Below are 115,343 nucleotides of genomic sequence, written 5' to 3' on the forward strand. Positions count from 1 at the left end.
TTTCATTGAAGGAAATTACACTGATTATGAAGCAGATAGAAAGCGTCGTTTAGGAGATGCAGCAGATAGGCCATCGCGTATCAAATATCGTAAATTGGAGTCATAGGTTTGAAGCTAACTGCCCTCTCTTGCCTACGTTCCGCGGATAGCCCGAGACGTAGGTTAGGGTAGGTAGTTATCAAGTTTTAATTAAGTGGAGATAAAATTTAAATGAATAAGTTGTTTTGGGCAGGTTTGTTATTGTCTGTTGGGGGTTTAACATCCTGTGTTGACTATGATCCATCTACGTTACTCACTGATGATGCAGGTTATGTGCATCGAACAGTTCATTATACAAAGGATAAACGTGGTCGTGATTATTTTCCTCAAAAGATTCAAGCAACAGGTGAAAGACGCTTTATTTTTGACCCTAAGGTTTCTGCATGGGCAGCATATGACGAGGAAGGTAATCGTTTATTGACTGGCGGTGGCTCAGCAGGTGTTGATGTATGCGAAGAAAATTCAAATCAATCGTGCAGAACGGTTACTGGAACTTTTAAAGTTTATAATCGAAGAGGGTTTGATTGTAAATCTGGGGAATATCCTGTAGATACTAAAGGCGGTGCAAAAATGCCTTATTGTACCTACTTTTACCAAGGGTATACCATCCATGCAGCCTATGAAGTGCCAGAGCACCCATCAAGCCATGGTTGTGTGCGTATTTTCCCAAGTGCTGCCAAGTGGTTAAGCGAAAACTTTTTCCGAATCGGTACGAAGGTGATTGTATTAGAATATCCTGATGAACCGGGTGCTAATAAGCCCGCTTTGCCTAATAAATTAGGTTAAAAGAAACAGGTGTTATAATAGCCTGGTGAACCCAATGCCAAAACCCGGGTTTACTTATCCCCCAAGAGGGAGAAGATGCTCCTCAGGACGGATGAGGGAAAGTTAGTTACCCCTCACCCCAGCCCCTCTCCCGAAAACGGGAGAGGGGAGGTCTACGCAAATCTCGATCGCAATATTATTCGCTGCAGGCCACTCAACACCATCAAGTGAAACACTTCCTTTTTCCCTCGGGGACAAAGATGTTCCTCAGGGCGGATGAGGGTAAGTTAGCTACCCCACACCCCCATCCTTCTCCCGAAAACGGGAGAGGAGAGGTCTAAACAAATGTTGATTGCTATATTTATCACTGCAGGCTGCTCGCCATCATCAAGTCAAGCATTTCCCTTCTCCCCTGGGGGAGAAGGTGCCCGTTAGGGCGGATGAGGGAGCTAATTATGGTCAATAAAAGTTAAATATCCCTTTTTCTACCCCGAAAACAGATGGAGTGAAATAATCATTAAGGAGTATTAGGTGGCAGTGAAGGCTGGGTAGAACGGTTTTCAGGCAAAGTAGGTTGTCCAGGTGTTGCTGGAGTTGGTGTTGGTGTTGCCGAAGGATTAGCAGGGGCAGTGGGTTGGGTTGTTGGAGTGGGTGTTGCCGTTGTCGGAGCTGCAGGCGTTGTCGCTGTAGGTGCAGCGGTTGGATTTGGTGTCGCTCCGCTAGGTGGATTCGCTGCATTAGGAGCAGCATTTTGTGGTTTTTCCTGCGTCACTGTTCCTCTGGGAGCAGCAATCATTTGAGTAATTCCCAAGTCTCCAGTCATCTTACGGCCTATAGTTAAGTCCACACTAAGTAGTTGGGTTACCTTTTCTTTATCATTTTGATAAACCACTTGTAAAGGTAAATTAATTTTCCATTGATTGTCTTTTGCTTCGGTAACAACAACTTGTCCGTCTACTTGACTGCTCACGGTGAGTTTTTGGGATTTAATCGCTTCCAAATTACCTGATTTCTGCAAAGCAGTATTAAAACCAGTCCAACCTTGCTCCGTAAAACAAGCCTGCAATTTTTGTAATTGTGCATCTAAGTTGGTTGGATTAAAGTCAAATGCTTGGGTAACCGCTTTTGCGGCCCATTGCATGACCACTGATTGATCAATTGTTTTGGTTTCGGGTGGAATTTTGTACTCACAATTGATGGGCGCTGCTGGTGCTGCTGCAGGATGTACTGAGGGCAAATTTTGTCCGGGTGGTGTTGGTGTAGCTGGAACTGGTTTTAGAGCACTTGGAGTTTGAGGCGGTGGTGTGGCTGGCTGAGTGTTTTCAGCATGAACTTGAGTACCAAGTAAAGCAAAAAGAGTACCCCATAGTAATGTGTTCTTCATGAAATTAACTCCTTAAATAGTATGTAGCAATTCTGCGATAATAAGAGCCGCTAGTCTAGCAGTTTTTTGATCTTGATCCAAAGGCGGTGACAGTTCAGCAACATCAAAACTAACTACTTTGCCACTTTGAATGATGTATTTCAAGAGTGGTAAAATTTGCCACGGGGTTAATCCGAGTGGTTGTGGTGCACTAACGCCAGGAGCAAAAGATTCTGCTAAAACATCCAGACAAAGTGTCACATAGATGTGATCTAGATTTAGCATAAAATCATCGAGAAAAGCTAAATGCCATGCTACGCTGTTTGCATACAATTCTTCAGCAGTCAGATAATGGACATTAAGTTCACTAGCGCGCTCAAAAAGAGAGGGGGTATTGCCTAATTTTTGGATCCCCAAGCAGCAGTAATTAAAGGGTTGGTTGTTTTCTTTACAATAAGTTGCGATTTGTGAAAAAGGAGTTCCTGAGGTGCCTGGTTGATTTTTTTGGTATGGTCTTAAATCAAAATGGGCATCAAAATTAATAATTCCCAGCTTGCTGTAATGGGGGGCTAAACCTTGATAATGAGCCCAAGCAATTTCATGGCCTCCACCCAAGGCAACCGTTTGATGGCCTTGTTGATGACAAAAACTGATTAGATTGGCAAATTGAGCTTGCGCAGTTTCCAGCTCGTCTTCCTCGCAAAAAATAGTCCCCAGATCATAAAATTGCTTATCTAAAGAGCACGGTAGTTTTGCTAATTGTGTTTTGATTTGATCTGGTCCTAATTTTGCTCCTGGTCTTCCCATATTTCGGCGAACACCCGCATCACTGGCAAAGCCAAGGAAAACGGTTTTTTTCTCTTTAGTAATGAGCTCAGTTTGTTGCACAGGAAAAATGATTTTTTGAAAGAAGCGTTCAGCACTTATCGTATCCTTTCTACCTTGCCAGAGTGAAGGGTTGGCACGTTGGTAATTGGAAAGATGTTCAAACATTAAATTCTCCCTAATCATTAATTAATTCTTTAAGAATCTATATAAAAAAGAGACTTAAGTGCAATTGATACTCAGTACTCTAGAAAAATTTTCATTATAAGTCACGGTACAACTTTCGGTTCCATGAGGAATTTTTTGAATTAGTTGAATTTTAGTCTGAGTATATTCACAAGCCACCCAGGTTTCTTGTTTATCAAATGACCAAGTTAATTTTTTGGCTTTTGAAACTTCAGTGTCAGGGGCTAGACTGGCATGTTCTTTAGGGTGTCCTGAATAAAATGTGACGCGATCAAAATGATGAGTACTATTCCAATCATCCTCGAATGCCTCCCATGCTTTGATATCATGTTGTAAAGACTGAGTCGTTTGTATGGTTTCTGGGCAATGTATCGCTGTAGCGGATGCTAAACCACAAAAAACAATAAAACCCCAAAAAAAGTTGATCCCAATAAAAATTCTCATAAATGGCACCCCAGAAATTTATGCTTAGTATAACATGTTGATTATTGTGTCCAAATATTGACCTCTTCCTAGTCTAATTGCTTGTTTGCCATCTGCCTTAAACTGTTTCGATCAATCTTTCCAGTAAAACCATAAGGCAATTGGTCCATGATAATGACTTGATATGGGCGTTTGGTGGGGGGGAGTGACGCATGAGCAAAATCCATCAATGTTTGGGCGTGCAAGTGATTGTCTCTAATTTTAAGTACCACATAGACAATAATTTTATCATCATTTGCTTTATTTTTATTGGGTAATGCAATTGCAGCGGCTTCCTTAACTGCACTGTGTTGATAAAAGATATTTTCAATTTCACTGGGAGAGATGAGCTCTTTTCCGCAGCGTATAATATCTACTTTACGACTGACGAACCAGTAGTATCCTTCTTTATCTCGATATGCTAAATCCCCTGTATGCAACCAGCCATTTTTTATCGATTTTGCAGTTAAATCAAGATCTTGCCAATAGCCTGAACACATACTCTCGCCATGAACAATAATTTCTCCAGTTTGATGTGGATTTAAAATGAGTTCACCTTTTTCATCAATTAAGCGCATGTCCATACCTTCTATAGGAAACCCAATTGATCCGGTTTTCTTTTTTCCATAAGGAGGGTTCATGGAATAGATTTGTAATTCAGACATCCCGCAGCCTTCAGTAATTTCAGCATGAAACAATAGATTAAATTTTTTCTGCAGTGAGATAGGCGTTGCATCTCCAGCAGAAAAACAAAAATCAAGAGTGTTGATTTCATATCCTAAAGATTCCGCATGATTAATTAGCTCAAGATAAAGCTTAGGAAACCCATAGATTTTCGTAATTCCATAGAGGTGTAATTTTGTTAATGCATCTTTAGGATTAAAGCTAGGTAATAGGATCACCGTAGCACCTACTGCATGAAAAGGTAAAATTTGTGAACCTAAGCCAATCAAATAACAGATTGGAAACATCACTAAGGTTTGATCAGTATGATTTATCTGTATTTGTCTGAGCTGATTTTGGGTACCTTGACTAAGACTATAGTGAGTATGAACCACTCCTTTGGGTAATCCTGTGGTTCCAGATGTAAAAAAAATTAAGGCAGGCTCTTTGGGTTCGATTGTGATATCAGCGGTAGTGGATATGGCTCCAGGTACTAGTAAATCTTGGAAATTCTTAACTCCGGAATAGCCTGATGATTCCGAGGTGAGATAACATTCATCAATTTGGTGTAATATTTTTTCATCATCAAGTAGCTGTTGATAATAATGTGCAGTAGTTATAAAAACACGCGCCTTACTCTGTTCCAACACGTAATGAATCAGTTCATTGTTGAATTGAATGTTCACTGGAACGGCTATAGCACCTATCATAAAACAGGCATAGTAACATAAAACGATTTCAATACTGTTTGGTAAAAGAAATGCAATGCGGTCTCCTTGTGAGACCCCTTGTGCTAAAAACGCATTGGCCAGACGGTGAGTTAATTCATCGAGTTTTTTATACGTATAACTCTGTTGATCAATAATCAAGGCAATTTTATCAGGAAACTGTTTCGCTGATTGAGCGAGTAAGGTGCTTAATTGATGCATAGATATCCCCATCGTGAGTAGACTATAAGATCATCCAATCAATGGATACCCTAAGCCCTAAGATATTTGAGCTTACATCGATCTATTGCCTACAATCTATAATATAGTTCGTTCATTGGGCAATGCTATGTCTAAAAAAATTTTAATTGCAATTGATGGCAGTGACATCTCAACGCATGCAATGCAAGAAACAGTAAAACTTATGAAGGAAGAGCAAGTTCAATTACTTATTTTACATGTCGTTGAAGTACATTTTATGTTTCCTGGTATTGATTATCTTTCGTTGCTCACTCACTATAAAAAGGAAGGTCAAATTATTTTAGAGAATGCTAAAAAATTAGTTACGGGTCAGGCTTTAGTTCAGTGTGACACCAAATTAATGGAACACAATCTATTGCAAGGAAGGATCTCTGAAGCGATTGTTAAGGAAGCAAAAAGCTGGTCTGCAGATTTAATCGCACTGGGTACGCACGGACGTCGAGGTTTTAATCGATTATTTTTAGGTAGTGTTGCCGAAAACACAGTCCGCATTGCGACAAACCCTGTGTTACTTGTTCCTCCACCAACGATAAATTGATATTTCTCTATCTGCGTGAGTTTTGCTTCATCGACTTTTGTTCGCCATCAAATACGCATAAAATTATGCCAAGTTTACTCAATGTCTGGTATTATTCGTGCATGGCAAATAAAAAGAGTAAGAGGGTATTGTGATTGTTATTACCGGTGGAGGTAGTGGGATAGGAAGATCATTAGCTTTTTCTTTGGCAAAACGAGATCAAACAGTCTTAATTGTGGGTAGAAGAAAGCAACCATTGCAAGAAACAGCCTCTTTTTCTACAAATATTCAATATATTTGCGCTGATGTGTCAACACTTGAAGGTTTAGACTTAATCAAAAATCATTTACACGATGTGGATCAGGTTCGTGCACTGGTTAATAATGCTGGAACTTTAAATCCTTTGACCCCCATAAAGGATATAGAGCCTAAAGACTGGCATCATGCTTTAAATACCAATTTAAATGCTGCCCTTTTTCTTCCACAAAAGATATACGATAAATTGACTAACGGCCGTGTTTTAAATATTGGTTCTGGAGCTGCCCATTACCCGATAAGGGGCTGGACTGCATATTGTGTGTCTAAAGCTGCTTTATCCATGCTGACCAAATGTTGGCAATTGGAATCTGATTCAATAGCTTTTGCTAATGTAATGCCAGGCATAATTGATACCGACATGCAAGCGATTGCCCGAAGTAAGGATAATCCTGATTATGAACGAATTAATTTTTATAAACGATTGAAAGAGGAACATCGCTTGGTGTCACCCGATACAGTCGCAGAGTTCTTGACTTGGCTCTTATTGGATGTGGACAAGAAAACCTATGTTTCTAAAGAATGGGATATCTATGACACAAAACACCATAACGCATGGCTCAAGCCACCTCATCAAGTTCTTCATTGGGATTTTTAATGGTTCCTTGTGACAAATTACTATTGAATGCAACTACTATTGATGCTCAGGGAAATCAATTACTGCAGCAAGCAATTGCCATTAAAAATGGCCTTATTGCCTGGTCTGGACCACAGACAGAATTGCCTACAGAATTTTTTAAGTCATTGCATGAAGAAGATTGTCAGGGACAGTTGATTACCCCTGGGCTTATCGATTGCCATACGCATTTGGTCTATGCAGGAAATCGCTCCACCGAATTTCAAATGAAATTAGCTGGAGTGAGTTATGCTGAAATTTCTAAAGCAGGTGGTGGGATATTATCTACAGTAAACCAGACTCGCGCTGCGTCAGAAGATGAGTTAATCAAACAATCGTTGCCCAGAATTCTTGCTTTATGCGCAGATGGCGTGACTACGGTTGAGATTAAATCAGGTTATGGGTTGGATTTGGCTAGCGAATTAAAAATGCTGCGAGTAGCCAAACGTTTGGGCGAGATAACGGGTTTAAGGGTAAGAAAAACATTCCTTGGTGCGCATGCAATAGGACCCGAATTTAAAGGAAACAGCCAGGCATACATTGATGTTCTTTGCCAAGAAATGTTGCCCGCATTATGTGAAGAAAATTTAATAGATGCTGTGGATGTATTTTGTGAGAGTATTGCCTTCTCATTAAAACAAACCGAGCAAGTTTTCATGGCAGCACGGGAATTAAATCTACCAATAAAATGCCATGCAGAACAATTATCTAATCTTGGAGCAAGTCAGCTTGCTGCAGAGTTTGGTGCCTTGTCTTGTGATCACTTGGAGTTTCTGGATGAGAAAGGAGCCTATGCTATGGCAAAAACAAATACGATTGCTGTTTTGCTTCCTGGGGCTTATTACTTTCTGCGTGAACAACAAAAACCACCCGTCGATCTATTGCGTCGAGCCGGTGTAGGAATGGCAGTTGCCACTGATTGTAATCCGGGCTCGTCGCCAACTACTTCATTACGTTTGATGATGAGTATGGCCTGCCAATTTTTTTCATTATCTGTGCCTGAAGCATTGATGGCGGTTACCAGTCATGCTGCAAGAGCATTAGGTTTGCAAAAAGAACTGGGAGCAATTGAGAAAGGCATGAACGCCGATTTGGTATGGTGGTCTGTTAATGACAGTGCTGCCCTTTGTTATTATTTTGCTTATCCCTTACCTCATCGTACGATGATTGCAGGGGAGTGGGTGTCTCCAAAGGATAACTATTAGGAATAAAATATGCTGAAATCACTAAAAACAATTCTTTCTGTAGGTATTATGGTATGTTCTTTTACTGTTTGGGCGGTGAATCCAGTATCAGTTAAAAAAGAAACATCGGTTTATATCATTGATATCAAGTACCCCCAAGGGTTCAAGGATGCGCGGATCAATGCCGCAGTGCAATCCTTTATTGAAAAAACTAAAAAAAACTTCCTTAAAGAAATTGCTGACGATGCAGATGTTCCTGCGGATGCACCAGGAAAATCAGGTTTAAATGTCACTTATTCTTTGCCTTTTAAAACAAAAAAGGCTTTAAGTGTATCTTTTAATATTTCTATTTATCATCGAGGAGCTGCGCATCCATCGAATACTGTAGCCGTATTGAATTTCATTGATGGTCGTCAGGTTGAGTTATCCGATTTATTTCGTCCTGAAGTAAATTATTTAAAACCTATTGCGAGTTTTTCTAATAAAAAAATCAGTGGAAAAGGTTTTGCAGATCAAAAATGGATTGACGAGGGAACTAAGCCTATAGATAAAAACTATAAAATCTGGTCTTTTTCACCCCAAGGAATAAATATTATTTTCGATACCTATCAAGTTGCCGCATATGTATACGGACCTCAGACTGTAAAAGTACCTTTATCACAGATTTCTTCTTTAATTAAGCCTGAAATAATGCACAATGTTTGGGGTCGTTAATGGCTGATACTCCTTTTATAGCTGCCGATAAAAAGGTAGCTGAACTTTCTGTGAGAGTTGTTGTGCTGGCCATAATACTTACTGTATTACTGGCGATGTCTAACGCATATCTTGCGTTGAAGTTGGGAATTTTAACCTCAGCATCAATTCCTGCGGCAATTATTTCTATGGGTATTCTGCGTTTTTTTAAAAACTCCACCATTCTTGAGAATAATGCAGTGCAAACTGCTGCATCTGCAGGTGAAGCTGTTGCTGGGGGGATTGTTTATACTATTCCAGCTTTGATTATTATTGGTTTTTGGAATCATTTTGATTACCTCACTAATTTTTTTATTGCAGTCTGCGGTGGCATTTTGGGGGTATTGTTTTCCATACCGCTTCGCCGTATTTTAGTTCATGATCCCTCTTTAAAGTTTCCAGAGGGACGTGCGATTGCGGAGGTATTAAAATCGTCGGTTGAAAAAACAGGGATCAAAGACATTTTGCTTGGCGGTGCTGTAGGAGGGCTTATTGAATTATTCCAAACGGGATTTAAAGTAGTCGCTAATAGCTGGGGTTATTGGTTTGTGATACAGCGCTCTCTATTTGGTCTTGGTGCTGGCTTTTCCGCAACAATGATAGGTGCTGGTTATCTGGTTGGCCATGATATGGCAATCAGTATTTTTTTGGGGGCAGTGATCTCTTGGTTAATCGCATTACCGGTGGTCAGTCAATTTTATCCTGAGTTTGTAAGCCATTATCCTGCAGAGCAAGCAGCGTCCTTTTTATGGAATAGCGAGATGCGTTATCTAGGGATAGGAGCTATGTTGTTTGCAGGTGTTTGGACCTTTTTAAAATTAGTGAGACCCCTATCCACAAGTATCCAAAATTCACTGAAATCCTTTATGTCCAAAGGGAATAAAGACATTCAACCTTTGCGGACTGATCAAGACATGCCTTTACCTTATATTTTGATTGGTATTGGTGCGTTAGCTGCCATCTTGTTTCTCTTTTTCCAGCTGGTTCTGCCGCTACAGCAAGTGGGGTTGGATAATGAATATTCACCGACCCTAATTTTTCTGGCGGTTATTTATGTTTTGTTTATAGGGTTTATTTTTTCTGTTATTACCGCCTATTTTTCCGGTATGGTGGGGGTTACAGCCAGTCCTGGTAGTTCGGTTGTTATTTCAGGAATGCTTTTTGCCGCATGGTTGCTATTGGTTGCAGTGGATCATCTATTACCTTTACCGTTAAAGACAGAACAAATTCAGGCAGCTGAAGCCATTACAATCATGATTGGTGCTGTTGTAACCGGTATAGCGGCGATTGCCAATGATAACACTCAAGATCTCAAAGTTGGGCAATTGGTTGGTGCAACTCCATGGAAACAACAATTGATGCTGTTGCTTGGGGTAGTCATTTCTTCATTGGTTATTCCTCCGGTGATGCAGTTGCTGTTTAATGTATATGGGATTGCAGGGGTAATGCCTCATGAGGGTATGGACATAAGTCAATCTTTGCCTGCGCCAACAGCAGCCTTAATGGCGGCGATTACTGAGGCTGTTTTTCGAAATTCATTGCCATGGACGATGATGTTGATTGGTTCTGCAATTATTCTACTTATTGTTTTCGTCAATTATTTGTTGCGCTTAAGTCGTTATTTAAATTTATCCATTTTAGGCGTTGCGATAGGAATGTATTTACCACTTTCCTCTTCGTTTCCACTTTTTATTGGCGGGATGATCGCACTATTTGTAAAAAGACGTTTAAAACGCACAGCTCTTGTTGAAGAAGAAGCAATAACCTGCAAACAAAAAGGGACACTTATTGCCTGTGGATTGGTTGCCGGTTCTGCAATTGTAGATGTATTGCTTGCAATTCCTTTTTCGATTTTTCAAAGTCCCGATGCATTGCAAATTGTGGGGCCAGAATGGAAAAACATCGGTGTTTATTTAGGAGTTCTAACCACTTTATTACTTGCGTGGTGGATCCATCATAGGGTTGTTAAATACAAATAATTCAAAGATTAATGCCATAAAATAAAGCGTTTCATTTCCCAATCCCGAGCATGGCGAGGCTTTTCTTCATGGTGATACTGTGCCAAAGCAAGGGAGTTCCCTCGCTACGCTCGGGATGACTGAGGTCAGGCAGATGATGCCCATGGGGGGATGAGAGGATTGGTGGTAGCCAATCAGCCCTCATCTCTGCCCCTCTCCAACGAGTGGGAAAGGGGATTTTGATTACAGTGACTCAACCCTGATTTTATGCTCTAACAGTTTTTCTTTAGTTTGTTGTGCTTGTGCCAATTTTTCCTGTTCTTTAGCGATAATTTCTGCGGGTGCTTTATCTGTAAATTTAGGATTATTTAGTTTTCCTTCAGCAAGACTAATGTCTTTATCCAGTTTACCTAACTCTTTGTTCAAACGTGCCAGCTCAGCTTCCTTATCGATTAAATCTGCCATAGGAATGAGTAACTCGATTTCTCCTAACACAGCAGTCGCTGAGACAGGTGCTTTCTCATCTGCTCCTAGATAATGAATATCACTTAATTTACTCAGTGCTTTTAACGTGTGTTGATATTTTTCTACTCTGTCTTTCAGCACTGGTGTCACGTTACGAATATAAAGTGGGATCAGCTTGGCAGGTGAAATGGACATTTCACTGCGTATGGTGCGCACCGCTTGAATTGAAGATTTTAACCATTCTAACTCCTCTTCAACGGTATCATTGATGAACTCAGAATTTACTTGTGGATAAGCACTGGTCATAATGCTTGCACCGTTTTCGCTGGTTAGCTTTGATGTACGCTGCCAAATTTCTTCTGTAATGAATGGCATTAAAGGGTGCAGCATTTTAAGAATGTGATCGAGCACATGAATTAAGGTTCTACGAGTACCTCGCTTCAAAGCGCTCAGTGCATGTTCATCTTGTAAGACTGGCTTAGATAACTCCAAATACCAGTCACAATATTCATGCCAGACAAATTCATAAATCGTGCTTGATAATAAGTCAAATCTGTAGGTTTCAAAATAATGATGCACTTTGCTAATCGTACGTTGCAAGCGTGATAAAATCCACTGATCTGCCGGAGTATACTGAAATGCTCCATCGTCGAAATCCATTAGATCTTCATCAGTATTAAGTAATACATAACGCGCAGCATTCCATAGTTTATTACAAAAATTGCGGTACCCCTCAACGCGACCGATATCAAAGCGTACATTACGTCCAGTTGATGCGAGAGAGCAATAAGTAAAGCGAAGGGCATCTGTTCCATAAGCGCTGATACCTTCAGGGAATTCTTTACGGGTGTTTTTAATTATTTGATCACGAACTGAAGACAACATTAAATTAGAAGTTCTTTTTTCAATCAACGATTCGAGATCAATTCCATCCACAATATCCAAAGGATCAAGGACATTACCTTTAGATTTGGACATTTTGTGTCCTTCACTGTCCCGGATTAAACCAGTAATAAAGACTTCTTTAAATGGAATTTTACCTGTAAATTTCAGGCCCATCATGATCATGCGGGCGACCCAGAAAAAGATAATATCAAACCCGGTAACGAGCACAGAAGTTGGGTAGAACTGTTCTAACTCGGGAGTTCTTTCGGGCCAGCCTAGAGTGGAAAAGGGCCAAAGTGCAGAAGAAAACCAGGTATCGAGAACGTCTTCATCTTGTTTTAATGTAGTTGAATCTTTAATTTTATATTTAAAACGAACATCATTTTCACTATAACCCACATACACATTGCCATTGCTGTCATACCAGGCAGGTATTCGATGTCCCCACCATAATTGACGGCTAATGCACCAGTCTTCAATGTTATCCATCCATTGAAAGTATGTTTTGCTCCAGGTTTCAGGAATAAACCGGATTTCACCATTTTTTACGGCAGCTATTGCCGGTTCAGCCAGTGGCTGGGTTTTGACATACCATTGATCAGTTAAAAGTGGTTCAATAATGACATTCGATTTTTCACCACGAGGTACTTTTAACTTATGGGGCTCTGTTTTAACTAATAAGCCTGCTGCATCAAGGTCTTTAACAATTTGTTCTCGAGCGATGAATCGATCCATGCCTTGATACTTGAGGGGCGCATTCTTATTAATAGAAGCCTTTTTAGTTAAGATGTTTATGACAGGAAGATTATGACGCTTACCCACTTCATGATCGTTGAAGTCATGAGCAGGTGTAATTTTAACGCAGCCACTACCAAACTCTTTGTCTACGTACTCATCAGCAATAATAGGGATTGTTCGATCACAAAGGGGCAGATGAACTTGTTGTCCAATCAGATGTTTGAAGCGAGGATCTTCTGGATGTACCGCAACTGCAGTGTCGCCTAACATCGTTTCAGGTCGAGTGGTAGCAACAATAAGCGATTCAGTTGAGTTCACAATGGGATAGCGAATATGCCAGAGAAAACCATCTTCTTCTTCAGAAAGCACTTCAAGATCGGATACTGCGGTGCCTAATTTAGGATCCCAATTGACTAAACGGGTTCCACGATAGATCAGTCCTTCATCATAGAGTTGTACAAATACTTTTTGTACAGCAGCTGACAACCCTTCATCCATAGTAAATCGTTCCCGATTCCAATCTACAGATGCCCCCAAACGTCGCATTTGTTGGGTTATGGTATTGCCCGATTCATTCTTCCATTGCCAAACTTTCTCTAGAAATTGTTCACGGGTAAGATCTTTTCTGGAAACTCCTGAAGCTTCGAGTTGCCGTTCAACAACCAGTTGCGTTGAGATACCGGCATGGTCAGTGCCAGGTTGCCATAGCGTTTTATCACCTAACATGCGGTGATAACGTGTTAAAGCATCCATAATGGTATGCTGAAAACCATGCCCCATATGCAGGCTCCCCGTGACGTTAGGAGGGGGAAGCATAATGCAATATCTTTTACCGTCACCATGCGGTTGGAAGTAATGATGATTTTCCCAATTCTTATAGCATGCTTTTTCGATTGCTTCAGGGGAATAGACTTTATCCATGATTAAACCTGTACTGATAAAAGCGAAATAGTACCATAAATTCAGTCATAAGTTGAGCCAGTAAGGCTATCAATAATGCGAGGAAAAATAATTTTGTAATTGATATCTCTTTTTAATTTCCTGTGGTGAGTCATTTATCTGCTCTATTAATTAAATCGTCAATCAAAAGCATATGTTGTATCAAGGGGCCCGGGATACGGCTTGGCCTCACCCAGGCTACCTGTTTAATGTTTTTGATCAGGTACTTGTACATCAGGAATTTTTGCTTCATCGAACTGAGGCTCAGATGCTTTTGAGCGATGATCTTCTGCGATGTAGGTATACAAAGTGGGTACTACAAACAAAGTGAAGCCTGTTCCAATCAACAAGCCCGTTGCAATAACTAATCCTATATCAAACCGACTTACTGCTCCGGCACCACTGGCAATAAGTAAGGGAAGTACACCAAATACCATCGCTGCAGTAGTCATGAGAATAGGTCTCAAGCGAATTCCAGCTGCTTCTTCTACGGCCGCTCGTTTATCCAAGTTTTTCTCACGTTGTAAATGGTTGGCAAAATCAACGATCAAAATCCCATGTTTGGAGATTAATCCAATAAGGGTAATCAGGCCTACTTGGGTATAAATATTGATACTTGCCAATCCTAAATTCAGGGGAATTAATGCGCCGCAAATGGACATGGGCACACTAATTAACACAATCAACGGATCGCGAAAGCTTTCATATTGAGCTGAAAGTACCAAGAAAATAATGATGATCGCAAAGACAAATGCAAATAAGAGAGCGCTTCCTTCTTGCATAAATTGTCTCGATTCGCCGCCATAGTCGTATGCGAAGCCTTTAGGTAAGGTATCATTTGCTGCTTCTTGTAAAAACTGTAGGCCTTCTCCTAGCGTTTTTCCAGGCATCATTACTGCCTGAATGGTTGCTGAATTCATTTGTTGAAAATGTGAGGCGGCATTCGGTGCAGTTTTTTCTACAGCAGTCACTACAGTTGAAAGAGGAACCATTGTCCCATGAATACTTTTAACATATATTTGTCCTAATTGTTCAGGGTTCATGCGAAATGAACGGCTTAATTGGGGAATTACTTGGTAGCTACGGCCTTCGAGGTTGAAGTAATTGACATAATTACCTGACAAAGCGCTAGTTAAGCTGCTTCCTACAGCTTGCATATCTAACCCCATTTCAGACGCTTTAGAGCGATTAATATCCAATATAATTTGTGGTTTATTAAATTTGAGTGAATTATCTACATAAATAAATAAGCCACTTTTACGCGCTTTATCGGCAAGCTTATTGGAAACGTCTAACAGGCTCTGAAAGTCATTCGTTGTTTTGATGACGAATTGTACTGGAGTACCGCCTCCGCCCCCAGGTAGAGGTGGTGGCACAATTGCAAAAGCATTTAAACCGGCGACGTGTGATAATTTATCTTGCAGGGGTTGCTTTAGAGCAAACTGACTTTTACTGCGTTGATTCCATGGCTTCAATACCATGCCCGAGATGGTTTGGCTGCTGTTGTTTACCGTAAAATAATTTTCTGTTTCAGGAAAACTTTTATAAATTTCATCAAAGGGCTTAGTGAAGGACTCAATATAATTAAGTGTGGCAAATTGTGGGATCATTGCCATAACAAAAAAGAAACCCTGGTCCTCATCGGGGGCGGTCTCTGCTGAGGTATGGATGTAAAGATAAGGCAGCATCAAGATAACCACTGCCGCAAAAAACAACATAATCACGCGGGTGTTCAACAAACTATGTAAGGCATTTTGGTATTTCAATTTAAGTTTGTTGAAAAAATTATCGAGAAAATGAACAAACTTACCACTGCTGATGTCTTTAGATAACACTCTTGAGCACATCATGGGGGAAAGCGTTAATGCAATGATTCCAGAAATGATTACTGCACTGGCTAATGTAAAAGCAAATTCTTTAAATAAGGCTCCAGTCAGACCTCCCATAAATCCAATAGGTGCGTACACCGCAGCAAGTGTAATGGTCATTGCAATGACTGGAGTGGCGATTTCACGAGCACCAATCAATGCTGCGTCAAAAGGGGTTTTTCCTTCTTCTATGTGACGATGGACGTTTTCTACAACAACAATCGCGTCATCGACGACCAAGCCAATGGCCAAGACAAAAGCAAGTAAGGTTAATAAATTGATACTATATCCTAACATAAGCATGAGGGTGCATACGCCAACTAATGAAAGAGGAATAGTGACAATTGGAATGAGTACTGAGCGGATAGATCCTAAAAATAGGAAAATCACTACGATAACTATGAGTCCTGCTTCAATAATGGTATGAGTCACTTCATCCAGAGAGGCTCTAATGAACGCCGTTGCATCATAGACTATTGTTCCTGTTAGGGAAGGTGGAAATTCTTTGATGATTGAAGGAAGAATTTTTCTTACATCACTAATTACGGTCAGAGGGTTTGCCGTTGGTGTGGGGGTGATGGAGATAAATACTGCTTTCTTACCATTAAAGGTAACCGAGGTATCATAGTCTTGTGAGCCTAACTCAATTTTGCCCACATCGCGTAAACGGACAATAGACCCTTTGTCACTTTTAACAATCAAATTACTAAATTGTGTTGCATCATTCAGATCGGTTTTTGCCGTGATGCTGATTGCCACGTATTCACCTTTAGTATTGCCTGCTGCAGTCAAGAAATTATTTTTGGCAAGTACAGCCGATACATCCGAGGGAGATACACCTAATGCGGCCATTTTCATAGGGTCCATAAAAATTCGCATGGAGTAGGTTGCACCACCTAAAATTTCTGCTTTTGCCACACCATCTACTGTTTGCAGTTGAGGCTGCACGACACGGGTTGCGTAATCGGTAATTTGTTGTGGGGTCATTTCTGTACTATCCAAGCTGATGTACATCAATGCAGTTGAACTATCGGATGTTTTCAATATAACGGGTTGTTGTGACTCTTTGGGCAATTGATTTAAAGTTTGTTGTACTTTACTCATCACATCGGTAAAAGCCACCTGAGGGTCGAAGTTTAACTTAATGTTTAGCGTGATCGTGCTTAAACCTTGTGTGCTTGAAGAGGTCATGTAATCGATCCCTTCTGCACTGGCAACGGCTTTTTCTAGAGGTGAGGTAATGAATCCCGCAATCAGATCGGCATCTGCTCCTGGATAACCGGTCATAATAGTAATTACTGTATTATCCATGCGAGGGTATTGACGAATCTGCATGTTATAAATGGCATTAATACCAAAAAGAAAAATGAGCAAACTAATTACCATGGCAAGTACGGGCCGTTTGATAAAAAGATCGGTAAACTTCATAACTGTTCCTGATTAAAAAAATTTCGTAATAGGTAAAAATGCAATTTGGTTGCATTGTAGCTGTGTCCGGGATCTATTGTCGTCATCCACAGGACTACGAGGACTCTCCACACCGAAGACGGTGTTAATATGAGATCCTTCGCAGCATTCAGGATGACGCCCGACTACAGCAACTTGTTTTATTGTCCTAAGAGATCCGGATTACTGACCTCATTGAGTTTGACCTCATTATTGATTACAACAGGCGTACCATTTTGTAATTTTATTTCACCGGCACTCACCACTAATTGTCCTGCCTTAACTCCTTTTTTGATTACGGTATAATTTCCGTGTTGTTCACCAGTGCTGACAAACACACGTTTGACCGTAAGCAGATCAGAACCGTCTGGATTTTTCTTCCCTTCCGCATTTTTCTCAATAATGTACACGGCATTACCGTATAAGCTATAGGAAATAGCTGTAGAAGGAACAATCACTGTATTGGGTTCAGCTGGTTGGCTGATTTCAATCGAAGCAAACATCCCTGGTACAAACGTAAAGTTACGAATTTTATTTTTGCTGTTTAAATCGGTATCGCAAGTGATAATTCGCTTATTTCCCATAGGTTCTTTACGGATTTTCAATAATGGAGAATTTTCGGGATCTTTAATCGCAGATGTAGGGCAATTAGCAAGGGTGCCCTGAACGAGCATATTGTGGGTATTGAGATCTACTTTAGAGTTAATCGCATTAACCTTAGCCTCAAAAAGTGCATTAGGAAATCCCTCTACAGAAAATGTAATGGTTTGATTTGGGCGTATACGTTTATAGAGTTGTTCTGGAAGATAAAATTCCAAATACAATGGATCAAGTGATTGCAAAGAAACAATTGTTGTTTGTCCAGGACTGATAAATTGACCTAGATTAACTTGTCGTATACCTAATTTTCCAGCAAAGGGTGCCGTAATGTGTTTTTGCTTAATTTGCGCTTGTGTTTGCTCTAATTTTGCTTGGGCTTGTTCGAGATTTGCTTTGGCTTCATCAACATTCGAGATGGGTGAAGCCCCTCGTTTGAATAAATCGTTTTGACGTTGATAACTCAAAGTTTTTAGCGTGAGCTCAGCCTGATTAAATTTTAATACGGCTTGATCCACGCTGTCATCAATAGTAATTAAAGGAGCATCTTTATCAACATATTGCCCTGACTCAAAATCAATTTTTACTACATTGCCCGATGCTTGAGAACTTACATCGACTCCGTTTAAAGCAACGAAACTGCCTACTGCATTGATGGTGGGCTGCCAATCTACAGCTTGAGCAACAGCGGAAGCGACAGAAACAGCGGGTGGCTGGTAGCTTGCAAAGAAACGCTTAATCATTATTGTCTTGATGAAGTTAAAAGCAATGATCCCACCGAAAACAATCAGTAAGGCTACTCCCATGATGACCATTCGCTTTTTCATTATGCTCCCCTGAAATACTAGGTTCTGTTGACAATTCGACTATCATTTTGGCTCAAGGTAGCGAATTGTAAACAGACCAAAAAACGGTAAATTACAAAACCCGCCAAATATAACACGAAAGATGAATATTATTACCCTTATTGTGCTTATAAGCTTCAATTTTATTTATTTCATGGTTATAAAAATATCCTATTGACTAAATACAACACTTTGTTACTATGCAGCTTTCAATAAAGTCAAAGGAGAAACCATGAAGTTGAAGTCCTTGTTATTTGCTCTTTGTTTTAGTTTGATTGGACAAGCTTTTGCAGCAAATGCACATTTGCATCCAAAAGCTACCGAAGCTGATAAAAAGCCTGCTGGTAAATCAATGATGTATCCAGGTTATTGTGAAATTGAAATCATCAACAACAGTATTGACAATGTTCGTGTATACGGTTCTTTTGATGATGCTACTCCATTAGAGCCTTTCACCATATTCTATTATGATGCACCTCATTACATCAGCTTATACTACTATGGTTATTGCCATGCTGGTATGAATCTTATGATTCAGGGTCCTTACGGAACTATTTATTCTGGTTGGACTAACGTAAACAGTACAGTACGCATTGTTAATTACCTGAATAAAGGTATTAAGAGTGAGAAAGTTGAAGTTACAGCAAAAAAATAAGTAATTAATAACTTATTTTATGATAGGGAAGTTGCATGCAAGTGCACCTTCCCTTTTTTTTTATGTTTCAGGAGTTGTTCATGAAGCGTTTAATCTCTTGTCTAGTATTCATTCCTTTTTTGACTTCATGTTATATCGCAGAACCCGAATATTATGATGCCGGTTATTATCATTCCGTTCCTCCCCGAGCTGAAATTTATGGTTTCGATGAGCGGCCACATGATTATCGCCATCCTTCTCGTCATTATCGAGGCCATCAACAAACACACGTGGCTCCCAATCAAGCTAAGGTACATGGACATGGTAATCAGGCACATGGGCATAAGAATGATCATGAACAAGTGGTTGTGAATAATAAAAAAAAAAAACACGGGCATGATAAGGTTAAGATGCTAAAGAAAAAAATCGGGTGGTAAGTTTTATAGGTTTTCTAATGGCCTACGTGCCGCATAAAAGCTGCGGCAGTAGGAAGATGTACTGAAAATTAATGGCCTGAAAAGCGTGTGCAGTATTTTAACCGTAAAAATTGAAAAATAGCCTATTCGGTTTGTATTCACAGTTCGTAACCAGTTAAATTTTGTGGTACTCTTATGACGTTTTTTCTTTAGGGAGTTTTTGGATGCGTAACTCACTTAAAATGTTGTTTGTGGGTCTTTTTACTATACTTATTACAGCATGTGTTGCTTCTCCAGGCACTGAAAGTACTGGTGAATTTTTGGATAGTTCAACGACGACTACTAAGGTAAAAGCAACATTAGTGAATCAATTAGGGCGTACAGGTTTAGCAGTACAAGTGAAAACCTTTAAAGATGAAGTGCAACTCAGTGGTTTTGTTGCTACTCCTAGATTGAAGCAAAGAGCAGGGATGATTGCTGCAAGCGTAGATGGTGTTAGAAAGGTACGTAATGACATCATCGTTAGACCTTAACCATTTTCCCAAGGATTACTCATGTTTGACCAAAGCTATACCATAAAACATTTTGATGATGAATTATTTCAAGCAATTGTTGATGAACAACGTCGGCAAGAAGAACACATTGAACTTATTGCATCAGAAAATTATGTAAGCCCGCGTGTTTTGGAGGCTCAAGGTTCTGTATTAACGAATAAATATGCCGAAGGATATCCTGGGAAGCGGTATTATGGCGGATGTGAGTATGTTGATGTTGCTGAAGAGTTGGCAATTGCTCGTGCAAAAAAACTTTTTTCTGCAGATTATGTCAATGTTCAACCTCATTCTGGTTCACAAGCTAATGCTGCGGTAATGATGGCTCTATTAGCTCCTGGTGATGTTGTGTTAGGTATGGCATTGCCTCATGGCGGTCATTTAACCCATGGTTCTAAAGTGAATTTCTCGGGTAAACTCTATGAAGGAGTCCCTTATGGTGTTGATTCACAAACGGGTTTAATTGATTATGACGTTTTGGAGCAATTGGCTCTGGAGCATAAGCCAAAATTGATTATCGCTGGATTTTCTGCTTATTCCCGTGTCCTTGATTGGCCACGATTCAGAGCAATTGCCGATAAAGTAGGTGCCTATTTGATGGCGGATGTTGCTCATGTCGCTGGCTTGATAGCAGTAGGTCTTTATCCTTCTCCAGTTCCTTATGCTGATGTGGTTACAACGACTACCCATAAGACACTCAGAGGACCACGAGGCGGAATGATTTTATGTCGAGCTAATGAAGAAATAGAAAAAAAATTAAATTCTTCTGTTTTTCCTGGCAGTCAAGGTGGGCCATTAATGCATGTCATTGCAGCTAAAGCAGTTTCTTTTGCTGAAGCATTGTTACCAGAATTTAAAGACTATCAACAACAAGTATTAGTCAATGCGAAGACTATGGCCTCTGTGCTTATGAGTCGTGGTTATAAGATTGTTTCTGGTGGTACAGATAACCATTTATTATTGGTTGATTTAATTGATAAGAATATTACAGGCAAAGATGCTGATGCCGCTTTAGATAAAGCAAACATTACTGTGAACAAAAATACTGTACCTAATGATCCTCGTTCTCCTTTTGTAACAAGTGGGTTGCGTCTAGGTACTCCGGCAGTTACAACCAGAGGATTTAAAGAAAAAGAAATTACGCTTCTATCGAATTGGATAGCTGATATTCTTGATGATATTAATAATGAAACGACTATTGCAAGGGTTAAAGAACAAGTATTGCTTTTATGTCGTGAATTTCCGGTTTATAAATAATTATGTTTTGCCCGTTTTGTCACGCAGAAGAAACAAAAGTGGTTGATTCACGTCTTGTCGCTGAAGGTGCTCAAGTGCGCAGAAGACGAGAGTGTCTCATATGTCATGAACGTTTTACTACTTTTGAGACAGCCGAATTAATCATGCCGTCGGTCGTTAAGCGTGATGGACGGCGCGAGCCTTTTAACATTGATAATTTACGTTCAGGTATGTTGCGGGCTTTGGAAAAAAGACCGGTAAGTGTTGATGCATTAGAGGCCTCGATTATTTCAATTACACAAGAAATTCGCCGTAGAGGCGAGCGGGAAATCGATTCCCAAATCATTGGCGAATTGGTTATGAAGGAATTATATAGTTTGGATCATGTTGCTTATGTGCGGTTTGCATCGGTATACAAGCGCTTTAAAGACGTAAGTGATTTTAGGCAGACAATTGATCAAATGGACAAAGATTAGTACTTTTTCCATTTAATTAATGGGTAAGTATGTGACAGGTGTAAATAATCGGGCATGGACACGCAAACGGGCGCAGGCAGGTCAATGAGCGCTAATGCGCAATTTTTAAAAATCGCGCCCTTAGCGTAATGCAAGTCAATGCCTGTGTAACCGTGTGCGTGCCCGATTGTTATACCATGCCACATCCTTTTTCTCCTTTTCAAGAGAAAAGGAGCTTTATAGATGTTAAAAAGAATTTATGAGGTAAAGGTGGAAAAGCGGTCAATAAGTGGTAAAAGAAAGGCCAGAAAATTAGCACTTCAGGCTCTTTATCAATGGTTAATGTCTGGATGTGAATTGCATGAAATTGAAGCACAGTTTCGAGTCATTAATAATATGGATAAAGTAGATGTAGATTATTTTTGTCGTATTTTACACGGTGTTCCAGCCTATGTTGAAACCATAGAAGAGCGTATTTCTCCTTTTCTTGATAGAGAGATCGCAGCACTTAATCCAATTGAATTGACGGTGTTACGTATCGGATCTTTTGAATTACTCTATTGTCCTGAAATTCCCTATAAAGTTGTCCTTGATGAGTCAATCTCATTGACTAAGGAATTTGGTTCCCAGGATGGATACCGTTATGTCAATGGTGTATTAAATAGTTTGGCGCAGCAGGTGCGGTCAATTGAAATCAATAACCATGGATGAGTTTTCTCTTATTGATCATTTTTTTAAACCACTTGATATAAAGCGTGATGACGTATTGTTTGGTATTGGTGATGATGCAGCGTGCGTGCGTATTCCTGAAGGGATGAATTTACTGATAAGCACAGATACCTTAGTTTCTAATGTTCATTTTCTTCCGCATTGGGATGCGTATGACATTGCGTGTAAGTCAGTCATGGTCAATGTGAGTGATATGGCGGCTATGGCTGCAGAGCCTTGTTGGGTCACACTCGCTTTAACTTTACCGGAACTCAATCCACAATGGCTCAACTCGTTTACACGAGGATTAAAAGATTCATTAAGTCGATATCGCTTGTCTTTAATTGGAGGTGATACAACACACGGTCCATTATCGATTACATTAACTATTTTGGGTACCGCACCAAAGGGAAAAGCAGTGCTACGCAGTGGAGCAAAACCTGGGGATATTATTGTCGTTTCAGGTGAGTTGGGCGCTGCAGCTTTAGCCATTAAACTTCTTGAGAATCAGAAAATTCCTCCAAATGACAAGGAGGAATTAATGAATAAATTACTCCATCCTAAGCCGCGTATTGATTTAATTGATTTTTTGCGAAATTATGCAACTGCAGCAATAGATATTTCAGATGGGCTTAGTGCCGACTTAAATCATATTTGTGTTGCAAGTGGTGTTGGTGCTTGTCTTAATGAAGAAGCTATTCCGATACATGCCTTACTTAATCAATATTGGCCCGATCATGCTGTTGACATCGCTTTGACTGGCGGTGATGATTATGAATTATGTTTTACAGTTCCGGAACATCGATTTGCTCTCTTGATGAATGAGTTTAAAAAAGCTAATTTACATTGCTATCCTATTGGAGTAATTGAGGAAGCCTCTGGATTAAGAATGAAAGATGCTAACAACCAATGCCATAAGTTGACACCCGCAGGTTATTCACATTTTTAATAGAGTTCTTTGAGTAAACATAATTAAGGATTTAGGTTATTCTAAGTTAATTGTATGAAACGGTTCCTGGGTTATATCCTTGAATGCTGGGGACGACATGAATGCTCATGAATAAATTGATCCAACCTTTAAGATGAGCTAAGCATAGAGAAAAATAAAATGAAACAAGTAAATTTAGCAAAAAGTGTATTTCAGGATCCTATTTATTTTATTGCCTTTGGCTTTGGTAGTGGTTTAATGTCTACTGCTCCAGGCACTTGGGGAACGTTGGCAGCAATACCTCTTTATTTGCTATTAATGGGCACTCATTGGGCAGTTTATCTTTCATTTACACTTGCCGCGTTCCTTCTAGGTGTCTGGGTTTGTGATAAAGTGACTCAAGATTTGGGTGTACATGACTATAAAGGGATCGTTTGGGATGAGGTTGTTGGGTATTTATTGACTATGTTTATGGCCCCTACAGGATTATCCTGGATGATTTGTGGTTTTATTTTATTTCGAATTTTTGATATTTGGAAACCACAGCCTATTGATTATATCGATCAAAAAGTTCGTGGCGGTTTGGGAATTATGTTGGATGATGTATTAGCTGCCGTGCCTTCTTGGATCTTGATGCAACTATTAGCATGGAGTTTTGCTTAATGAATGAAAATCATAAAGAGCTCATCAGTATGGGCTTGACTGTTGGAATTGTGGCTCTAAGTTTATTTATTATTCATCGCTTTATTCCTTCACTGATATGGGCCTCCATAATTGTTATTGCATCTTATCCCTTATATGAAAAATGGCGCTATTTTTTTGGCAACAAAGATAATCTCTCTGCGTTACTGTTTACAACCTTAATTGGATTGTTGTTTATTCTTCCCTTAAGCTGGTTACTGGGACTTTTGATAAAAGAATTGCAAATATTTATTAATTTCTTGCAATCTTTAAATCAACAAGGAGGGGCTGCACCTGAATTTCTAAAAGATTTTCCTTTTGTAGGCAATGACTTAGTAAAGTACTGGGATGATAATATTGGTAAGCCAGGAATGATTAAAGGTCTTTTGTCCAATGTTCATTTATCGTTAACTCCGACGAGCTATTATGTGAAAGAAATTGGTTCGAGTCTGGCTCATCGTAGTGTTCAATTGGGTTTTACTCTTTTAAGTTTATTTTTCTTTTATCGTGATGGGGATCGGTTACTCTTGCAGATTTACCAGGTAGGCGAATATTGTTTGGGAAAAAGATGGTTTCGATATGCAGACAGACTGCCTAGAGCATTGAGAGCCACAGTTAATGGAACCATTGTTGTAGGGCTTGGTGTAGGTATCTTAATGGGAGTTTGTTACGGTCTAGTGGGATTTCCTGCCCCCACTTTGGTCGGATTTATCACTGCGCTTGCGGCAATGATTCCATTCGTCGTTCCACTAGTTTTTATTACAGTTGCAGTTATTTTATTTTCATTGGGCAGCATGATTAGTGCCATCGTTGTTTTAGTGTGGGGAACACTCGTTATGTTTGTTGCCGATCATTTTGTCAAACCCGCGCTGATTGGCGGTGCAATCGAATTGCCTTTTTTAGCTGTGTTATTTGGAATTCTAGGTGGTGTAGAAACTTTAGGGCTGCTTGGTTTATTTGTGGGACCTTTAGTTATGGTTCTCTTTATGACTTTATGGCAAGAACCGCAAATTTTAGCATCTACAAAAATACATCACTCGTAAAAACACTACCTGTTTTCAGTAAAGGATAAATTTACGTTTGCGCCAGGACCACTTGGAGAACTTGAACTACTTACGATTCTACGGATGAGGGAGCAGGTTGAATTGACCAGAAAGCAATTCAACCAGGATTGGGGAGTTTTTGTAACAAATTATTTATAATCGCAATGATCAAATCGATAAACGATACCTACATCACCCATCTGAACCTGCAGGCTGCCAAAATCATGCTTATTGCTTGTTGCTAAATAACGGTAGGAAGCATTTAATGCCCAATTTTCTTCAAAGTTAAAAGTGAGTCCGGCAGTTCCTTGGTACGCAAATACGCCTTTTTTCACATCAAGAAATGTTCCGCCAATAGGGCCTGTACCTGTGACTTTATCCTGCGCGTAAGCATAACCAATACCCACTCCTAGGAAGGGATAAATTGTTGGTAAGATGCCATCGGAAAAATCATAGTAAATGTTTGCCATTCCTACATTGGCATTGGATTTTCTTTCTAATTCGAGGAAGCCAAAATCAAATTCTTTATTCTCGGGTTGGATATAAGTATATTCCAATTCATAGCGAATAGGATTGCTTTGATAACCCAAACGTAGTCCTGCGTTAAACCCATTATTTGTAAAGGTTTCTGAAAAGGTAAAACCCAAAATAGTTGTCGATACTTTTTGAGATACATGAGCGTACCCTCCAAATATACTGGAATACCAACCGTTCACTGGGGTTGCAGCTGCCGCAATACCACTTACTAATAAACTAGCAGAGAAAAATGCAAATTTCATAACATCCCTTTGTTGTTATTATTTTTTTAGTGGAATCATGTTAACGTGTTACTTTAAATTTGCAAGTATTGGAAATGCATATTTTTGGAAAAGAGAAGCGTTAATGCGATTTTGATTTGATTATAAAGTTGTTTTTGCTTTAAAAAGTGACTGTTACTCCACTTGATAAGTATTCCTCAATAAAATCATGATCAAAAATAACATTGATGTAATTTTGAATAGTTTACTAATCCTTTTGGCAGGATCTAGAACAAAGACTATACTTCAAACTGGCACTCTAAAAAATGCTTTCAGAAAGTAATGACATGGCGTACTCAAATGAGTGCTGCAAATAGCGTCTTAATGCAGTGATTTAAAGCTGGAATGAATCCAATTTTTTTCTTTGAAATGCAAGTCCAAACTCTAAGCCAATGGAAAGTGATGATGTTTAGAGAGGGTTAATTATTATAATTTAGTGTGGTGTAGAAAAATTGACATGACTACATTCATGCAATCAATTTAGCATAATAATTTTCTACTTGTATCAAATTAACATTAATGCAAAGATAAATTTTTGCATCATGAAAAGGAGTTTCAAAAAATGCCAAAAAAAAACCCATTTAAAATAGCTAAAGAATTTGTTGAGCAAGTCATAGCGATACTTGCAAATGAGACAGTAGAAGGGCGTGAAAAGATAGTTGCCATTGCCCAAAGAGCAGAAAAGGAATATGAACGTCCTGTAAAATCATGGTTAACAGGCTGGGTTTATCAATTCACCAGAACACGTGGTGATAAAGTAGGACAATCCATTAATGTAATGGAAAACTTTCCTGATGCTTATACTCGATTACTCGAGTTTAAACTGATGATTAGTGAGGGGGAGTGGAATGTAGATAGCTCCTATAATTATTTCCTTTTTCGCCAGATAGCGGATGCTGTATACCTAGCTAATTCCGATTTCCAACGTGTAGAAGAACATCTTATCCCTACTTTCCTAATGGCTCTCAAAAATGAAGTAATGGTAGAGATCAATAGTTATTTGGCTCAGCGTAAACTTTCATTAGAAGACAAAAAAAATCGCGAATTAGAGTGTCAGGCAGCACATGAAAGTGCTCGTCAACTGGCTGAAAATGTAATGGTTTTTAATGATCTTGAAACTGCCAAAAATTATCAATCTAAACAACAAAACAAAATTATTTTTTCCCTTAGTTTCAAAAATCAGCAATGGCATCTTTCTTGGGTCGATGTAACCGGCCAAGTTTATCCTCTCACTCAGGGTCAAGAATTAGCGCAGAAACTGTCAACTTTAGAAGAAAAAGATATAGAAAAATTAAATTCTGTCCATCTTAAACAAATTAAGAGAGAGTGTATTAAAGCTAGAGAAGAATATGTTGCTAAGGTTCAAGTGCATGTTGATCCTGAATTGAGTAATGAGGATCTGATTCGAAACGGCATCACCTCCGCTTTTGTTTTACGCCATCAAGAAACAGGGCCAAGCCTTTGGTGGATAAATAGCATGGGTATTCCTAATCCAATTGGCTTCACTGATCATCATGCAATGTCCTCTTGGTTATCTAAGCATCAAGGTTCATTTACCGAAGCTGATGTTCTGCAATTAAAAGCTTATTTGTTGCAATTGAATACCAAACAGTCCATCGCTACCTCAAAACTCGATAAGATGAATGTCTTATTGTCGAAAGTATTACAAAATAAAGACAAACAAGAGCAACTTTCAGTTGATGGGCTAGATAAAGAAGCGGATAAAGGGAGGGCATCTCAAAATAAAATAAACCTAAAGAAATTTGCCTTTCTTGAGGAAAATATGAAAGATCGAATAAAAAAAATAGTTTCTCAGGATCCTTCAACTAAGGAAAAAGTAGTTTCTGAATTAAAGCAGGAATGTGTTGAGGAAATTACCCCAGAGAAAAAGTCTAATAAGCTAGGACAAGATAGATATTCAGCACTGTCAGGGTTACCTACTTTTTGGCAACAACGTAAAAGTGCAATGGAAGAATCATTGGCCAATGAAGTCATCAATGAAAAGCAGCCGGTGAGTCATCCTTAATCTTATTTAGACCTGGTGTAAAGTGTAACCAGGAAGCATAAATCCCCTCTCCCACTTGTGGTAGTGAGGTAGGGGTGAGGGTTCATTAGCCGTAATTAATACCGTCATCCACCCCGGCGGGCACCTTCTCCCCAGGGGGAGAAGGGAAGTTCACTTCACTTAGTGAGGCTCTTACCGTTCAAAAACCATTCGTGATAGGATAACGCCAGTCTTTACCAAAAGCGGTTGGACTTATTTTTATTCCTGGTGCAGATTGACGACGTTTGTATTCATTGCGTTTGATTAATTGAATTACTTTAGCCACAGTTTCTGGGGCAAAACCTTGCTGAATTATTTCTTCAGGAGTTAGGTATTTCTCCATATAGGCAACAATGATCGCATCCAGTATTGCATAGTCAGGTAAGCTGTCTTGATCAGTTTGATCGGCTCTTAATTCAGCGGAAGGAGCACGAGTTAGGACCCGTTCGGGAATAACTTGTGATAGACGGTTACGGTAATGTGCTAGAGCATAAACTTGGGTTTTAAGTACATCTTTTAATACCGCAAATCCTCCAGCCATATCTCCGTACAAGGTGGCATAGCCGACAGCAGATTCGCTTTTATTCGATGTTGTAAGTACCATTTTTCCTGTTTTGTTAGACAACGCCATAATCAATAAACCACGAATTCGTGCTTGAATGTTTTCTTCTGTGGTATCAGGTGCTAATCCTTTAAATTCTGGCTCGAGAGTAGTCATTAGCGCATCAAAAGCGGGTTCAATAGAGAGCATGGAATAGGATGCATCCAATTGTTTTATTTGCGTTAAAGCGTCTTCATTACTCATTTGGGCTGTATAACGGGAAGGCATAAGAACCGCATGGACACGCTCTGCGCCTAATGCATCAACTGCTACAGTCAACGTTAATGCTGAATCAATTCCTCCTGAAAGTCCAACAAGAACTCCAGGGAAATGATTTTTGTTGACATAATCTCGAGTGCCACAAACCAATGCTTCATAGATTAATGGTTCAAAATCGAGAAGAGGGGTAATTTCTCCCTTGACCTGATTTGCTTGGATTTCAACGGTACGTAAATCCTCTTTAAATGCAGGAGACCGTGCGCAAATTCCACCATGCGAATCAATTGCTAATGATTGACCATCGAATAAGAGCTCATCCTGACCACCAATTTGATTTACATAGATTATAGATATACCCCGTTTTGCATAAGATTTTAGGAGGGCTTCTCTTTTTGGGTATTTACTGTAATCAAATGGGGAGGCATTTAAAATGAGCAGTACTGAAATTCCATGTTCAATTAAATCTTCTGCAGGACCTGGATGCCATAAATCTTCACAAATAATTACGCCTACTTTGCTGTTATTTATTTCTAAGAGGCATGGATTTTTTTTCCCTGGGGTAAAATAACGTGCTTCATCAAAAATTTCATAGTTTGGCAAATTTTGTTTATGGTATTCTGCAATTTTTTGTCCTTGATAAAAAATGCTCACGCTATTATATAGTCGTTGTTTATCTCGGCTTGGATGTCCTACAAGGACATAGCAGTCTTTTGTTGCCTCTTGAATTTGTTTTAAATGTTCGGTAACGGCTTGTTGAAACTCTTTGCGAAAGAGTAAATCTTCGGGGGGATAGCCAGTTAAAGCCAATTCAGGAAAGAGTATGACATGGTGATCTGCTTGTTTGTTTTTTATAACTTCGATGATTTTATCTCTGTTGGATGCCAAAGCTCCTACAGTTGGATTAATTTGTGCCATAAGTACAGTAAGCTTATTCTGCATGATATATACTCTATAAAGAACCCCAAGGTGTGCTCAACAGGATACCCTAATACAAAGAACCCTTAATTTAAAGATAAAAATGTTAATTAATTTAAAAATTGTCTAAAATGTACCCTTTGCCATTAAAAAATCACATTTATGTTAAATGAAGCACTCTCAAAAATGCCAGAAGTCTTTGAGGCCAAAATATTATTGCGTGGCCAAGAGTATTTTGAAAAGGGGCATGTGCTCAACATTCGTTTTAGTGATGGTCTACTCAAAGGGCGGGTGAAAGGCAGTTCAAGTCAGATTTATGATGTACATATGGACTTGAAGGCTTGGCCAAAAAAATTGGCGCATTGTACTTGCACTTTTCAATATAACTGCAAGCATGCTGCTGCGTGTTTGTTTGCCCTACGGGATCGAGAAAAGGAAAGCTTACTCTCTTTGCCTGCCAATAAATTAGATAAAAAGCTCGATAGTTGGTTGAAGAATTTACGTGCTCAAGAAGCAGCAGTAGTGAAAACGACTGAAGTCACCCATCATTTAGTCTATCTCCTAGAACTAAGGCTTGATGGGCATGAACACCGGGTCGCGATTAAGTTGGCTTTAGCCAAGTTATTAAAGCGCGGTGGTTATGGAAAAATGATCACTTTTAATAGCCTTTCTGATTCTAAAAAACAGCATTTTGTTGGTGATGATAATGATCTGGTCGCGCTGCTGTTGTTTAAATGCGGTGTTTCAGGCTGGTTTGATACATTAATCATACGCAATAGCGAATTGTTAGAACGAACCATTGCAACTGGCAGGGCTTTTTTTATACAAAATCAGCATGAGCCAATTCACCTAGGTGAGTCCATCCAAGGTACCTGTGAATGGGTGTTATCTCATAATGGCAGTCAGAACTTATTGTTAATGCATGAAGGGAATGCGCTTGACCCTATGCTGTTGGATGATAGTTGGTATTTTAATTACGCAGAAAGCAAAATCGGACGTTTAATCACCTCATATCCAATAAAGCAACTGGGTTATTTATTGCAAGCACCTCCAATCCCAATGGGACAGGCTAAATTATTAGCAGATAAAATGGCTAAAACATGTCCTGAATTTCCGGTGCCCCGAGTTTTTGAACAACGAGAAATTCGCAACGTAATGCCAATACCTGTACTCATTCTGGATGCCGTGAGTGAATTTGACGAAGAATCTTCTTGGCTTTATGACACCGAAGAAGAACTGCATGTTTTGTTTATTGCGCGTATTATTTTTGATTATGCGGGGTTAATGATTGCAGGCTCTGATGAAAGTGAAACGGTCGTTTCTCAGCAAGATGGGGTTTTAATTGAATATGTGCGGCATAAAGATTTTGAAAAATCCAAATGGGATGAAGTACAGGAAATCCTGGGGTTAAGAGTACCTCGGGCATGGGAACATGAACAATGGGAAAAAATAAAACAAGCCGATTTTGTTTTGGAAAATATTCATGTCGTCGCAGATTTAGAATTTCTTCATAGTCAATTAATACCCGAGTTAGAAAGTCGAGGGTGGCGAGTTGAGCGTATTAGTTCGTTATATCAAGAAGTGATTAGTGCTGACGAAGTAGAATGGTATTCGGATCTCTCAGAGAGTACGACGGATTTTTTCTCATATCAATTAGGGATTTTGGTTGAGGGTAAACCGGTCAGTATCGTTCCTTTGGTAGCAGATTTAATTCAGCGTTATCGAGGTAACGACTTGGATAATCTGCCTGATTCACAATTAGTCAAATTGCCCTTGCAGGATGGACGTGCTTTGCAGTTAGAAATGGGACGAATTAAACCATTAGTTCGATTGTTGCTGCAATTTGGCATACGTCATATTGATGAAAATCAACAGGTGCAAATCAACAAATATCAAATTATTTTGATGCGCGAAGCAGAATTGGCAATTGCGGCAACCAAAACGCGTTGGCAAGGCGCTGAAACGTTAAGAGAACAAATAAGAAAGCTTTCGCAATTAACCCTTATTCCTGAAATACAACTGCCAACTGGCTTACAAACTCAGTTGAGGGATTATCAACGTCATGGTTTAAATTGGCTGCAATTTTTAAGAGTATCTCATTTTAGTGGTATTCTGGCTGATGATATGGGATTAGGTAAAACAGTACAGACTTTAGCTCATTTGCAATATGAAAAAGAACAAGGACGTATTAAAACAGCAAGTTTAATCGTTGCACCAACCAGCCTTGTAGGAAATTGGCACGCCGAAGCAAAACGGTTTACCCCTAACTTAAACGTTTTAATTTATCATGGTTCTGAGCGCCATCAGGATAATTTTGATGACTATGACATCGTTGTTTCTACTTATGGATTAATTCACCGTGATAAGGATAAGTTTATTACTTATCCTTTTTATTATTTGATTTTGGATGAAGCGCAATTCATTAAAAATGCGCGCACTAAGACGACGCAAATCATTCAGCAAGTACATGCAACGCATCGTTTATGTCTGACAGGTACGCCTTTGGAAAATCACTTAGGTGAGTTGTGGTCTTTATTTCATTTCTTGATGCCTGGGTTATTAGGCGATGCAAAACAATTCCGACTATGGTTTAGAACTCCCATCGAAAAATACGCAGATTTGACCCGAAGGGACATCTTAATTAAAAGAGTGCAGCCTTTTATATTAAGAAGGACAAAAAATCAGGTGGTTCGTGAATTACCACCCAAAACAGAAATGACACGAACCATAGAAATTATTGGTCCACAACGTGATCTGTACGAAGCGATTCGCATGAGTATGGAGAAAAAGGTTCGGGATGCAATTGCAAAGCAGGGATTGGGTAAAAGTCATATACTTCTTCTGGACGCGCTACTGAAGCTACGGCAAGTGTGTTGCGATCCCAGGCTTTTGTCCTTGTCTGAAGCCTCGATTGCCCATGGGACCTCTGCAAAGCTCGAGGCGTTGATGGAGTTATTGGATAATTTGGTGGGCGAGGGTAGGCGGGTTTTGGTTTTTTCACAATTTACTTCCATGTTGCAATTAATTGAAGAGGAGCTGCGTGCGAGAAATTATGATTATTTAAAGCTTACCGGGCAAACAGTCCATCGACAAGCAATGGTAGAAAAATTCCAGGAAGGAAAAACTCCAGTTTTTCTTATTAGTTTGAAAGCGGGAGGCACCGGACTTAACTTAACACGTGCTGATACAGTAATTCATTATGATCCCTGGTGGAATCCCGCCGTTGAAGATCAAGCAACCGATCGGAGTCATCGAATAGGTCAGGAAAACCCTGTTTTTGTCTATAAGCTTATTACCTTGGGTACGGTAGAGGAAGCTATTTTAGGGATGCAAGAGAAAAAAAGACAATTAGTTGAAGGCGTTTTATCGGCTGATCCTGCCAAAGCGATGACCTTGAGTGAAGAAGATATAGAACACCTATTTATGCCATTGAGTTAATAACTCCTGTCAATCACGTAGCGAGTGCACGCTATGCTGGAGCACAGGGGTTTGATTGAAAATCCCCGCTATACTCGGGATGAGGGTAAAAAGATCCTGAGTTACGGTTTGTCAAAACCCAGGATCCAAATCACAAAAGTATTCAGACACCGATTTTCTTTTTTAAAATTTATTGCATTAAAAACTGGCATAGTTTTCATTCATGGCATAAGCTATTAAATGATTGTAAACATGGAGAAAATTATGAACTTATGGAAGCTCGCTTGTGGTTTTTTTGTTGCTGTTATTTATTTGCCTGCAGCACTAGCCGCATCCCAAGCACCAGTAGGTAATTGGGTCACAATTGATGATAAAACAGGTAAAAAAAGAGCACTTGTCACCATTAGTGAATCTGGTGGAGAGCTGAGTGCAGTCATCGATAAGGTATTCCCACAACCTGGTGATACTGGAATTTGTGAGAAATGTCCAGGTGGTTTTAAAGGCAAGAAAATCCAAGGATTGCAATTTATGTGGGGTTTAAAGAGCGAAGGTCAGAATGAATGGGGCGGTGGCTCTATTTTAGATCCCAAGTCAGGTAAGATCTATCGTGCAAAACTTACAGTCCAAGGAAATAAACTCCTAGTCAGAGGATATGTAGGTATTTCTTTATTAGGTCGTACTCAAGTTTGGCAAAAACAATAACAGCCTCAAATACATCCCGAACAGTTTGTTCGGGATGTTATCTTGCAAAGTAGGGATAATTCGCTACTTCAAAGAGTCAAGAATAATGACTATTTGTCAAAAGCACATTACAATAGCTTGTTCTAAACAGTCATTGTGTCATTACTATGTTTGATCTGCAAAATTCCAAAAAGTCAGTTGATCCTTTGAAACGTCCACCTCATTCGGTCGAGGCGGAACAATCCATTATTGGTGGATTAATGTTGGACAATCAGGTTTGGGACAAAGTCAGCAATAAGTTATGCGAAGCAGATTTTTACCGCACTGAGCATCGAATTTTATTTCGAGCAATTTCTTCTTTGGTAAAGAAAGATCAGCCCTTTGATGTCGTGACGTTGCTTGATGCATTAAAGTCTCATAATGAGTTGGATGATGCGGGTGGTGAGGCCTATTTGTTTGAACTGGCTAATAATACTCCCAGTGTTGCTAACGTGTCTGCGTATGCGGATATTGTTCGTGAAAAATCAGTACAGAGGCAGCTCATTAATGTCGCTACTGAAATCGCGGATTCAGCATATAATCCCGGGGGGAGACAAGTTCCAGAGCTATTGGACATGGCCGAAACCAAAGTTTTTGCTATAGGGGAGCAAACAGGTGGTGATGGTGGGCCTGAAAATATAAAATCAATCTTGGTTCGTGCCGTAGAAAAAATTGATGCCCTCTATCATAATGGCGATGCAATTACAGGGCTTGCTACGGGCTTGTCCGATTTGGATGAAATGACATCCGGATTACAGCCTGCCGATTTAGTGATCGTTGCAGGTCGTCCTTCCATGGGTAAAACAACATTAGTTATGAATATGGCAGAGCATGCTGCAATAAAATCTGGAAAACCCGTTCTCGTTTTTTCTATGGAAATGCCCGCGGATTCTTTGGCAATGAGGATGATGTCTTCTTTAGGACGTATTGATCAGCATAAGATTAGAACAGGTAAACTGGATGATGACGATTGGCCTCGTGTCACTTCTGCAGTGCATATGCTTTCAGAGGCTCCTTTATTTATTGATGATACCCCCGCTTTAAGTCCAGGTGAAATGCGTGCGCGAGCCAGAAGATTAGCAAAAGATCAAGGGAGCAATTTGGGCCTAATTGTGGTGGATTATTTGCAATTAATGAAAGTGCCAGGATTTGGTGCCGATAATCGAACTGCAGAGATCTCTGAAATTTCACGCAGTCTTAAGTCGCTTGCAAAAGAGCTACAAGTACCGGTCATTGCCTTATCCCAGTTGAACCGTAGCTTGGAGCAACGTTCGGATAAACGGCCAGTCATGTCTGATTTACGTGAATCGGGTGCTATTGAGCAAGATGCTGATTTAATTTGTTTTATTTATAGGGATGAAGTTTATAATGAAGATAGTCCTGATAAAGGTACAGCAGAAATTATAGTTGCCAAGCAAAGAAATGGCCCTATTGGTAAAGTACGTGTCGCCTTCATAGGTAAATACACTCGTTTTGAAGATTTAGCATATAATGGTTATCAAGGGGTAGACTAAAGTGTCCAGACCTACCAGATTGGTGATAGAGTCCAATGCTTTACACCATAATTTAGCACGAATAAGACGTTTGGCTCCTGGCAAAAAAATAATTGCGATGGTCAAGGCCAATGCCTATGGCTGCGGTGTGCATGTTGTAGCACCCATATTGGAAGGACACGTAGATGCTTTTGGGGTGGCATGTATTGAGGAAGCTATGGTTCTGCGCAAAATAGGAATTCGTACTCATTGCATTCTGTTCCAGGGAATCTTTAGTCCTGATGAATTTAGGGCGGTAGCACAACACCAATTTGGTTGCGTCATTCATCAGCCTCATCAAATTCAGTGGCTTTTAAATACGCCACTCGATACGCCTGTTAAATTATGGATCAAAGTAAATACGGGTATGCATCGTTTGGGTTTTAAAGTCCATGAGTTGCAAGGAGTGATGGATGCATTGAAAGCTTGCCCATGGGTGGATCACGATATTGGTTTGATGACTCACTTAGCCTGTGCGGATGAGCCAGAACGTATAGAAAATTTTCAACAAATTGCTTTATTTGAGAGTATTTCTGTTGCTGGATTTAGCCAACGCAGTATCGCGAATTCAGCCGCAATTATTTCTTTTCCTCAGACTCACGCTGATGTGGTCAGACCGGGTATTATGCTTTATGGCGTATCTCCATTTGCTAATCAGACCGCGCTTGATCTGGGATTACTTCCTGTAATGCGTTTTGTTTCTGCAATCAGTGCAGTTCATCATAATCCGCCATTAGCGCAGGTGGGTTATGGTGGTATTTGGAAAAGTGAAAAAGCTTCAATCATTGGTATTGTTGCTGCGGGTTATGGCGATGGCTATCCACGACATATCGCAGCGAATACTCCTGTTTGGGTTCAGGGTAAAGAAGTTCCTATTGTAGGGCGCGTCTCAATGGATATGCTTGCTGTGGATTTAACGAACCATCCAGAAGTGAAACCTGGAGCACCTGTTGAGCTTTGGGGTAAGCATGTTTTAGTTGAGCGAATCGCACAAGCAGCAGGGACCTCAGGTTATGAATTGTTATGTCAGATTTCTGAGCGAGTACGTCACGTTTAGGTAACCTGATGCATCGTGTGGCTAATGCAGTGCAGCGATTTTGCGATTAAGTGAACCAAAGTCCCTTCTCCCCACAGGGGGTGAAGGTGTCCGATAGGGCGGATGAGGGTGTTGAAATATTGCTAATGAACCCTCACCCCGGCCCCTCTCCCACAAGTGGGAGAGAGGATTTTTTTAATGAAACAGCAGAGTTAGTCTTCGGGATTCCGGTTATAGAGCATAGATTTTCTAGAGGTATGGATAATAACTGAACGTGATGCTAGAATTGGAACCGATTTTCTAATCCTTTTAATTGGGTGATATGTGATGAAAAAAATAGCTATTGCATCATTGTCTTTGTTGTTGGTTGGATGTGCACCAATGAATAATCAAGACGTAGGTACTCTCTCTGGTGGGGTTATTGGCGGATTAATTGGAAGCCAATTTGGTGGTGGCCCAGCAGCTAAATTGGCTGCAACAGCAGGTGGTGCTATTGCTGGAGCTTACATCGGTGGTCAAATTGGAAAGACTATGGATAAAGTGGATAGAATGGAAATGCAACGTGCCTTAGAAACGGCACCAACTGGTAAGGCTGTAACCTGGTCAAACCCAGATACTGGAAATAGATATACCGTTCAGCCCACTCGTACGTATTATCGTGAACATTTACCTTGTCGTGAGTATTACACTAAGGCAATTATTGATGGAAGACCACAAACATTACGTGGTAGTGCATGTCGCCAGCCAGATGGTACTTGGCATGTTGTAAACTAAAATCAATTCAAACTAGGTCATGTAGCCTGGGTAAAGCCCAGGCTACCATATTAAGTCTTATTTCACTTCTTTAGCCTTTTTGTCACAACATACACATTTGCAACAATTAAATAAATTGTACAACCAGGCAATAATTAAACCCATGATGAAGGCATCAATAAAACCTATAACACCTCCCATGATACTTCCTTTAATTGAGGGAGCATATCCGGGATATAAAGAACCTACAGCGACCACAAAAGCATGCCCATACGTATAATAATATGCAAGCAAGCCCATCAACAAAATAGACACACCCCATAGAACTCCAAATGCAAGACCTAGAGCCAAAGGGTTTAATTTGCAACCGTTCATATCCGTTTCTCCTTGATACTGTCCTATAAATCGTTGCCTGGGCGCAGCGAAGCGAAACCCAGGAATTCATTTACCCGGGTTTCGCTGCGCTGCCCCCGGGTTACAAAACTGTAAAAAGTGGAATGAATTCAATAGATTCTAAAAAAAGTATAGCCTACTGTACTGAATTAACTAACAATTTTTCACAAATAGAAAAATATAAAGCTTCTAATTGATGTAAATCACTTAAGGAAACACATTCATTCACTTGATGAATGGTGGCATTAACTGGTCCTAGTTCTACTACTTCAACACCATAGGGGGCAATGAAACGACCATCAGATGTCCCTCCACTTGTGGAAAGTTCTGGTGAGTTATTTGTAAGCTCGACAATGGCCTCTTTACAGCAGTCCAGTAGTGCCCCTTGAGCGGTTAAGAAAGGCTCGCCACTGAGACGCCATTCAATAGTGGGGTTCAGATCGTGTTCTTGAAAAGTCGTTGCAACTTTCTCTTTTAACATGCTATGGGTTTGCTCGGTTGAATATCTAAAATTCAGGTGTAAAACCAGTTCTCCAGGAATTATATTGGGAGCCTGACCTCCTGATTGAAGATGAGTAATTTGCATGGATGTAGGTGGAAAATGAAGGTTACCCTGATCCCAGAGTGTTGTAGTCAGTTTCGCTAATACGGGACTAATTTTATGTATTGGATTATCTGCCAAGTGCGGGTAGGCAACATGACCTTGTTTTCCATGTAGGGCAATTTTTGCACTTAAGGAACCACGTCTGCCAATTTTAAGCACATCACCTACTTTATGTGTACTTGAAGGTTCACCTACAATGCAATAATCAATATGAATATCTTGATCTTTTAGACGCTGCATGACATAAGGCGTACCCATATCATAATCATTACCTTCCTCACCGCTGGTAATGAGAAACCCCAATCTTCCTCTAAATTTAGGATATGTTTTAACAAATCGTTGAGCCATAAGCAGCATGCAGGCAAGGCTTCCCTTCATATCTGCAACACCACGACCAAAAAGCAACCCATTTTTATTTTCTACTACAAAAGGATTGGATAACCATTTTGTCACTTCACCAACAGGAACTACATCAGTATGGCCTGCAAAAACCAGGAGAGGGCCTGATTCACCATACAACGCAAAGAAATTCGAAACAGGGCCTTTATTCATACGCTGGCAAGTAAATCCAATGTGTTCTAAAAATTGGATCATAAACTCCTGACAGCCTGCATCTTCTGGTGTAATCGATGGAAAGCTAACAAGTTTGGCTAAAATTTCTTGTAAGTCCTCGAAAAAATGAGGTGTTACTGATTCAGTCATTTTATCCTGCTCTCAATAATTCATTAATGCTTACTTTTGCTCTTGTCTTTTCATCTACTTGTTTCACAATGACCGCACAATACAAGCTGTAGCTTTTATCTTCACTGGGTAAACTTCCTGCAACGACAACGGAACCAGCGGGAATACGACCATAAGTAATTTCTCCAGTAAGGCGATTATATATTTTAGTGCTTTGCCCTAAATATACTCCCATGGATAAGACTGAATTTCGTTCGACAATCACTCCTTCGACTACTTCTGAACGAGCACCAATAAAGCAGTTGTCTTCAATTATTGTTGGATTAGCCTGCAATGGCTCCAGAACGCCGCCAATACCTACTCCACCTGATAAATGGACGTTTTTACCAATTTGCGCACAAGAACCTACAGTTGCCCATGTATCAACCATGACTCCTTCATCAATATATGCACCCACATTGACATAAGATGGCATTAAAACACAGTTTTTCGCAATGTATGCCCCTTTACGCACCATGGCGTGAGGTACTACGCGAACTCCAGTTTGTTTAAATTGTGCTTCTGTATAGTTATTGTATTTGAGGGGAACTTTGTCATAAAACTGACAAAAACCTGAATCAATCACTTGATTTGGATAAAGTTTAAAAGATAAAAGTACTGCTTTTTTTATCCATTGGTGTACTACCCATTGCTCATTTATTTTTTCTGCAACACGGTATTGGCCACTATCGAGGCAAGAAAGTACTTCATTCACTGCAGTAATGAGTTCTTCAGAGGCTGTATCAATGGATAGCGTTTGACGTTGCTCAAAAGCATGTTCAATTATAGATTGTAAGGTTTGCATCTATTTTTCCCATATCATATTGTAGCCTGGGTGCTGCGCAGCGGAACCCGAGGAGTTATTTAAGTAGTCAAACCCAGGTTTCGCTGCGCTGCACCCAGGCTACACAATTTTATAAAGGTTAATATGCAAGTGCATATTCCAAATCAGCTTGTAAATCTTCTACGTGCTCTATGCCTACTGAGAGCCGAATAAAGCCATCTTCTATTCCTAAGGCTTTACGTTTTTCTGGAGGTATAGAGGCATGGGTCATAATTGCTGGATGCTCAATTAAGCTTTCTACGCCGCCAAGACTCTCAGCTAATGTAAACAATTCGCAGCGAGCAAGAAATCTTTTGGCGGCATCAATGCCCCCATCAATTACCATGGAAATCATCCCACCGAATCCATGCATTTGTTCTTTAGCTAAATCATGTTGGGGATGACTTTTAAGGCCTGGATAGATTACTTTTTTTACTTTGGATTGACTATTCAGCCAGTTTGCCAGATGGTTCGCATTCTCACAATGTCGTTCCATACGTAACGACAGGGTTTTTAAGCTTCTTAAAACCAGAAAACTGTCAAAAGGACCTGCAACACCACCACAAGAATTTTGTAGAAAAGCAATTTTGTCACCTAAATTAGGATTATCACCAACAACCACAACCCCACTGACTACATCCGAATGACCATTAAGGTATTTGGTTGCAGAATGAAGTACTATATCAAATCCTAGCTCGATAGGTCTTTGAATCCAAGGTGTTGCAAAAGTATTGTCTGCGACAGCTATAAGATTATGACGTTTTGCTATTTCAGCTATTTCGCGTAAGTTGGCCAGTTTTAACATAGGATTTGAGGGTGTTTCTACCCAGAGCATGCGCGTTTTGGGAGTAATTGCAGCTTCTATATTCTGAACATGAGACATGTCCACAAAAGAAAAGGATAATCCTGATGTGCGGGTTTTAACCTTGTCAAATAATCGAAAAGTGCCTCCATAAAGATCATCCATGGCGACAACATGATCGCCTGCATCTAATAAGTCAACAATGGTGTTAATGGCAGCCATTCCAGAGGCAAAAGCAAAACCACGTTGACCTGATTCCAAACTGGCAATGCATCCTTCATAGGCGTCACGAGTAGGGTTATGTGTTCGTGAGTACTCATAGCCCAAATGTTCACCTGGAGCAATTTGTTTGTAGGTTGATGTTGCATAGATAGGCGTCATAACCGCCCCAGTACTCGGGCAAGGTTTTTGACCTGCATGGATGGCTCGAGTTTCAAAGTGATTCTTTTTCATTGGACTATCCTTAAGGGCTATAAATTTTTTATGTCGAATCCTCTGAGGCCTTTTTCCAATCTTTACTGCAGCTGTCGCACTTAACTCCCCTGAGCGAGTTTGGAAAGAGGTCTATTTATGAAAGAGTGATCTTTTCAGAGTGGTTTATGTAGGATATTCTAGAGGGGGTTCTATAGATAGGCAAGTTCTACTTTGCGAGGTTGTAGCCAGAGTGATTGCTATTAAGTTTAAGGTTTTTAATCCTTACCCGATGCCCCTGATCGAGTCACACGGGACATTGGAGGAGACTTTTCCTCTAGGTAATGGCAGTGGTAGCCAGAGTGTGGTGTAAGTTTAGGCTTCAGGAGCGTTTTGATAATGAAATTTGATCTTCATGCTTTATTTTCAGCAAAATACGCACAATGGATCATTATTGCTTTTATTTCACTTTTTTCCATACTGATATTAGCCGAATACACTCAATTGATATTTTCTCCCATAAAAATACAAGAAGCTCCTGATGTTACTAAAGAAATGCCGATGATACCCCAGCAGAATTCCTTCGATGCAATTTTACATTCCTCATTATTTGGTGTGTATGTTTCTAATAATTTATCCAGTATTAAAAAATCCATGCTGAATGTTACTTTGGTAGGAATTTTATTTGCAAATAAGCTCAATAACTCCCAAGTAATTATTCGTTCTGCAACCGGAGAGGAAAAAACGTACAAATTAGGTGATTCTATCCCCGGAGGTGCAGTGATCAAGCGAATTATGGCCTCTGGGATTTTGGTTGAACGTAATGGTACGTTAGAGAGTTTAAGTTTACCCAAAAATGAATTAATCTTTGAACCAGTGGCTAAGCCTTTACAAGGGGAATAGAAATTTTATGAGACGTTTATTTAATTTATTAATCGTTGTAATTTTTATTTCTAATATTGTAGCCTGTGCTACTCCAAGTGCAAACAATTTACGTGAAGGGATTGATAGTTTCAGAGTCGAAAATTACCGCAAGGCTTTTATCCGCCTAAAACCAATAGCTGAGAAAGGTCAACCTGATGCTCAATATGCTGTAGGTTATATGTATTATTATGGTAAAGGAGTAGTTGAAGACCGCAAGAAAGCTTGGTTTTGGATTAATGCCGCCGCAAATTTGGGACAACCTGATGCCAAAGAGGCCGTTCGCATATTGGCTAGCGGGGGGGCATTAAGTTAAAATTTCCCACCTGCCTTGCAGATAAGGGAAATTTTCGCTTGATGGAGTAGGAAAAGCCGTTTTGTTAACTGCTGATTTAGCGTCTTCAAAAATCACAAATTTGTGGCTTCTCATGGGGGAGCGCAGGTTTTTCTACGGCTGCTGCATACGAATTGAAAAAAGATAATGTATTCGTGGGTAAATCGATTAGTTGTTTATTGCTTAACTTTAATTGTTCCAGAACATTAGGATTTAATGGAGTACCTTGACGATAAAGCCTGTGAATCGATTTCATGAAATTGTACCGATATTGGGGTTGATAGATGTCAATAATTTCTTTTTGTAATTCCTGTAAATAACTCTGTGCATTGGCAGTATATTGACGGCCTTTTAATAAAAAACACTGTTCCAATACCCAACTTATCGAAGCAAAGAATTCAACTCGATTTCTAATCATGGGCGAACCGCAAGGCACGTCGGCAACCAAAATATTAATTAATCCAAGCGAAATAATTTGTTCATCAAACGACAGCAAAACAGACTTTCTGGCATTTTCAAGGAAAATGTCTAATATTTCTTCTGTCTTATAACAACTTGCCAAAAAAAGTTGCGATGTTTGGATTAAGCAATCAATGGTATCTGAGGCATCAACACTAATTCGTGTTTGCATTATTTCATCAGAGTCTACAAAGTCACTTATAATCGATCGAGTAGTACAAAAATGTCCGAAACTGTCTCTTTGCTCAATAAATTTTAGAGTTGATTCTTCAAGTTGTTTTGATTTTTCTGGATCAAAACTTACAAAATACAGTTCATCTGGATTAGAAAGCATATAAGGATGGCTAATAACTCCTGCCTCTATCAGCTTGGCTTGAATCAATATATTTCTTAAAAGTGCTCCATTAGCAAAATGCTGCCGTTTTATTTCTTCTAATATGTGACAACAGGTATTGCTGATATAAGCTCCGATTCGCAGATCGACATGATTATTAAAATCATTCTGGGCATTTTGCTGTAATTCTTGAAGTACTTCTTGTGCATAGCTCCCTTTAGAACATAAACCATACACTTTTCCGCATTGAGGTTGATCTGTATGGAGGAGTCCAAATTTTTGAATGCTTTCATGGATGATTAACGAGAGTTTCCCCTCTTTAACAAGCGATTGAACTTCGGGATTTAAACGTAAATTTTTATACAATGTTGAGGTCGCGTCGATGATAACAGTAACAGGTTTTGTTCGTTTTTTACTGATTACTTCTTGGTTAATTAACCGGTTAATATCTACTCCTGGAATAAGACCATTCTCCGTGACAGTTGGTCCAGTGCACACTATAAAAACATCGGCATCGGACTTTTGAGTTCCTTTGGTAATGAACTCAAATTCATAATAATTGGCGCCATAAATTTTAATTTTAGGTTTTTTGTTTTGCTCTGTTTTCATTTTTTGGGCCAGATGCATGGCAATGACATATGCATTAGTTCCTGACATGGCCAGTGAGGCGAAAAAAGCAGTATGTGTTAATTGTTCCTTTTTTAGATCCAATGTCTGTAACAGTACTTTTTCTGTTTCTTGCATAAATCGAGAAAAGTCATTTTCTAAATCAAGCGTGTCTTTTGGCTCTAATAAACAAAGACTGATTTCGTGGATAATTGTATAAAGACAAAATGCGAATTGAGGATAATTATTATCATAAAAAAAACAACTTACTTGCAGCATTATTGCGATGCGTTGTATGGCCTTTTGATTTAACTCAGGAAGATCTATTAAAAGATTCCTTAGCCCCGCCGCCAATTTATTCGTTGAATATTTTCTACTTTCAGCAATTAAAAGAAGTTTATTAAATAGTTTGCTTTTTAATAAAGCTTCTTTCGTTGTGGGCAGATTATTGAGAGCAGGGAGTTGTTCAGGTCCAATTAGAGGAAATGGTGGTACCTTCACATTAATCGCAATTTCCCAAGGACTTGCAACCAGACCACAAATACTCAAAATTCCTTTTATTTCATCCGCTCTGTAATAGCTATGAGGTATGGCAATTAATGCAATGGAGTGGTTCGTATCTTTAATCACTTGGGGGTGTGGTTTTGTTTTTTGCGTCGGTTGGGGAAAATAACGGCTGATAATGTCTTCAACTGGGGTATTATCGAGCAAAGTTACAGGAACATAATCATGAGTGGAGCGTGATGGTTCATCAATATTGAAGGAATCGATTAAGCTGTTCAACAAAGTTCCAGACAAATCATCATCTCGATGATATCGTGCATCTGAATAGATATAAGGATTTTTGATTTGATTTTTTGAGGTTGGTCTTATTTCAGCTATATGTCTTCCAAATAGAATGTGCGCAGGGATTCTTTGTACTTCCATTCGATCCATCATTGATAAATAAGAATTATAAGGATTATTTCTTATTTTTTGTTTCATTTTATAGGCACGATAACTGCGCTGGATTATTGTTGCAGCTCTATTGGCTTTGAATTTTTGTTGTGCATCAGAAAGTTCTTCTTCGATTCTTATGGATGCTTTTTCTTTCGCTGGTGAACTCTTTAAAGAAACTCCTTTTTCTTTGACATATTGAACCAAAGGAGTTAAAGACGAACTGGATTGAATAAATTCTTTCATACAAGGAGCATCCAACGAAAAGCCCCTATTATATCCATTATGAGCTTTGAATAAACATGTTGTAGTGCGAAGACAATATTTTGCTGGTAGGTTGTGCTAATCCTAAAGAGTCAATTCGTTCTTTTTCAAACCATTGACCTTGTTGTTCAGCCAATTTGTTACCCAGGATTTTGGTTTTTATGCTGAGGGCATTGATTTCCAAATGAAAATGACTAAATCGGTGTTTAAAAGTAATGAGAGGTTGTGGTGTCTCTCCTGATAAGTCATAGTTGAGACGAATGAAATCAAGAGGGCAATCCTCTTCATCCAAACTGGGTAAACACCATAATCCTCCCCATAATCCGGTAGGAGGTCTTTTTTCCAAATAAATATGCCCTTGCTCATTATACAAAACCAGAAATTGTTGGCATTGAATGGGTATGGGTTTTTTTATTTTTTTCGTGGGATATAAGTGCTGTTCCTTAAATTTAAAGGCGAGGCAACTATTTTGTAACGGACAATGAGTGCAATTTGGATTTTTAGAGGTACAACATAATGCACCTAAATCCATAATAGCTTGAGTGTAATTGGCACAGTTTTCATTGGGCATGCATGAGTTCGCTAAATCCCACAGCGTTTTTTTTACTTGAGCTTGTTCTGGGTAACCTTTGATCATGAAAAAACGAGTTAAAACTCGTTTTACATTGCCATCAAGAATAGCAACGGGTTGATTAAAAGCTTGTGATAAGATGGCTGCTGCAGTAGATGGACCGATTCCAGGGAGTTCTTTTAATAACTGATAATCATCAGGAACAACGCCATCATATTGATCCATCATTATTTTTGCCGTCTGATGAAGATTTCTGGCGCGACTGTAATAACCAAGTCCTGACCATAAAGAAAGTACTTCATCTTCATTTGCTCGAGCCAAATCACTCAGGTTTGGAAATCGTTGCATAAAACGTTCGAAATAAGGAATAACTGTCTGTACTTGAGTTTGCTGCAGCATAATTTCAGAAATCCAAACTCTGTAGGGCGTACGGGGGAGTTGCCAAGGCAGATTTTGACGCCCATTAACCGCAAACCACTGCAATAAGGGTTGACTAAATTGTTTGTATAAATTTTGCTTATCCACGCTGTGATTCTTTGATACTTTATTGTTGGCGTACTGTAAAAAAAGTAATGGCCGAGGTCAATGAGCGAAGTTAATAATTCATGACCCTAATTTATAATAAAAAAATTAAAATCGATTCGCTAAGTGTCGATATATAGTCTATCGTTAATAGGGGGCCTGTTGTACTCAGGATGAGTAAAAATCAAGCTGAATCATTTGCTAAAGATTGTCGCGAATGCACTTAATGCATTGACGATGGGAGTTTTTTAAAGATTTTTCAGGAAAGGTCAAAATACTAGAGTAAAAGTCTTAAAAAGCTTACAAACTGAATCATTATAGTGAGCGCAGTAAATCTGTTGGTGAGGGATTTAGGGAAATCAAGGAGAGAGATATGCGCCATAGCCAACACGAAATAGCAGTATTAAAACCTACGGCTGTTTTTTTATCATTTCTTACCTCACAATTGCCTGAGACTAAATTACCGGATCTTCGATTATTGCAAATTGATAATACAGCTTATGTCCTGCAAAAACAAAATTCAGATGATGCAACTTTAAATGAAATAGAAAAATATTTTTCAAAAATGTTTCGCCATGAAATTGCTCGCTGGTTAGGGGACAAAGCACGTCATGCTATAGAAACCAATTTTCTTGATTTTCTTTGTTGTTTTAAATTTGAATTACATAATCATATTCTGTTAATGGAACCCTCCATAGAAAAAAGTCATCAATTACTGCTCATTAAACCTCGTATGGCCTTACTTAATTGGATTAAAGAAAGCTTAGAGGGCCAGGATGATTTGGTCGATGTGATTGAAAAAGTTGAATTATCTCATCTAGAAGAAAATGCCACAGCCCTGGTTAAGAATTTTTCTAACTTGACTGAAATAAAACCTTTTATCAAAGAAAATTACATTTCAATTTTTTCAGCCGCTATGAGTCGAATGTCGAGTCAACCTGAGCAATGGCCATCAATCGACTCTTTTCAAGACTTTAGTCACTATTTTGCTATTGAAATACATACTCAATTGATTCATTTGTCTTAATTCAAGGAGTTTGACTATGGAGCCGGTCAGTATAGCGCTTATCTGTGCAGCAGTATTAGGAACTGTTGTGGTTTTGGCTGCATTTATCCGACAAATCTTGTTAAGCCGAGACAAACAATTAAATGATGACGCACAAATAAGAGCATTGTCTCAAGAGGTCAAAGAGCTGGAGCAGATGCGGGAGCAAATGCAAAATGAGAAACGTTTTGACTCTCACTACCAAGTTCTTGGAGTAAATAAAGAAGCGATTAGGTACATTGATACGCAAATCGATGAGATTTTACGTAAAAAAACCGAGTTGATTGAACGGTACGCCCAGACTATTGTGAAAGAGTCTGGCTCAATAGTCAGTGGAGAAATCTCCCCCGATCGTAAAGGCGCTTGTGATCGATTAAGAGAGGAAATCGATCATAAAATCGCTTTTTATGAAAGCGAGCTCAAGCAATTACAAGAAAGAAGAGCATCTTTATGGGACGCTCATACTGATTTTCAAAGATATCTCCTGAATCAGGAAAAGACACGTAATGCCAGTTTGGATAACGTTTACAAACAGCATTCTGCTTTATTAGAAAAAGTCTATCTGCGTCATATTGATGATTCTGAAATTGTAGCAGTCAAAAGCATGGAGGCATCAACCATGACGTTTAAAGATATGTTTATGATCCCTATACAATTTCTGATGCAATATTTTGGGGTATCAGTAACACCTGGAATTTCACTAGTTCAAACACGAGTAGAACATATTGCACGTGCTGAGGTCGATAAAACCCAACGTGACATCAATGATTCAGCGCCTGAGAAAAAAGAAAATGTAACGCCTAAAGAGGATAAACAACAGAAACAGAGTGCCATCCACCAAAATCAACCACCAGAGACCGTCCAGGATGAGGAAGAAGAAAAGGATTCAGCAAAAGCTCGATCAATGACATTTGCATGAAAATTATTCTCCTAAGTCATTTAGTGACATTTTTGTTGGTATATATTACAATTCACTTGCATTGAGGAGAATGCAAGATTTGGAGTTAATTGGTGGAGATATATTGAATGGCAAGATATCGTTTTTTATGGTTTAGTACTTTTATGCTATGTTCTCTTCTGGCTTTGCCAGGACATAGTGCTGATGTGAACTCTCTTCTTCCTGATGAACAAAACACAGTCAAAGTTTTTCATGAAGCGTCACCTAAGGTGGTTTATGTTCACAGATTAGCAACCGTTACAAATAGAGCCGCTGCACGTAAAATGGAAGTACCAGATGGGGCTGGATCAGGGATAGTCTGGAATAATAATGGGTACATAGTGACTAATTATCACGTGATCAAAGGAGCTGACAAGCTGGCTATTTCCTTGGGCAAATTGACGGTTCCCGCGAAGGTAGTTGGATCAGAGCCTCGTAAGGATATTGCAGTACTCAAGATCGAATCACCACAGGCTTTGGCTTTACTCAAAGAGTTTAAGCCATTTGAAGTCGTACGTCTTAATGATCTCATGGTCGGACAAAAAGCGATTGCAATCGGCAATCCTTTTGGCCTTGATCACAGTCTGTCTAAAGGAGTGATTTCTGCTTTGGGTAGAAAAGTTCCCGGGATTGGCGGAGTAACAATTCGCAATATGATCCAAACAGACACACCAATCAATCCAGGTAACTCAGGTGGTCCATTATTGAATAGTGCTGGGCAGTTAATTGGGATGAATACAATGATCTTTTCTCATTCGGGCACGTCTGCTGGAATTGGTTTTGCTGTACCTGCTGAGGATATTGATCGAATTGTAACTCAAATTATTAAAAATGGTCGAGTAGTGTTGTCTGGTATCGGCATTCAAAGTGTTCCGCCCAGTATTGCCCGTCAATTAGGTATACGTAAAGGAATATTAATCGCTGACATTATACCGAATACTCCCGCAGCTAAAGCACATTTACGCGCGACTCACAGAGATGCTTGGGGTCGTATTGTATTAGGTGATATTATTGTTGCACTTAATGGGCACGCAGTGCCTAACTACGATGTTTTGTATAATATGCTTACTGAAATAAAAGTAGGAGAGCAAGTAACCGTTACCATCCAACGTGGTAACAAGCAAATGGATGTAAAAATGAGAACCATAGATATTGCTGGTGTTTAAGATTTAACAGAAAATCTTCTCTACTAATCTGCTGATGGCCTGGGTTGTACCTTCACTAATCCAGGCTATAAGCTTTTATAAGAATTTAAATTTAAAGATCGCAAATGGGGTTTGTTTAAAATTCTACTGTCTTGGCTAAGATACTAGAATTTATCTGCTGAGGAGAATAAGGATGTTACTTAATAAAGAGGATTCACTCTTACTGTTAGTTGATGTACAAGAAAAATTAACACCAGCTGTATTAAATAATGAAGTATTTATCGCGCGATGTGAATGGCTTTTAAAGTTGGCTCAACGCCTGAGTGTTCCAATTTTAGTAAGCGAACAATATCCACAAGGTCTTGGTTCCACTTTAAAACAATTTCAAAAGTATTTTGATCCGCAAGAGTGTGTTGATAAAGTATCTTTTTCCTGTATGGGTGAACCCACCTATGTTGAACGACTGAAGCAGTTGCATAAAAAACAATTAATCCTTATTGGTATTGAGACTCACGTTTGTGTGTTACAAACTGCATTGGAAATGCGAGAAGCAGGCTTTGACGTTTTTGTTGTTGTTGATGCTGTGAGCTGTCGTGGTGAGCAAAATATGAAATACGGATTGAAACGAATGAAACATGAAGGGGTACATTTAATTACCTCCGAAATGGTATTTTTTGAATGGTTAAAAAAGGCCGGTACTCCTGAGTTCAAACAACTGAGTAAGGAATTTTTTTAGTAATAACCCGGGTATCTCGTAGCGGCTCCTCGCCATCCGAGCGTAGCCTAGCTCTCCCCTGTTACACGGTGCTGCAGGGTGGAGGTTCCTGGCTATCCTCTGGATCACGGAGTGGCGTTGCGCTTCAAACAGACTACAAATCATGGAGAGTAATAGTGAATTTTAAAAATCAAATCGCATTAATTACCGGTGGTGCATCCGGTATGGGGAAAGCATCTGTACACTACTTACAGAAGCGTGGAATGCGAGTTGTAGCATGGGATAAACAGGAAGATGCCCAGAACGAAGCTGATTTATTTATCACTTGTGATGTAACCAGTGATGAATCAGTGGAAAAAGCAATGCAACAAACAATAGAACAATTGGGAACTCCAAGAGTTTGTATTAATTGTGCGGGAGTTGCTCCAGCAAAGCGGATTGTTGGAAAAGAGGGGGCTATGCCTTTGGCGGCCTTTAAACAGGTGATTGATATAAATCTTGTAGGAACGTTTAATGTCATGCGCGTGGCAGCGCATGCGATGACTCGTTTGGAGTTGGACAGTGATTCACAGGAACGTGGAGTTATTGTTAATACAGCCTCTATCGCTGCATTTGAAGGACAAATTGGGCAAGCGGCATATAGTGCGTCTAAGGGGGGAGTCGTTGCTATGACACTTCCAGCAGCACGTGAGTTAGCTCAGTGGGCGATTCGTATCAATACGATTGCTCCCGGATTAATCGCTACACCAATGTTACTGAATATGCCGCAAGAGGTACAAGATAATTTAGTAGCAACTATGACTTTTCCCAAGCGTTTTGGCAGGCCGGAGGAATTTGCTTCATTAGTGGCACATATTATTGAAAATCAAATGATTAATGGGGAAGTGATACGTCTGGATGGTGCACTGCGCATGCGGTAATCAATCGATGCTGTGTAGCCTGGATTAGGCACGCTAATCCAGGCTACACAGGACTTAGGCTACAGTCACTAAAAGTGTTTTTGCTTAAATTGAAGAGACTCTCTATCTAGGCTTCTTGATGATGAGTATTTTCTTGAGATGATTGTATATTTCCATTGGCAGTGTAAACGCTGATCGCATTTCCTTTATTTCCCGACAGGGTATTGACAATTTCTTGACGGATATAAAGGTTGTTGGTAATAATTTGTCCATTAACTGCATTTAATTCACGACAACGAGATAGAATTTCACCAAGTTTCGAATTTAATTGATTGATGAGCGCGGCTTCGTCCGCAGTAGAGTTTTTAAGAAATTCTGATAAAGCCAGATTCATAGGCTCATTGGGATTATTATGATGAATAAGCTGCATGCGTTGTTTGGCGCTTTCCTCCAATTTACTGGATAATTCCTGTTTTTTATTTGCAAACTCTTCAAGTCTATCGAATTGACGAGATGATAATATTTCTTTTTCTTCAGCCAACAATGAATTGAGTGACTCTATCCAATTAATTTCTTGTTCCAAATGATTACTTAAAGCGCTGATCTTATTATCCATATAATTGCCCTTAGAAATTAAGCAGGTTCTACATTTAACATTTTCATGGCAATTTTGTCACTATCAATTTGATAGTTTCCAAGTGCAATTTCTGATTTAAAATATAAAACACGAGCTTCATTGATTTCAGGAGCATCTTTAAGGGAATTTTTTATTGCTTCTAATTGTTTTGAGGTATCACTGATGCTGACAAGTGATGAGGGATCCTCAATCAAACGTTTAATTTGATCTTGATGTTTCGTTTTTAGACGATTGTCTGAATCTATAGTTTTTACCGGAGCTGCATCACTGATTTGATTAAACATAATTTATCCTCAATCACGTTCGACTTCTATATGTATCGGCTCTGTTTTAAAAATCTTTAGTAAATTTTTAATTTGAAGCTGTTTTCATTCTTATTGTCTTTCCACCGCAACACCGTGCTAACGTTGGAGATCCCTCGCTAGGCTCGTGACGACGTTATCTTAATTTATTAAAGAATAACATTAACTTTCTTTGGACCTGAGATCTGGGCTTCAATAATTTTTTTAGAGGATAAGTTGCGCACTTTAATGGTTTCGCCCAGTGAGCCCTCTTCCATAGCAACCCCATCCATACTAACCGTTAAATTGTTGTCATTTACAACAATTGAAACACGCTCACCTTTATTAATCAATTTTGCTGCTTCAATATTATGTGGATTCAGTGGACTGTTTGGCGGAATATTTATTTTGCAAATTTGTCCTATTAGGAGATCTTTTTCAGTATAATATCCATGATTTAATTTTTGTACATCCATTTCTGTTTCATAAATATCATCTCGGCTAATTCGGGTTCCTTTGATAAGCGCACGCTTTGCCACATATATTGTTTTTAATACAGTGATTTTAACAGGGACATACAAAGACCAGCGATTGTCATTTTCTTGGCATTTAATACCCATAGTACTCGTATTTAAGATAGGAGACTGATAAGGATTAAAAACAACTAAGTGATCTTCAGCACAGGCCTTGAGGTTTAAACGGGAATCAATTTTATCTGCGATTACCTGAATTTTTCCTTCTTTATATGAAGAAAGTTCATTACGAATATGTCGTTCTATCTTATTTGTTAATATTTCAGGCGACTGTATTGCATCAGAATACAATGCAGTGCTTGCAAAAAATAGTAAAACACTTAGTATGCATTTTTTCACAAAAAATCCCTCTTTGAGTAACTTGTTGTAATTAGCAAATACTATGCCAATTTTCAGGAGTATTACATGATGATACGTTTTAGCATTTATGCTGTAGCCTTATTGATGGTCCAATTTCCTGTTTATGCAGACAGTCATCATCCTCAAGAATTTTTAAAATCAATTAGTGGTGCCAAAAATGAAGGGGAACAAATTTATCACCATTTTTGTGCCAATTGCCATGCAAGTAAACCATTAATTTCCTTAGGGGCACCAAGAATTGGCGAGGAAGCGGATTGGAAAGAACGTTTAAAGCAAGGAATGAAAGTACTTTTTGAGCATACTAATGAAGGTTTAAATGCAATGCCCCCTAGGGGAGGATGCTTTGAGTGTACTGATAAACAGTTAATGCGTGCGATTCACTATATGCTCCCAAAACAACCAAAAAAATAATCATTAAATAGTCTTAAAGCTCACAAAAAAAGCATAATGTAAAAAAAATTTATAAAAAACCCTAAACCTATTTTTAAATCTCCCGATAAAGAAGAAAAAAAGAGGGAGAAATAAAGTGAAAAAATATCTAGTGTTAGTTCCAGTATGTGCTTTAGCTACATCCTGTGCTTCCATGGATAGATCAGTGCCTATAGTTGATGATGCGGGTTATACGCATTACACAATGAGCATGCACTCTGACCATAAAGGGGCTAATTATTTTCCTATGAAAAGACCTGCAACTGGGAAAAAGGTGATCGTATTTGATCCTAAAGCCACTGCCTGGGCAGCTTACGATAGAGATGGTAACAGGGTTAATACAGGTAGTGCTTCCGGGGGTAAAGATTTCTGCGAAGATGCAGGTAAACCATGCCGTACTGTCACCGGAACATATAGTATTTATTCTAAAAAAGGGGAAGATTGTACTTCCAGTATTTATCCCTTGGAAACACATGGTGGCGCAAGAATGCCTTATTGTATGCATTTCCATGGTGGTTACTCCATCCATGCAGCATATGAAGTACCCAACTACAACGCAAGCCATGGTTGTATCCGGGTTTTACCTAGCGCAGCAAAATGGTTAAACGAGGATTTCGCTGATATTGGTACTACAGTGATTGTTAAACCATACTAATCCGTTTGACAGCAGAAAGCGTTTTCAGCTTGTGTCAAATTAACGTTAATAAAAACATATCAATCTCCACAACTGCCCTGCATAAGCAGGGCTTTTTTTATTGGATCTGCTTATGATTCTACTTCCTTTCATTTTTAGTTACTCCCATCATCTCAAGTGCAACAAGGGATCTCCAAGTAACATAGCACTAAAACGAGCAGACCCTCGTTGCATTCGGGATTGGCAAGATGACGATGTGTAAACAGACCTAGTAGTCGTTTTTTCAAATAACACCTTGCTAATCAGAGAATCACAATTTACTATCCTATTTTTTAAAAACAGACATGTGGCATTATGATTCTTTGTATTGATGTTGGAAATTCTCATATCTATGGTGGCGTCTTTGATGGAGAAGAAATAAAGCTTCGTTTTCGCCATACGTCTAAAGTAACTACATCAGATGAACTGGGAATTTTTTTAAAAAGTGTATTAAGGGAGAATAATTGCTCGCCTGAAGCCATTAAACAAATTGGTATCTGTTCTGTAGTTCCTCAAGTTGATTATTCACTACGCGCGGCATGTGTTAAATATTTTTCTTTAGAGCCCTTTTTGTTACAAGCAGGGGTTAAAACAGGGCTGAATATCAAATATCGTAACCCTATAGAAGTGGGAGCTGACCGAATTGCTAATGCAATTGCTGCGACACATACCTATCCAAATCAAAACGTGATTGTGATTGATTTTGGTACCGCAACTACCTTTTGTGTCATTTCTGCGCAAAAAGCATATATGGGAGGGGCTATTTTGCCAGGGGTTAGACTTTCAGTAGACGCTTTATCAAAAAATACAGCAAAGCTCCCTGCCGTGGAAATAATAAAAATTGAAAATGCAGTTGGGCGTTCAACGATAGAGAGTATTCAGTCTGGTGTGTTTTACGGTGCGATTGGTGCATGCCGAGAATTGATTCAACGTCTGAAACAGGAAGCCTTTGGGAAAGAAAAAGCTCTGGTATTAGCTACGGGGGGATTTGCTTCTTTATTTGAAAAACAAGAGTTGTATGATCATCTCGTTCCTGATTTGGTTCTGCAAGGCATAAGATTAGCTGCGTTGATGAACAATTAATTAAGGGGACTTACCCTAATTAGGTCACTAAAAAATAACCGTGCAGCAATTACCATTTAATTTGAACTCATAATTTAGCAAATTATCCTAAGGGACCACCTGAGAAGCTGGATTAATTATTAAAATGAAGATTTATAAACTGTGTTAGCACGGTATTCTTGTTGGTTTACTTTAAAATATAGTTTTAAACTCTCCGGCATACTTTCTTTAATGTCTTCATGCAGCTCAAGAAATTTAGCTAAATTGCCATGCTCACCTTCAGGGGGGGCTTTTCCTTCTAAAAATTTTCCTAATAATTTGCCAAGCTGACTTCTTCTACCAAATAATTCTGAATCAAGAATTTTATTATGAACGAGGGCAGCAGCTTGAACTCGAATCAGCTCATCACAGTCCTTGTGCTCTGACAGTCGATTTAAAAATTTAATTTCTTGAGCTCTGTCGCTGTTTCGAAAAAGTTTTTTTATCCATGCCCAATCACCCCAAGATTGTGTGTATGCATCTTCATATAAAGAAGCAATAGATTTAATCGAGATTTCATTATGCTTGCCAAGGGAATTTATAATCTTTTTTTCAAACAGCGAACAAATTTCAGTTTTATAGGAGTCTATTTCCTGTTCCAAAAACTTATATTGCTCATTTAAATACTTAATTTGTTCCTGAAATTGCCCTCCAAGAAATCGACCAGCGGAAGCTAAATCAGAAGCCAATAGTTCTTGACAGTCTTTAAGAGTTTCTAGAGCTTGATAATAGTTTTTTACTGCTCTCTCGAATGTACCTTATTATCTACTTGCAATAACTTTGTTACCGCTTCGGTGAACTGTTTTTTTAATTGGTTAAATTCGAGTAAAACTACTTCGTATAACTGTATTTTGTCTTCCCACTTAGTTTTCTGGGTAATTTGATAGGGAACATGGCCGATGCCAATTCGCTCATTAACACGCTCCATCTCTGAAGAGTTTTGATATGGGTTACATTCAGCAAGGGATTCCCATATTGTTTCGAGTTTTTTTGTTAGGAGTTGAACTTGTGTTAGATTTTCGTTTTGACTCACTTTTTTGCTCCGGCTTCAAAAAGTAGTTTTTTAAAATCTTTATCTTATTAAATCTTATTCTCTATTGATTTTGTATATAAATTACCTGTTATGATTACATTTAACTCACCTAGATCATTAGTGCTTGTTCAATGAATTTTGTTGAATCTTTGCGGTTTGTCTTTACTTTTGTCCAGAGACATTTGGTTTAAATAAATCAATAACAGAAACTATAAAAGTGTATTCAATCCCGTCGTCTCAGCTGTACCTTAATACCACTGCTTTTGATCAAAAATTCCATACAACGCCCTGTTTTTGTTCATCTATTTTATAATTCCCAAATAAATTAATTAAAAAGTGGGTTTTTATCTTGACGCATGGAGAAATGTGTTTCTATAGTGTATAAAAGTGGGGTAAAATAATAAAAAAGTGGAGAATTGTGGAGGGAAAAAAACTTCCGCATAAATGAAAGCCATGTTTCGTGGAATAAATGCCATCACCATTGATACTAAAGGGCGCTTAGCTATCCCTACGCGTTATCGTTCCGCGTTGGGTGCTGAAGAAAAAACGCCTTTGGTGGTGACTATCGACACCGAGGAAACATGTTTGCTGCTCTACACGGCGAGTCAATGGCAAATAATTGAAAATAATTTGCAGAAATTACCCAGTTTTAATGCAGCAGCACGACGAATTCAGCGTCTATTGATTGGTCATGCGACTGATGTTGAGCTTGATGCAAATGGAAGGGTGTTGTTACCTACAGTTTTAAGAACTTATGCGCAGTTGGAAAAAGATGTAGTGATGATAGGCCAAGGAAATAAATTTGAAGTATGGAATAAGGATCTTTGGGAAACCCGGCGTGAACAGTGGTTGGCTGAGGAAAGCTCTGGAACTGGTGGGTTACCTGATGAAATGAAAACGTTTTCTTTGTAATGGAAACAATTAAATGGCAATGCATCAATCAGTATTACTTCATGAGTCAATAAAAGGCTTGGCCATTAAAAGTAGTGGCATCTATTTTGATGGTACGTTTGGTCGAGGTGGCCATAGTAGAGAAATTTTACGTCATTTAAATGACGAAGGTCGTTTGTATGCCATAGATAAAGACATAGATGCAATTGCGTATGCCACAGATCATTTGGGTCAAGATAAAAGGTTCCATATATTCCAAGGCTCATTTGCACGAATTGAGGAATTTGCTCGCGAAGCAGACGTGTTGGGAAAAGTGGATGGCATTTTGTTGGACCTAGGGGTGTCGTCACCGCAGCTGGATAATCCTGAAAGAGGTTTCAGCTTTATGCAGCAAGGGCCATTAGATATGCGCATGGACCTATCTCAACCTATGAGTGCTGCTCGATTTGTTAATGAGGCAGAAGCAGAAGAAATGGCTTCGGTGTTCAGGTTATACGGAGAAGAGCGTTTTGCAGGCCGTATTGCAAAGGCGATTGTGGCTGCTCGAAGTATTGCTCCCATTTCTACAACCTTGCAATTAGCGGAAATTGTGAAGGAAGCAAATCCAAAATGGGAAAAGCACAAGCATCCCGCAACTCGTGTGTTCCAGGCGATACGAATTCATATCAATCAAGAGCTAAACGATTTAAAGAGTTGTTTGGAGCAATGCATCAATGTTTTGGCACCCAAAGGTAGATTGGCAGTGATTAGCTTTCATTCTCTTGAAGATCGCATCGTGAAACAATTTATGCGTGATAAAGAACAAGGGGAAAAACCACCTCCGGAAGTACCTATCCGTCATGAAGAATTAATTACAAATTTTAAAAGAATAGGTAAGGCGATTATGCCACAAGAAAGTGAAGTAAAAGAGAACGTCAGGGCTCGAAGTGCTGTATTGAGAATAGGGGAGAAATTAGCATGAATGCTGCAGCGAGAGTAATCAATCAAGGGACTTTATTTAATGGTCAACTGGCAGATATGCAAATGTCGAAATCATTATACATGCTGATTATATTATTAATTGCTGTATTAGTGAGTGCTTTGGCGGTGGTATACAGTACCAATTCATATCGAGTGACTTTAAACAAAGTGGAGCAACAGGAACAATTAACACACTATTTGCAGTTGCAATGGGGACAGTTGCTTCTCGAACAGGCCAGCCTGGCTACCCCCGCACGAGTAGAGGAATTGGCTACCGAAAAATTACAAATGGTTTTACCAACCGCTAAAAATACTTACTGGTTACAAGCCCAGCAGTAGAAGTTTTTGTTTTAAACGAGTACCATTGGCTTTTAGTTTGAATAACGTAGCCTGGGCGTAATCCGGGAATTTTAGTGCAATAAAACCTGGGGTTTGGGACTGCACTTCATCGAGTTAATGGAAATTTCCCTTCTCCCTTCCTGGGAGAAGGTGCCTGTCAGGGCGATGAGGGGAGTATGGTGGCAATCTCCAGCTTTATCTCTCTCCATGGGGAGGGCGGGATTTCATTTAACTTAATGAAGATGCGGTTAATTTACCTAGGCTACAGATGGATAAATATCCATGAAAAACTCAACTCATTTAAATAGACTGATTGTAGTATCTTCCTTTTTTTCTCTGCTTTTGCTCGTTTTGATTTGGCGTATGGTTGATTTAACGGTACTTCATCGACAATTTCTACAAGGTCAAGGTAATGCGCGTAGCTTACGTGTTGTAGATATTCCTGCCCATAGAGGAATGATCATGGATAGGAATGGTACTCCATTGGCAATTAGTACACCGGTGGAATCTGTCTGGGTTAATCCTAAAGAATTTTCACCTGACAAAGAACAATTTATGTCTTTGGCTGAATACTTGAATTTGACTCCCAAACAATTAAGCAAAAAAATAGTAGATGCAGAAAATAAAGAATTAGAATTTCTCTACTTACAAAGGCAATTACCGCCTCCTTTAGCTAAAAAAATAAAGACATTAAAAATCCCTGGTGTTAATTTTCAGAAAGAATTCAAACGTTATTATCCTGACTCAGATAGCATCTCTCAATTGATTGGATTCACTAATGTGGATGATCAAGGTTTAGAGGGAATAGAGCTTGCATATCAAGATTGGTTGAAAGGTGTTGTTGGAAAAAAAAGAGTCATTAAAGATCGCTTAGGCCGAATTATCGAAGAGTTAGGGGTCATCAAAGAACCACGTCCTGGACGTGATATGGCTTTAAGTATTGATCGACGATTACAATATTTAGCGTACAGTGAATTAAACAAAACAGTTGAAGAGTTTGCCGCAAAATCCGGTTCTGTAGTCGTTGTTGATACAGAAAACGGTGAGATTTTAGCGATGGCTAATGTTCCTTCTTATAACCCTAATTCACGTGGACGTTACGATAAAGATACTTATAGGAACAGAGCAGTCACTGATACATTTGAACCTGGATCAGTGATTAAGACGTTTAGTATTGCCAGTGCTTTGGAAACCGGTTTGTTTTCACCAACAACAATTATTGACACGAATCCCAGTTGGATGATTGTTCATGGTCACACCGTTCGAGATATCCATAATTATGGTGTTCTGGATGTAACGGGTATTTTGCAGCACTCGAGTAACGTTGGGGTAACGAAAATGGTTTTAGCAAGTCCCCCAGAACAATTAATTGGCTTGTTGCAACGTTGTGGTTTTGGACAAAGAACTGAAAGTACTTATCCAGGCGAAAGTGAAGGGGGCATTGTTAGTGTCAAAGATGCGAATCCTTTTGTATTAGCTACTTTGAGTTTTGGTTATGGTTTGTCGGTTACTGCTTTGCAGCTCGCGAAAGCCAATATGGTTTTTGCAAATCAAGGGAAATTGATTCCTGTCACGTTACTGCATAATGATCCACCGACTCCAGGTATCCAGGTAATGAAACCAGAGACAGCGCATCAGGTTCTTTCCATGATGGAAGCTGTTTTGGGTAAAGATGGTACCGGGAGAGCAGCAAGGGTACCAGGTTATCGAGTAGCAGGTAAAACAGGAACAGCGCGTGTAGCAGGAAAAGATGGTTACAAAGATAGAAGATATACTGCGAGTTTTATAGGTATTGCTCCAGTTTCAAAACCCAAATTTGTTGTCGTTGTAATCATTCATGAACCTTCTCGTAAGGGTTATTATGCTGCAGCAGTTGCCGCTCCTTTGTTTGCTAAAGTCATGTCGGGAGCCTTGCGATTATTTAATATACCTACTGATGAGTTGGTTGGGTGATTTGATCTTGGGATAAGATTGTAATGTAGGCTACTTTAGAACAATTAGGAATAGTGATGAAACTTTCACAATTATTAAAACCATGGATGCCTCATATAAAATCGGATTGTACTATTACTGGTCTTGAAAATGACAGCCGTCGCATCCAGCCAGGTGATTTATTTATTGCTTATCCTGGGGCAGCCGCTGATGGTCGATTATTTATAGATAAAGCCGTGTCAGCAGGTGCAGTTGCGATTGCCTATGATCCTGCTCATTTTCCCGCGGGTTGCGTTTTACCTGAGACAATCCCATGTATTCCTGTTCCTGAATTAGCGACACAACTCGCAATAATTGCAAAACTGTTTTATGAGGATCCGGGTCGTTTTCTGTCAATAACTGGCGTAACCGGAACTAATGGTAAAACAACGATTGCTTATCAATTAGCTCAGGCCCATCATTTACTGGGGCAGGGAGCTGCATATATTGGCACTATTGGTCAAGGTAATGTAAATAAACTTCAACTTTTGGATAACACAACACCGGACTCCCTTTGTTTGCAAAAATTATTAAACCAATACAAAAATCAAGGTATAAGACAGGTTTGTATGGAAGTGTCTTCTCATGCGTTGGCACAACATCGTGTCGATGCTGTTGAGTTTAAACAGGCTGTATTTACCAATCTAACCCTGGATCATTTGGACTTTCATCTCAACATGGAAAATTATGCAATGGCAAAAGCACTGTTATTTGCTAGAGAGTCATTGCAATGGGCGATAATTAATCAAGATGATGCCTATCAACAAAGAATGGCAGCGGCGCTCAGGCCACATGTTAAAAAGTTGACCTATGGAATTCAACACGATTGTGATGTAAAAGCGGTAAATTGGTCTATGGATATTAATGGTACTGAAATTGAAGTGCATTCTCCTTGGGGACAGCATCAATTAAGGATAAAAGCTCTAGGACAATTTAATATATATAATAGTTTAGCCATATGGAGCAGCTTATTAGCTTCTGATTATGCACCTAAACAAATAATTGACGTCATGGCGCAATTAAAAGCTGCTCCAGGCCGCATGGAAATTGTTGCGAATGCACCTTATGTCCTTGTGGATTACGCACATACTCCAGATGCTTTGGAGAATGCTTTAACTACCTTAAATCAATTAAAAAAAGGACGTTTGTGGGTTGTATTTGGCTGCGGGGGAGATCGGGATAAAACTAAAAGACCTGTGATGGGCAGGGTTGCGAGTAAACTTGCAGATCAAATTGTAATTACCAGTGATAATCCGCGCACAGAAGATCCACAAGTAATAGTCAATGAGATAGCAGATGGAATTTCAAACCCATCAAATGTCATTCAACTCCTTAATCGTGAAGAAGCAATTGCATATGCCTTAAATGAGGCAGATGAGCATGATGTCATTTTGATTGCAGGGAAAGGGCATGAGGCTTATCAGCAAATTGGTAAGGTAAAACATACTTTTTCGGATCAGGATGTAGTGAAAAGATTAATCCAAAAATAAATATAAAAACCTAAATGGGTACTATAGAAACCGTAGATTGTAAAGCCCAGAATTTAACATTGTCGGATTAATTAAAAATTAACTCACCAGCGCTGGGCTTAACAGCCCAGCCTAAGTTTTCTTAGTGTTTGTGGATGTATTGCTTAAACTTCATTGGTGACATATCTACATAGTCTTTAATTGCGATTGCAAAAAGATTGGGATCACCTGTTTCGTAGAAGCACACTAACTCACCGTTTTTACCATGCTCGGGAATTCCTTGCGCAGTCAACTGGTCTAAAATGTCGTTAGTTATCTCGATGGTTTCTTCTTCAGATTCTGCTTCTACAGGGCCAATAGCAAATCCCCAGCTTGAAGAGGTGTTGTAGTTATTGATTGAATAACCAATAAAATAATTATAAGCCAGTTGGGAAGCCATTTCGATTCCTACTGACTGAATCTCATTGAGTTTAGGGCAAACTGCTTCCTCTGCAAAAGCAGATCCGGTAAGAACTAAAGCAGCTGCTAAAGTGGTTAATTTTGCTCTTAAAGACATAGTTTACTCCTTATTAAATCCAATTATTCCAATTTACTCCAGGTTCAATTCACCTATCGAACCTGGAGAGGTACCGCGTTGGTGATTTTACTTGTGGGCTTTTAACAAGTATTGCTTTAACTTCATTGGACTAATTGCATAACCTCTAACAGCAATAGAATAAACATAAGGATTGCCTGTATCATATAAACAAACTAATACATTTTCATCGAGTTCCAAAGGAAATCCAGGAGTAGTCATATTATTTAGAATTTGATTTGAAGCATCTACAGCATCTTCATCTGCATCAGCTTGTACTGGTCCAATAGCAAAACCCCATTCAGCAGATGAACCGAAGTTACTCATTGAATAACCGATGTAATAGTCATTACCAATTTGCTCAGCCATGGAGATTCCTTCTGCCTGAAGAGCACTCAGATCAGGACAACTTGCATCAATTGCAAAAGCAGACCCAGCCAGAACTAATGCTGCTGCAAAAGTAGATAATTTTACTCCTAAAGACATAACACATACTCCTTTGTTTTTTTTAAAAATCGCAAAAAGAGTATCATTTGATTTCATAATTTACAATGGACAATTTTTAGATTTATCCGTACCTATGAAGTCACTAATTAGTGATATTTATTGCCTTATTTTTCACTTTCCAAGCAATAACTTGGTTTCATTGTCCATAATCGATGGTATAGGATACCGAGAAAAATCATGACGCATTTGATGCTGTTTCCGCAAATTTAAGAAGGCGCTTTTTTGATCTAAAGCCTGTTTTAAGAAAAATGTTTCTTTAAGAGGGTTGTAAATAGTCAATATCGATTCGTACCAGAGTTCATTTTTTTCCAAATTTAAGCTCTGAGGTAACTCAGGTGCTGCAAATTGTGGAAGAGGTAGTCCTGCTATTTTATGTAATGTTGAGCTGACCATAGAAACCGCAGCATATTTTGCTTCGAGACTGTGGCCTGCGATATGAGGTGTACAAATGGTGGCTTTATCAATAATGCGTTTGTCTATCTCAGGCTCATTGAGGTATACATCAGTACAATAAATAAGTGGTTGTGAGGCGCGAAGGAGATCTTCTTCATTGACAATTCCACCACGTGCCGCATTGATAATGATGCAGCCTGGTTTTAAGTGGTTAAAAAAATCCAGATTAATTAAATTGGCACTTGGATAGGGTGGATTATGGTGTAATTCTGCATGGATGCATAAGAGGTCAGCCTGATATAATTCTTCTAAACTGCAACTATGAAAGTGCTCACGTGCAGCTTTAGGTGGATCATAGCTGAGAATTCGAAAACCAGCTGCCTGAAAACGAGCAGCCACCTGAGAACCTACCTTTCCAAGACCAATAATACCGGCAGTATTTCCATGTATAAGATGTTGTTGTTTTAATACGGCAAGACAGGCAACAACATAATCAGCAACCGCTCGTGCATTAGAGCCTTTAGCATCGATTATTTGAATGTTTTGGGAATTAAGCCAAAGATGATCGAGATGATCGGTACCGCTGCTCGCTGTAGCAACATAACGCACCGAATGATTTTTTAATAACGACTGATTTACTTTTAGCGTAGCACGGCATAAGAGCACATCTTTCCCAGCAAGTAATTGATTCACTTCCTCAGGATGATGATATTTCGTTAAATGAAAGGGTTTGGGAAAAGCTCGCTCCAACCCCGGAAGAGAGGCATCAGCAAGAATATTTATAGTCATTGCTTACTCCGCATCAAAAAACGTACCTCTTCTTTTTTTATCCGTTAGCTGCAAAAACAGTGTGTAGGGATATGAGTATTACCACACTGCTTCTATATCATTTTGTCTACTATCCATTCATATTTGAAAAATGGCACTTAGGGTGATTAGTCCCAGATTAATCAGTGGAGTCAATATCATACCAAGAACCCCAGTAAATACTAAAAGGATTAAGATAAAAAAACCGTAAGGTTCAATTTTTGCATAGGCAATAGCTTGTCTGGGAGGTAAAAGACTCATGACTACTCGACTGCCATCAAGTGGTGGGATAGGGAGAATATTTAATGCAGCTAAAATCAAATTAATGAATACTCCAGCTTGTGCAGTAGCATAAAGAAAGAGTACCGCCATCGAGGTGTTGGGGTTTAAGATTAGAGCAATTTTATCACAGGCAGCCCATAAAAAAGCCATTAAAATGTTTGAAAAAGGTCCGGCAAGTGTTACCAGGATCATATCTCGCCGAGGATGACGAAATTGGTTCCAATTAATGGGGACAGGTTTTGCGTAACCAATTACAAAGTTAAATTGAGTTAAAATACCAACCAATAAAGGTATAAATACTGTGCCTATTGGATCAATATGTCGAAGAGGATTTAAACTTAAACGACCAAACATTTTTGCAGTTGTGTCGCCACAACGATAGGCGACATAAGCATGAGCCGCTTCATGCAGGGTGATGGCGAGTAAAATGGGAAGAGCCCAAATACATATTTTTTGGATCAAAGTAAATTCTATCATTAAAAAAAACCTGTAATAAAGATATTCTGATTCTATCGAATAGTGGCTTTCAATAACAAGTATGGAAAGATATCAAAATATTCATCTTAGCTTATATACCTCATTTTTAAATCAATTTTCGAATTTGCATGCATCAAAATATTTTCCTTAAGTTACTGATTAAATTGAAGTCAGAAAGTTGATTGCTTGATCTGCCCGTGATAATATTCTGTCCGAAATTTAACTAGTCTAGGAGACAAAATGCCAACATTAAAAAAATTAACGCCGGAAGTGAAAAATGCCTTAGGTAACAAATATGATTTTCAAGCTCGATATGAAGGCTTAATTCAAAAAAGTAATGAGGGCCAACTGAAAGGCAATGAGGATGCAATTCAATATATTGATGACGTTGTGAAAAGATATAATATGATTAAAGGAACATCACCAAGCTCATCAGATTTACAAGCTAAAAAAGAGGCATATTTACCTTTACTCAGAGCACATGCAGCGGAAGTGGGTATCCATACTTTTTCTAAACCAGGAGATTTAGCATCTCGACTCAAAGAGCTGGATTTTGAACCGAGTAAAATCGAGGAAATTAGCAAAGGATTAGAGCAGGCCGGCGATGATGACTTACTCGCGATTCTCTCGTCATTGATCATAACCAGCGCCACCTGTGAAGAGGGTCAACACCACCACCATCATCACCATCGATCTGAAGTAATAGTATCAACTCCGGGTTATGGCTCTCATCATCACTATCACTGATAATTAAATCTTAGGAGAGCGGTCATGTTAGTGATGCAGGATTGCGCTATTGAGCCAGGCGATATTGTGTTTGTGGTCTCAAACAGCAGTAAACCTTTTATACGCTTTAAACAGGCCGCTCAATCACTAACGACCCCGGGCAACAAACATGGACATAGAGAAGTAGTTACAGTATTTGTTTGTACCGGTAAAAATAAATATGGTGTCATTTGTCATAATTACGAACGACAGCTATCTGTAACCACTGAAACTTTTAGTGCAAAACTTCAAGAAAAAACCATAGAGGAATTAACCACACTCCTTCTAAAGTATTGTGATAAAGAATTCACCTCAATCCAAATAAAGGAAGCCCTTTCACGCGGTACTATGTGGATGAGGAAATTGGCTGCTAAGATGACTGGAAGTGAGGATCCTGAACAATTAATTGAACAATTCCTTGCTGCATCCAAAGAGAATAAAGAGAGACTGATTCAGTTAGTGCTAGTATTCTGGCGAGCCTCAGGACAAGCAGAAATTCTTCCAGTGGTGAATTCAAGTCTTTTAGTATTTAAGCATACTGACACGAAACAACGGCAACAATTTCTAAGTGCTTATCAGCAACAAGTTGAAGTGACCAAACGATTTCATGAGCAAGGAAAAAGCCGTACCAGTTTCTGGGCCGTGCTCAAATCGTTGTTTCAATGGTCAAATAAGCAGGATCAACAAGACAGAGAACACCTTGCTCCTTCGGATGCAACCTTTTGTTCAAGTAACGTAATGCAAGTTTTAAACCAGGTTAATCCCGATCTTGTACACCGAGGAAGATATGTTTTACCAAAAACTTTGGAAGCAGGTCTTCGTGAAGCAACAAAAAGTAAAACGCGACCTGAAAAAGAATCACAGGATCAGTTCGATGATCTTGAAGAGATGATTGCAGCACAAGAACAATTTATCCCCCCATTTAAATTACAAATTTTACCTGTATCAGGCAAAAAATTGATGAGCACCTTACTCGCAACGGTAGATAAGGAAATTCAGCGCATTGAATCCAAATGGTGGATCAATCAGACGGATAGAGAAAAAGCGAGTGATTTGAAAACCCTTCTGTTGCCTTTTCGTAATCCCAAATATCAGGCTTATTGTGTTGAGTTACAGGTTGATATTGCTCTAGAGCTTATTGCAACGGTACTACCTACCCTGCAAAAAAAGACAGGCCTCCTGGGGGAATGGTTTCCATCAACTGCTTATTCCAATGTACGGGCATTTTTGCGTACTCAGGGTATTTTTGATGGAGATATCCGGGAGGCAGTAGAGAAGCTAAAAACGCATCCTTCAATCATATCGCAAGAAGAAATTCCAGAAGAGGTAGTGCAAGAACCATTGCCTACAGGTCAGATTTATATTTTTTCTGATTGGTCTTTTGCCAGCTGGCCAACAGATAAGCGTGCACAGTTGCTACAGTATATGAACCAATTAATTGCTAAAGGACATGCTTTATATACCTGGGAAAATGGCCAATTAGTCAAAATGAACAAAGAGTCCTTAAAAAGTGCGATTAATGGAGAGGATTTTGATGACTTGCTGGCTTCTAAATTAAAACCGGCAACACGAGCTGCCGTGCTTAAGCAAGCAGAGTATCAGCAGCTGAATACTGCTCAAGTCCACTTTCTTGATTATAAAGTTTGTCAAAAACTAGCAGATGATCATCAATCCATTGAAGCTCATCTTAATGTCGCGTCAATATTTTCTTCGAAACAGGATGAGTATCATTTGAATCAAACGAAGCTTGCACTCATTGATATTGAAATCGCCAATACTCAGGATGAAAATGAACAACTTAAATTGCAAGAACTGAAAAAGCGAATTGCAACATTAAACGATATAAAGCATAAAACATATCAAAGTGGTGTTGATACTAAGGCTTTTGTGACGCAACCACGATATAGAAAGCCAATATTTAAACCCGTTGATTTACTGACTTTTACACCTTCCACTAAGTATTATCGTGATGAGGTCTATTCCGATTTGGTGATTAACGAAAACCCATCCTCTCCATTCCAATATTATGAATTAGTAGGAATGAATGCCACTGAAAACCTGGCTGATTGTGACTATGAGTTTCACCCCGAGGGATTAAGTGAAGAACTCATCAAAAAAAGGAAGGATGAAGCAAATCTGGTTCTCTTAAAAGGAAAAAAAAGATTAAGTTTGACTTCTGATTGGCAGCCATTTCCTTCTGTGCATCCTGCTGAAACCTTGTTAGATATTGCCATTAACGGATTAAAAAGAGATGATTTTGAAATAAAGTACTCTAAAGAAAATCGTTTGCACTACATTCGCTTACTGAAACCAACTACAGAGCCTAGGGAAGCCAAAATCAATTTTTTGTTACGGATGCCCAAGCAGTATCGAGCACATCCTGTTTTTAATACATTAACCGCTCATCCAGAGCATCAAGAGATACATCGCTTATTAATGAAGTACCTTAAGTTTGGCAAAGATCATGGAAAATTAAGAAATGCCAAAGTTCATAATGGCAATGAATATCTTGATGAGGCCAGAGGATTGGCTGTTGGAAGTTGTCGTTTAAGAGCTATTGCCTTTAAAGAGGAAATGCAACGTTTGTATCCTGAAGTTCCTGTTTCTATTGTAGGCAACCCGGATCATTGTTTTATTGAAATGGAACTGGATGGTCAATGGGATAAATATTGTTTGGGTGGATATAGGGATACTCCGAGTTTGATTGAATCCTTCAAAGAGGATACCTTGACCTCGATGAACTCCGATGCGAAAAACCACCGATTCTTTGCTGAAAATGCGAAAACTCAATTGCCAGTGCAGGTTCCTGTTGCAGAAGAGGTGTTTGTTAAACGTTTTGCGTAGTGCGGTTGTGGCATTGTGGAAGCGAGGATCTGGTGATGAGTTCGCTCCGAGCTACAAAGCATCTAGACTATTACGTACAAAAGTTTAAACTAAAATAAAGTTCATTCCCAAAATAGAACATCAATGATTAACGTATTTGATGCACATTTCCATATTATCGATTATCGTTTTCCCCTGGTTGCTAACCACTCCTATCTACCTAATGCATTTACTGTTACTGATTACCTTGAAATTGCAAACCCGTTGCATATTGTTGGAGGGGCTGTTGTATCTGGTTCTTTTCAAGCGTTTGACCAAACCTATCTCGTTCATGCTTTGCAAACCTTAGGTCCAAATTTTGTTGGAGTGACCCAATTACCTGCGTCAGTAAGCGATGAACAAATTATTGAATTAAATGAACAAGGGATTCGCGGTATACGATTTAATCTAAAACGTGGTGGTTCAGAAACAATCGAACATTTAAAGGACATGGCGCATCGAGTTTATGAGATCGCTCACTGGCATGTTGAATTATATGTCGATTCTACAGAGCTTACTGGATTAACCGATCTCTTACTTCGTTTACCTGTTCTGAGTATTGACCATATAGGGCTGTCCAAAAGAGGACTTTCTGAATTATTTAGCCTTGTAGAGCAAGGCGTCAAAGTCAAAGCATCTGGATTTGGGCGAGTTGATTTTGATGTGGCTAAAATTTTAAAAATGATTGCTTCGATTAATCCTGACGCTTTGATGTTTGGTACTGATCTTCCCTCAACACGTGCGCCACAGCCTTTTAAAAAAGAAGACATTACCCTTATTTTGGATGCATTTGATGAGCGCATGGCAAAAAAAATTTTATTAACTAATGCGATTGAGTTTTATCGTCTGCAACTATAGCCTGGGTAAAGCGTACTGCCATTAAGTTTAGATTTTTAATCTTAAGCCCCGAGACGGCGGGTGATTTTCTCTAACTTAAGGTCAGTGGTTCTTCACCCAGACGACATTTGAAAATTTTTTCATTGTTTCTCGGCTATATCGAAGCTCGAGAAAATCGGGTTATATCATAAGCTAATAATTTAAAATAATCATAAGACATATAGAATTCGCCATAATCTCCTACCGAGGTTCCCCATGAGTTGCGTAAGAACAATAATCCTTTATGCTTTACTCCGTTATTATCAACTGCAACCGCATCATCATCATACCCGGTAATGACCATTTCATGAGCCGATTCTACTGTGTCGACACCTGCTAAAATTTCTGGAGTTAATACCCATGTATCTTTGTAGATCCAGGTCTTATATTTAGCAACTGCTCCAACAAACCCTAAATCAGTACGTGGAAGAAGTACTGCAAAAGCCAATCTATCACCAGCATTCAGCGCCTGTTTGACACTGTTTAAATTTTTCTCAGGAGCATTTCTTTGGTATAGATCAGACCAATTAACCTCTTTCCCCAAAATAGGTTCACTGAGTGAACTAAATTTTTCAGGTGCCATAAAAGACTCAGGATCATGTTCTGAGTATGTGGGATATTGGGTTAGGCCGCCGCAACCAAATTTTAGTTGTTTGACCTTATTAACGATTCCATAATATTCCATTTGGGCTATCACGTAATTTGCATAACTTCCATCCCAGCCACTTGGACCGTAACCGTAGCTTTCCAAATAACTGCCTAACTGTAAGTTACACAATTGGCTAATATAATCACCTTTGTTCATCGTGGCATCAAGTGCGGCAGTTACTGCAAATGTCACACAGGTTCCATGTATTCCTTGATCCAATACAGGCACATTATTCATACCCAGTTTAATATTATTGGGCATCGGTGAGCTATTGGATGAGGTATAGGCAAATTGATGCGTATGTTCCAAAGCATTTTTAGCATTGTTGCTCAGAAGATTTTTGGCTTCGTCTGATAACTGCACGTGCAGTAATTGAATGATTTTTTCATCTTTTACAGGAGCATCTTGCAACACACTTGCGTTCCCTTGTTTTATAGTCTGCTGTAATGTTCCAACAACCGTAATATCCTCAGCAAAAGCACTCTGGATGACTAATAATGTAAAAATTAACCCTTTGATTGAGCCAATGGACCGCTTTGTTAAATCCATAATAATCTATTTCCCAAATTAAAATTTGAAGTCGAATTGTTGTTCTTTTTGATCTTATTGTCAACAAATCAAAGGGTTCATATTTTTTACTTTTATCAACAAATCTTCGCGGATTACTCGGTGGAAGAGATCTTTATTAAGTTTTATTGAATAGCTACAATAGATGAAAAATTCTGTGGCTATAGGGACATGTCAATAATTGATAAAATCTTAGGAAAACCGCTCTCTTTAAGATCCAGGAAAAGGCAAGAGCTGTCGGTATTCACAGGGGTTCCAGCCCTCGGATTAGATGCATTGTCTTCAACAGCTTATGGTCCCGAAGCAGCGTTAGCCGTTCTATTGCCGGCAGGGGTAATCGGGTTGCAGCATTTTTTTACTATTTGCCTATTAGTCGTTCTTGTGCTTATGTCTTTGTATTTTTCATATTTACAAACAACAGCGGCATATCCCCAAGGAGGAGGGGCTTACATTGTTGCCAGTGACAATTTAGGTAAAAAATATGGTGTTGGAGCTGCGATTTCCTTAATACTTGATTATTTATTAAATGTTACCGTCGGTATATCAGCGGGCGTTGGTGCCATAGTTTCGGCAATTCCTGCTTTGCAACCTTATACACTTACATTGTGTCTTGTCATTTTACTCATGCTTACGGTAATCAATTTACGTGGAATCCGTGAAACGGGAAGACTTTTAGTTGTTCCAGTATTTGTTTTTATATTGTGTATGTTAATAGCGCTGTTTGTAGGATTAGTCGATGTTTGGACTCATGGCGGACATCCACAACCTCTACAAGACTTAACACAAAATCAAACAAACTTGACTGAAACATTAACCTTGTGGATGTTGCTAACTGCTTTCGCTAATGGTTTAACCGCGATGACAGGAGTAGAAGCAGTCAGTAATGCAGTGCCGTTGTTTCGTAAACCGACTATTCGAAATGCACAATGGACATTGACTCTAATTGTTGGCACGCTCGCTCTATTTTTAATCTTCATTGGCTATCTTTGCCCAGCTTATCATATTGTAGCCATGGATCAGAATAAACCTGGGTATCGAACCATACTGTCCCAACTCGTTGAAGCGTCTACAGGTAAGGGTGTTTTTTACTATATTTCGATTGCCAGTATTTTTACTGTTCTTGCCTATTCAGCGCAAACCAGTTTTTCAGCTTTTCCGAGGGTATGTCGCTTCCTTGCTGAGGATAATTATTTACCTCATTTTTTTGCTGAGCGAGGTAGACGTTTGGTGTTCTCTGTCGGAATTATTATTTTGGCCTTTTTTTCTGGAATCATTCTGATTGCTTTTAAAGGAATTACGAATAATCTGATTCCATTATTTGCTGTGGGTGCCTTTAGTGCCTTTCTTTTTTCCCAGACTGGGATGGTAGTCTATTGGTTACGTCAGGAAAATCGAAAAGTACGATACAAATTAGTCATCAATGCATTGGGGGCTGTAGTTACTGGCATTGCACTTTTTATTATTATTGTTACAAAATTTATCCAAGGTGCTTGGATAATTGTTGTTCTTGCCCCTGTGCTTGCTTTATTAATGCACCGGATTAAACATCATTACGAACGAATTGCTCAGGAAATTGAAAATCCAATCAAAATAGATTCTCTTTCTCTAAAACCTCCTGTTGTCATTATTCCAATTCATGGTGTGGATTTAATCGCAGAAAAAGCAATTCAATTTGGAATGTTGCTCTCAGATGATATTACGGCTGTTTATATTGATGCAGGATATGATGATGTGGAGCGCCTGCAGCAGCTTTGGCATGAAAAAATTGAAATACCTGCCAGAAAGACGGATAAGGGGATTCCTAAACTGGAAATCATTAAATCACCTTATCGCCGTATTTATAAACCATTATTAAATTTTGTGAATAAGGTGAGAAAAGAGAGGAAAAATAGACTGATTGCTCTTATTATACCTGAGTTAGTAGAACCTAAATGGTATGAGTACTTATTACATAATATTCATGCGCCAGGATTACGTGCTTTGCTATTTTTAGAGCGCGATCCCCGCATGATTGTTATTACAATACCTTGGTATTTACGTGAATAATAAAATAAGGATTGATTGATGACACAATTTGAAACGTTATTTCATTTTATGAAAAAACCCTGGGTTATAATTATTTATGCAATTTTGGTTATTTTGGCCTATCATTTTGTAGATAAAGCTGTGGCAACTTACTTTTATCAATTAGCTCTTGGAACCAAGCTGCCATTTTTAGAACTACTGACTGCTTTAGGAAAATGGGTTGCTTATATCATTTTGTTTCTTATTGCGGGATTGTATTTCCGATATATTCAAGTGAATGCTGTATATGAAGCGCGATCTTGGTATCTGTTAGGTTGTGTATTTTTAGCCAATTTAGTGTGTTTGATTTTAAAAGTTACATTAAGCCGAGCTCGTCCTGAGTTATTATTTTCAAGTAATGAATTTGGTTTTTATTGGTTTAAATTAAGTTCAAACTATTGGTCTTTACCTTCAGGACATACAACGACAGTTATTAGTTTGGCCGCGGGATTGGGTACAGTCTTTTCTCGATATTTTTATGTTTTACTTGTTATTGCGCTATTCGTTGTGGCATCTAGAGTCTTGCTATGTTTTCATTATTTGAGTGATGTGATGAGCGCATTTTATATTACTCTGTTGGTTGTTGGCTTTTTTACAGAATATCTTAAACGGAAAAATTGGTTTAAAAAGATGGATTGTACTGTTTGATAACTCGGGATCCCAGATCTCGAAGTTGACTGAGTTTTTACCGGTATCGATCCTAGCCAATCTAGGGAGAGGTTATGACTATAGAGACTGAATTAAAAACTCTGGTTAGTGTTTATGCCAGTTTTGATGAAGAAAACAAATGTTATATCAGTGATTTGAATCAAGAGGCCCTTTTACGTCTGGATGCTGATTTTATTAAGTTAATTAATAAATTATTGCTAAAAGAGGGCCCAGAAAAAGCAAAAATCAAAAAAAATTATAAAAATTTATCTTTGTTTTTTCATCCGGATCTTATATCAAAATTCTGTCCAGAAGCTAAATGGCTCGAAAAGAATTTATCTGAAAATCGTAACGATGGGGCTTGTTTTAAAACATTAAGTCTCTGCTATGAGAAATTAATGTCTCCTCAGGATTTTAAACCGCTTAAATTTGAAGACATTTCAAGTCGAGAAGATCTTAAAAAATGGTTAGAACACTTAAAAAATACTTCCAGAACATTTACTGAACGTAATTTATACGTGGGCCTTTTGGGTTTGTTCGATCAATCTACGGGTTATTTTGATGAAGTAGGTAAGATAAAACCCAAAGGCGTACGGGCGTTAATTTCATTTTTACCGATGGTTTTCATCAGTTTTGGTACCTTTGTTTTTGCTGAAGAACTATTTGCTGTTTACGCACTTTATTTTGCTTTATTGAAGAGCGGACAATATATGGAGAGTAGCAATTCAAAAGAATTACAGAGTCTTGGCAGTACCTTGCAAAAAATTACTATGGTCTCGGCTACGGCTACGACAACTTTATTGGTACGCCTCGTTGAAATGACCTTTTGGGCATCACGACAGTGTTATGAGATGAGTTTGCATATAGGTTCTAGTCTTTTGACCCCACTAATTTCTTCTTCTGAAGATCAATTTGATGGCACAATGGCAGATGAAAACTTATGTCGGGAATTAATTCTTGCCAGCCAAAATCAAAGTATCAGCGATAATTTTAAAACACCACAATTAAAAATGATCGCAGCACCTATCGAATCCTATCTCGGATTATTGGAACAACAATTTTTTAGAAATTGGAGGGCCGGAGGAGAGAAGTATCGAGCCTTAGACTCGTTTTTGCTCACTATGCGTGTATTGGATAAAGATGATGACTTATTGGTTGAACAAAAAATAGCGAAGGCACATGAGGCATTAGAAAAAGTTAAAAAAAAACCTAATGTTTATACTGAGGGAGGAAAAACTGCTTTAGCTGTCGATAGAGCGGAACGTGTAATTAGTCTGCTTCAAGATAATTTTGAGATGCAGCCTGCTTTAAGTAAGTCCTAATTTTTTTATAATGAATATATTTTTACCGCCAGTAGACTCAACTTTTAATCGTTATCTCAGCAACGATGAAGGGATCAAATTCAGCTTAAATAGAAATACCCACTTGAATTTGGCACAGTATCTCTGGCAAGATGCGTTTGTTTTGATTATCCAGTGAGGAATTATGAAAATTCTCGTGGCAGTGAAGCGTGTAATCGATCCTTATGTGAAAATTCGGGTCAAGTCGGACCATTCCGGAGTTGAAACACAAAATATTAAAATGGCAATGAATCCATTTGATGAAATTGCTGTAGAGGAAGCGTTACGTTTACGCGAAAAAAATTGGGCGACCGAAGTGATTGCAGTGAGTATCGGCGGCGACAGCTCACAGGAAACTCTAAGACATGCTTTGGCCTTAGGGGTAGATAAAGGAATATTGGTTCAAACCCACGAGTCATTGGAAAGCCTTAATATCGCCAAAATATTAAAAAAGATTGTCGATGATGAAAAGCCTGATTTAGTATTGATGGGTAAACAAGCTATTGATGGGGATAATAATCAAACCCCACAAATGTTAGCTGCCCTATTAAATTGGTCACAGGCTACCTATGCTTCCAAAATTGAAGCACATGCGGACCACCTTGAGGTAACTCGTGAGATTGATGGCGGACTCGAAACAATCAGCGTGCATTTGCCAGCTGTAGTGAGTACGGATTTACGTTTAAATGAGCCACGATATGCCAGCCTACCCAATATTATGAAAGCCAAAAAGAAACCTTTGGATGTTTTAGAATTAGATAGCCTTGGATTGTCACTTAAAAAACATGTTGAGATATTAAAAGTTACTGCACCTGCAGTTCGCAGTGCTGGAGTGAAAGTTGAATCAGTGACTGAGTTATTGGATAAATTACAGCATGAAGCCAAAGTGCTTTAATAAGGGGACGTGATGAGCACTTTAATACTCGTTGAACATGATAACCAAAGCATACACCCATCTACCCGTAATACTTTAGCTGCGGCATTAGAATTGGGTGATGATCCGACCTTACTGGTTATAGGACATCAATGCAAGAAAGTCGCTGAACAAGCTGCAATTCTTGCAGGGGCACATGCTGTTTGGTGCGTTGATAAACCATGTTATGAGCATCCTTTAGCAGAGCAAATCAGTGAGTTAGTTCTTTCTTTTGCACATTCATTTAAAGCCATATTAGTGGCAGCAAGTACTTTTGGTAAAAATATTGCACCACGTATTGCAGCACGATTAGATGTGGCTCAAGTTTCTGATGTCAGTAAAATTATTGATAAAGATACTTTTGAACATCCAATCTATGCCGGTAATGCTATAGAAACAGTACGTGTCCTTGATCCTATTAAAGTTCTTACGATTCGCTCTACGGCGTTTAATCCTATTACAGAAAGTCAAACAAGTTGTTGCATTGAGCAAATTGATAAAGAATGTATTGCAAAAGGTAGCCAATTCGTTAAACATGAACTCAGTAAATCGGAACGTCCTGATTTAGGCAGCGCTAAAATTGTAATCTCAGGTGGAAGAGGACTGCAAAGCGCTGAAAAGTTTCAATTGATTGAAGAGTTAGCCGATGTTCTTGGTGCTGCTGTGGGAGCATCCCGTGCTGCTGTTGATGCGGGATTTGTTCCTAATGATTATCAGGTGGGGCAAACCGGAAGGATCGTTGCACCAATGCTCTATATTGCTGTAGGAATTTCAGGAGCTGTACAGCATTTGGCAGGGATGAAAGATTCCAAGATTATAGTAGCAATTAATAAGGATGAAGATGCCCCTATTTTTCAAATCGCTGATTATGGTTTGGTTGGTGATTTATTTGAACTCGTGCCACAGTTAATTGCACAATTAAAAAACCGTTAGAGGGAGAAAGTATGTTAGTAGGTGTTCCAAAAGAAATTAAACCTCAAGAAAATCGTGTAGGTCTTGTTCCTTCTAGTATCAGAGAAATTATTAGAGTAGGAAGCTCTGCTATAGTTGAGAAGGGTGCTGGATTGGGGATTGGTATTTCCGATGATGATTATCGACATGCCGGAGCAGAAGTTGTTGATAGCGCGGATGAAGTGTTTTCCAGAGCGGATCTCATAGTCAAAGTAAAAGAACCGCAACCCATTGAGTGCAAGCGTCTACGTGAAGGCCAAACATTATTTACCTATTTGCATTTGGCTCCAGATCCTCATCAAGCACGTATGCTTAAAGAATCTGGTGTCACTGCAATTGCTTATGAAACGGTAACAGAAGAGGGTGGTGGTTTACCATTACTGGCTCCTATGTCACAAGTTGCAGGGCGGATGTCTATTCAAGCCGGGGCACATTGCTTGGAGATGGCTCAAGGCGGTAGTGGTATTTTACTAGGTGGCGTTCCTGGAGTCGCTGCGGCAAACGTTGTGGTTATTGGTGGGGGTGTAGTCGGTACTAATGCGGTGCGCATGGCCATGGGTATGGAAGCACGAGTTACCGTACTGGATCGTTCTTTACAACGTTTAAACGAATTAGATTTCCAATTTGGTTCTAAGCTCAATACTGTGTATTCTACAGCTGATGCTATAGAAAAATATGTTGCTAGTGCTGATTTAGTGATTGGTGCGGTATTGGTACCTGGCGCAGCAGCTCCAAAATTAATGACTCGCTCCATGCTTAAATCAATGCGACCTGGTTCGGTTTTAGTGGATGTGGCCATTGATCAGGGTGGCTGTTTTGAGACAAGTCGCCCCACAACACATCAAGAACCTACCTATGTTGTTGATAATGTAGTTCATTATTGTGTTGCGAATATGCCTGGTGCAGTACCTAGAACATCCACTTTTGCTTTAAATAATGCAACATTACCTTTTGTGTTAAGTATCGTAACCAAAGGCGTGAAGCTCGCCTTATTAAATGATAAGCATTTACTCAATGGCTTGAACGTTCATCAAGGGAAAATTACTTTTGATGCGGTTGCTCGTGACTTAGGCTATGAGTATACACCTGCTGCGATTGCATTAGCTGGTCGATAAGGTTTTATTGAACTCTCTATAAATCTATAACCTGGGTGAAGGCGAAGCCTAACCCAGGATTTCAAAAATTAGTCAATCGCTCAGGGTCATAAAAATTACCTTATCCTGAGGAGTTTTCGACGAAGGATCTCCCCAAATAGTACATCCTATTTATCTATAAGGTTATGTCTCATTCAGGAAATCTTTTTACTTGGATCAGGATGATCTAGCTGACTTTTATGGTTGTAGCCTGGGTGAAGGCGAAGCTGTAGCCCAGGCTATAAAACAGGACAACGCGAATTGATTAAAACAAACTGTCTTCGCCAGTTGTAAGTTGTTGTTGCTCATTACTCGCATTATAAACGGGAGTTGGATCTTCTTCCGCAGGAACTTCTTTATTACGAAAATACTCAATGATTCCATTGGCCTGATTAGGACGTGCCAGTAAGCCGCTATTCGGATCGATACGAACAGCGACTACATTCTCGGGCTGTTTCATTTCACTTTCAGGTTTCCCTTTCAAAGCAACTTTCATAAAGTCTATCCATAAAGGCAGTGCAAGTCCTGCAGCGTATTCATGTAAGGATTTGGGATTATCAAAACCGATCCAGGTGGTTACAACAAGATCGGCATTAAACCCAGCAAACCAGGAATCTACTTGATCATTGGTTGTGCCGGTTTTACCTGCTATATCTTGACGATTGAGCACTCGAGCCGCACGCGCGGTACCATGCTGAATCACATCTTTTAATGCAGTGTTCATTAAAAAGGTAATGTCTTCAGGAATGACGCGAGGCGCTAGCGTGGAATGATCTACATTAGTACAATTATTGCAAACAACGGTTGGTTTGGCTTGCAGTAAAATTTTACCATCCGTATCAGTAATATGATCGATAAGGTAGGGTTCAACTTTATAACCACCATTTGCGAAAATAGCATAAGCAGCAGTAAGTTCCATAGGGCTAACGGATAAACTACCTAAAGCCAGAGAAAGACCTTTGGGAAGCGTTTTCTTATTAAATCCAAATCGAGTTAAAAAATCGATAGTGTAATTGATGCCTATGTCATCAAGAATGCGTATGGATACCAAATTTTTAGATTGAACTAAAGCTTTTTTCAATCGTGTAGGCCCATTGAATTTCAGATTCACATTATGAGGACGCCATAGGTTGGGTTGGCTTGGATCATCAACAACAATCGGTGCGTCGTTAATCAATGTTGCCAGGGTATAACCGTTATTTAACGCTGCGGCATAGACAAAAGGTTTAAAGCTGGATCCTGGTTGTCTGCTTGATTGCGTGGCGCGGTTAAATTTGCTTTTTTGGAAATTGAATCCGCCAACAAGCACTTCAATAGCACCATTTTTAGGATCAAGTGCTACCATCGCTGATTCAGCTTCAGGAATTTGCGCTAATTCCCAATGGTCTTTGGTCGAATGTACATAAATAATATCGCCGACAGCAACAACTTGCATGGCTTTGGAAGGCGCTTTTCCAACCCAACCATTTTTAAGTGCTGGTCTGGCCCAAGACATACCGGCCCAAGGGATAAGAACAGTTCGACCACTTTGTAATGTGGCTGTAGCTTCTTTTTCCCGAACTTCAGTAACAACGGCAGGTATCAGGTGATTAAGTTCCGGATACTTTTCTAAATTCTTTTGAATTGAATGCAAGGACTTACTGTCATTTTCCCCAATGGTAGCAACAGGTCCCCGATAACCATGTCGATGATCGTAGGCTATTAAATTTTTTTCAACTACATCATTGGCAGTGTTTTGTAATTTCCCATCAATAGTGGTGTACACTTTGTAGCCTTTAGTATAGGCATCCGGGCCAAAATTGTCGTATAGGGATTGACGAATCATTTCAGCAACATAAGGCGCTTTTACTTCAATATGAGTGCCATGATACCTGGCAGTAATCGGTTGATTGATGGCATTCTGATACTGTTCTTCATTAATGTAATGTTCTTCCAGCAGGCGCTCTAATACGTGATCGCGGCGTTTTTTGGCGGCAAGCGGATTTGCAATGGGGTTTTGTGTTGAAGGGGCTTGAGGAAGACCCGCAATCATCGCTAATTCTGCCAGATTTAATTCTTTAAGTGGCTTGCCAAAATACACCATTGCTGCGGCGCCAACTCCATAAGCACGATTACCTAAATAGATTCGATTCAGATAGAGTTCGAGAATTTTTTCTTTGCTTAATTCCCTATCTATTTTTATGGCAAGCATAATCTCATTAAATTTGCGTAGGAAAGTCTTTTTGCGGCTTAAGAAAAAATTACGTGCCACTTGCATGGTAATGGTACTACCGCCTTGCGATTTTGTTCCTGTTTTCACCATACGCACAGCAGCACGGCCAAGGCCCAAAATATCGACACCAGGATGTTCGAAAAAACGTTGATCTTCGGTGGCAATCAAAGCATGAATCAGCATAGGTGGTATTTCATCATAGGTGACAGGAATTCGTTTCTTTTCACCATATTCCTGAATCAGCAAACCTTCTTTGCTGAAGATTTGTAAAGGTACTTGCAGTTGTACTGTCTTTAACGAATCGACATTAGGGAGTTGGCTTTCAAGGTAGAGATATAAGAAACTACCTGCTACGATTAAAATAAAAAACAGGCTCATCAGCGCCCATAGACCTTTACGCCAGAAGTATGCCATTTTCATAGAGTCATGCGTTTTTAATGAAATTTGGCGGATATTATACAGTGATTCTCTGTAAGATTGCGAGTTTTGTGCAAAAAATAGGGAAATTTTGCACTGTTTTTTAATGTTTCACTGAATTTTGCAGAAAAAATTCAATGAAACACAATGAGTTGTTTATATAAGTCATCAAATAGCGATGAATTTTTTTATCTTTACTCTATTGTACTACCATGACGACTTTCCTCCGCCTCTTGATCGGTTGATAAAGTTTGTGATGGAGAATTAGTAGGCTGAATAGATGGAAAAAACCGATTCGTACCTGTTTGCGGATTAGTTCCTTGTCTTTGCAGCATCTGTAATCCAGCAAGGCCAAATAAAGGATTATAAGTAGGATAACGTCTTATTAGTGCCTCTGTTTGTGCTTTTTGTAACTCTGTTTTGGTTTTTTCTAGTTCTTGTGTTAATTGCTCAATAGTCACAAGTTGTTTTTTATTTGTTTCTTGTAACTCCAATATGTGAGCTTCTGATTCAGATTTATGCATTTCCAATGATTCTTTTAATTTTTCAATTTCTAATCGTTGGGCTTCTGACTCAGATTTTTGTACCTCTGATGAAGTTTTCAGTTTGTCTAATTCTGATTTATTAATTTCTTTTTCTGAGTCTTCATTAGCTTTCTTCAATTTTTCTCTTTGATTTTCTAATTGAGTCTGATGTTCTAAACAAATGTTTGAAGCAATTTCTTTCAGTTCAGCATTAGAGTCTTCTGTGGTCATATGCAGTACAAACAGTACTTCCTCAATCAGTAATTGACCGGAATTACAATATTTGCCACCAATCATACGATCATTCAATAAACCAGACAATTCCTGGGTCTTAGCGCCTTTGGAACTGTTTAAGGTAGCTGAATGTTTAAACCCTTTTTTAATATTTAATAATTGTCGAAAATCAATAAATAGTTGAGTTAATTGTTCGTGAAACGTTTGTAATTCTTTTTCTTCAAAAGGGGTTTTTCTATCGAGCTGTTCTTTAAGAAAACGGATTTCATTTAAAACGAAGAAAAGGAATTCTTCTCGACCATGATAACCTTTTGTACATGCAGAGATTCTGCCTTCTAAGTATGGAAAATAATCAATCTTTGTATCTTGAATTATTTCTATTGCACGTTCGTGAGATTTTTTTTTGAGTGCTGTGGGGTCAACTGCAACAACAAGTTTATCCCTAATGTCTTGACTGTCGTGATAACGAACTATAACTGTTGCGAGTGAATATATGAGTTCTTCTAATCGAGTCATGCAAATCTCCTTTTAAAGCATAAATGTGAAATCCCCTTACAAGTTGGTCTTTCACTATATTAAATGTTTTTGAGGAGTGCAAGTTGTTATAGTGAAATGGTCAAAATGACAAAATCTAATCACTTATTTATCAATGAATGAAGCAGAAAACAGTGTAATTTTTTAAGAGCTTACGTTAACATCAATAAATGATCCTAAAGGAGTTTTTTTGAATGCATGGAAGATTCAAGGGAATAAGAAACTTGCTCAAATTGTTTCAGCCCAAACATCGTTCAATTCTCGGAATAGACATTACATCAACGTCGGTTAAAGTATTGGAAATTTCAGGCCAAGAAGGTGCGCTTGTTGTGGAAAACTATGGACGTGAGGTATTACCATCAAACGCCATGGATGGGAACACAATTAAGGATATTGATGTGGTTTCCCGTTGTATTAAGAAAGTAATTGATCGCTTGCATACATCATGCAAGCAGGTTGCCTTAGCCGTTCCTGATGCGGCAATAATTAGCAAGGTCATACAAATCAATGAGGGTTTAAATGATGAGGAAATGGAGGAACTGATTGTTACTGAGGCTGATAAATACATTCCCTATCCAATCGACGAAATCAATCTTGATTTTGAAATTTTAGGCCAGTCTGAAAAAAATCCACATATGTTAGATGTTCTTATTGTTGCATCACGAGCGGAAAATGTGAATCAGCGTGTTGAGACTGCAGTTCGTGCAGGCTTAGATGCAATAGTGATTGACGTAGAGTCTTATGCTGTCGAACGAGCGGCTCAACAGATTGCTAAAGATTTACCTGCATCAGGACAAGATAAAACAATAGCGATCATTGATGTTGGTGCGAGTTATACCCACTTATTTGTATTACAGGGAATGAAGTTAGTGTACTCCAGGGAGGAAAAATTTGGGGGTAAACAATTAATAGAGTCGATCGCGGAACATTATAAAATGACTTTAGAACAAGCGACATTAGCAAAAGAGAATGGAGAATTACCTGAAGACTATGAAAAGGAAGTTTTAGAACCTTTTAAAGAGGATATATTGTTGCAAATCAAGCGTACCTTGCAGTTTTTTTATTCTACAAGTCAAGATGGGGATGTAGATCATATACTATTGGCTGGAGGACTAGCCAAACTTCCAGGCTTGGTTTCATTAGTTCAAGAGCGATTAGGAATGAGTACAACCATTGCGAATCCATTTTCATATATGACTCCAGGGAAAATGATGAACTTGGATGCGGTAAATAATGATGCTCCATCACTTATGGTCGCTTGTGGTCTGGCATTAAGGAATATTAGGTGAGGCTCTATGACGCAGATTAACCTACTTCCCTGGCGAGAATTAAAGCGGGAACAGGAAAAAAAACTGTTTACGATCATGCTGCTTGTGTGCGTTGTGGCTGCTGCTTTCATTGTATTTTTAATTAACTCCTATGCTTCAGGCTTAGTGAGTAATCAAATTACGCGAAATCAAATGCTTCAAAAAGAAATTAATGCGATGGATGCACAATTAAAAGAAATTAAAAATTTGGAAAAAACTAGAGAAATGCTCATTTCTAGAATGTCTATAGTACAGCATTTACAATCTACGCGAACATTAATGGTTCATTTATTTGATGAGCTAATTAATATTACGCCATCCGGTGTCTACCTTACTCAGGTGGAAGGCAAAAATGATATCATTTCAGTCTTAGGATATACGGAGTCGAATACATTTGTTTCTATGTTAATGAGAAACATAGAAAATAATGATTGGCTCCATAATCCTGTCCTTAGTGAAATCAAGAGGGAAGAAAACGATAAAGATAAGGATAAAGAGAAACAGCAATCTACTGAAAATGAATTTAAATTAACTTTTGTACTTTCCCCTCAATTCCAGATTGGAATTATATTATGAACAATGTCAACCTAAATGAATTAACTCTGGAAAATGTCGGACAATGGCCATTGGTGGTCAAAATCTGTGTTCTTTTGGGTGTTAGTTTTCTAATTATTGCTTTAGGATATTGGTTGATCATTCAAGATAATTTCACTCAGTACAGTAAATTGGAGGGGCAAGAAGCCACTTTAAAAACAGATTTTCAAAACAAGCAACGGCAATTATATAATTTACCTGCCTTTCGTGAACAACTGCAGATTATGAAAGAGCGTTTTGTGCTAATGCTCAAGCAGCTTCCTGAAAAAAATGAGATGCCTGGCTTGTTGGAAGAAATTTCTAAAACAGGGGTGGCCTCAGGATTAAGGTTTGAGTTATTTGCCCCACAACCAGAAGTAATGCATGATTTTTATGTTGAATTACCTATAAAAATTTCAGTTGTAGGAACTTATTTTCAATTGGCTATGTTTATAAGTCGAGTGGCTGAAATGAATCGAATTGTAACGTTACATGATTTTACTATTGAAAGGGTGTCTTCCAAGGATCATAAAACAGTCTCGGAAGATGAGTTGGTAATGAGCATTACTGCCAAAATATATCGATATCGCACACAATGATGAGCCGAAGACAAAGGATTGGTTATATACCCAGAATAATGGGGTTTATTTGCTCCATATTTCTGGTTGCTTGCTCCAGTGACAATGATGATCTGAGGCGATACATCAATGAAGTGAAACACAGAAAAACACGGGAGGTAGCACCAATTCCTACATTTTCACCTTTACCGACTTTTAAATTCCCTGATAATGGTGACAGACGTAATCCATTTAAGCCCATAACTCAAAAAAAAGAACAAGTTGATTTAAATGCCCCAGATAAAAATAGACGTAAAGAGCCTTTGGAAGCTTATCCATTGGATGCCTTGAAATTTGTAGGAACTTTAAGACAGGGAAATGAATTGTGGGCATTGATTAAATTACCGAGCTCAGATATTACTCATGTTCGAATTGGTAATTATATAGGGCAGAATTATGGTCGTATTGTGTCGATTAAAAATGATTCAATTCAATTAATAGAAACAACACAAACCTCAGGAAAGTGGGAGAAACGTAGAACCACGATTGAATTATATACCGGGAAGTAGGAGCAAAAGTGCGGAGAATAACTGCTTTATTCATTTTTATTGGCATGAGCTTATGTATGATGGCTTTTGCCCAAAATAATCCTCTTGAATCGGTAAAGGTAGTTCCTTTGCCTGAGGAAAAGTTGCGTTTGGATTTCCAATTTGCGAAACCTCTTAAGCAAGAACCTGCAAGTTTTGTGACGCAAAAACCGGCACGTATCGTTCTAGATTTCATTGATTCCAACCTGCAATTACCTCCAGAGCAGAGGACGAAAGAAATTAAATTAGGTTCACTAAATACCTATACTATTGTGGCCGTGGGGTCGCGTGTTCGAGCTATATTGGATTTAAATTTCCCTGTACCTTATTCCGGTACAATTTCTGGAAAAGTTTATACACTGATTTTGAATGGCAAAAGCAACGAGTTATTTCAACCTCCTAAAGAAATTTTAATCACCAATAAACCGGTCAAGACAAGTTATGAAATCAATCATTTTGACTTTCGTGGGATTGAGAGACAAGGCGGCCGTGCAATAGTCAATGTTTCCAATAGCAGTGTTCCAATTGAGGTAGAGGAACATGGTAAAGAAATTCTAGTAAAATTTTTAAATACAAATATTCCACAGAATCTAAGGAAACGTTTTGATGTTTCCGATTTCCGCAGCCCAGTCCAACTAGTTGCTTTTCAGCAAGCCGGTAAAAACGCGCACATGATTTTGTCTAACAAGGGTAATTTTGGTCAATATGTTTATCAAATTAATAAACAATTCATGATTGATGTCTTTCCCTTAACTCAAGAAGAAGCGCAACAGGCTAAATTGAAAAAGAAGGTATTTTCTGGAAGAAGAATTTCTTTGAATTTTCAGAATATCAGCATACGCGCTGTTTTACAGTTATTGGCTGATTTTACCGGAATTAATATTGTCGTAAGCGATAAAGTTCAGGGAAATATCACTCTAAGATTAAATAACATTCCCTGGGATCAGGCTTTAGATATTATTTTAACTACGCAAGGACTCGCTAAGCGTCAGACAGGTAATGTGATGTTGATCGATTATAAAGCTTCTTTTGATAAAATGGAGGCAGAAGAGCTTAAAAGTCAGCATATTATTCAGAAACTTGAACCGGTGCGTTCCGAACTGATTCAGATTAATTATGCAAAAGCTACTGATCTTGCGATTTTAATTAAAGACAAACAAAATTCACTTCTATCTGAAAAGGGTAAAATAAGTGTTGATACACGAACAAATACCATTTGGATTCAAGACAGCGGAACCAAAATCGATGAAGTCAGGGATTTGATAAAACAGTTGGATGTACCGGTTAAACAAGTACTTATTGAGGCACGTATTGTCGAAGTCACTAAAGATTTTGCGCAAGACTTGGGAATACGTTGGGGTGTTTCCAAACCACCTCATTTAAGTGGTACTTTAGCTGGGGCGAACCAACTGGAGCAGGGGGTTGCTCCTGCAAATGTCGTACCGTTTACAGACCGATTAAACTTGGATTTGGTTGCTGCTCCTGTGACAGGAGCAGTCCCTGCCTCCGTTGGTATTGCATTGGCTCAGCTTGGCGATAATATTTTACTTGATCTTGAGTTATCAGCTTTGGAAAGTGAAGGGCTTGCTGAATTGATATCCAGTCCGAGACTTATTACTGCGAATCAACAGCCTGCAGTAATTGATTCAGGACAGGAGATACCTTATCAGGAAGCCACTTCAAGTGGTGCGACTGCTGTAGCGTTCAAAAAAGCGGTATTAAGTTTAAAGGTTACTCCGCAAATTACTCCTGATAGTAAAATACTTATGGAGTTAAAAATTAATCAGGATACGGCCTCACCCCAATTATTTAACGGTGTGCCTGCTATTTTGACTAAGGAAATTCAGACTAATGTCCTTGTTAGTAATGGACAGACTATAGTTCTAGGGGGAATCTATCAGCAAGACAAGAGTAAAACGATAACCAGAGTACCTTTTTTTGGTCAGTTGCCTGTAGTCGGAAATTTATTTAAAAATACCCAAATTGCTCTTAAAAACGATGAATTACTTATTTTTATTACACCAAAAATAATAACCAATTCATTATCGATTACGACAATTGAAGGCAGAAAACCGATTCGTTTTGATGAAAAATAAAGTTGATTAGCACAGCGTTAATGAGCGCGTTTTGTTGCGTTTATGGGCGATTTAGAATGAATGTTTTGAGTTGCACCAGGTTTTTCATTCAACATAAACAAATTGAGGCTGGGTTGTCTAGCCCAGCATTTGTTAAACAATTGTTGCTCTAAGAACTAATTTGTAAATGTGATGTAACGCGGGGCTGAATAAACCAGCTTAAACTGGTTTTATGCTGGAGACTAACGGCGTGCAACGGCGCAGTCTCATGAACGCGAACTGTGCATGCTCCACTTTGCGGATTAAATTTTGAGCAGAATGTGTGCTGTTTTAGTTCGATGTTATAGATTAGCTGAGACCATGTTTTTTCCAGCTCAGTTCAGGGGCAGGCTTATATTCACGTAAAAAGGGTTCAGATTATAGGTTTTTTCCAATTTAAATTAGTTTTATGATGTACTTACTCCATAAAAGTACACCAAGAAGTGATATAATATAAATGATTCAGAGTAAATAGTTATAAAATATGCTCATTTGTTGTAGAATAATGAGCGGGAATTTCTAACTGCGAAAAATACAGTTAGGATTGAGCCCCAAATATCCCCCACTTTGGCCACTGATCGTATTTTTAGTTTCATGCTAAAATGGGAAGTTATTTCGGACTCGATCTTTAATTAATGACATTTCAGTTAAAGAGGTATGTAATAAAAAATGAGCATAGTTAAAGTACGAAATATTTTTCTCATCGGACCCATGGGTGCAGGTAAAAGCACTATAGGTCGTGCTTTGGCAAAGGAGCTCAAGTTAGAATTTTTTGATTCAGATGAAGTGATTGAAGAACGTGCTGGTGCTGATATTTCTTGGATATTTGATATTGAGGGTGAAGAGGGATTCAGACGCCGTGAACAGAAAGTTATTGAAGAATTAACTCAAAAGACCAACATTGTTTTGGCAACTGGTGGTGGAGTTGTAATCACTCCTGAAAACAGAAATGCATTAGCAGGGCGTGGAACCGTAATTTATCTTAAAACCTCATTACAACAACAGTTCGAAAGAACTAAGCGCGATACAAAACGACCTTTGCTACAGACGAATGATCTTGAAGGAAGATTGGAATTATTGAGAGACGAGCGCGAGCCATTCTATAATGAATTAGCTGATGTTAGTTTTGAAACAGATAAATTAACAGTCAAAGCAGTTGCAAATAATATAATAAAATATATTTATGGCGAACTTTGAGGTTTATGAGCACGTTGATGTTTCTTTAAGTGAGCATCAATATTCTATCATTATTTGTCGCAATGGTTTGCAAAACCTAGATTTTCTGCGAACCATCGTTACGTCTTCACAGATTCTAATTGTTACTAACCAAACGATAGCTCCTTTCTATTTAAAGCAGGTGCAGACTGCTTTTGCGAATATTCAGTGTGATGTGTTGATTTTAAAAGATGGAGAGCAATATAAAAATCAGCAAACTTTATTTTCTATCTACGATGCCTTAATCCAACACAAACATCATAGAGACACAACACTGATCGCTTTAGGTGGAGGGGTAATTGGTGATATCACTGGATTTGCAGCATCAACTTACCAACGCGGGGTAAAATTTGTTCAAATCCCTACTACTTTACTAGCCCAGATTGATGCTTCTATTGGCGGAAAAACTGGAATTAATCATGCCTTGGGTAAAAATATGATTGGTAGTTTTTATCAACCTCAAGCAGTGATTATTGATTTGGCTACATTAAACACACTTCCTGAAAGAGAGTTTCGTGCGGGCTTAGCAGAAATGATCAAATATGCTCTACTTGCTGGTGGTGATTTCTTCCAATTTTTAAGTGAAACCCTTGAGCAGGGGCTAACGGCTGAAAGCCCACAGCTACCTCAATTAATTGCTGAGTGTTGCCGTATTAAAGCCCAATTTGTTGAAGTTGATGAACGAGAAGCAGGACAGCGAGCCTTACTGAACCTTGGTCATACTTTTGCACACGCATTGGAAACTTATACGCAGTATAAACAATGGCTGCATGGTGAAGCGGTGGCAATCGGTTTATATTGTGCCACAGTTTTGTCGCATGAAATGCATTTAGTTGATAAACAATTGGTGGAGCAAGTTGAGCGAATTCTGCATCAAGCACATTTACCCCATAAAATTCCAAGTTCAGTAGACTTGAAAAAACTCATCGAATTAATGCAATCAGATAAAAAAATTAAAAATAACTGCTTAAGGTTTGTGGTACTTAAAAAACCTGGTGATTGTTATCTTGAATCTGGAATCACTGAGGATTGTTTGTATAATGCACTTGTTGCAGCTGTAAGAGGAGAATAAAAATGAAAGAGGGAATGATTCAGTCTGATGTAGCGGCTGTAATTCAACCAAGAGTATTGTTTAAACCAGGGTCTTGGCTCGCTAAGATTGACTTCATTAATCATTTGGTTCTTTTTAACAATGTGCTCATTACAGTTTTATCTGAGAAAGAGGGCGGTAAAACTTCTTTTAATACTTTGTTGCAAAGTAATTTAGATCAACAAATTAAATCAGTATCTATGACGGTTAAGGCGCCTTGCAATAGAGAAAGTATAATTCGGGAGATTGCAACTCAGCTGCATCTTAATCATGATGAACATACAGACATTAGTGCATTAGTAGCTCAAATTAATGAGCGTAAAGCTCATGTCTTGCTCTTAATTGATGATGCACAACATTTACCAGAGGCTTTAATTAAAGAAGCAATGTTGGCGATCAAGAACCAGGAGAATTTTAGTTTTTTCCATCTTTGCCTTATATCGGATTATTCAATCGTAGCAACGCTGAACAATTTAGTCGCTTCGTTTTTTGAAAACTTAGTACATACCATAGAATTGGGTTCATTGAATGAAAGTGAAACAAGAACCTATGTTTTACAACGTGCTATGGCGGCACATTTGATAAGTAAACCATTAACTGATGCTCAGTTTAAGCAATTTTATCAGTTGACCAAAGGTAATGTAGCAAAAATAAACAACAATCTCGAAGCATTTGTCTTTAAATGTGCGACACAAAAGAAAAAAGAACCACTGAAATGGGTAAAAAAAGCAAGTGTCGCAGTGAGCGTAGCTTTAATTGCAGGGTTTGTGGGTTTTTACTTTGCTCAAAACTACGATCTTTCGTCATTAGACAACTTGAGCAAGGGAAGTGCCGTGACGCAGGAAGCACAGCCTGAAGTGTTGGTCAGTCGAATTGCTTCTTGGCAGGATTCCTCAATTCGACAATTGGTATATGCCTCTTTACCCAAAAAACAAGATTTAGATGAATTTAGCGATGAAACACCCAATGAAACAGTGGCAATTGTGGATAAGGTGGTTGTGATTCCTAAATTGCAAATAAATAATCCAACAGAGCCAGAAGCAAGAGTTCCCGAATCTGAATTTAAACGTGAGAGCCCTGAATCAGATCTCACGCGCGAATCAAAAATAGTTGAGATTCCAACAGCAAAACAAAATAAAATAGAACCATCTCAAGCTCCCAGTTCGAAAAATAATACGAATCTGTATACGATACAAGTTGCTGCCAGCCACAATAAATCAGACATTGAACGTTTTCAGCAGAACAATAAATTATTTGCCCAAGATGTCAAAATAAGACACTTTACGAATGCAAAAGGCATTTGGTACATACTGACTGTAGGTGAGTATACAAGCAGGGTTGAAGCACAGCGCAGTATCAGCAAGTTGCCAACAAAGTTAACTAAATTAAAACCTTGGGTTCGACCTGTATCCAATCTTGGCTAAATTTGGGAGTTACTATCCATGTTTTCAAAAGCAGGTTGGGCCTTGGCCCAACAATAGTTGCTCCGAAGCCAGTTTGCTTCGGATATCAGCAGAACCATTTTTTATTTTCGTAACAGTATTACCCCATTTTTATCTTAACTCCTAAGAGGTTGTCGGGCAGGCCGACCTACGCCGGAATGTAGGCAAAGGGATAGCCCGACTTCCGCCATAAGCTGAAGGCAGATTACAGCTGTTTCATCTTATACATCGGTATTTAATGATTGGGTTATTTGTTCTATACGTTCTTCAGCGGCCGCAAAGATTTGCTTAAAGAGGTCAAAAAAATCAGTAAAAGATAGTTTTTCTAAAGAATGAGCCGTCACACCATGAGGAGTAGTCACACCTGTGCGTAATTGAGCAAAAGAACGCCCAGATTTTTTGGCTAACTCAGCGGCACCTAATACGGATTCTAAGGCAATTTTTTCCGAAAGCTCCTCAGGAATCCCTCTACTTATTGCTGCCTCTTGTAATGCTTCGAGGAAAAGAAAAACATAGGCTGGTGCACAGCCAACGGGAGCTGTAAGGGAGTCGATCAGTGATTCTTGATTTACCCAAAATGTATATCCCACTTCATTAAAAATAGTTTCAACCAATTGCTGTTGCTCAGGAGTTACTGAAGGACATGCAAACAAGGCGGAGGTTCCTTTACAAAACTCGATTGGAGTATTGGTCATGACCCGAGTAATCGCCAGATCTTTGTTATTAAGCCATTTCTTCATACTGGCGATGCTGATTACGCCGGCCAAAGAAATGATTATAGGTTGTGTATGTTGGATGCTGGGAGCAATTTCCCTACATACATCCTGCATATATTGAGGTTTTACAGCAAGAATAAGAATCTCTGCATTCATAATCGCCTGGGTATTGGTTTTTGCTGATAGAACACCTAATTCTTTAACCAATCGCTCGGTTTTACTGGGATCACGATTACTGAATGTTATCGAGCGGGCTGGATGACCACTTTTAATGAGACCTCGTGCCAAAGCACTACCCAAATGACCTGCCCCAATGATAGTAATGGATTTATTTTTAAACATATTGTCTTATAATTTGAATTTTCTACAAAATACCAAGATGCATAGGCTAATGTCAATAAACGAGAAGAAATCGGTTTTAAAAAATATATATAATACATTGAATATATTATGTATCCTGTTACACTGAAAATTAAAAAAATCAATTCTCCTTTCAGTATTGGCAGGGTATTGATGCTCAAGATTATGAAACCATAGTGATCATTACGGACAAGAAATAATAATGACGGACAGGGTACAAAAACAACAAAAAGCTTTTTTGATGTGGCGAGATATTGATGGCTGGAACTATTATTTTTTGGTGAAATTCGCACTTTTGTGGGCTGGATATTTAAACTTTCATCCCTTTATTAATTTAGTTTTTTTAGCTTTTTTACTTTTTCCTTTGTCCTCAAATTTTCTTCATCGCTGTCGTAACTGGATCGCCATTCCACTAGGTTTTGTGGTGTTTTATCATGATACCTGGCTGCCTGGAATAAGTACCATTACTAGCCAAGGCACTAATCTTTTTGCATTTAGCTCTGGCTATCTTCTTGAGTTAGTCAATCGATTTCTTAATTGGGAACTCATAGGTATGGCTTTTGTAATATTAGTGGCATATCTGTTTCTTTCGCAATGGATTCGAATAACCACCTTTACAGTGATTGCACTCACTTGGTTAAACATCATCACACTAATGGGGCCGTCTATTAATCTTCTACCCGTACAAAATAAAATGGTTGCAAATAATCAACAAACTAAGGTGGAGACTAATTCAAGTGCAATCGAGCCGAACAGTAATTTGCCGCCAACTAATGAGAATCTTAATGCTTATCTGAATCAGTTTTATGAACAGCAAAAAGGTTTGCGAACTATTTTTCCCAGCGCTCTTTCGGCTGATGCACAGCCTTTTGATATCCTATTTATTCAAATTTGTTCGCTTGCCTGGGCAGATATCGATGCGTCACATTTAAGAAATCATCCCATATGGAGCAAATTTGATATTTTGTTTAATGATTTCAATTCAGCCGCATCATACAGTGGTCCTGCAGCGATTCGTTTATTACGAGCCAGCTGCGGCCAAACACCCCATACTGATCTTTATAAGCCCGTACCTCCTTATTGTTATATTTTGGATAACCTGGCTAAACTTGGATTTTCTCCGGAGTTTATGCTTGACCACGAGGGATTATTTGGCGATTTTATCGGCGAGATTAAAAAATATGGTGGCTTAGATGATGTATCGATGCTACCGAGATCAGGTATTTCTCCTGATCTCGTTTCATTTGATGGAAAATTGCTTTCAGATGATGGGCAGTTACTCGAACGCTGGCTTAAACAAAGAGATACGTCAGAACAAAAACGCAGTGTTACTTATTACAATGAAATTTCGCTCCATGATGGCAATACTTATATTGGCAATAATACACCTGCACCTTATGCACCGCGTGCACAAAAACTTTTAGATCAAACAATGAACTTCTTCACTGCATTAGAGAAAGCTGGACGTAAAGCCGTTGTTGTTTTTATTCCTGAACATGGAGCTAATCTTGTTGGTGATAAATTGCAAATGCCAGGCTTACGTGATATCCCCAGCCCGAGTATTACCCACATTCCTGTTGGAATTAAATTTATTGGTTTGAAAGCAAAGCCTGCCCCAATACAAATAAATGAACCCAGTAGCTATTTAGCTGTTTCAGAGTTAATGGCTCGCTTGGTTGATGGAAAGTTATTTAATCAGGATCATGTTAATTTAGAAACAATAACTAAAAATTTACCCCAAACAGCCTTTGTTTCATCGAATGATGGGGTTACGGTAATGAAATATCAAGGTAAATTTTATATTTTATTAAAAGGTGACAGCAATTGGGTGCCTTATCCTGAGTGATTTTCTAATATCAATGTGTTTCTTTGACGTGAACGTAGGTGCTGATTATTTTGCATGGCAGCAATTTAGCGATCTCGTAAAATGACCTCAGATGTACTTAATTTATCTGAAATTAGAATAGGGTACTAAGGGGATGATAGGCATGTCCATATCCCCCATCCATCCTTCAAATGAGTAACGAAGGAACAGAGAGAGATGGCTCGGAGTATAGTCTGTTGAGCGTTGAATATCTACCATTCCTCCGACTATAAAATGTGAACCAAGTCGACGTTCTATCAATGCAAGAAAAGAATAACCATAGCCCGTACCATTACCACCTGTTTGGATGGAGTTTTGTGAACTGTTAAAATTTGGAATAAGGTTTGGTAATGGGTATGCCAATAGATTTTTAGTAGTATCATACGACCATGTTACAGTGCCACCCAATTCATAAGACCAGTTTGCTGTTCGTTTGCGGTAATCAATTGGAATGGTGAACGACAGGTAGAAATCTGGGCTAAAATATCCTGCTTGCCCAAGATTAAAACCGTATAGGTTTTTATCATAGTGCCAAACCATATTATTGAGTCCAATGATAAAACGGCGATTGTCTTCATTGATGAGTTTGTAATAATAACCGTCGATAAGCAGAATGCGCTGATTCGACGGTACATTTTTCCCAGTTAATTCACTGCCAATGATATTAGCCCACAAACCGTTTGCTTCACCCCGATCATAACTTAGTGATAAGGTAAGTCCTGTTGCTACAACTCCTCCCCATACGACTCCTGTATTTGGATCTTTTGCACCTGCAAAAGAGAGTAACGAGTTAGTCATGGGGCGTTGTGACGCTGTGATTGTCCAGCCAATATGATTTATTTCACCGCTGTAATTGATACCACCAATGAAATTATTCACAGGGAATCCTATGGGGGTGGCGCCCACATCAAATCCCCAAAGCCGATTTTGCCATCCTCCATCAAAGCTGACTCCGTTTGTTTTTTGCGCTATGCCGGTTGAGCAGCCGTTAATGTTACACGTTCCAAAGTCGTCAAAATACAAGCCATTAACTGTAGTAAAACTTCCTGCACCCAAACTAACCGTATCCGTTCTAAAAAATGCGCGTCCGTTTGCGTACCCCCAATCTGCTTGTGCTATAGTATCTTCTGCGCGTAAATCAGAGGTTCCAGCGTTACCTGTTAGCCGCCAGTAATCTTGATCGATTGTAATGCGTGTTTCTTGTTGTTGATAAAGAAGGCCTGCATCAGACCTAATGCTGCGTTTAAGCCAATCGTCTCCTGCTTGATTGCGGGTCAATAAAGTATAATAATCATTGCTGGCAGGCCAAACCGATGTAATATCACTTTCAACCATCGCTTTTTTGTAATCTTCTTGCGCCAGTTTAGGCATACGAAGTTCGGTTTCTAAACGTGCCGCATCACGAAATATAAGGGCGCTATCTTGACTGGGAGCCGCATTGACATTTTCTTGTTTCAGCCGATTAAAAATGGGTAATGCTTTTTGTGGATAGCCTACAGCATTCCATGCATTTGCTAATCTTCTTTGCATATTATAATTGTACGTTAATTTTATTTTTTGCTGTTCTTCCAGCAATTGATGCGCTTTTTTCTTGTTTCCCATAGCAATAAGCGATTCAATAACCCCCAAGTTGGCATCAGTATTAAGTGGTTCATGGGTTTTGACGTCTTGATAATAATTCAGGGCTGCTGCAAATACCCCGTCATTAAAAGCCCAATCAGCTAAGGTGAGTTTGATGGGTGTAGTTTGGGTTTGATGCATTAAATAGGCGATTGCAGCTTGTTTATCTCCAGCATCTCGCAATTTTTGTGCATGTTTTAAAATCAATTCGGTAGTCAGACGTTGTGCCATTTGACGCATGCCTTCATTCCATTGTTTTTGCGGAATGGTATGAAGTTGGTCCAGTGCTTGTTGTAGCTTGTCTATACTTGATAAGTAAAGCGCATAAGCGTATGCTCCAGTTGGGTCTTTTTTTTGTTTCGAGAGCAACTTCTGAAAGAGCTCATTTGCTTTTTTAAATTTACCTACATGATTCAATGCTAATGCGAAGTGATAAGTTAACCATACATCGTTGGGATCCAGGTTTTCTGCCTGGCTGTATTTTTCGATTGCTCTTTCCCATTGGTTTTTTCTGACAAATTGGTCGGCTTGCTCTTGTAGCATGGAACTTTCTAAACTGCGTCGCGCATCATTAAATTTAATTTTCAAATCCTCAGGTAAACTATTGAGGTAATCCAGTGCTTTCTTCAAGGATTGAAGTTTATAGATTCCTATAAGTCCATAAACGGCGCTACTTTTACCAGGACTAACGAGCAAAGCTTGTTTGTATGCTTTTTCAGCATCAACAAAGTTTTTGCGCGCAAATGCTACTTCACCTATTCCAACCCAGGCATAATAATTTGTGTGATCCAGGAGGATGGCCTGCTGATATTTTTTTTGCGCCAAATCCATATTACCCGTTCGAAATGCAGCATCTCCACTGGCCACCCATAATCCTGAAAGCCTTTCTTTGAGTCCATAAGTCCAATTATCTTGATTGTTATTGTTAGAATAAATTTTATGAAGATTTAAAAAATTATAGAGCGTTTGCAAATGGTTGAATGCATTTTGACGCTCTGTAGGAATGTAGGAAACGAGGCGCCAATATTCAGAACTTAATTCCAGGGTGGGGAAATCACCATGGAAAAGCGCATCATATTGAGCTTTTGCTGAATCCAGATGTCCAGACAGCGCCATTATTCTTGCTTGCTGGAGTTTTTGTTTGGCTAAAGGCTGAGTGAGAAATAAACTCATAATAGCCTGTTTGTAAGCTTCTGAATTAGGTGCTTTTTGTTTTAATTCATCAAGCAATTCTTTCGCTAAAACCAAATTTTTTTGTCTTATTGCAAGCCTAATTCGTGCAGCAAGAACATCGGGATCATCAGGAGCGATTAATTGTAATCGCTCGAGTGAATTCTTAACAAAATCATCGCGGTAATAGGTTTCGCCCCAAATGACCTGATCTAATAACATTTGTTTCGGGTTAAAATCGTCAGCAACAGCTTTAAAAGCTATCAAGCTAAACAATAATAAACCGAATCTGCCTCTAGACATTAGGTAATCCAATTATTTTGTCGAATTATTTCTTTAGAACTCTCAACCCCAGGCTGATCAAATGAGTTAATATTCCAAATCACACCTTGGACAAAAATTTTATGCTCGTATAAAGCAATCAATGAGCCAAGAGTTCTTGGCGAGCAATCGTTCAAGCAGAGAAGATTTACGGGTATTTCCCCAGCAATATAACTGTGAGGATTCTCGCTATGATTTCCACCTTTTGTTAAAACTTCCTTGTGGGCACGACATATTTTATTGATTACATCGTCATCAAAACTACGAAGACAAATTAAATCAGCTGCAATTTTATGAGTTCCTTGGCATAACAGCTGATAGTAACTGTGTTGCGCGTGATTACCTAGTCCCCCCCAGATAATGGGGCCTGTTGCATAATCTACTCTTCGGCCTTGTTTGTTTATGGACTTTCCATTACTTTCCATGTCCAGTTGCTGAAGATAAGGAACAAAGTGTTGTAAATCCTGGGAATAAGTCATAACCAGCAAATTATTAATGTTTAAAAAATTAATATTCCATATACCTAATAGTGCCATGAGAACCGGTAGGTTTTTTTCAAAATGTTCCGTGCAAAAATGCACATCCATGTTGTATGCCCCGTTAAGGATTTCTGAAAAATTATCAAAACCAACGGCAATGCAGGAAATTAAATTAATCGCTGAGCAGAAAGAGTAACGCCCTCCAACCCAATCCCAGATGGGGAGAATCGTTTCAAAACCCATTTCTTGCGCTTTTTTAACCTGTGACGTGATTGCAATAAAATGCTGATTAAAATATTGATCCTGGTTAATCCACGACAAAGCCTTTTGGAAATGAGATAAGGTTTCTGGAGTGGTAAACGATTTCGAGGAAATAATAAATAAAGTAGTCTCAGGATTGAGTTTCGCCGTAGCGCGTGAAAATGCATTCGGGTCAATATCGGAGATAAAATGAAAGCCTAATGTGTCAGTGACGTAATCGCTTAATGCATTAATACAAAAGAAAGGGCCAAGCATAGAACCACCAATCCCTATATTAACGATATCAGTAATAGGCTTTCCAGAATAACCCAGCCATTCTCCGTTTCTAATTTTTTCGGAGATATCCTTCATTGTATTACGAACCTTCACTACATCAGGAATAACGTTATGTTCATTAACCCATATGGCTTTATTTTCTGGGGCACGAAGAGCTGTATGTAAGACTGGCCTATTTTCTGTGTTGTTAATCGATTTTCCACTCATCATGGCATTAATATGTTCATGCAGATTACATTCATTGGCAAGCTCAAGAAGTGAATCCATAATCTGGGAATTAACATGTTGCCCGCCGTAATCCAGGGTAATATTGTCATTTGATATAGAATAATTTTTTATTTCTGGAGTATGACGAACGAATGTTTTGGCAAATTTTTCGAGTTTTTTCCAGGTATTCATTTTTGTAAGGTGTTCCATATATATAGTTCTCAATCAAAAAATTAGGGTACGGTTTCCCTTTCTAATACCTTGGCCAAACGGTCCTGATTATTTTCCGATGCTCACTACTGGGGTGTTTGCTGCGCTTCGGTATTCGAAAATCAATCCATTTGGGTTCAAGCTAACGAAAAGTAAACAAGCCCTGTCTAGGCTAAAAGCCATTTGGAAAATTTTTCTCCCTCAGTTGGATGCTCTTTTCCTAAAGCTACATTAGCTTTTAGAAAACCGAGAACGCTCCCGCAGTCGTAGCGTTTTCCATCATAGGGTAGAGCCAATACGGTTTCTTTTTTTAGCAAACCATTAATTGCATCAGTCAATTGAATTTCTTTATGCTCCACATGAGGTAATTTTCTGATTTGTTCAAAAATACCTGGGGTAAGAACATAACGACCTACAATGGCAATATTTGATGCAGCAAGATGCGGTTTAGGTTTTTCTTCTAAATGATGAATACTTAAAAGGTTCTTATCCCACTCTGCACCTTGAATAATACCATAACATTCTGTTAATTCCTGAGGGATACTTTCTACCGCAACAATACTATGACCATATTGCTCATACATGTTCGTTAATTGTTGAATCACTGGCGTAGTGCTCGACATTAAATCATCGGCAAGAATGACAGCAAATGCTTCATTGCAAACGATTTTTTCAACACATAAAACCGCATGTCCTAATCCAAGAGGTTTTGCCTGGCGTACATAAAAACATTCCATGTCAGGAGGTGTAACTGATTGTACAATGGATAATAATTCATTTTTATCATGGAGGCGCAGTTCATTCTCCAATTGATAAGCTAAATCAAAATGATCTTCAATAGCACGTTTGTTATGGCAGGTTACGAAAATCATTTGTCGAATGCCTGCTGCATAAGCCTCTTCAACCGCATATTGAATCAATGGTTTATTAACTACAGTGAGCATTTCTTTGGGGGCTGTTTTTGTAGCCGGTAAAAATCGAGTGCCTAAACCGGCAACGGGAAATACTGCTTTACGTATTGGTGGAAAGGTTGCATTCATTGTTAATCTATCCATTTAGTAACAATTAATATAGATTCTACAAATTAATTTTAAGTATGCACTTAAATTTATTTGAATTATATAGTTTTTTATCAATTTTTTGATAAAAGTATTTATGGATTTAGAAAAGGTTGATGTATGTATTCTCTCGATTGGTTATATGCTTATGGATTACCAAAATCTACGGCTTATTTTAAATTTACTCCTGAAGATTTCCAGGTCAATGAATTTTTTGATAGCCCATTCTCTGGGACAGGGGAACATATTCTTCTTAAAATTGAGAAAAAAGGGGTAACAACCCTAGAAGTAGTTAAATCAGTAGCAAGACTATTGAAAAAGCCAATCAAGTCAATTGGCTATGCGGGATTAAAAGACAGACAAGCATTAACAACTCAATGGTTGAGTATCCATGCTCCTGGTGAAGAAATTCCAGGAGTTGCGCAACTTGCAGGGCCTGGTTGGTGTGTTTTAGAGTGCATTCGTCATCATAAAAAATTAAGGCCAGGCTTTCTTACGGGGAATCATTTTCTTGTACGTTTGCGCGAAATTTCCCACAAAGAAGACTTGTTAGAACGTATTGAACGCATCAAAGAGAATGGGGTTCCTAATTATTTTGGCGAGCAACGATTTGGTCGAGATGCAGGTAATTTGATAAAAGCAGAAGAAATGCTTGTTCATGGCTATAAAGTTAAGGATCGATTTCTACGAGGGATGTATTGTTCTGCTGCACGTTCATGGATTTATAACTTAATTTTATCTCGTCGTATTATGGAGCAATGTTGGGATATACCCTTGCCTGGTGATGTGATGCAGCTCCAAGGATCCAACAGTATTTTTTTTATTGATAATGTAGACAATGAACTATTACAAAGGATTAAAAATAAAGATATTTCACCCGCAAGTCCTTTACCTGGGAAAAGCAAACATAAAGTAAAAGATGAGGCCTTGCATTTAATTAATAAAATTTATCATGAGTGGCAGCCATGGATAACAGGGTTAGCACAGTATGGTTTGGAGGAAGATTGGCGCGCCAATATCTTGCATCTAGAACAGTTTACTTGCCTCATTAAGGAAAATACCGCTGAACTGTCTTTTAGTTTGCCCGCAGGCTCTTATGCTACTGCTGTTTTACGTGAGCTAATTCGCTATCAAAACGGATAATTTAGGGTTGCGATTTAAGAAAAATCCATAAAATATCGTCTTTACTTCATTTCATTTGTAAAGACGTTTTTTTTTCATCATGTAACAAAAAGTCTGTAGTCCAATAAGTACGAATTTTATGTAGGTTCTTTCGATACCAACTATACTTTTCTTTATAGAAAGATAGATTCGGATGTCTTCAATGATTGATGAACGATTAAAAACTGCGATAAAGCAGGGGAATCTGGAGCAATTTAAAAAATTAATATCGAATTTAGAAGATGAGAATTTTCTAATCTTTGATGAAGAGGGCAATACGCTAGCACATCTTGCAGCAATCTACGATCAACCTGAAATTCTACAAGTACTTATCAACAGGGCTGAGGAACTGAATAGCCCCATTTTGAGTACTCCTAATGACAATGGGTTCACTCCTCTAGAATGTTCCCATATCTATTCATCATCAAAGGCCAAGCCTTTATTAGAATCTAATCCCCATTTAAGTACCTCAACTAGGTTGGTTGTTGAAAAAAATTATGAAGAATTAAAGAAAGTATCTCCAAGTGGCTTTCGTAGAGAAGGGCTTAATAAAATCACTATGGTTGCGAGCGCATTGGATGCAACCGCTTTAACCATTCTTTTGGGCATAGCAAGAATTCCTGAGTTTTTACTTCGTCATCAAACTAAAAATGGTTGGTCCGGCGTCCATTTTGCCGCATACAATGATCGATCAGATGTAATTCAATTATTTCCTGAACAATTCGCAATTGAAGTCACCGATAATCAAGGCAATACTCCTTTGATGATTGCCGCAGCGAGAGGAAATTCAAAAACTATTGACTTCTTGCTTGCAATAGGTGGGAATCTGCATCAAAAAAACAAGCAGGGGGAAAATGCAGTTTTTCTTGCCGCGGAACAGGGACATTTAGACACACTTAAATTTTTGGATAAAGAGGGTGTTGATCTCATGGTTGTTAATGACAAGGGGGAGAATGCCTTAATGGTGGCTGCTCGCAATGGACATGCCGATTGCGTGGAGTATCTTTTGGCACGAGATGTTGCTGCCGAACTTCACAATAAGCAAGGTAAAACAGCGTTCCAATTCGCATTGGAAGCAAAGCGATTCGATATAGGCGATTTGCTGGTCACTCATAGCACTGCACAGGAACAGCAACTGGCTTTGTTTGATGCCGTAAGACGAGGGGATTTAGCGACGGTACAATGGCTAGTAGCGCATGGTGCTTCTCTATCTGCGACAGATGAAAATAAAATGACCCCAATGCTGTTGGCAGCAAGTTTGGGTTATGTATCATGTGTTGATTACTTTATGAATCAGGGTCCTGCTTCGATTCATGATAAGGACAGTGAAGGAGATAACCTGTTTTTTGTGGCCATAAAATACCGCAATATATCTCTTGTGAAACATCTGATTGCTCGAGGTTTATTTTCACCAGAAGATAAAAATGCTAAAAGGAAGACTCCTTTATTAGTAGCAGCTGAAGTGAACTACGGTAAACTCGTCGAGTTTTTCCATCAAAAGGGTTGCGCATTGGATGCCCGCGATGAAGAGGGAAATACTGCTTTTCATTTGTTAGTGGCTAAAGGGTATATAGGAAATGCGATGGAATACCTACTTACCCATAGCCCAGCCTTGATTTTAGAAAAAAATAGTAAAGGTGAATCCCCCCTACATACAGCAATTAGGCTTAAGCAAAATGATGGATTAGTGGAAATGCTGCGTTTAGTTACCTCTCAGCCACACTTAAAAATGCAGTTGATTGAAGCCCGAAATGATCAAGGTAATACGGCCTTATTGTCGGCTATTGAATATCAAAATTCAGTAGCAATACCTGTGCTTATGGCGGCAAAGGCTGATGTTTTGGCCAAAAACAATAAAGGTCAAACAGTGATTTCTATTGCATACTTGAATGCACTTCCTCAAGAATCCGTAACACGTTTTTTTGAAGCATACAAGATTGATTATAGCGAGTATTACCTTCGACGCCGGCTTTATTTTATCTTTGGCGGAGAAAAACTAAACCAGGTTCTTCAATTTCCTAATGCAGAGGTCAAATTTGGTTCAGGTTTATTCGATGAAGGAGTAGCGGTTCTTAATGAGTATTTAAAGAATTTTATCCAGGAGAAACATCCGGAATATTCTGAGCGGTTTGGACAACTATTAATTGCATTGAGTAAACTTCAATCGGACTCCACAGCATTTGATATATTAAGTCGTTTGGAGCATGAAGATATGGCTTTTCAGGCAACTGGTTTTGCGGGGCATAGTGTACTTGCCACTTTAAAAAATATGGCGGATGGAAGTATGAAGTTATCCCTTGCTGAACGTGGTGCGCGGGTAGGGGGGGCTCCTTTTTTAAATGATGAAAACAAGAAATTTGCGGCTATCCGATCAATTATTGTCCCCGAAGAAAAACGTCAAGGGGTGATTGAGCTTTTGGCTCAAGCAAAAAATGAACCCCAGGCAAAGGGAGTCGATATCTTATTTAAACAAATACCCGAGTTTGTGGGCGAACCCTATCAGTTTTCGAATATTTACCAAAAGAAATTTTTAGATATTTGTTTTTACAGTAACCCCAAAACAGGTTTATATGAACAATTTATTGAGATTCTAGGAGAAGAAGGTGGAAAAGCGTTTTACAAAGAATTTGAGCTTTATATGCGTGAACAAGAATTAAAGAAATATACAGAGTTTCGCCAGCGAAATCATCCCGATGAAAGCGTACAAGAAAATCCAATTATTGTTACTGCGCAGGAACTTATTGACAAAAGGCAGGCAGCATTGCCTGCTTCACCAAGGTCTGGTTAACAAAAGCAGGTATTTTTCCATTTTAAGCTGAATTCCGAGGCATTATTAATAATCAAAAATCAGCTGATGAATTAGAGCGTTATGCTAGAGATAAAATTGATTTTTTAGCCAAAGCAAGCTATCTTTTAAATAGGTGGGTCCAATTTATACACAGTTTGTAGAAGGTATAACATGAAGAATCAGATATCAGATCTTCATGGACTGAAATCTGTTAGGCTTCAGGATGATTTGCTCGTACTGAGTCGAATATATTCTTTACCTCAGTTAGGTTATGTAGATATTTCAAAGCAAGAAATTATTACGGAAATAATAGAACGTTGGTTTATATTAAAAGAATTTAGTGACATCAGCTCAAAAAAATAATATAGGACAAAAGCATGCCAGTAATTGCGCTACAAGGACTCCGCGGCGGAGTAGGTGTGACTTCGATTGCTGCAGGGTTGGCTTGGGCTTTACAACAGTTGAATGAATCAGTATTAGTAATTGATTTTACAACAGATAATTTGTTGCGCTTGCATTTTAATATGCTATTTGAACAAAAAGAGGGGTGGGTACGTTCCTATCTGGAGAAACATGACTGGAAAGAAAGTATCTACTCTTATAACCGTCGGTTGAGTTATTTGCCTTTTGGGAAAATAACTCAAGCTGAGCGAGTTGAATTGGAAAATAAACTGCAGGAAAATCCATTTTTTTGGCAAAAAAATATAGAGGATGTATTGGCTAAAAATGAGTATCGTTGGATTTTGCTTGATCTGCCATCTGACGATACATTATTGACCCAGCAGGGCTTGGAGAGCGCCGATTTTGTATTCTTGTTGTTAACCCCAGATATTAATTGTCATACGCGTTTGCATCAACAAAAAATTCCGAAGCATTGTTATTTTTTAATCAATCATTATTCACCCGCCAAGCCATTACAAAAAGACTTGTATCAATTGTGGCAGCGGGTATTACCCAATTTTTTACCAATAATACTACATAGTGATGAAGCAATTGCAGAGTCACTTGCTGCCAAAAAGCCAATTGGCGAATTTCATGCTCATAGTCTTATTGCCAATGATATCAGTGAATTAGCCAATTGGTGTATGAACAATGACTCTAGGGATGCATAATGAGTAAAATCTTACATTTGCTCTTATCACATGATGGATACAAAAAAATTGAGAAAACTTATTATCATTTTCATCAGCATAATACCTCACTGTTGACTACGATAAGTATTATTTTATTTCAAATAACCAGCTGGACTTTTTTAAGGTTGGAGTCTCCCAGTTGGCAATGGGTACGTAATAACCATCATTTTTGGTTCCCTCATATTTCAAGAAAACATCCACGACCCGGAGATATCGTTCGTTATTTAATTCAAGGTTTATGGCTTATTTTTTTCTATTCAGAACGCAAAATAAAGACCCATCTTTTACAGCGTGGCCTTGATTATTATTATTCCTGGATAGAAAAGCTTCCTTATAAGATAGAAAGCAACCGAATAGCGAAACAAACAGCTATGAATTTTGAACGCACAAGTAGAATTGTACGGCGTATTTTGTTTATCATACTAAGTATTTTTTCAGCCATACTGTTGTTGATTTGTATTACCCAGCCTTTTAAACCCATTGCTCAATTTATCTTTGTAGTCCTGCTCTGGGTCATGGCGATGAGCATTCGTAAGGCGCCTGGACATGTATGTACCATTATGTTGGTTGTTCTTTCTGTAATTGTTTCATGTCGTTATCTATGGTGGCGTTATGCTTATACCTTAGTATGGGATGATGTACCCAGCATGGTATTCGGAAGCTTACTTATCTTTGCAGAAACCTATATTTGGTTGGTTATGATATTAGGATATTTTCAAAGTATTTGGCCATTACATCGTAAGCCTGTGCCTTTGCCTTCTGATCATTCTGTGTGGCCCAGTGTCGATATCATGATCACTACTTACAATGAAGATTTGAGTATATTAAAACCAGGAGTTTATTCCGCTTTAGGCCTAGATTGGCCTAAAGCAAAGCTGAACATCTATATTTTGGATGATGGCAATCGTCCTGCATTCAAAGCATTTGCTGAGGAAGTAGGGGTACACTATATAGCACGTCCTACCCACGAACATGCAAAAGCAGGCAATATTAATTATGCTTTAAAACGTACAAGTGGCGACTTAGTGGCAATTTTTGATTGTGACTATGTCATTACCCATCCTTTTTTGCAGTTAACCGTTGGGTGGTTTTTAAAAGATCCTAATCTCGCTATTTTACAAACGCCGCATCATTTTTTCTCACCTGATCCTTTCGAACGTAATTTGAAATCCTTTCGAAAAACCCCAAATGAAAGTTCGTTATTTTACGGTGTGGTACAGGATGGGAACGATACCTGGAACGCAACTTATTTTTGTGGCTCAAGCGGTCTCATGCGACGTGCTGCTTTAGAAAAAATTGGTGGTTTGGCAGTAGAAAGCGTTACTGAAGATGCTCATACCTCATTGCGACTTCAACGTCTTGGCTATAACTCAGCTTATATTCGTATCCCTTTAGCAGCGGGCTTGGCAACAGAAAGCCTTGCAAACCATGTTGCCCAACGTATCCGTTGGGCACGCGGCATGGTACAAATTTTACGTATGGATAATCCTTTATTAGGTAAAGGATTATCCTTAGGACAACGTCTTTGTTATTTTAATGCGATGTTGCATTTTCTTTCTGGGGTTCCCCGTTTAATTTTCTTCATTACCCCTGCGGCATTTTTGGTTTTGAATGCATATGTAGTCTATGCTTCTGGAGTGATGATTTTGCTTTACGCCATACCTCATATCGTACATGCAGTTTTAACCAATGATCGCATTCAAGGCCGATTCCGTCATTTTTTATGGAATGAAATTTATGAAACGGTAATGGCCTGGTACATTGCTGTCCCTACCACCATGGCTTTAATTAACCCACGTAAAGGAAAGTTTAACGTGACGCCTAAAGGGGATATCAATGAAGAAGAGCATGTAGACTGGATGACAGCAAGACCCTATATCGTCTTATTATGCATTAATATTGCAGGTCTAATCGCGGCTGCCTTTCGTTTGTCAGTTGATCCTGCCGCAACAATTCTTGCGGTGCTTATTACTTCCATCTGGTCTGTATATAACATTGCTATTCTTGGTGGCGCGTTGGGTGTAAGTATTGAAGCCAGGCAAAGACGGAGAGCACCTCGGGTAACATTTGTTATGCCAGCAGCAATTATGCGAGCTGATGGTCATGTGTATCAATGTACCCTGCGAAATTATTCTGATAAAGGGGTAGGAATACAAATGGAAACTGAAGGTTTGTTTCAATCTGGTGATGAGATAACCCTGTTACTCAGACGTGGTCAGGATGAATTTGCCTTCCCAGGGACTATTGCTTATACATTTCATCATAATGCAGGAATTCAATTACATGAGTTCTCCCTGAGACAAAATATCGATTTCATTCAATGTACATTTGCTCGCGCAGATGTTTGGACATTATGGCAGCAAGAGTTTAGTCAGGATAAGCCTCTGAAAAGTATGCGTGATGTATTTGTTCTGGACTTGCGTGGTTATTACGATATCATAGAACATACACCAGCTAGAGTTCGTAAGATGCTCCTAAGCTTTACTAACGCAATTATTTGGATGGGAACATTTCTCCCTCACAGGCCTAAATTAAAGAACTATCCTTAAGCATGGGTTATTGGAATAAAATATAAAAACTAATGGATGAGATAATGATAAGAAAAATAATCTGGATTGCTTTACTGATCATGGCGGGGGCTAGTATTTCTTCGCAAGCTGCTTCTGCGGCATCAGCAAATTCCATGCAAGCGGCGCAGCCCATATTATCAACTACCGCCAACACTCCAACACGTACAATCCATTTATATTTTAATAATTTAAATCAGCAACAAGGCAACTTTACTTTAGGTAATTTTACTACTGGAAAAAATATAGAATTTACGGTGCGTAAGGATGAGCTGATATCTCAAGCGGTATTACATCTGCAGTTTATTCCTTCGCCGGCGCTTATTCCGTTATTATCGCAACTCAAAATATATTTAAATGATGAGTTAGTCAATGTTATTGCAATTAGTGACGAACAACTGGGTAAATTAAATTCTGTGGATATCCCTATAGATCCTCGTTATGTCAGTGATTTCAATCGCCTGAGACTGGAGTTTATTGGCCACTACAAATCAATTTGTGAGAATCCAGCACACAGCTCAATATGGTTAGATATTGATAAACTCAGCTCTCTTGAATTGACCTATCAAACATTACTCGTGAAAAATGATCTATCCCATTTTCCAGAACCTTTCTTTGATCCATTAGATAGTAATCCATTAAATCTTCCTATCGTGTTTACTAACCAACCCAGCTTGATGCAACAACGAGCCGCAGCAATTTTAAGCTCATGGTTCGGCAGTAAGGCCTTATGGCGTGGAGCCTCTTTTCCTGTCTTATTGAATCAACTCCCTACAAGGAATGCTGTAGTATTATTCACAAACCAACAAAGACCTGATTTCTTGAAAGACTATAAGACTGTAAATGCGCCTACCGTCGAAATGATAAGTCATCCCAATAATCCTTATATCAAATTACTGTTGATTTCTGGGCGTGATGAACGCGATTTATTGACTGCTATTCAGGGTCTAGTGCAAGGTAACGTGCTTTTTAGAGGAGCTCGTGTTACGGTTGATAACGTAAAAATGCTAGAACATCGACAGCCTTATGACGCACCCAACTGGATTCCTACGAATAAACCAGTAACTTTTGCCAAATTAGAGGAATTTGAAGGACAATTGCAAACAAAAGGATTTACCCCTTATCCAGTTTCACTTCGATTTAATGTGCCTCCTGATTTGTTTGTTAATCAAGGCAGAGGCATTAATTTAAGTTTAAAGTACCGTTACTCAATTCCCCCAGCTGCCAGCATGTCACAATTGAATATTGGCTTGAATGGTTCTTTTGTGAAAAGTTATCAGTTGGAGTCGCATCAGGAACATCCTTTTGCTGATAATATGGCTGAAACAAGTCAAACACTCTATATTCCAGCACATTTAGGAGCACACAACCAATTCACTTTTGATTTTGCATATGGGACTCAAATTGCTGGAGGAATGCAAAATGATCAATGCATTACCTATCAGGTTGTTAACAATTCAGGGCTTATTGATCGTTCTTCCACTTTGAATTTATCTAATTATTCTCATTTCATCACGATGCCTAATTTAAATGCTTTTATGAGTTCAGGCTATCCTTTCAGTATCCTGGCTGATCTCTCGCAAACAATAGTATACATTGATCCGCAATCACAGCCTGAAGCTCTAAGTACCTTATTAAATGTTATGGGCAATATTGGTGCAGCAACAGGTTATCCTGTTCTATCGATGACTTTGACAGATGATTGGTCTCAGGTTCAAAATAAAGATGCAGATCTTTTAATTATCGGGTCTTTACCCAAAGAGCTTAAAAATAATGAAGATCTCAATTTGTTGATCAATAAAACACAGGATTGGATTAAAAAACCTCTAAATAACAATACGATGCCTGATATACATCGCGAGACTCCTTTCAGCATTGCTGAGAGTAAAACTACGATTACTGCCATGGGTTCTTTGGCAGCAATTCTCGGCATTCAATCTCCCTTTAACAATAAGCGCAGTATTATTATTCTATTGGCAGAAAATCAGCAGGGCTTTGAATTACTCAATAATGCACTATCTAACAATAAAAATGTTGATAAAGTCTTTGGTTCGCTCGCTGTAATTCGTAATTCTGGAATTGATAGTTTCAGAGTAGGCAAGATCTACCATCTCGGTTATTTACCATGGGTGGAGCGTTTTTGGTTATCATTGCAAAAACATCCTATCAATTTGGCGCTTTTGTCTCTTTTAGCTGCGATAGTAGTGACCTTTTTGATTTGGAATGGTTTAGCAGTTATTAATCGTCGTCGATTAAAAGGTAGTCAACAGGATAAAGCGTGATTTCTAAATCAAAAAATAAAAAATTTTTGTTGTTATGGATCCTGTCTACAATGTCTATTTCAAATGCCATTGCAAATACGCAATGGCCAATTTGGGATAAATTTAAGCAGTATTACATCAGCGTGGATGGGCGAGTCATTGATCCACAACTTCCAGAAAGAAAAACAACATCCGAAGGGCAAAGTTATGGATTGTTTTTTGCTTTGGTTGCCAATGATCAACCTATGTTTGACAAATTATTACATTGGACTCAAAACAATCTTGCTGCGGGTGATTTGACAAAACGGCTACCTGCATGGGAATGGGGACAAAATTCCAATAAGAAATGGACTGTTTTAGACACTAATTCGGCGGCTGATTCGGACTTATGGATTGCTTATGATTTACTTGAAGCAGGACGTTTGTGGAAAAATAAGCGGTATGATGCTTTGGGTAAAGAACTGCTCAAACGTATTCTTAAAGAAGAAGTAGTTCAAATTCCGGGTTTTGGACTTATGGTACTTCCAGGTCAATTTGGATTTAATTTTAAAAAAACTTGGCGAGTTAATCCAAGTTATTTACCTCCACAGTTATTTGCTCGATTTGCCAAATTAAATAGTAAATGGAGAGTTATTGAGCGTAATAGCAGACGTTTGTTATTAGAAACTTCTCCTAAAGGGTTTGCACCGGATTGGGCTATTTGGAAAAAGAATAGTGGTTGGCAGCCTGATCTGAAGTCCCCTAATGTGGGTAGTTATAATGCAATTCGGGTCTATCTATGGGTAGGAATGTTAGCTCAGGATGCACCTCAAGCAGCAGAATTGATAAAACATTTTTTACCTTTTATTAATTTGACACAACAATTGGGTTATCCCCCAGAAAAAATTGATATTGTCAGTGGTAAAACGCAAGGAAAAGGCTCTATTGGTTTTACTGCTGCTCTGTTACCCTTATTAGCAAATAATCCTCCTGAGCTCGCAATACAAAGACAACGTGTTGAAGCAGTGGAGTTGACTGCGGATAGTTATTACAGCTCAGTGCTAAGACTCTTTGGACAAGGCTGGGATCAAAATCGATTCCGTTTTAATGCCCAAGGCGAGCTGATATTACCTTAGTTAAAGGCAGCATACGCGTAACCTGCATCCTGTGTCGCTTAGATAATTCATGGACAAAAATAGCTGAGGCAGGTCGGGCCTTTGCACGACCTGCAAGTAATCATTCTAATGTATTTCCAAATTCTTAGTGGAATGTTCCAGTCGGTCTAACAAAGCAGCTGTGCGTGTACTCAAAGTTCCCTCAGCAACTCTTGGAAATTCTTCTTTAATTGCTGCAATGGCATTAGAAATACTCATCGTCTCTGTATGGGTTATTAATGCACTTAGAGCGTCTATTTTGATTTGTTTTAAAGCCTTATTGGGATAAGGCCAACAACTTTCGATTTCCAATGTTAATTGATCAATGGTTCGATTAATTTCCTGCAGCTGTTGCTCGCTCAAGGAGGAAGAAGCTGATTGAGTTTTAGGTTGTACCGATTCCTTAGGTGGAGAGAAGAGACCATTTTGAGCTGGGGAAGAAATTATTCTTGTTGGATCAAATGAATTAGTGGGCAAGCTGGAAGCTTGTTGAAAAAATTGCTCTTGAACTATAGGTTTTGAAGAGGGAACTTCTTCAATTGCTGTGGGTTGAGAGGATTTTGGTAGCTCCGGAATGGGATCAGGAGCAACAGATGCTTTCGGGGGGGTGAGGACCTTATTCTCATCAGTTGGATTTATGGAAATTTTATTTAGCTGTTCTCCGGTAATTTTAGCATTGCTTTTTGCTTGGTTCCCAGTTTGTACTTGGATAGAGGGCTCGATTCCATGTTCTGAAATGGAGGGCGGTTGCTGTGTTGTGATGTGAATGGAAATAGTATCTTTAATCTCTTTGCCTAATGGTGTATCGAGAGAATTTCCTAAATTGCGCTCTATAATTGTTGCGTAAGCTTGGGGATTAACGCCAAAACTATTTAAGGGTGCAGTTGAGAGCGCGCCTATATAAGTTTGACTGGTTTCATTTTTTTTATTTAAAAACAAAAGATGCCTTTTAGAAGGAGGCGATTTCCATGGTCCTCCTATATCAGATAATCCATAAATAACGTCGCTATCTGCGGGTATATGCAAGGCGCAAGGATTACCCAGTTGGTTAAGTCTCTCTGCAATAAAAATCACATTTTTAGTTGTTTTAACTACATTCTCCAGTTTTGCTTTTTTTAATGCCTTATCAAAGGATTTTTCATGATCATTAGGATGATAAATGAGGTTTAACTTAGGAAATGCTTTGGCTGCTTTCATTAAGGCCGCAAAATACATTTCGGGTTTACCACCGTGCGCGCCTAAACCGGCTGCAGGCATTGCGATGTATTGGCGTCCTTCCTTTTGTACCGCATCAAAAAGGTTGTAAAACATTCCTTCAATAAAACGGATCTGAGATTCTTTATCCAGATGATTGTCAAGTCCACCGCTGAGATTCAAGCAAGGACTTGAAAGCAAAAGCAAGCTCGGGTTATTTTCCTCGATTTTTCCTATACGAACTGTGGTATGGGCTCTTTTGTGAGTGCTCATAATGGTATCAACGAGCAAATCAATTTCTTGGACATGACATACTCCAACCGCAAGATTTTCCCAGTGAATTCCATTAGCCTCTAACGGTAACGCCTCTTTTTTCTTCCCGGCCAGTTTTTCAAGTAGGACTTTTTGGTACAAACCCGCAGGAAAAAGCGCTGTATTGACATATATTTTGCCGCTGTGTAGCAAGTGATCAAGACGCTTTCCAGTGATTATTAATTTTTTATCGGTTGTTTTAGCAGTAAAACCATTTATCGTAACATCTGCGTTACCCGAAGTGTGAATCGCTGGTGTAGGGCTTGAAAGTATGGCGCTTGGATCCTTCATCCCTCCTAATGAAGTCAGGAGTTGTTGGGCAGGTTTTTGAGAAAATGGAATGGTGTAGGTATGGCCTCCTTCCATGGTTTTATATTTTTGTGAAAATAGGCCAACCTCTTTTTCAACCTCAGTGATTATTTCTTTCAGCCCCATAATTACTAGTCCTTGTATTAGTGCTTGGCCTATATTAGAGAACGGCAGTATTTGGCGCATCGTGCGCCAAATTTCACCTTTCGAGTACGTATTAATAGTACAGCAAAAATGGCCAATAATAAGCCAATAAAGTTAGGATATCCTATTCATTATATTCGTTCAATGCGTTTAGGAACTGGCTTCCATAGTGTGCCAGTTTGTGTTGACCTACACCAGGTACTGCGAGTAACTCTTCCTGGTTTCGAGGTTTGGTCTCTGCCATTGCATGGAGGGTTGCATCGCTGAAGATCATAAAAGGTGGTTTGTTCTCTTCATCGGCCAGTTTACGTCTTAAAATTCGCAGCAGTTCAAACAGCGGGCTGTTTGTTGTCTGAATTGAACGCCGTTCTTTGGTTTTCTTTTTATTGCTTTTTATATCGGTATTGGCCAGGGTCAATGATATTTTTTCTTCACCCTTTAGTAAAGGAATTGCTTTAGGAGTTAATTTAAGAACATTAAAATGGTTCATATCCTGTATACAATACTCTTTATGAATAAGTTGCCAGGCCAGCTGTTTCCAGTATTGGGCTGACTTATCTTTACCAATCCCAAAAGTACTGAGTTGTTCATGACCATATTGTTTTATTTTATCCGAAGAACTGCCACGTAATACATCTATGGTATGGGTTAAACCATAATTTTGCCGTAAACGATAAATACAAGACAAGAGTTTTCGCGCATCCTCTGTTGCATCAGAGGTTGTTGGTGGATTATCACATACATCACAATATTGGCATTCTGTATCACATACTTCATCAAAATAACGCAATAAAATTTGGCGACGGCAATGCGATGCTTCAGCAAAAGCAAGCATGTGGTTGAGCTTATTGTTTTCCACTCGTCTTTGTTCATCAAGCGGATTGTTTATAATCCAGGAGCGCAATCGAGCACTATCTGCAGCATCATAAAGTAAAAGTGCTTGTGCTGGTAGGCCATCACGTCCCGCACGCCCGGTTTCTTGATAGTATCCTTCAATATTTTTAGGTAGATCGTGATGAACGACAAAACGAACATTAGGTTTATCAATCCCCATCCCAAAAGCAATCGTAGCAACAACGATGTCAATACGATCATACCTGAATAACATTTGTACTTCTCGGCGTTCTTTGTGCGGCAGTCCGGCATGATAAGCACGGGCTTTAAACCCCATTTCTTGTAGTTTTTTTGCAAGATTTTCTACGCCCGTACGGGTTCCACAGTAAATAATTCCCGATTGTTGTTCCACTGTTTGTAAAAACTGATTTAATTGCCTGACGGCATTGGTTTTATGAACAACTTTATAATGAATATTCGGTCTGTTAAATGAGGCAATGTATTTTTTAGGGGTATAATTTAATTGTTTAACTATATCCTGACGTGTTTGTTTGTCCGCAGTTGCAGTTAAAGCAATAATTGGGATATTAGGAAAATGGGTTTTTAAAACTCCTAGAGCTGCATATTCAGGACGAAAATCATGACCCCACTGAGAGATACAATGAGCTTCGTCAATCGCAAAAAGTGCGATATGGCATTCTTTTAATCGTTCTAAAAACGATGCGTTAATTAGGCGCTCAGGAGCAATGTACAATAAATCCAATTCATCATGATGTAATTGCATCAATACATTTTTCGCCTCTTCACTGGTTAAAGAGGAATTATAATAAGCAGCGCGAATTCCTTGTAATCTTAAGGCAGTTACCTGATCCTCCATTAAAGCAATTAATGGCGAAACAACGATGCCTATTCCTGGTCTTACTATAGCTGGGATCTGATAACATAGGGATTTTCCACCGCCGGTGGGCATTAAAACAAGAACATCGTGTCCAGCAATAACATCATTAATAATGTCTTCCTGAGGTGTTCTAAACGAATCGAAACCAAAGTACTCTTTGAGTACAGCAAGCGAGTTTTGATTGCGAGTTATAGGTGCCGCAAGAGTTTCCATGTGATTATTCTTATTCTTTTCAAGAGCGCTAAACGGTTGCAATCATATCATCATGGTTTGGAAATAAAAGCATTATCTTTTATATAAAAGCGCAGTAATTTGTCTGCCCAATCTTTTGCATAATGAACACCAATTCTTGGTTTTTCTACAATAGTAAACTCTTGTTGCTGCTCTTCTTCGGCAATATAAAATGTATCGCTGGTTAGATCATGTTGGTTTAGTGCTTTATCGATATGCATCGCTTTTGAAAGCAACCCAGGTCCTTGCGTTTTTCCTTGAATGTTTTTAATGGGTTCAATAGCACGCAGCAAAATTGCAGAACCGCTACCTTCAGTTTCTGTGACGACATTAGTACAGTAATACATCCCATAGATTAGATAGATATAAGCATAACCTGCTGGTCCAAACATGACTTTTGTTCTTTGGGTAAGGCCTTTAGAGGAATGGGATGCCAGATCATGCTGTCCAAGGTACGCTTCGACTTCGACGATCCGTCCTACATACTCCACTCCCAATGGATTATGAATAAGATATTTGCCTAAAAGTTCTTTGGCAACCATGATGGTATCACGTTCATAAAATGCTCTGGATAATTTTCGAAGCATATCTCTTTCATGGATGGTAAAAATTCGCAATAATAATACATTTAAACGAATTTTCTAAGGACAGTTTATGGATTTTGAATTCACAGAAGAACATATCGCTATTCGTGAGATGGCAGCTGATTTTGCACGGACCAAATTAGCTCCTATGGCTGATAGTTGGGATGATGAGAGTTATTTTCCTGTGGATGTTTTACGTGAAGCTGCTGCACTAGGAATGGCTGGGATGATGGCCAGGGAGGATATTGGCGGAGCTCAATTAACCCGTTTAGACTCTGCACTATTGTTTGAGCAACTGGCAACAGGGTGTGTCAGTACGAGCGCCTATCTTTCTATTCATAACATGGTAATCTCTTTAATTGATCGGTATGCTCATTCTGAATTACGAATGAAATGGGGGCCTAAATTAACCTCCATGGAACTTATTGGCAGTTATTGCTTGACTGAACCTGAATCCGGTTCAGATGCGGCGTCTCTGAAAACTAAGGCAGTAAGAGATGGAGATTATTATGTGCTGAATGGTTCCAAAGCCTTTATTTCAGGAGGTTCAGTGAGTGATGTCTACTTATGTATGGTTCGAACTGGTGATTCATCCCATCACGGAATAAGCTGCTTATTAATTGAAAAAAATACACCAGGTTTAAATTTTGGCAAATTGGAGAAAAAAATGGGTTGGCATAGTCAACCTACCAGTATGGTTTTTTTTGAAAATTGCCGTGTACCTGTCGCCAATCGCGTGGGTGATGAAGGGATGGGATTTAAAATTGCATTGAATGCATTAAATGGGGGGCGGATCAATATAGCTTCGTGTTCATTGGGGGGGGCGCTTGCTTGTTTGCGCTTGACTCAAAGCTACATGCATGAGCGGAAACAATTTGGCAAACCACTTACTGAAATGCAAGCATTACGTTTTTATTTTGCAGATATGTTAACTGATTATGAAGCAGCACGTTTAATGGTTTACCGAGCAGCAAGTGCTATGGATAAAAATGATCCTAATGTCCCTTTATATTGTGCCATGGCGAAACGTTTGGCTACTGATGTTGCTTTCCATATTTGCGATAAGGCGATGCAAATCCATGGTGGTTATGGATATTTACGTGATTATCAGATCGAGCGAATATTTAGGGACTTAAGAGTCCATCAAATTCTTGAAGGCACTAATGAAATCATGAGAGAAATTGTTGCTAAAGCAACTTTGGATGAAGAACACTTTTTGTGCTGATGTGTCTGTTTAAAGTCTGGATGACAAGAGTCGTCTCACCATACCAGACTACAATGCTTTAGGTACGATATATTTCTATAGAAAAGGAGTCAATGAATGAATTTAATAGAACAAGATCTGGATAATCAAGGAATTTTAACTTTAACTTTAAACAGACCTGAAAAGTTAAATGCTTTAAGTTCAGAAGTATTGGATGCTTTAGAAGAATCATTCCATTATGCAAAAACAAACCC

General features: G+C 38.9%; 98 protein-coding genes (2 of these 98 cut by a window edge). 64 read left to right on the forward strand and 34 right to left on the reverse strand.

Annotated elements, in window-relative coordinates; genetic code table 11:
* Positions 1-106 carry the end of an energy-dependent translational throttle protein EttA gene (gene ettA / locus EL022_RS07655; protein WP_028382257.1) on the forward strand. 1,568 nt of this gene lie to the left of the window's left edge, so 106 of the gene's 1,674 nt are visible here — the last part of the coding sequence; the start codon falls outside the window, past its left edge; its stop codon occupies positions 104-106.
* A 104-nt stretch (positions 107-210) separates the two neighbouring features.
* Complete coding sequence (locus EL022_RS07660; protein WP_028382256.1) at positions 211-825, forward strand: L,D-transpeptidase; 615 nt, start codon at positions 211-213, stop codon at positions 823-825.
* 496 nt (positions 826-1,321) lie between these two features.
* Here EL022_RS07660 and EL022_RS07665 read toward each other — a convergent pair whose 3' ends face one another.
* From EL022_RS07665 to EL022_RS07680, 4 genes are all read right to left on the reverse strand, one after another.
* On the reverse strand, positions 1,322-2,188 hold the full coding sequence (locus EL022_RS07665; protein WP_028382255.1) for a DotI/IcmL family type IV secretion protein: 867 nt from the start codon (positions 2,186-2,188) through the stop codon (positions 1,322-1,324).
* Between the two features lie 12 nt (positions 2,189-2,200).
* Positions 2,201-3,160 (reverse strand): formimidoylglutamase, encoded by a 960-nt coding sequence (gene hutG / locus EL022_RS07670; protein ID WP_028382254.1) that lies wholly within the window; start codon positions 3,158-3,160, stop codon positions 2,201-2,203.
* Positions 3,161-3,214: 54 nt separating this feature from the next.
* Positions 3,215-3,622 (reverse strand): STY0301 family protein, encoded by a 408-nt coding sequence (locus EL022_RS07675; RefSeq protein WP_028382253.1) that lies wholly within the window; start codon positions 3,620-3,622, stop codon positions 3,215-3,217.
* A 68-nt stretch (positions 3,623-3,690) separates the two neighbouring features.
* Complete coding sequence (locus EL022_RS07680) at positions 3,691-5,232, reverse strand: class I adenylate-forming enzyme family protein (protein WP_028382252.1); 1,542 nt, start codon at positions 5,230-5,232, stop codon at positions 3,691-3,693.
* A 127-nt stretch (positions 5,233-5,359) separates the two neighbouring features.
* Here EL022_RS07680 and EL022_RS07685 point away from each other — a divergent pair, with 127 nt between their 5' ends.
* From EL022_RS07685 to EL022_RS07705, 5 genes are all read left to right on the forward strand, one after another.
* Positions 5,360-5,809, forward strand: coding sequence for a universal stress protein (locus EL022_RS07685; protein ID WP_028382251.1), 450 nt, complete (start codon positions 5,360-5,362; stop codon positions 5,807-5,809).
* 130 nt (positions 5,810-5,939) lie between these two features.
* Positions 5,940-6,701 (forward strand): SDR family NAD(P)-dependent oxidoreductase, encoded by a 762-nt coding sequence (locus EL022_RS07690; protein ID WP_028382250.1) that lies wholly within the window; start codon positions 5,940-5,942, stop codon positions 6,699-6,701.
* A complete protein-coding gene (gene hutI / locus EL022_RS07695; RefSeq protein ID WP_028382249.1) occupies positions 6,701-7,924 on the forward strand; it encodes an imidazolonepropionase in 1,224 nt (407 codons plus the stop codon). Before EL022_RS07690 ends, hutI begins: the two co-directional genes overlap by 1 nt.
* A gap of 9 nt (positions 7,925-7,933) precedes the next feature.
* The gene (locus EL022_RS07700; RefSeq protein WP_028382248.1) at positions 7,934-8,617 is read left to right on the forward strand and encodes a DUF3298 and DUF4163 domain-containing protein; all 684 of its coding nucleotides are present in this window, start codon (positions 7,934-7,936) and stop codon (positions 8,615-8,617) included.
* Positions 8,617-10,614, forward strand: coding sequence for an OPT family oligopeptide transporter (locus tag EL022_RS07705; RefSeq protein WP_028382247.1), 1,998 nt, complete (start codon positions 8,617-8,619; stop codon positions 10,612-10,614). The genes EL022_RS07700 and EL022_RS07705 overlap by 1 nt, the downstream gene beginning before the upstream one ends.
* Before the next feature lie 222 nt (positions 10,615-10,836).
* Here the strand turns inward: EL022_RS07705 and EL022_RS07710 are convergent, their stop codons facing one another.
* From EL022_RS07710 to EL022_RS07720, 3 genes are all read right to left on the reverse strand, one after another.
* Positions 10,837-13,602: a valine--tRNA ligase gene (locus tag EL022_RS07710; protein ID WP_028382246.1), complete on the reverse strand. Its 2,766-nt coding sequence runs from the start codon at positions 13,600-13,602 to the stop codon at positions 10,837-10,839.
* A gap of 224 nt (positions 13,603-13,826) precedes the next feature.
* A complete protein-coding gene (locus tag EL022_RS07715) occupies positions 13,827-16,916 on the reverse strand; it encodes an efflux RND transporter permease subunit (RefSeq protein ID WP_028382245.1) in 3,090 nt (1,029 codons plus the stop codon).
* Positions 16,917-17,095: 179 nt separating this feature from the next.
* The gene (locus EL022_RS07720) at positions 17,096-18,358 is read right to left on the reverse strand and encodes an efflux RND transporter periplasmic adaptor subunit (protein WP_028382244.1); all 1,263 of its coding nucleotides are present in this window, start codon (positions 18,356-18,358) and stop codon (positions 17,096-17,098) included.
* A gap of 250 nt (positions 18,359-18,608) precedes the next feature.
* Here EL022_RS07720 and EL022_RS07725 point away from each other — a divergent pair, with 250 nt between their 5' ends.
* The 9 genes from EL022_RS07725 (at position 18,609) to EL022_RS07765 (ending at position 25,028) form a co-directional block, all read left to right on the forward strand.
* Positions 18,609-19,031 (forward strand): hypothetical protein, encoded by a 423-nt coding sequence (locus tag EL022_RS07725; RefSeq protein ID WP_028382243.1) that lies wholly within the window; start codon positions 18,609-18,611, stop codon positions 19,029-19,031.
* An 80-nt stretch (positions 19,032-19,111) separates the two neighbouring features.
* Positions 19,112-19,447: a hypothetical protein gene (locus EL022_RS07730; RefSeq protein WP_028382242.1), complete on the forward strand. Its 336-nt coding sequence runs from the start codon at positions 19,112-19,114 to the stop codon at positions 19,445-19,447.
* 203 nt (positions 19,448-19,650) lie between these two features.
* On the forward strand, positions 19,651-19,959 hold the full coding sequence (locus tag EL022_RS07735) for a BON domain-containing protein (protein WP_028382241.1): 309 nt from the start codon (positions 19,651-19,653) through the stop codon (positions 19,957-19,959).
* Positions 19,960-19,980: 21 nt separating this feature from the next.
* The gene (glyA, locus tag EL022_RS07740; RefSeq protein ID WP_028382240.1) at positions 19,981-21,234 is read left to right on the forward strand and encodes a serine hydroxymethyltransferase; all 1,254 of its coding nucleotides are present in this window, start codon (positions 19,981-19,983) and stop codon (positions 21,232-21,234) included.
* A gap of 2 nt (positions 21,235-21,236) precedes the next feature.
* Complete coding sequence (gene nrdR, locus EL022_RS07745) at positions 21,237-21,689, forward strand: transcriptional regulator NrdR (RefSeq protein WP_028382239.1); 453 nt, start codon at positions 21,237-21,239, stop codon at positions 21,687-21,689.
* Positions 21,690-21,938: 249 nt separating this feature from the next.
* Positions 21,939-22,379 (forward strand): transcription antitermination factor NusB, encoded by a 441-nt coding sequence (gene nusB / locus EL022_RS07750; RefSeq protein ID WP_028382237.1) that lies wholly within the window; start codon positions 21,939-21,941, stop codon positions 22,377-22,379.
* The gene (gene thiL, locus EL022_RS07755) at positions 22,372-23,325 is read left to right on the forward strand and encodes a thiamine-phosphate kinase (protein WP_028382236.1); all 954 of its coding nucleotides are present in this window, start codon (positions 22,372-22,374) and stop codon (positions 23,323-23,325) included. The genes nusB and thiL overlap by 8 nt, the downstream gene beginning before the upstream one ends.
* 159 nt (positions 23,326-23,484) lie before the next feature.
* Positions 23,485-23,967 (forward strand): phosphatidylglycerophosphatase A family protein, encoded by a 483-nt coding sequence (locus EL022_RS07760; RefSeq protein ID WP_028382235.1) that lies wholly within the window; start codon positions 23,485-23,487, stop codon positions 23,965-23,967.
* Positions 23,967-25,028: an AI-2E family transporter gene (locus EL022_RS07765; RefSeq protein ID WP_028382234.1), complete on the forward strand. Its 1,062-nt coding sequence runs from the start codon at positions 23,967-23,969 to the stop codon at positions 25,026-25,028. The genes EL022_RS07760 and EL022_RS07765 overlap by 1 nt, the downstream gene beginning before the upstream one ends.
* A gap of 149 nt (positions 25,029-25,177) precedes the next feature.
* On the opposite strand, the gene EL022_RS07770 is transcribed toward EL022_RS07765, so the two are convergent.
* Positions 25,178-25,807, reverse strand: coding sequence for an outer membrane protein (locus EL022_RS07770; RefSeq protein WP_028382233.1), 630 nt, complete (start codon positions 25,805-25,807; stop codon positions 25,178-25,180).
* A gap of 580 nt (positions 25,808-26,387) precedes the next feature.
* Between EL022_RS07770 and EL022_RS07775 the strand changes: the two genes are divergently transcribed.
* Positions 26,388-27,851 carry a hypothetical protein gene (locus tag EL022_RS07775; RefSeq protein WP_028382232.1) on the forward strand — a complete coding sequence of 488 codons (1,464 nt, stop codon included), beginning with the start codon at positions 26,388-26,390 and terminating at the stop codon, positions 27,849-27,851.
* 178 nt (positions 27,852-28,029) lie between these two features.
* On the opposite strand, the gene EL022_RS07780 is transcribed toward EL022_RS07775, so the two are convergent.
* Positions 28,030-29,628, reverse strand: coding sequence for an NAD+ synthase (locus EL022_RS07780; RefSeq protein ID WP_028382231.1), 1,599 nt, complete (start codon positions 29,626-29,628; stop codon positions 28,030-28,032).
* 138 nt (positions 29,629-29,766) lie between these two features.
* Here EL022_RS07780 and EL022_RS07785 point away from each other — a divergent pair, with 138 nt between their 5' ends.
* From EL022_RS07785 to EL022_RS07805, 5 genes are all read left to right on the forward strand, one after another.
* Positions 29,767-33,042 carry a DEAD/DEAH box helicase gene (locus EL022_RS07785; RefSeq protein ID WP_028382230.1) on the forward strand — a complete coding sequence of 1,092 codons (3,276 nt, stop codon included), beginning with the start codon at positions 29,767-29,769 and terminating at the stop codon, positions 33,040-33,042.
* Positions 33,043-33,285: 243 nt separating this feature from the next.
* On the forward strand, positions 33,286-33,723 hold the full coding sequence (locus EL022_RS07790) for a DUF2147 domain-containing protein (protein ID WP_028382229.1): 438 nt from the start codon (positions 33,286-33,288) through the stop codon (positions 33,721-33,723).
* A 146-nt stretch (positions 33,724-33,869) separates the two neighbouring features.
* Positions 33,870-35,255 carry a replicative DNA helicase gene (gene dnaB / locus EL022_RS07795; RefSeq protein WP_028382228.1) on the forward strand — a complete coding sequence of 462 codons (1,386 nt, stop codon included), beginning with the start codon at positions 33,870-33,872 and terminating at the stop codon, positions 35,253-35,255.
* Position 35,256: 1 nt separating this feature from the next.
* Positions 35,257-36,330, forward strand: a complete 1,074-nt coding sequence (gene alr / locus EL022_RS07800; protein WP_028382227.1) for an alanine racemase — start codon at positions 35,257-35,259, stop codon at positions 36,328-36,330.
* Between the two features lie 306 nt (positions 36,331-36,636).
* Entirely contained in the window at positions 36,637-37,083 is a 447-nt protein-coding gene (locus tag EL022_RS07805) for an RT0821/Lpp0805 family surface protein (RefSeq protein WP_028382226.1), read from the forward strand.
* Positions 37,084-37,140: 57 nt separating this feature from the next.
* Here EL022_RS07805 and EL022_RS07810 read toward each other — a convergent pair whose 3' ends face one another.
* The 4 genes from EL022_RS07810 to EL022_RS07825 form a co-directional block, all read right to left on the reverse strand.
* Positions 37,141-37,437: a bacteriophage holin gene (locus tag EL022_RS07810; protein WP_028382225.1), complete on the reverse strand. Its 297-nt coding sequence runs from the start codon at positions 37,435-37,437 to the stop codon at positions 37,141-37,143.
* A 154-nt stretch (positions 37,438-37,591) separates the two neighbouring features.
* Positions 37,592-38,761 carry a succinyl-diaminopimelate desuccinylase gene (gene dapE / locus EL022_RS07815; protein WP_051544506.1) on the reverse strand — a complete coding sequence of 390 codons (1,170 nt, stop codon included), beginning with the start codon at positions 38,759-38,761 and terminating at the stop codon, positions 37,592-37,594.
* Position 38,762: 1 nt separating this feature from the next.
* A complete protein-coding gene (gene dapD / locus EL022_RS07820; protein ID WP_028382223.1) occupies positions 38,763-39,584 on the reverse strand; it encodes a 2,3,4,5-tetrahydropyridine-2,6-dicarboxylate N-succinyltransferase in 822 nt (273 codons plus the stop codon).
* 118 nt (positions 39,585-39,702) lie between these two features.
* The gene (locus EL022_RS07825; RefSeq protein WP_028382222.1) at positions 39,703-40,857 is read right to left on the reverse strand and encodes a trans-sulfuration enzyme family protein; all 1,155 of its coding nucleotides are present in this window, start codon (positions 40,855-40,857) and stop codon (positions 39,703-39,705) included.
* Between the two features lie 357 nt (positions 40,858-41,214).
* Between EL022_RS07825 and EL022_RS07830 the strand changes: the two genes are divergently transcribed.
* Positions 41,215-41,718 (forward strand): type II secretion system protein N, encoded by a 504-nt coding sequence (locus EL022_RS07830; protein ID WP_028382221.1) that lies wholly within the window; start codon positions 41,215-41,217, stop codon positions 41,716-41,718.
* A 7-nt stretch (positions 41,719-41,725) separates the two neighbouring features.
* A complete protein-coding gene (locus EL022_RS07835; RefSeq protein WP_028382220.1) occupies positions 41,726-42,052 on the forward strand; it encodes a tetratricopeptide repeat protein in 327 nt (108 codons plus the stop codon).
* 85 nt (positions 42,053-42,137) lie between these two features.
* On the opposite strand, the gene EL022_RS07840 is transcribed toward EL022_RS07835, so the two are convergent.
* Complete coding sequence (locus EL022_RS07840) at positions 42,138-44,651, reverse strand: hypothetical protein (protein ID WP_051544505.1); 2,514 nt, start codon at positions 44,649-44,651, stop codon at positions 42,138-42,140.
* A gap of 37 nt (positions 44,652-44,688) precedes the next feature.
* On the reverse strand, positions 44,689-45,765 hold the full coding sequence (gene mutY, locus EL022_RS07845) for an A/G-specific adenine glycosylase (protein WP_028382219.1): 1,077 nt from the start codon (positions 45,763-45,765) through the stop codon (positions 44,689-44,691).
* A 370-nt stretch (positions 45,766-46,135) separates the two neighbouring features.
* Between mutY and EL022_RS07850 the strand changes: the two genes are divergently transcribed.
* From EL022_RS07850 to EL022_RS07870, 5 genes are all read left to right on the forward strand, one after another.
* Positions 46,136-46,789: a hypothetical protein gene (locus EL022_RS07850; RefSeq protein WP_028382218.1), complete on the forward strand. Its 654-nt coding sequence runs from the start codon at positions 46,136-46,138 to the stop codon at positions 46,787-46,789.
* Positions 46,790-46,805: 16 nt separating this feature from the next.
* A complete protein-coding gene (locus EL022_RS07855) occupies positions 46,806-47,726 on the forward strand; it encodes a hypothetical protein (protein WP_028382217.1) in 921 nt (306 codons plus the stop codon).
* A 107-nt stretch (positions 47,727-47,833) separates the two neighbouring features.
* On the forward strand, positions 47,834-48,910 hold the full coding sequence (locus EL022_RS07860) for a S1C family serine protease (protein ID WP_028382216.1): 1,077 nt from the start codon (positions 47,834-47,836) through the stop codon (positions 48,908-48,910).
* A 172-nt stretch (positions 48,911-49,082) separates the two neighbouring features.
* Positions 49,083-49,625, forward strand: coding sequence for an isochorismatase family protein (locus EL022_RS07865; RefSeq protein ID WP_028382215.1), 543 nt, complete (start codon positions 49,083-49,085; stop codon positions 49,623-49,625).
* A 155-nt stretch (positions 49,626-49,780) separates the two neighbouring features.
* Positions 49,781-50,524 carry an SDR family NAD(P)-dependent oxidoreductase gene (locus EL022_RS07870; RefSeq protein WP_028382214.1) on the forward strand — a complete coding sequence of 248 codons (744 nt, stop codon included), beginning with the start codon at positions 49,781-49,783 and terminating at the stop codon, positions 50,522-50,524.
* Positions 50,525-50,630: 106 nt separating this feature from the next.
* Here EL022_RS07870 and EL022_RS07875 read toward each other — a convergent pair whose 3' ends face one another.
* The 3 genes from EL022_RS07875 to flgA all read right to left on the reverse strand — a co-directional run bounded on the left by EL022_RS07875 (position 50,631) and on the right by flgA (position 52,293).
* Complete coding sequence (locus EL022_RS07875; RefSeq protein WP_028382213.1) at positions 50,631-51,119, reverse strand: flagella synthesis protein FlgN; 489 nt, start codon at positions 51,117-51,119, stop codon at positions 50,631-50,633.
* Positions 51,120-51,136: 17 nt separating this feature from the next.
* Positions 51,137-51,424: a flagellar biosynthesis anti-sigma factor FlgM gene (flgM, locus tag EL022_RS07880; RefSeq protein ID WP_028382212.1), complete on the reverse strand. Its 288-nt coding sequence runs from the start codon at positions 51,422-51,424 to the stop codon at positions 51,137-51,139.
* A gap of 167 nt (positions 51,425-51,591) precedes the next feature.
* Positions 51,592-52,293, reverse strand: a complete 702-nt coding sequence (gene flgA, locus EL022_RS07885; protein ID WP_028382211.1) for a flagellar basal body P-ring formation chaperone FlgA — start codon at positions 52,291-52,293, stop codon at positions 51,592-51,594.
* A 66-nt stretch (positions 52,294-52,359) separates the two neighbouring features.
* On the opposite strand from flgA, the gene EL022_RS07890 reads away from it, so the two are divergent.
* The 3 genes from EL022_RS07890 to EL022_RS07900 all read left to right on the forward strand — a co-directional run bounded on the left by EL022_RS07890 (position 52,360) and on the right by EL022_RS07900 (position 54,499).
* Positions 52,360-52,725, forward strand: a complete 366-nt coding sequence (locus EL022_RS07890) for a c-type cytochrome (protein ID WP_028382210.1) — start codon at positions 52,360-52,362, stop codon at positions 52,723-52,725.
* A 115-nt stretch (positions 52,726-52,840) separates the two neighbouring features.
* Complete coding sequence (locus tag EL022_RS07895; RefSeq protein WP_028382209.1) at positions 52,841-53,398, forward strand: L,D-transpeptidase; 558 nt, start codon at positions 52,841-52,843, stop codon at positions 53,396-53,398.
* A gap of 333 nt (positions 53,399-53,731) precedes the next feature.
* A complete protein-coding gene (locus EL022_RS07900; RefSeq protein WP_028382208.1) occupies positions 53,732-54,499 on the forward strand; it encodes a type III pantothenate kinase in 768 nt (255 codons plus the stop codon).
* A 119-nt stretch (positions 54,500-54,618) separates the two neighbouring features.
* Here the strand turns inward: EL022_RS07900 and EL022_RS07905 are convergent, their stop codons facing one another.
* The gene (locus tag EL022_RS07905) at positions 54,619-55,206 is read right to left on the reverse strand and encodes a hypothetical protein (RefSeq protein WP_028382207.1); all 588 of its coding nucleotides are present in this window, start codon (positions 55,204-55,206) and stop codon (positions 54,619-54,621) included.
* A 47-nt stretch (positions 55,207-55,253) separates the two neighbouring features.
* A complete protein-coding gene (locus EL022_RS07910) occupies positions 55,254-55,550 on the reverse strand; it encodes a hypothetical protein (RefSeq protein ID WP_028382206.1) in 297 nt (98 codons plus the stop codon).
* Between the two features lie 453 nt (positions 55,551-56,003).
* On the opposite strand from EL022_RS07910, the gene mraZ reads away from it, so the two are divergent.
* From mraZ to EL022_RS07935, 5 genes are all read left to right on the forward strand, one after another.
* Positions 56,004-56,462 carry a division/cell wall cluster transcriptional repressor MraZ gene (gene mraZ, locus EL022_RS07915; protein WP_028382205.1) on the forward strand — a complete coding sequence of 153 codons (459 nt, stop codon included), beginning with the start codon at positions 56,004-56,006 and terminating at the stop codon, positions 56,460-56,462.
* 13 nt (positions 56,463-56,475) lie between these two features.
* Positions 56,476-57,402 carry a 16S rRNA (cytosine(1402)-N(4))-methyltransferase RsmH gene (rsmH, locus tag EL022_RS07920; RefSeq protein WP_028382204.1) on the forward strand — a complete coding sequence of 309 codons (927 nt, stop codon included), beginning with the start codon at positions 56,476-56,478 and terminating at the stop codon, positions 57,400-57,402.
* Complete coding sequence (gene ftsL, locus EL022_RS07925; RefSeq protein ID WP_028382203.1) at positions 57,399-57,740, forward strand: cell division protein FtsL; 342 nt, start codon at positions 57,399-57,401, stop codon at positions 57,738-57,740. Before rsmH ends, ftsL begins: the two co-directional genes overlap by 4 nt.
* 282 nt (positions 57,741-58,022) lie before the next feature.
* The gene (locus tag EL022_RS07930) at positions 58,023-59,693 is read left to right on the forward strand and encodes a peptidoglycan D,D-transpeptidase FtsI family protein (RefSeq protein ID WP_028382202.1); all 1,671 of its coding nucleotides are present in this window, start codon (positions 58,023-58,025) and stop codon (positions 59,691-59,693) included.
* A gap of 56 nt (positions 59,694-59,749) precedes the next feature.
* Complete coding sequence (locus tag EL022_RS07935; RefSeq protein ID WP_028382201.1) at positions 59,750-61,201, forward strand: UDP-N-acetylmuramoyl-L-alanyl-D-glutamate--2,6-diaminopimelate ligase; 1,452 nt, start codon at positions 59,750-59,752, stop codon at positions 61,199-61,201.
* A 121-nt stretch (positions 61,202-61,322) separates the two neighbouring features.
* Here the strand turns inward: EL022_RS07935 and EL022_RS07940 are convergent, their stop codons facing one another.
* From EL022_RS07940 to EL022_RS07955, 4 genes are all read right to left on the reverse strand, one after another.
* On the reverse strand, positions 61,323-61,736 hold the full coding sequence (locus EL022_RS07940) for a DUF4949 domain-containing protein (RefSeq protein WP_028382200.1): 414 nt from the start codon (positions 61,734-61,736) through the stop codon (positions 61,323-61,325).
* An 87-nt stretch (positions 61,737-61,823) separates the two neighbouring features.
* Complete coding sequence (locus EL022_RS07945; protein WP_028382199.1) at positions 61,824-62,240, reverse strand: DUF4949 domain-containing protein; 417 nt, start codon at positions 62,238-62,240, stop codon at positions 61,824-61,826.
* Between the two features lie 132 nt (positions 62,241-62,372).
* Positions 62,373-63,437, reverse strand: coding sequence for a 4-phosphoerythronate dehydrogenase (locus tag EL022_RS07950; protein WP_028382198.1), 1,065 nt, complete (start codon positions 63,435-63,437; stop codon positions 62,373-62,375).
* A 123-nt stretch (positions 63,438-63,560) separates the two neighbouring features.
* Positions 63,561-64,220 (reverse strand): site-2 protease family protein, encoded by a 660-nt coding sequence (locus EL022_RS07955; protein ID WP_028382197.1) that lies wholly within the window; start codon positions 64,218-64,220, stop codon positions 63,561-63,563.
* Positions 64,221-64,460: 240 nt separating this feature from the next.
* Between EL022_RS07955 and EL022_RS07960 the strand changes: the two genes are divergently transcribed.
* From EL022_RS07960 to EL022_RS07970, 3 genes are all read left to right on the forward strand, one after another.
* A complete protein-coding gene (locus EL022_RS07960; RefSeq protein ID WP_028382196.1) occupies positions 64,461-64,967 on the forward strand; it encodes a hypothetical protein in 507 nt (168 codons plus the stop codon).
* 24 nt (positions 64,968-64,991) lie between these two features.
* Complete coding sequence (locus EL022_RS07965) at positions 64,992-67,829, forward strand: hypothetical protein (protein WP_028382195.1); 2,838 nt, start codon at positions 64,992-64,994, stop codon at positions 67,827-67,829.
* Between the two features lie 123 nt (positions 67,830-67,952).
* Positions 67,953-68,705: an amidohydrolase family protein gene (locus tag EL022_RS07970; protein WP_028382194.1), complete on the forward strand. Its 753-nt coding sequence runs from the start codon at positions 67,953-67,955 to the stop codon at positions 68,703-68,705.
* A gap of 133 nt (positions 68,706-68,838) precedes the next feature.
* On the opposite strand, the gene EL022_RS07975 is transcribed toward EL022_RS07970, so the two are convergent.
* Entirely contained in the window at positions 68,839-69,921 is a 1,083-nt protein-coding gene (locus EL022_RS07975) for a C1 family peptidase (RefSeq protein ID WP_028382193.1), read from the reverse strand.
* Between the two features lie 189 nt (positions 69,922-70,110).
* On the opposite strand from EL022_RS07975, the gene EL022_RS07980 reads away from it, so the two are divergent.
* The 6 genes from EL022_RS07980 to ald all read left to right on the forward strand — a co-directional run bounded on the left by EL022_RS07980 (position 70,111) and on the right by ald (position 76,970).
* Positions 70,111-71,985: an APC family permease gene (locus EL022_RS07980; RefSeq protein WP_028382192.1), complete on the forward strand. Its 1,875-nt coding sequence runs from the start codon at positions 70,111-70,113 to the stop codon at positions 71,983-71,985.
* Positions 71,986-72,003: 18 nt separating this feature from the next.
* Complete coding sequence (locus EL022_RS07985; RefSeq protein WP_028382191.1) at positions 72,004-72,651, forward strand: phosphatase PAP2 family protein; 648 nt, start codon at positions 72,004-72,006, stop codon at positions 72,649-72,651.
* Positions 72,652-72,725: 74 nt separating this feature from the next.
* The gene (locus EL022_RS07990; protein WP_028382190.1) at positions 72,726-73,973 is read left to right on the forward strand and encodes a hypothetical protein; all 1,248 of its coding nucleotides are present in this window, start codon (positions 72,726-72,728) and stop codon (positions 73,971-73,973) included.
* Positions 73,974-74,136: 163 nt separating this feature from the next.
* Complete coding sequence (locus EL022_RS07995) at positions 74,137-74,886, forward strand: electron transfer flavoprotein subunit beta/FixA family protein (RefSeq protein ID WP_028382189.1); 750 nt, start codon at positions 74,137-74,139, stop codon at positions 74,884-74,886.
* Between the two features lie 12 nt (positions 74,887-74,898).
* Positions 74,899-75,837: an electron transfer flavoprotein subunit alpha/FixB family protein gene (locus tag EL022_RS08000; RefSeq protein ID WP_028382188.1), complete on the forward strand. Its 939-nt coding sequence runs from the start codon at positions 74,899-74,901 to the stop codon at positions 75,835-75,837.
* 11 nt (positions 75,838-75,848) lie between these two features.
* On the forward strand, positions 75,849-76,970 hold the full coding sequence (ald, locus tag EL022_RS08005; RefSeq protein WP_028382187.1) for an alanine dehydrogenase: 1,122 nt from the start codon (positions 75,849-75,851) through the stop codon (positions 76,968-76,970).
* 283 nt (positions 76,971-77,253) lie between these two features.
* On the opposite strand, the gene EL022_RS08010 is transcribed toward ald, so the two are convergent.
* Complete coding sequence (locus EL022_RS08010; RefSeq protein WP_028382186.1) at positions 77,254-79,620, reverse strand: penicillin-binding protein 1A; 2,367 nt, start codon at positions 79,618-79,620, stop codon at positions 77,254-77,256.
* 191 nt (positions 79,621-79,811) lie between these two features.
* Complete coding sequence (locus EL022_RS08015; protein WP_051544504.1) at positions 79,812-80,891, reverse strand: hypothetical protein; 1,080 nt, start codon at positions 80,889-80,891, stop codon at positions 79,812-79,814.
* 242 nt (positions 80,892-81,133) lie between these two features.
* Between EL022_RS08015 and EL022_RS08020 the strand changes: the two genes are divergently transcribed.
* The 8 genes from EL022_RS08020 to EL022_RS08055 all read left to right on the forward strand — a co-directional run bounded on the left by EL022_RS08020 (position 81,134) and on the right by EL022_RS08055 (position 89,776).
* A complete protein-coding gene (locus tag EL022_RS08020; RefSeq protein WP_028382185.1) occupies positions 81,134-82,198 on the forward strand; it encodes a type IV pilus assembly protein PilM in 1,065 nt (354 codons plus the stop codon).
* Between the two features lie 6 nt (positions 82,199-82,204).
* Positions 82,205-82,792 carry a PilN domain-containing protein gene (locus EL022_RS08025; RefSeq protein WP_028382184.1) on the forward strand — a complete coding sequence of 196 codons (588 nt, stop codon included), beginning with the start codon at positions 82,205-82,207 and terminating at the stop codon, positions 82,790-82,792.
* Positions 82,789-83,388, forward strand: a complete 600-nt coding sequence (locus tag EL022_RS08030) for a type IV pilus inner membrane component PilO (RefSeq protein ID WP_028382183.1) — start codon at positions 82,789-82,791, stop codon at positions 83,386-83,388. The genes EL022_RS08025 and EL022_RS08030 overlap by 4 nt, the downstream gene beginning before the upstream one ends.
* A complete protein-coding gene (locus EL022_RS08035; protein ID WP_028382182.1) occupies positions 83,385-83,915 on the forward strand; it encodes a pilus assembly protein PilP in 531 nt (176 codons plus the stop codon). Before EL022_RS08030 ends, EL022_RS08035 begins: the two co-directional genes overlap by 4 nt.
* An 8-nt stretch (positions 83,916-83,923) precedes the next feature.
* Positions 83,924-86,029 (forward strand): type IV pilus secretin PilQ, encoded by a 2,106-nt coding sequence (locus EL022_RS08040; RefSeq protein WP_028382181.1) that lies wholly within the window; start codon positions 83,924-83,926, stop codon positions 86,027-86,029.
* 687 nt (positions 86,030-86,716) lie between these two features.
* Positions 86,717-87,244, forward strand: a complete 528-nt coding sequence (aroK, locus tag EL022_RS08045) for a shikimate kinase AroK (protein WP_010653139.1) — start codon at positions 86,717-86,719, stop codon at positions 87,242-87,244.
* A complete protein-coding gene (gene aroB, locus EL022_RS08050; RefSeq protein ID WP_028382179.1) occupies positions 87,231-88,334 on the forward strand; it encodes a 3-dehydroquinate synthase in 1,104 nt (367 codons plus the stop codon). The genes aroK and aroB overlap by 14 nt, the downstream gene beginning before the upstream one ends.
* A gap of 2 nt (positions 88,335-88,336) precedes the next feature.
* Entirely contained in the window at positions 88,337-89,776 is a 1,440-nt protein-coding gene (locus EL022_RS08055; protein ID WP_028382178.1) for an SPOR domain-containing protein, read from the forward strand.
* A 239-nt stretch (positions 89,777-90,015) separates the two neighbouring features.
* Here EL022_RS08055 and proC read toward each other — a convergent pair whose 3' ends face one another.
* Entirely contained in the window at positions 90,016-90,852 is an 837-nt protein-coding gene (gene proC / locus EL022_RS08060; protein ID WP_028382177.1) for a pyrroline-5-carboxylate reductase, read from the reverse strand.
* Between the two features lie 220 nt (positions 90,853-91,072).
* Here proC and bcsG point away from each other — a divergent pair, with 220 nt between their 5' ends.
* A complete protein-coding gene (gene bcsG / locus EL022_RS08065) occupies positions 91,073-92,716 on the forward strand; it encodes a cellulose biosynthesis protein BcsG (protein WP_028382176.1) in 1,644 nt (547 codons plus the stop codon).
* Between the two features lie 102 nt (positions 92,717-92,818).
* Here the strand turns inward: bcsG and bcsC are convergent, their stop codons facing one another.
* The 3 genes from bcsC to galU form a co-directional block, all read right to left on the reverse strand.
* The gene (gene bcsC, locus EL022_RS08070; protein WP_028382175.1) at positions 92,819-95,827 is read right to left on the reverse strand and encodes a cellulose synthase complex outer membrane protein BcsC; all 3,009 of its coding nucleotides are present in this window, start codon (positions 95,825-95,827) and stop codon (positions 92,819-92,821) included.
* Positions 95,827-97,278 (reverse strand): glucose-6-phosphate isomerase, encoded by a 1,452-nt coding sequence (pgi, locus tag EL022_RS08075; protein WP_028382174.1) that lies wholly within the window; start codon positions 97,276-97,278, stop codon positions 95,827-95,829. Before pgi ends, bcsC begins: the two co-directional genes overlap by 1 nt.
* A 167-nt stretch (positions 97,279-97,445) precedes the next feature.
* Positions 97,446-98,318 carry a UTP--glucose-1-phosphate uridylyltransferase GalU gene (gene galU, locus EL022_RS08080; RefSeq protein ID WP_028382173.1) on the reverse strand — a complete coding sequence of 291 codons (873 nt, stop codon included), beginning with the start codon at positions 98,316-98,318 and terminating at the stop codon, positions 97,446-97,448.
* Between the two features lie 138 nt (positions 98,319-98,456).
* Between galU and truD the strand changes: the two genes are divergently transcribed.
* The 7 genes from truD to bcsZ all read left to right on the forward strand — a co-directional run bounded on the left by truD (position 98,457) and on the right by bcsZ (position 109,361).
* Entirely contained in the window at positions 98,457-99,479 is a 1,023-nt protein-coding gene (truD, locus tag EL022_RS08085) for a tRNA pseudouridine(13) synthase TruD (protein ID WP_028382172.1), read from the forward strand.
* A 172-nt stretch (positions 99,480-99,651) separates the two neighbouring features.
* The gene (locus tag EL022_RS08090) at positions 99,652-102,285 is read left to right on the forward strand and encodes an ankyrin repeat domain-containing protein (protein WP_241972140.1); all 2,634 of its coding nucleotides are present in this window, start codon (positions 99,652-99,654) and stop codon (positions 102,283-102,285) included.
* 171 nt (positions 102,286-102,456) lie between these two features.
* Positions 102,457-102,648: a cellulose biosynthesis protein BcsR gene (gene bcsR, locus EL022_RS08095; RefSeq protein WP_028382170.1), complete on the forward strand. Its 192-nt coding sequence runs from the start codon at positions 102,457-102,459 to the stop codon at positions 102,646-102,648.
* Between the two features lie 14 nt (positions 102,649-102,662).
* Positions 102,663-103,397 (forward strand): cellulose biosynthesis protein BcsQ, encoded by a 735-nt coding sequence (bcsQ, locus tag EL022_RS08100; RefSeq protein WP_028382169.1) that lies wholly within the window; start codon positions 102,663-102,665, stop codon positions 103,395-103,397.
* Complete coding sequence (bcsA, locus tag EL022_RS08105; protein WP_028382168.1) at positions 103,397-105,967, forward strand: UDP-forming cellulose synthase catalytic subunit; 2,571 nt, start codon at positions 103,397-103,399, stop codon at positions 105,965-105,967. The genes bcsQ and bcsA overlap by 1 nt, the downstream gene beginning before the upstream one ends.
* A 44-nt stretch (positions 105,968-106,011) precedes the next feature.
* Positions 106,012-108,267 (forward strand): cellulose biosynthesis cyclic di-GMP-binding regulatory protein BcsB, encoded by a 2,256-nt coding sequence (bcsB, locus tag EL022_RS08110; RefSeq protein WP_028382167.1) that lies wholly within the window; start codon positions 106,012-106,014, stop codon positions 108,265-108,267.
* Entirely contained in the window at positions 108,264-109,361 is a 1,098-nt protein-coding gene (gene bcsZ / locus EL022_RS08115; RefSeq protein ID WP_278043693.1) for a cellulose synthase complex periplasmic endoglucanase BcsZ, read from the forward strand. Before bcsB ends, bcsZ begins: the two co-directional genes overlap by 4 nt.
* A gap of 105 nt (positions 109,362-109,466) precedes the next feature.
* On the opposite strand, the gene EL022_RS08120 is transcribed toward bcsZ, so the two are convergent.
* The 3 genes from EL022_RS08120 to EL022_RS08130 all read right to left on the reverse strand — a co-directional run bounded on the left by EL022_RS08120 (position 109,467) and on the right by EL022_RS08130 (position 113,888).
* Positions 109,467-111,380 carry a hypothetical protein gene (locus EL022_RS08120; protein ID WP_126325154.1) on the reverse strand — a complete coding sequence of 638 codons (1,914 nt, stop codon included), beginning with the start codon at positions 111,378-111,380 and terminating at the stop codon, positions 109,467-109,469.
* 82 nt (positions 111,381-111,462) lie between these two features.
* Positions 111,463-113,283, reverse strand: coding sequence for a DNA helicase RecQ (gene recQ, locus EL022_RS08125; RefSeq protein ID WP_028382164.1), 1,821 nt, complete (start codon positions 113,281-113,283; stop codon positions 111,463-111,465).
* 50 nt (positions 113,284-113,333) lie between these two features.
* Complete coding sequence (locus EL022_RS08130; protein ID WP_028382163.1) at positions 113,334-113,888, reverse strand: DNA-3-methyladenine glycosylase; 555 nt, start codon at positions 113,886-113,888, stop codon at positions 113,334-113,336.
* A gap of 67 nt (positions 113,889-113,955) precedes the next feature.
* Between EL022_RS08130 and EL022_RS08135 the strand changes: the two genes are divergently transcribed.
* Positions 113,956-115,110 carry an acyl-CoA dehydrogenase family protein gene (locus EL022_RS08135; protein WP_028382162.1) on the forward strand — a complete coding sequence of 385 codons (1,155 nt, stop codon included), beginning with the start codon at positions 113,956-113,958 and terminating at the stop codon, positions 115,108-115,110.
* Between the two features lie 96 nt (positions 115,111-115,206).
* Positions 115,207-115,343 carry the start of an enoyl-CoA hydratase/isomerase family protein gene (locus tag EL022_RS08140; RefSeq protein ID WP_028382161.1) on the forward strand. It continues 640 nt past the right edge of the window, so 137 of the gene's 777 nt are visible here — the first part of the coding sequence; its start codon is at positions 115,207-115,209; its stop codon lies off the right edge, out of view.

This window comes from Legionella cherrii (assembly GCF_900635815.1).
GTDB classification, from domain to species: Bacteria; Pseudomonadota; Gammaproteobacteria; order Legionellales; family Legionellaceae; genus Legionella; species Legionella cherrii.

What these genes read in the sequence shown, in the direction of transcription:
- bcsR (WP_028382170.1), top strand. Translation starts at nt 102,457, where the DNA reads ATGAAGAATCAGATATCAGATCTTCATGGACTGAAATCTGTTAGGCTT.
- EL022_RS07725 (WP_028382243.1), top strand. Translation starts at nt 18,609, where the DNA reads ATGAAGTTGAAGTCCTTGTTATTTGCTCTTTGTTTTAGTTTGATTGGA.
- mraZ (WP_028382205.1), top strand. Translation starts at nt 56,004, where the DNA reads ATGTTTCGTGGAATAAATGCCATCACCATTGATACTAAAGGGCGCTTA.
- EL022_RS07720 (WP_028382244.1), bottom strand. Translation starts at nt 18,358, where the DNA reads ATGAAAAAGCGAATGGTCATCATGGGAGTAGCCTTACTGATTGTTTTC.
- EL022_RS07675 (WP_028382253.1), bottom strand. Translation starts at nt 3,622, where the DNA reads ATGAGAATTTTTATTGGGATCAACTTTTTTTGGGGTTTTATTGTTTTT.
- EL022_RS08015 (WP_051544504.1), bottom strand. Translation starts at nt 80,891, where the DNA reads ATGACTCGATTAGAAGAACTCATATATTCACTCGCAACAGTTATAGTT.
- glyA (WP_028382240.1), top strand. Translation starts at nt 19,981, where the DNA reads ATGTTTGACCAAAGCTATACCATAAAACATTTTGATGATGAATTATTT.
- EL022_RS07780 (WP_028382231.1), bottom strand. Translation starts at nt 29,628, where the DNA reads ATGCAGAATAAGCTTACTGTACTTATGGCACAAATTAATCCAACTGTA.
- EL022_RS07790 (WP_028382229.1), top strand. Translation starts at nt 33,286, where the DNA reads ATGAACTTATGGAAGCTCGCTTGTGGTTTTTTTGTTGCTGTTATTTAT.
- EL022_RS07730 (WP_028382242.1), top strand. Translation starts at nt 19,112, where the DNA reads ATGAAGCGTTTAATCTCTTGTCTAGTATTCATTCCTTTTTTGACTTCA.
- EL022_RS08120 (WP_126325154.1), bottom strand. Translation starts at nt 111,380, where the DNA reads ATGCGCCAAATACTGCCGTTCTCTAATATAGGCCAAGCACTAATACAA.
- ftsL (WP_028382203.1), top strand. Translation starts at nt 57,399, where the DNA reads ATGAATGCTGCAGCGAGAGTAATCAATCAAGGGACTTTATTTAATGGT.
- dapE (WP_051544506.1), bottom strand. Translation starts at nt 38,761, where the DNA reads ATGACTGAATCAGTAACACCTCATTTTTTCGAGGACTTACAAGAAATT.
- EL022_RS08010 (WP_028382186.1), bottom strand. Translation starts at nt 79,620, where the DNA reads ATGAAAATGGCATACTTCTGGCGTAAAGGTCTATGGGCGCTGATGAGC.
- EL022_RS07660 (WP_028382256.1), top strand. Translation starts at nt 211, where the DNA reads ATGAATAAGTTGTTTTGGGCAGGTTTGTTATTGTCTGTTGGGGGTTTA.
- EL022_RS07860 (WP_028382216.1), top strand. Translation starts at nt 47,834, where the DNA reads ATGGCAAGATATCGTTTTTTATGGTTTAGTACTTTTATGCTATGTTCT.
- bcsB (WP_028382167.1), top strand. Translation starts at nt 106,012, where the DNA reads ATGATAAGAAAAATAATCTGGATTGCTTTACTGATCATGGCGGGGGCT.
- EL022_RS08090 (WP_241972140.1), top strand. Translation starts at nt 99,652, where the DNA reads ATGTCTTCAATGATTGATGAACGATTAAAAACTGCGATAAAGCAGGGG.
- EL022_RS08035 (WP_028382182.1), top strand. Translation starts at nt 83,385, where the DNA reads ATGATGAGCCGAAGACAAAGGATTGGTTATATACCCAGAATAATGGGG.
- EL022_RS07760 (WP_028382235.1), top strand. Translation starts at nt 23,485, where the DNA reads ATGAAACAAGTAAATTTAGCAAAAAGTGTATTTCAGGATCCTATTTAT.
- EL022_RS07830 (WP_028382221.1), top strand. Translation starts at nt 41,215, where the DNA reads ATGAAATTTGATCTTCATGCTTTATTTTCAGCAAAATACGCACAATGG.
- EL022_RS07680 (WP_028382252.1), bottom strand. Translation starts at nt 5,232, where the DNA reads ATGCATCAATTAAGCACCTTACTCGCTCAATCAGCGAAACAGTTTCCT.
- EL022_RS07990 (WP_028382190.1), top strand. Translation starts at nt 72,726, where the DNA reads ATGACTATAGAGACTGAATTAAAAACTCTGGTTAGTGTTTATGCCAGT.
- EL022_RS07825 (WP_028382222.1), bottom strand. Translation starts at nt 40,857, where the DNA reads ATGAAAAAGAATCACTTTGAAACTCGAGCCATCCATGCAGGTCAAAAA.
- EL022_RS07930 (WP_028382202.1), top strand. Translation starts at nt 58,023, where the DNA reads ATGAAAAACTCAACTCATTTAAATAGACTGATTGTAGTATCTTCCTTT.
- EL022_RS07875 (WP_028382213.1), bottom strand. Translation starts at nt 51,119, where the DNA reads ATGGATAATAAGATCAGCGCTTTAAGTAATCATTTGGAACAAGAAATT.
- aroB (WP_028382179.1), top strand. Translation starts at nt 87,231, where the DNA reads ATGGCGAACTTTGAGGTTTATGAGCACGTTGATGTTTCTTTAAGTGAG.
- EL022_RS07980 (WP_028382192.1), top strand. Translation starts at nt 70,111, where the DNA reads ATGTCAATAATTGATAAAATCTTAGGAAAACCGCTCTCTTTAAGATCC.
- EL022_RS07835 (WP_028382220.1), top strand. Translation starts at nt 41,726, where the DNA reads ATGAGACGTTTATTTAATTTATTAATCGTTGTAATTTTTATTTCTAAT.
- EL022_RS08000 (WP_028382188.1), top strand. Translation starts at nt 74,899, where the DNA reads ATGAGCACTTTAATACTCGTTGAACATGATAACCAAAGCATACACCCA.
- EL022_RS07810 (WP_028382225.1), bottom strand. Translation starts at nt 37,437, where the DNA reads ATGAACGGTTGCAAATTAAACCCTTTGGCTCTAGGTCTTGCATTTGGA.
- dapD (WP_028382223.1), bottom strand. Translation starts at nt 39,584, where the DNA reads ATGCAAACCTTACAATCTATAATTGAACATGCTTTTGAGCAACGTCAA.
- EL022_RS07700 (WP_028382248.1), top strand. Translation starts at nt 7,934, where the DNA reads ATGCTGAAATCACTAAAAACAATTCTTTCTGTAGGTATTATGGTATGT.
- EL022_RS07705 (WP_028382247.1), top strand. Translation starts at nt 8,617, where the DNA reads ATGGCTGATACTCCTTTTATAGCTGCCGATAAAAAGGTAGCTGAACTT.
- EL022_RS07685 (WP_028382251.1), top strand. Translation starts at nt 5,360, where the DNA reads ATGTCTAAAAAAATTTTAATTGCAATTGATGGCAGTGACATCTCAACG.
- EL022_RS07935 (WP_028382201.1), top strand. Translation starts at nt 59,750, where the DNA reads ATGAAACTTTCACAATTATTAAAACCATGGATGCCTCATATAAAATCG.
- EL022_RS07805 (WP_028382226.1), top strand. Translation starts at nt 36,637, where the DNA reads ATGAAAAAAATAGCTATTGCATCATTGTCTTTGTTGTTGGTTGGATGT.
- EL022_RS07945 (WP_028382199.1), bottom strand. Translation starts at nt 62,240, where the DNA reads ATGTCTTTAGGAGTAAAATTATCTACTTTTGCAGCAGCATTAGTTCTG.
- recQ (WP_028382164.1), bottom strand. Translation starts at nt 113,283, where the DNA reads ATGGAAACTCTTGCGGCACCTATAACTCGCAATCAAAACTCGCTTGCT.
- nrdR (WP_028382239.1), top strand. Translation starts at nt 21,237, where the DNA reads ATGTTTTGCCCGTTTTGTCACGCAGAAGAAACAAAAGTGGTTGATTCA.
- dnaB (WP_028382228.1), top strand. Translation starts at nt 33,870, where the DNA reads ATGTTTGATCTGCAAAATTCCAAAAAGTCAGTTGATCCTTTGAAACGT.
- EL022_RS07840 (WP_051544505.1), bottom strand. Translation starts at nt 44,651, where the DNA reads ATGAAAGAATTTATTCAATCCAGTTCGTCTTTAACTCCTTTGGTTCAA.
- EL022_RS07765 (WP_028382234.1), top strand. Translation starts at nt 23,967, where the DNA reads ATGAATGAAAATCATAAAGAGCTCATCAGTATGGGCTTGACTGTTGGA.
- EL022_RS07900 (WP_028382208.1), top strand. Translation starts at nt 53,732, where the DNA reads ATGATTCTTTGTATTGATGTTGGAAATTCTCATATCTATGGTGGCGTC.
- hutG (WP_028382254.1), bottom strand. Translation starts at nt 3,160, where the DNA reads ATGTTTGAACATCTTTCCAATTACCAACGTGCCAACCCTTCACTCTGG.
- aroK (WP_010653139.1), top strand. Translation starts at nt 86,717, where the DNA reads ATGAGCATAGTTAAAGTACGAAATATTTTTCTCATCGGACCCATGGGT.
- bcsC (WP_028382175.1), bottom strand. Translation starts at nt 95,827, where the DNA reads ATGTCTAGAGGCAGATTCGGTTTATTATTGTTTAGCTTGATAGCTTTT.
- EL022_RS07715 (WP_028382245.1), bottom strand. Translation starts at nt 16,916, where the DNA reads ATGAAGTTTACCGATCTTTTTATCAAACGGCCCGTACTTGCCATGGTA.
- EL022_RS07770 (WP_028382233.1), bottom strand. Translation starts at nt 25,807, where the DNA reads ATGAAATTTGCATTTTTCTCTGCTAGTTTATTAGTAAGTGGTATTGCG.
- EL022_RS08055 (WP_028382178.1), top strand. Translation starts at nt 88,337, where the DNA reads ATGAAAGAGGGAATGATTCAGTCTGATGTAGCGGCTGTAATTCAACCA.
- proC (WP_028382177.1), bottom strand. Translation starts at nt 90,852, where the DNA reads ATGTTTAAAAATAAATCCATTACTATCATTGGGGCAGGTCATTTGGGT.
- EL022_RS07785 (WP_028382230.1), top strand. Translation starts at nt 29,767, where the DNA reads ATGTTAAATGAAGCACTCTCAAAAATGCCAGAAGTCTTTGAGGCCAAA.
- EL022_RS07850 (WP_028382218.1), top strand. Translation starts at nt 46,136, where the DNA reads ATGCGCCATAGCCAACACGAAATAGCAGTATTAAAACCTACGGCTGTT.
- thiL (WP_028382236.1), top strand. Translation starts at nt 22,372, where the DNA reads ATGGATGAGTTTTCTCTTATTGATCATTTTTTTAAACCACTTGATATA.
- EL022_RS08135 (WP_028382162.1), top strand. Translation starts at nt 113,956, where the DNA reads ATGGATTTTGAATTCACAGAAGAACATATCGCTATTCGTGAGATGGCA.
- EL022_RS07960 (WP_028382196.1), top strand. Translation starts at nt 64,461, where the DNA reads ATGCCAACATTAAAAAAATTAACGCCGGAAGTGAAAAATGCCTTAGGT.
- EL022_RS07865 (WP_028382215.1), top strand. Translation starts at nt 49,083, where the DNA reads ATGTTACTTAATAAAGAGGATTCACTCTTACTGTTAGTTGATGTACAA.
- EL022_RS07940 (WP_028382200.1), bottom strand. Translation starts at nt 61,736, where the DNA reads ATGTCTTTAAGAGCAAAATTAACCACTTTAGCAGCTGCTTTAGTTCTT.
- EL022_RS08025 (WP_028382184.1), top strand. Translation starts at nt 82,205, where the DNA reads ATGACGCAGATTAACCTACTTCCCTGGCGAGAATTAAAGCGGGAACAG.
- galU (WP_028382173.1), bottom strand. Translation starts at nt 98,318, where the DNA reads ATGAATGCAACCTTTCCACCAATACGTAAAGCAGTATTTCCCGTTGCC.
- EL022_RS08030 (WP_028382183.1), top strand. Translation starts at nt 82,789, where the DNA reads ATGAACAATGTCAACCTAAATGAATTAACTCTGGAAAATGTCGGACAA.
- ald (WP_028382187.1), top strand. Translation starts at nt 75,849, where the DNA reads ATGTTAGTAGGTGTTCCAAAAGAAATTAAACCTCAAGAAAATCGTGTA.
- EL022_RS07965 (WP_028382195.1), top strand. Translation starts at nt 64,992, where the DNA reads ATGTTAGTGATGCAGGATTGCGCTATTGAGCCAGGCGATATTGTGTTT.
- EL022_RS07710 (WP_028382246.1), bottom strand. Translation starts at nt 13,602, where the DNA reads ATGGATAAAGTCTATTCCCCTGAAGCAATCGAAAAAGCATGCTATAAG.
- EL022_RS07735 (WP_028382241.1), top strand. Translation starts at nt 19,651, where the DNA reads ATGCGTAACTCACTTAAAATGTTGTTTGTGGGTCTTTTTACTATACTT.
- bcsG (WP_028382176.1), top strand. Translation starts at nt 91,073, where the DNA reads ATGACGGACAGGGTACAAAAACAACAAAAAGCTTTTTTGATGTGGCGA.
- hutI (WP_028382249.1), top strand. Translation starts at nt 6,701, where the DNA reads ATGGTTCCTTGTGACAAATTACTATTGAATGCAACTACTATTGATGCT.
- EL022_RS07890 (WP_028382210.1), top strand. Translation starts at nt 52,360, where the DNA reads ATGATGATACGTTTTAGCATTTATGCTGTAGCCTTATTGATGGTCCAA.
- flgM (WP_028382212.1), bottom strand. Translation starts at nt 51,424, where the DNA reads ATGTTTAATCAAATCAGTGATGCAGCTCCGGTAAAAACTATAGATTCA.
- EL022_RS07970 (WP_028382194.1), top strand. Translation starts at nt 67,953, where the DNA reads ATGATTAACGTATTTGATGCACATTTCCATATTATCGATTATCGTTTT.
- EL022_RS07955 (WP_028382197.1), bottom strand. Translation starts at nt 64,220, where the DNA reads ATGATAGAATTTACTTTGATCCAAAAAATATGTATTTGGGCTCTTCCC.
- EL022_RS07985 (WP_028382191.1), top strand. Translation starts at nt 72,004, where the DNA reads ATGACACAATTTGAAACGTTATTTCATTTTATGAAAAAACCCTGGGTT.
- truD (WP_028382172.1), top strand. Translation starts at nt 98,457, where the DNA reads ATGTATTCTCTCGATTGGTTATATGCTTATGGATTACCAAAATCTACG.
- bcsA (WP_028382168.1), top strand. Translation starts at nt 103,397, where the DNA reads ATGAGTAAAATCTTACATTTGCTCTTATCACATGATGGATACAAAAAA.
- EL022_RS07855 (WP_028382217.1), top strand. Translation starts at nt 46,806, where the DNA reads ATGGAGCCGGTCAGTATAGCGCTTATCTGTGCAGCAGTATTAGGAACT.
- bcsQ (WP_028382169.1), top strand. Translation starts at nt 102,663, where the DNA reads ATGCCAGTAATTGCGCTACAAGGACTCCGCGGCGGAGTAGGTGTGACT.
- EL022_RS07775 (WP_028382232.1), top strand. Translation starts at nt 26,388, where the DNA reads ATGCCAAAAAAAAACCCATTTAAAATAGCTAAAGAATTTGTTGAGCAA.
- EL022_RS07995 (WP_028382189.1), top strand. Translation starts at nt 74,137, where the DNA reads ATGAAAATTCTCGTGGCAGTGAAGCGTGTAATCGATCCTTATGTGAAA.
- pgi (WP_028382174.1), bottom strand. Translation starts at nt 97,278, where the DNA reads ATGGAACACCTTACAAAAATGAATACCTGGAAAAAACTCGAAAAATTT.
- rsmH (WP_028382204.1), top strand. Translation starts at nt 56,476, where the DNA reads ATGGCAATGCATCAATCAGTATTACTTCATGAGTCAATAAAAGGCTTG.
- EL022_RS07665 (WP_028382255.1), bottom strand. Translation starts at nt 2,188, where the DNA reads ATGAAGAACACATTACTATGGGGTACTCTTTTTGCTTTACTTGGTACT.
- EL022_RS07975 (WP_028382193.1), bottom strand. Translation starts at nt 69,921, where the DNA reads ATGGATTTAACAAAGCGGTCCATTGGCTCAATCAAAGGGTTAATTTTT.
- EL022_RS08130 (WP_028382163.1), bottom strand. Translation starts at nt 113,888, where the DNA reads ATGCTTCGAAAATTATCCAGAGCATTTTATGAACGTGATACCATCATG.